93 protein-coding genes and 2 tRNA genes (2 of these 95 running past the window's edge) are annotated in these 115,343 nt (G+C 32.2%); 55 read left to right on the top strand and 40 right to left on the bottom strand.

The features are described from left to right. The 3 genes from ACJ6WR_RS06125 to ACJ6WR_RS06115 form a co-directional block, all read left to right on the top strand. Window positions 1-1,393: the 3' portion of a TonB-dependent receptor plug domain-containing protein gene (locus ACJ6WR_RS06125; RefSeq protein ID WP_409417335.1), read on the top strand. 614 nt of this gene lie to the left of the window's left edge; only the last 1,393 of its 2,007 coding nucleotides appear in the window; its start codon lies beyond the left edge, outside the window; the stop codon is at window positions 1,391-1,393. A gap of 45 nt (window positions 1,394-1,438) precedes the next feature. After that, the gene (locus ACJ6WR_RS06120; protein ID WP_409417334.1) at window positions 1,439-1,828 is read left to right on the top strand and encodes a heavy-metal-associated domain-containing protein; all 390 of its coding nucleotides are present in this window, start codon (window positions 1,439-1,441) and stop codon (window positions 1,826-1,828) included. A gap of 130 nt (window positions 1,829-1,958) precedes the next feature. After that, window positions 1,959-2,642: a DedA family protein gene (locus tag ACJ6WR_RS06115; protein ID WP_039111505.1), complete on the top strand. Its 684-nt coding sequence runs from the start codon at window positions 1,959-1,961 to the stop codon at window positions 2,640-2,642. A 198-nt stretch (window positions 2,643-2,840) separates the two neighbouring features. Here ACJ6WR_RS06115 and groL read toward each other — a convergent pair whose 3' ends face one another. From groL to ACJ6WR_RS06050, 13 genes are all read right to left on the bottom strand, one after another. After that, a complete protein-coding gene (gene groL / locus ACJ6WR_RS06110) occupies window positions 2,841-4,469 on the bottom strand; it encodes a chaperonin GroEL (RefSeq protein WP_039111504.1) in 1,629 nt (542 codons plus the stop codon). A gap of 75 nt (window positions 4,470-4,544) precedes the next feature. Next, entirely contained in the window at window positions 4,545-4,904 is a 360-nt protein-coding gene (locus ACJ6WR_RS06105) for a four helix bundle protein (RefSeq protein WP_086895115.1), read from the bottom strand. Between the two features lie 80 nt (window positions 4,905-4,984). Continuing rightward, on the bottom strand, window positions 4,985-5,260 hold the full coding sequence (gene groES / locus ACJ6WR_RS06100; RefSeq protein WP_035623321.1) for a co-chaperone GroES: 276 nt from the start codon (window positions 5,258-5,260) through the stop codon (window positions 4,985-4,987). A 142-nt stretch (window positions 5,261-5,402) separates the two neighbouring features. Further along, on the bottom strand, window positions 5,403-5,744 hold the full coding sequence (secG, locus tag ACJ6WR_RS06095) for a preprotein translocase subunit SecG (protein ID WP_039111503.1): 342 nt from the start codon (window positions 5,742-5,744) through the stop codon (window positions 5,403-5,405). Window positions 5,745-5,747: 3 nt separating this feature from the next. After that, window positions 5,748-6,776: a tetratricopeptide repeat protein gene (locus ACJ6WR_RS06090; RefSeq protein WP_409417333.1), complete on the bottom strand. Its 1,029-nt coding sequence runs from the start codon at window positions 6,774-6,776 to the stop codon at window positions 5,748-5,750. 102 nt (window positions 6,777-6,878) lie between these two features. Next, the gene (locus ACJ6WR_RS06085; protein ID WP_086895117.1) at window positions 6,879-7,382 is read right to left on the bottom strand and encodes an LptE family protein; all 504 of its coding nucleotides are present in this window, start codon (window positions 7,380-7,382) and stop codon (window positions 6,879-6,881) included. A gap of 63 nt (window positions 7,383-7,445) precedes the next feature. Then, entirely contained in the window at window positions 7,446-8,702 is a 1,257-nt protein-coding gene (locus tag ACJ6WR_RS06080) for a sigma-54-dependent Fis family transcriptional regulator (RefSeq protein ID WP_039111500.1), read from the bottom strand. A 25-nt stretch (window positions 8,703-8,727) separates the two neighbouring features. Further along, the gene (locus ACJ6WR_RS06075) at window positions 8,728-9,339 is read right to left on the bottom strand and encodes a hypothetical protein (RefSeq protein WP_039118721.1); all 612 of its coding nucleotides are present in this window, start codon (window positions 9,337-9,339) and stop codon (window positions 8,728-8,730) included. A 32-nt stretch (window positions 9,340-9,371) separates the two neighbouring features. After that, window positions 9,372-10,817: a tRNA (N6-isopentenyl adenosine(37)-C2)-methylthiotransferase MiaB gene (gene miaB, locus ACJ6WR_RS06070; RefSeq protein ID WP_039118722.1), complete on the bottom strand. Its 1,446-nt coding sequence runs from the start codon at window positions 10,815-10,817 to the stop codon at window positions 9,372-9,374. A gap of 176 nt (window positions 10,818-10,993) precedes the next feature. Further along, window positions 10,994-11,788: a hypothetical protein gene (locus ACJ6WR_RS06065; RefSeq protein WP_409417332.1), complete on the bottom strand. Its 795-nt coding sequence runs from the start codon at window positions 11,786-11,788 to the stop codon at window positions 10,994-10,996. A gap of 24 nt (window positions 11,789-11,812) precedes the next feature. Further along, window positions 11,813-12,541 carry an MIP/aquaporin family protein gene (locus tag ACJ6WR_RS06060; protein ID WP_039118725.1) on the bottom strand — a complete coding sequence of 243 codons (729 nt, stop codon included), beginning with the start codon at window positions 12,539-12,541 and terminating at the stop codon, window positions 11,813-11,815. Between the two features lie 25 nt (window positions 12,542-12,566). Continuing rightward, window positions 12,567-14,063 (bottom strand): glycerol kinase GlpK, encoded by a 1,497-nt coding sequence (gene glpK, locus ACJ6WR_RS06055; protein ID WP_409417331.1) that lies wholly within the window; start codon window positions 14,061-14,063, stop codon window positions 12,567-12,569. 15 nt (window positions 14,064-14,078) lie between these two features. Continuing rightward, the gene (locus tag ACJ6WR_RS06050; RefSeq protein WP_039111494.1) at window positions 14,079-15,668 is read right to left on the bottom strand and encodes a glycerol-3-phosphate dehydrogenase/oxidase; all 1,590 of its coding nucleotides are present in this window, start codon (window positions 15,666-15,668) and stop codon (window positions 14,079-14,081) included. 154 nt (window positions 15,669-15,822) lie between these two features. Between ACJ6WR_RS06050 and ACJ6WR_RS06045 the strand changes: the two genes are divergently transcribed. From ACJ6WR_RS06045 to ACJ6WR_RS06010, 8 genes are all read left to right on the top strand, one after another. Further along, window positions 15,823-16,596: a DeoR/GlpR family DNA-binding transcription regulator gene (locus ACJ6WR_RS06045; RefSeq protein WP_409417330.1), complete on the top strand. Its 774-nt coding sequence runs from the start codon at window positions 15,823-15,825 to the stop codon at window positions 16,594-16,596. Between the two features lie 236 nt (window positions 16,597-16,832). Beyond that, the gene (gene topA / locus ACJ6WR_RS06040) at window positions 16,833-19,352 is read left to right on the top strand and encodes a type I DNA topoisomerase (protein ID WP_409417329.1); all 2,520 of its coding nucleotides are present in this window, start codon (window positions 16,833-16,835) and stop codon (window positions 19,350-19,352) included. A gap of 3 nt (window positions 19,353-19,355) precedes the next feature. Continuing rightward, window positions 19,356-20,507 carry a formimidoylglutamase gene (locus ACJ6WR_RS06035; RefSeq protein ID WP_409417328.1) on the top strand — a complete coding sequence of 384 codons (1,152 nt, stop codon included), beginning with the start codon at window positions 19,356-19,358 and terminating at the stop codon, window positions 20,505-20,507. Window positions 20,508-20,772: 265 nt separating this feature from the next. Further along, window positions 20,773-22,182 (top strand): gliding motility lipoprotein GldK, encoded by a 1,410-nt coding sequence (gldK, locus tag ACJ6WR_RS06030; protein ID WP_039111490.1) that lies wholly within the window; start codon window positions 20,773-20,775, stop codon window positions 22,180-22,182. 67 nt (window positions 22,183-22,249) lie between these two features. Further along, complete coding sequence (gldL, locus tag ACJ6WR_RS06025; RefSeq protein ID WP_035623274.1) at window positions 22,250-22,897, top strand: gliding motility protein GldL; 648 nt, start codon at window positions 22,250-22,252, stop codon at window positions 22,895-22,897. Between the two features lie 48 nt (window positions 22,898-22,945). Then, window positions 22,946-24,484, top strand: coding sequence for a gliding motility protein GldM (gldM, locus tag ACJ6WR_RS06020; protein WP_409417327.1), 1,539 nt, complete (start codon window positions 22,946-22,948; stop codon window positions 24,482-24,484). A gap of 49 nt (window positions 24,485-24,533) precedes the next feature. Further along, on the top strand, window positions 24,534-25,523 hold the full coding sequence (gene gldN / locus ACJ6WR_RS06015) for a gliding motility protein GldN (RefSeq protein ID WP_039118764.1): 990 nt from the start codon (window positions 24,534-24,536) through the stop codon (window positions 25,521-25,523). Window positions 25,524-25,622: 99 nt separating this feature from the next. After that, window positions 25,623-26,675 carry an NAD(P)/FAD-dependent oxidoreductase gene (locus ACJ6WR_RS06010; protein WP_409417326.1) on the top strand — a complete coding sequence of 351 codons (1,053 nt, stop codon included), beginning with the start codon at window positions 25,623-25,625 and terminating at the stop codon, window positions 26,673-26,675. Between the two features lie 139 nt (window positions 26,676-26,814). Here the strand turns inward: ACJ6WR_RS06010 and ACJ6WR_RS06005 are convergent, their stop codons facing one another. Next, window positions 26,815-27,201 (bottom strand): DUF983 domain-containing protein, encoded by a 387-nt coding sequence (locus ACJ6WR_RS06005; protein ID WP_039118733.1) that lies wholly within the window; start codon window positions 27,199-27,201, stop codon window positions 26,815-26,817. Window positions 27,202-27,631: 430 nt separating this feature from the next. Between ACJ6WR_RS06005 and ACJ6WR_RS06000 the strand changes: the two genes are divergently transcribed. Beyond that, window positions 27,632-29,545, top strand: coding sequence for an ABC-F family ATP-binding cassette domain-containing protein (locus ACJ6WR_RS06000; protein WP_039111487.1), 1,914 nt, complete (start codon window positions 27,632-27,634; stop codon window positions 29,543-29,545). Window positions 29,546-29,680: 135 nt separating this feature from the next. Here the strand turns inward: ACJ6WR_RS06000 and ACJ6WR_RS05995 are convergent, their stop codons facing one another. Then, entirely contained in the window at window positions 29,681-30,649 is a 969-nt protein-coding gene (locus ACJ6WR_RS05995; protein WP_039111486.1) for an App1 family protein, read from the bottom strand. Window positions 30,650-30,710: 61 nt separating this feature from the next. Here ACJ6WR_RS05995 and ACJ6WR_RS05990 point away from each other — a divergent pair, with 61 nt between their 5' ends. Further along, the gene (locus ACJ6WR_RS05990) at window positions 30,711-31,580 is read left to right on the top strand and encodes a diacylglycerol/lipid kinase family protein (RefSeq protein ID WP_409417325.1); all 870 of its coding nucleotides are present in this window, start codon (window positions 30,711-30,713) and stop codon (window positions 31,578-31,580) included. Window positions 31,581-31,837: 257 nt separating this feature from the next. Here the strand turns inward: ACJ6WR_RS05990 and ACJ6WR_RS05985 are convergent, their stop codons facing one another. From ACJ6WR_RS05985 to ACJ6WR_RS05970, 4 genes are all read right to left on the bottom strand, one after another. Continuing rightward, window positions 31,838-32,983 carry a peptidogalycan biosysnthesis protein gene (locus ACJ6WR_RS05985; RefSeq protein WP_409417324.1) on the bottom strand — a complete coding sequence of 382 codons (1,146 nt, stop codon included), beginning with the start codon at window positions 32,981-32,983 and terminating at the stop codon, window positions 31,838-31,840. A 137-nt stretch (window positions 32,984-33,120) separates the two neighbouring features. Further along, window positions 33,121-33,609 carry a DUF1761 domain-containing protein gene (locus ACJ6WR_RS05980; protein WP_039111483.1) on the bottom strand — a complete coding sequence of 163 codons (489 nt, stop codon included), beginning with the start codon at window positions 33,607-33,609 and terminating at the stop codon, window positions 33,121-33,123. Between the two features lie 162 nt (window positions 33,610-33,771). Beyond that, entirely contained in the window at window positions 33,772-42,072 is an 8,301-nt protein-coding gene (locus ACJ6WR_RS05975) for a CARDB domain-containing protein (RefSeq protein WP_409417323.1), read from the bottom strand. A gap of 10 nt (window positions 42,073-42,082) precedes the next feature. After that, window positions 42,083-49,057, bottom strand: coding sequence for a leucine-rich repeat domain-containing protein (locus ACJ6WR_RS05970; RefSeq protein ID WP_409417322.1), 6,975 nt, complete (start codon window positions 49,055-49,057; stop codon window positions 42,083-42,085). 338 nt (window positions 49,058-49,395) lie between these two features. Here ACJ6WR_RS05970 and ACJ6WR_RS05965 point away from each other — a divergent pair, with 338 nt between their 5' ends. Continuing rightward, window positions 49,396-49,701 (top strand): hypothetical protein, encoded by a 306-nt coding sequence (locus ACJ6WR_RS05965; protein ID WP_039118743.1) that lies wholly within the window; start codon window positions 49,396-49,398, stop codon window positions 49,699-49,701. A 301-nt stretch (window positions 49,702-50,002) separates the two neighbouring features. On the opposite strand, the gene ACJ6WR_RS05960 is transcribed toward ACJ6WR_RS05965, so the two are convergent. The 3 genes from ACJ6WR_RS05960 to ACJ6WR_RS05950 all read right to left on the bottom strand — a co-directional run bounded on the left by ACJ6WR_RS05960 (window position 50,003) and on the right by ACJ6WR_RS05950 (window position 52,997). After that, window positions 50,003-51,526: a glycosyltransferase family 39 protein gene (locus tag ACJ6WR_RS05960; protein WP_409417321.1), complete on the bottom strand. Its 1,524-nt coding sequence runs from the start codon at window positions 51,524-51,526 to the stop codon at window positions 50,003-50,005. A gap of 131 nt (window positions 51,527-51,657) precedes the next feature. Then, window positions 51,658-52,158 carry a GNAT family N-acetyltransferase gene (locus ACJ6WR_RS05955; RefSeq protein ID WP_409417320.1) on the bottom strand — a complete coding sequence of 167 codons (501 nt, stop codon included), beginning with the start codon at window positions 52,156-52,158 and terminating at the stop codon, window positions 51,658-51,660. 137 nt (window positions 52,159-52,295) lie between these two features. Then, on the bottom strand, window positions 52,296-52,997 hold the full coding sequence (locus tag ACJ6WR_RS05950; protein WP_409417319.1) for a helix-turn-helix transcriptional regulator: 702 nt from the start codon (window positions 52,995-52,997) through the stop codon (window positions 52,296-52,298). Between the two features lie 261 nt (window positions 52,998-53,258). On the opposite strand from ACJ6WR_RS05950, the gene ACJ6WR_RS05945 reads away from it, so the two are divergent. The 7 genes from ACJ6WR_RS05945 to ACJ6WR_RS05915 all read left to right on the top strand — a co-directional run bounded on the left by ACJ6WR_RS05945 (window position 53,259) and on the right by ACJ6WR_RS05915 (window position 60,230). Next, complete coding sequence (locus ACJ6WR_RS05945; RefSeq protein ID WP_409417318.1) at window positions 53,259-54,971, top strand: hypothetical protein; 1,713 nt, start codon at window positions 53,259-53,261, stop codon at window positions 54,969-54,971. Window positions 54,972-55,126: 155 nt separating this feature from the next. Continuing rightward, a complete protein-coding gene (locus ACJ6WR_RS05940) occupies window positions 55,127-56,116 on the top strand; it encodes a sensor histidine kinase (RefSeq protein ID WP_409417317.1) in 990 nt (329 codons plus the stop codon). Beyond that, window positions 56,094-56,822, top strand: coding sequence for a LytR/AlgR family response regulator transcription factor (locus tag ACJ6WR_RS05935; RefSeq protein WP_039111473.1), 729 nt, complete (start codon window positions 56,094-56,096; stop codon window positions 56,820-56,822). Before ACJ6WR_RS05940 ends, ACJ6WR_RS05935 begins: the two co-directional genes overlap by 23 nt. A gap of 194 nt (window positions 56,823-57,016) precedes the next feature. Then, entirely contained in the window at window positions 57,017-58,162 is a 1,146-nt protein-coding gene (locus ACJ6WR_RS05930) for an agmatine/peptidylarginine deiminase (RefSeq protein ID WP_409417316.1), read from the top strand. Window positions 58,163-58,298: 136 nt separating this feature from the next. Then, window positions 58,299-58,733 carry a transposase gene (locus tag ACJ6WR_RS05925; protein ID WP_409415690.1) on the top strand — a complete coding sequence of 145 codons (435 nt, stop codon included), beginning with the start codon at window positions 58,299-58,301 and terminating at the stop codon, window positions 58,731-58,733. A 14-nt stretch (window positions 58,734-58,747) separates the two neighbouring features. Then, a complete protein-coding gene (locus ACJ6WR_RS05920) occupies window positions 58,748-59,599 on the top strand; it encodes an IS3 family transposase (protein ID WP_409415691.1) in 852 nt (283 codons plus the stop codon). A 154-nt stretch (window positions 59,600-59,753) separates the two neighbouring features. Continuing rightward, window positions 59,754-60,230, top strand: a complete 477-nt coding sequence (locus tag ACJ6WR_RS05915; protein ID WP_409417315.1) for a GNAT family N-acetyltransferase — start codon at window positions 59,754-59,756, stop codon at window positions 60,228-60,230. A gap of 83 nt (window positions 60,231-60,313) precedes the next feature. Here ACJ6WR_RS05915 and ACJ6WR_RS05910 read toward each other — a convergent pair whose 3' ends face one another. Next, complete coding sequence (locus tag ACJ6WR_RS05910) at window positions 60,314-60,514, bottom strand: PKD domain-containing protein (protein ID WP_409417921.1); 201 nt, start codon at window positions 60,512-60,514, stop codon at window positions 60,314-60,316. 663 nt (window positions 60,515-61,177) lie between these two features. Here ACJ6WR_RS05910 and ACJ6WR_RS05905 point away from each other — a divergent pair. The 6 genes from ACJ6WR_RS05905 to ACJ6WR_RS05880 all read left to right on the top strand — a co-directional run bounded on the left by ACJ6WR_RS05905 (window position 61,178) and on the right by ACJ6WR_RS05880 (window position 69,467). Next, on the top strand, window positions 61,178-63,994 hold the full coding sequence (locus tag ACJ6WR_RS05905; RefSeq protein WP_409417314.1) for a TonB-dependent receptor: 2,817 nt from the start codon (window positions 61,178-61,180) through the stop codon (window positions 63,992-63,994). A 28-nt stretch (window positions 63,995-64,022) separates the two neighbouring features. Then, a complete protein-coding gene (locus tag ACJ6WR_RS05900; protein ID WP_409417313.1) occupies window positions 64,023-65,231 on the top strand; it encodes a DUF4876 domain-containing protein in 1,209 nt (402 codons plus the stop codon). A gap of 10 nt (window positions 65,232-65,241) precedes the next feature. Continuing rightward, window positions 65,242-66,753: a DUF6850 family outer membrane beta-barrel protein gene (locus ACJ6WR_RS05895; RefSeq protein WP_409417312.1), complete on the top strand. Its 1,512-nt coding sequence runs from the start codon at window positions 65,242-65,244 to the stop codon at window positions 66,751-66,753. Window positions 66,754-66,876: 123 nt separating this feature from the next. Continuing rightward, the gene (locus ACJ6WR_RS05890; protein ID WP_409417311.1) at window positions 66,877-67,926 is read left to right on the top strand and encodes a cytochrome-c peroxidase; all 1,050 of its coding nucleotides are present in this window, start codon (window positions 66,877-66,879) and stop codon (window positions 67,924-67,926) included. A gap of 165 nt (window positions 67,927-68,091) precedes the next feature. After that, window positions 68,092-69,066 carry a hypothetical protein gene (locus ACJ6WR_RS05885; RefSeq protein ID WP_409417310.1) on the top strand — a complete coding sequence of 325 codons (975 nt, stop codon included), beginning with the start codon at window positions 68,092-68,094 and terminating at the stop codon, window positions 69,064-69,066. Between the two features lie 254 nt (window positions 69,067-69,320). Continuing rightward, complete coding sequence (locus ACJ6WR_RS05880) at window positions 69,321-69,467, top strand: hypothetical protein (RefSeq protein WP_165572306.1); 147 nt, start codon at window positions 69,321-69,323, stop codon at window positions 69,465-69,467. Between the two features lie 165 nt (window positions 69,468-69,632). Here the strand turns inward: ACJ6WR_RS05880 and ACJ6WR_RS05875 are convergent, their stop codons facing one another. The 5 genes from ACJ6WR_RS05875 to ACJ6WR_RS05855 all read right to left on the bottom strand — a co-directional run bounded on the left by ACJ6WR_RS05875 (window position 69,633) and on the right by ACJ6WR_RS05855 (window position 73,530). Next, complete coding sequence (locus tag ACJ6WR_RS05875) at window positions 69,633-70,124, bottom strand: SgcJ/EcaC family oxidoreductase (RefSeq protein ID WP_052250070.1); 492 nt, start codon at window positions 70,122-70,124, stop codon at window positions 69,633-69,635. A gap of 98 nt (window positions 70,125-70,222) precedes the next feature. Further along, on the bottom strand, window positions 70,223-70,804 hold the full coding sequence (locus ACJ6WR_RS05870; protein ID WP_409417309.1) for a Crp/Fnr family transcriptional regulator: 582 nt from the start codon (window positions 70,802-70,804) through the stop codon (window positions 70,223-70,225). A gap of 206 nt (window positions 70,805-71,010) precedes the next feature. Further along, the gene (locus tag ACJ6WR_RS05865; RefSeq protein ID WP_409417308.1) at window positions 71,011-72,105 is read right to left on the bottom strand and encodes an exopolyphosphatase; all 1,095 of its coding nucleotides are present in this window, start codon (window positions 72,103-72,105) and stop codon (window positions 71,011-71,013) included. Between the two features lie 755 nt (window positions 72,106-72,860). After that, window positions 72,861-73,274, bottom strand: a complete 414-nt coding sequence (locus tag ACJ6WR_RS05860; protein WP_052259339.1) for a hypothetical protein — start codon at window positions 73,272-73,274, stop codon at window positions 72,861-72,863. Window positions 73,275-73,458: 184 nt separating this feature from the next. After that, a tRNA-Glu gene (locus ACJ6WR_RS05855) sits at window positions 73,459-73,530 on the bottom strand. 800 nt (window positions 73,531-74,330) lie between these two features. Between ACJ6WR_RS05855 and ACJ6WR_RS05850 the strand changes: the two genes are divergently transcribed. Further along, a complete protein-coding gene (locus tag ACJ6WR_RS05850) occupies window positions 74,331-75,206 on the top strand; it encodes a hypothetical protein (protein WP_131450991.1) in 876 nt (291 codons plus the stop codon). A 173-nt stretch (window positions 75,207-75,379) separates the two neighbouring features. Here ACJ6WR_RS05850 and ACJ6WR_RS05845 read toward each other — a convergent pair whose 3' ends face one another. Both ACJ6WR_RS05845 and ACJ6WR_RS05840 read right to left on the bottom strand, forming a co-directional pair. Then, window positions 75,380-75,592 (bottom strand): helix-turn-helix transcriptional regulator, encoded by a 213-nt coding sequence (locus ACJ6WR_RS05845; protein WP_082017853.1) that lies wholly within the window; start codon window positions 75,590-75,592, stop codon window positions 75,380-75,382. Between the two features lie 6 nt (window positions 75,593-75,598). Continuing rightward, window positions 75,599-75,826, bottom strand: a complete 228-nt coding sequence (locus tag ACJ6WR_RS05840) for a helix-turn-helix domain-containing protein (protein ID WP_039120549.1) — start codon at window positions 75,824-75,826, stop codon at window positions 75,599-75,601. Window positions 75,827-75,998: 172 nt separating this feature from the next. On the opposite strand from ACJ6WR_RS05840, the gene ACJ6WR_RS05835 reads away from it, so the two are divergent. The 19 genes from ACJ6WR_RS05835 (at window position 75,999) to ACJ6WR_RS05745 (ending at window position 94,302) form a co-directional block, all read left to right on the top strand. Next, entirely contained in the window at window positions 75,999-76,304 is a 306-nt protein-coding gene (locus ACJ6WR_RS05835) for a hypothetical protein (RefSeq protein WP_052250205.1), read from the top strand. Window positions 76,305-76,350: 46 nt separating this feature from the next. Beyond that, complete coding sequence (locus ACJ6WR_RS05830; RefSeq protein ID WP_052250204.1) at window positions 76,351-76,614, top strand: tyrosine-type recombinase/integrase; 264 nt, start codon at window positions 76,351-76,353, stop codon at window positions 76,612-76,614. A gap of 86 nt (window positions 76,615-76,700) precedes the next feature. Then, window positions 76,701-77,345 (top strand): hypothetical protein, encoded by a 645-nt coding sequence (locus ACJ6WR_RS05825; protein ID WP_039120547.1) that lies wholly within the window; start codon window positions 76,701-76,703, stop codon window positions 77,343-77,345. Between the two features lie 211 nt (window positions 77,346-77,556). Then, window positions 77,557-78,084, top strand: coding sequence for a hypothetical protein (locus ACJ6WR_RS05820; protein WP_409417307.1), 528 nt, complete (start codon window positions 77,557-77,559; stop codon window positions 78,082-78,084). A gap of 191 nt (window positions 78,085-78,275) precedes the next feature. Then, the gene (locus ACJ6WR_RS05815) at window positions 78,276-78,629 is read left to right on the top strand and encodes a hypothetical protein (RefSeq protein WP_409417306.1); all 354 of its coding nucleotides are present in this window, start codon (window positions 78,276-78,278) and stop codon (window positions 78,627-78,629) included. A 290-nt stretch (window positions 78,630-78,919) separates the two neighbouring features. Then, entirely contained in the window at window positions 78,920-80,107 is a 1,188-nt protein-coding gene (locus tag ACJ6WR_RS05810; protein ID WP_039120544.1) for a TlpA disulfide reductase family protein, read from the top strand. 64 nt (window positions 80,108-80,171) lie between these two features. After that, the gene (locus ACJ6WR_RS05805; protein WP_039120543.1) at window positions 80,172-80,615 is read left to right on the top strand and encodes a hypothetical protein; all 444 of its coding nucleotides are present in this window, start codon (window positions 80,172-80,174) and stop codon (window positions 80,613-80,615) included. A 33-nt stretch (window positions 80,616-80,648) separates the two neighbouring features. Then, on the top strand, window positions 80,649-81,425 hold the full coding sequence (locus tag ACJ6WR_RS05800) for a hypothetical protein (RefSeq protein ID WP_039120540.1): 777 nt from the start codon (window positions 80,649-80,651) through the stop codon (window positions 81,423-81,425). 635 nt (window positions 81,426-82,060) lie between these two features. Further along, window positions 82,061-83,164, top strand: coding sequence for a hypothetical protein (locus ACJ6WR_RS05795; RefSeq protein ID WP_409417305.1), 1,104 nt, complete (start codon window positions 82,061-82,063; stop codon window positions 83,162-83,164). A gap of 22 nt (window positions 83,165-83,186) precedes the next feature. Continuing rightward, entirely contained in the window at window positions 83,187-83,678 is a 492-nt protein-coding gene (locus ACJ6WR_RS05790; RefSeq protein ID WP_039111456.1) for a DUF4280 domain-containing protein, read from the top strand. 4 nt (window positions 83,679-83,682) lie between these two features. Next, window positions 83,683-86,649: a hypothetical protein gene (locus tag ACJ6WR_RS05785; protein ID WP_409417304.1), complete on the top strand. Its 2,967-nt coding sequence runs from the start codon at window positions 83,683-83,685 to the stop codon at window positions 86,647-86,649. Continuing rightward, window positions 86,650-87,678 (top strand): hypothetical protein, encoded by a 1,029-nt coding sequence (locus tag ACJ6WR_RS05780; protein ID WP_409417303.1) that lies wholly within the window; start codon window positions 86,650-86,652, stop codon window positions 87,676-87,678. A 191-nt stretch (window positions 87,679-87,869) separates the two neighbouring features. Then, window positions 87,870-88,076: a hypothetical protein gene (locus ACJ6WR_RS05775; RefSeq protein ID WP_409417302.1), complete on the top strand. Its 207-nt coding sequence runs from the start codon at window positions 87,870-87,872 to the stop codon at window positions 88,074-88,076. A 37-nt stretch (window positions 88,077-88,113) separates the two neighbouring features. After that, window positions 88,114-89,070 (top strand): hypothetical protein, encoded by a 957-nt coding sequence (locus ACJ6WR_RS05770; RefSeq protein ID WP_409417301.1) that lies wholly within the window; start codon window positions 88,114-88,116, stop codon window positions 89,068-89,070. Window positions 89,071-89,258: 188 nt separating this feature from the next. Then, complete coding sequence (locus ACJ6WR_RS05765; protein ID WP_409417300.1) at window positions 89,259-90,287, top strand: hypothetical protein; 1,029 nt, start codon at window positions 89,259-89,261, stop codon at window positions 90,285-90,287. Between the two features lie 77 nt (window positions 90,288-90,364). Further along, window positions 90,365-91,273 (top strand): hypothetical protein, encoded by a 909-nt coding sequence (locus ACJ6WR_RS05760; protein ID WP_409417299.1) that lies wholly within the window; start codon window positions 90,365-90,367, stop codon window positions 91,271-91,273. An 81-nt stretch (window positions 91,274-91,354) separates the two neighbouring features. Next, complete coding sequence (locus ACJ6WR_RS05755) at window positions 91,355-92,293, top strand: hypothetical protein (protein ID WP_409417298.1); 939 nt, start codon at window positions 91,355-91,357, stop codon at window positions 92,291-92,293. A 78-nt stretch (window positions 92,294-92,371) separates the two neighbouring features. After that, window positions 92,372-93,313, top strand: a complete 942-nt coding sequence (locus ACJ6WR_RS05750) for a hypothetical protein (protein WP_409417297.1) — start codon at window positions 92,372-92,374, stop codon at window positions 93,311-93,313. A gap of 77 nt (window positions 93,314-93,390) precedes the next feature. Continuing rightward, window positions 93,391-94,302, top strand: coding sequence for a hypothetical protein (locus tag ACJ6WR_RS05745; RefSeq protein ID WP_409417296.1), 912 nt, complete (start codon window positions 93,391-93,393; stop codon window positions 94,300-94,302). A 466-nt stretch (window positions 94,303-94,768) separates the two neighbouring features. On the opposite strand, the gene ACJ6WR_RS05740 is transcribed toward ACJ6WR_RS05745, so the two are convergent. Then, a tRNA-Met gene (locus ACJ6WR_RS05740) sits at window positions 94,769-94,841 on the bottom strand. Between the two features lie 117 nt (window positions 94,842-94,958). Between ACJ6WR_RS05740 and era the strand changes: the two genes are divergently transcribed. The 4 genes from era to ACJ6WR_RS05720 all read left to right on the top strand — a co-directional run bounded on the left by era (window position 94,959) and on the right by ACJ6WR_RS05720 (window position 101,006). After that, a complete protein-coding gene (gene era, locus ACJ6WR_RS05735; protein ID WP_039111452.1) occupies window positions 94,959-95,840 on the top strand; it encodes a GTPase Era in 882 nt (293 codons plus the stop codon). A gap of 67 nt (window positions 95,841-95,907) precedes the next feature. Continuing rightward, window positions 95,908-96,429 carry a DinB family protein gene (locus tag ACJ6WR_RS05730; RefSeq protein ID WP_409417295.1) on the top strand — a complete coding sequence of 174 codons (522 nt, stop codon included), beginning with the start codon at window positions 95,908-95,910 and terminating at the stop codon, window positions 96,427-96,429. Between the two features lie 343 nt (window positions 96,430-96,772). Next, the gene (gene der, locus ACJ6WR_RS05725) at window positions 96,773-98,083 is read left to right on the top strand and encodes a ribosome biogenesis GTPase Der (RefSeq protein WP_039111450.1); all 1,311 of its coding nucleotides are present in this window, start codon (window positions 96,773-96,775) and stop codon (window positions 98,081-98,083) included. A gap of 175 nt (window positions 98,084-98,258) precedes the next feature. Beyond that, on the top strand, window positions 98,259-101,006 hold the full coding sequence (locus ACJ6WR_RS05720; protein WP_409417294.1) for an outer membrane beta-barrel protein: 2,748 nt from the start codon (window positions 98,259-98,261) through the stop codon (window positions 101,004-101,006). 189 nt (window positions 101,007-101,195) lie between these two features. Here the strand turns inward: ACJ6WR_RS05720 and ACJ6WR_RS05715 are convergent, their stop codons facing one another. The 8 genes from ACJ6WR_RS05715 to ACJ6WR_RS05680 all read right to left on the bottom strand — a co-directional run bounded on the left by ACJ6WR_RS05715 (window position 101,196) and on the right by ACJ6WR_RS05680 (window position 108,910). Continuing rightward, window positions 101,196-101,933: a DUF2490 domain-containing protein gene (locus ACJ6WR_RS05715; protein ID WP_409417293.1), complete on the bottom strand. Its 738-nt coding sequence runs from the start codon at window positions 101,931-101,933 to the stop codon at window positions 101,196-101,198. A gap of 447 nt (window positions 101,934-102,380) precedes the next feature. After that, on the bottom strand, window positions 102,381-104,930 hold the full coding sequence (locus ACJ6WR_RS05710; RefSeq protein ID WP_409417292.1) for a TonB-dependent receptor: 2,550 nt from the start codon (window positions 104,928-104,930) through the stop codon (window positions 102,381-102,383). Between the two features lie 247 nt (window positions 104,931-105,177). After that, window positions 105,178-105,591, bottom strand: coding sequence for an RrF2 family transcriptional regulator (locus ACJ6WR_RS05705; RefSeq protein WP_035619335.1), 414 nt, complete (start codon window positions 105,589-105,591; stop codon window positions 105,178-105,180). 75 nt (window positions 105,592-105,666) lie between these two features. Further along, window positions 105,667-106,470, bottom strand: coding sequence for a TPM domain-containing protein (locus tag ACJ6WR_RS05700; protein ID WP_039111446.1), 804 nt, complete (start codon window positions 106,468-106,470; stop codon window positions 105,667-105,669). Beyond that, window positions 106,470-106,907 carry a TPM domain-containing protein gene (locus tag ACJ6WR_RS05695; protein ID WP_039117528.1) on the bottom strand — a complete coding sequence of 146 codons (438 nt, stop codon included), beginning with the start codon at window positions 106,905-106,907 and terminating at the stop codon, window positions 106,470-106,472. Before ACJ6WR_RS05695 ends, ACJ6WR_RS05700 begins: the two co-directional genes overlap by 1 nt. Window positions 106,908-106,984: 77 nt before the next feature. Beyond that, a complete protein-coding gene (locus tag ACJ6WR_RS05690; RefSeq protein WP_039111444.1) occupies window positions 106,985-107,566 on the bottom strand; it encodes a LemA family protein in 582 nt (193 codons plus the stop codon). Between the two features lie 32 nt (window positions 107,567-107,598). Next, window positions 107,599-107,931 (bottom strand): MerR family transcriptional regulator, encoded by a 333-nt coding sequence (locus ACJ6WR_RS05685; protein ID WP_035619327.1) that lies wholly within the window; start codon window positions 107,929-107,931, stop codon window positions 107,599-107,601. Window position 107,932: 1 nt separating this feature from the next. After that, the gene (locus tag ACJ6WR_RS05680; RefSeq protein WP_039111443.1) at window positions 107,933-108,910 is read right to left on the bottom strand and encodes a M23 family metallopeptidase; all 978 of its coding nucleotides are present in this window, start codon (window positions 108,908-108,910) and stop codon (window positions 107,933-107,935) included. Between the two features lie 202 nt (window positions 108,911-109,112). On the opposite strand from ACJ6WR_RS05680, the gene alaS reads away from it, so the two are divergent. The 4 genes from alaS to ACJ6WR_RS05660 all read left to right on the top strand — a co-directional run bounded on the left by alaS (window position 109,113) and on the right by ACJ6WR_RS05660 (window position 114,762). Next, the gene (alaS, locus tag ACJ6WR_RS05675) at window positions 109,113-111,752 is read left to right on the top strand and encodes an alanine--tRNA ligase (protein ID WP_409417291.1); all 2,640 of its coding nucleotides are present in this window, start codon (window positions 109,113-109,115) and stop codon (window positions 111,750-111,752) included. A gap of 184 nt (window positions 111,753-111,936) precedes the next feature. Further along, window positions 111,937-112,713, top strand: coding sequence for a hypothetical protein (locus tag ACJ6WR_RS05670; RefSeq protein ID WP_409417290.1), 777 nt, complete (start codon window positions 111,937-111,939; stop codon window positions 112,711-112,713). 226 nt (window positions 112,714-112,939) lie between these two features. Beyond that, window positions 112,940-113,713 carry a hypothetical protein gene (locus tag ACJ6WR_RS05665; RefSeq protein ID WP_039117531.1) on the top strand — a complete coding sequence of 258 codons (774 nt, stop codon included), beginning with the start codon at window positions 112,940-112,942 and terminating at the stop codon, window positions 113,711-113,713. A gap of 176 nt (window positions 113,714-113,889) precedes the next feature. Further along, complete coding sequence (locus tag ACJ6WR_RS05660) at window positions 113,890-114,762, top strand: hypothetical protein (protein WP_409417289.1); 873 nt, start codon at window positions 113,890-113,892, stop codon at window positions 114,760-114,762. 65 nt (window positions 114,763-114,827) lie between these two features. Here the strand turns inward: ACJ6WR_RS05660 and ACJ6WR_RS05655 are convergent, their stop codons facing one another. After that, window positions 114,828-115,343: the 3' portion of an ABC transporter ATP-binding protein gene (locus ACJ6WR_RS05655; protein WP_409417288.1), read on the bottom strand. Its footprint extends 1,230 nt past the window's final position; 516 of the gene's 1,746 nt are visible here — the last part of the coding sequence; its start codon lies beyond the right edge, outside the window — the gene reads right to left on this strand; its stop codon occupies window positions 114,828-114,830.

Below are 115,343 nucleotides of genomic sequence, written 5' to 3'. Positions count from 1 at the left end.
ATTTATGGATAATCCATTAGCGAAGCAAATCAATATTCTAAATCGTTATCAATATACTAATGCCGAGAAAGGTTGGGTTGGTTTTGTTAATCTTAGGTATATGAATGACAAAAAGCAAACGGGCGAACTTGACTTTGATAAAGATCGGGATAAAGGCACAACTAATTATTGGGGATCTGAAATAAATACAGAGCGAATTGATGTTTCGACCAAAATAGGTTATGTTTTTCCAGATATGCCTTTTCAGAGTATTGGTTTTCAGAACGCATTTAATAGTCATAATCAGAAATCTTACTATGGTTTAAATGATTATAATATCAAGCAGAATAGTTATTATTCTAATTTTATTTTTAATTCGATTATCGATAATACTAAGAACAAATTCGCAGCAGGATTAAACTTTACATACGATCAATATCAGGAGTTTGTGAATATAACTGATTATAGCCGAATCGATAATTCTGTTGGAGCTTTCTTTGAATATACGTATGACAACTCTGACAACTTCAGTATTATTTTAGGCGGAAGAATAGATAATCATAATCGGTTGGGAACTTTTGTAACACCACGTTTGCATGTAAGGTACAGCCCTTGGGAGAAAGCAGTTTTGAGATTCTCAGCAGGAAGAGGAAAACGTTCTGCTAATATTTTTGCCGAGAATCAGCAACTCTTTGCTAGTTCAAGAGTATTCTCGATTCTTGATAATAGCGGTAAAATTTACGGAATGAATCCTGAGATCGCTTGGAATTATGGGTTGAGCTTTTCGCAAAGATTTTCTCTTTTTGATAGACATGCCGAAGTTGTTTTTGATTTATACAGAACCGATTTTCAAAATCAGGTTGTTGTAGATGTAATGCAAAGTCCACAGGAAGTTTTATTCTATAATTTAAACGGAAAATCATATGCTAATAGTTTGCAAGTTGAGTTTAATTATGAATTATTAAAGAATTTTAATTTCCGTTCGGCTTATAAATATTATGATATTCGAACAGATTATTTATCTGGAAATTACGCAAGACCATTGCAGGCAAAACATCGTTTTTTTGGTAATCTGGAATATGAAACAAATCTTGTTGATGGAAAGCAATGGAAAATGGACTATACTTTTAATTGGATTGGACAACAGCAATTACCAAACACAGCTTCAAATCCAGAAAAGGATAGATTGCCTGAGTTTTCACCTTCATACTCTTTGATGAATGCACAAGTAACAAGAGTTTTTTCGGATACTTTTGAAGTGTATGTAGGAGGGGAGAATATTGGAAATTACCGACAAGACAAGGCTATCTTAGGAAGTGATAATCCGTTTGGGCAAGATTTTGATGCGTCGATTGTCTATGCTCCGGTTTTTGGACAAATGTATTATGCAGGATTACGATTTAAAATAAAATAAAAACAACTTAAATATAATTTAATAAACCCTTAAAAATAAAACAAAATGAAATCGAAGATTTATGAACTCCCAAAAAATAATAGAAAAATGATGAGTAATAATGTAATAATAGTTTTACTGTTGACACTTTTTTCATTTGCTGCTCAGGCACAAGAGAAAAAGAATAAGAATGCAAAATACGAGACTGAAGTAAGTGGTAATTGCGAGGATTGTAAAAAGCGAATAGAAAAAGCAGCTTTTAGTGTTTCGGGAGTGAAATCGGCAACATGGGATATTAGTAGCCATAAATTAAATTTAATCTTGAATGAAGAGAAAACTTCACTTGTAGATGTAAAAAATGCTATTGCTAAAGTAGGTCATGATACTGATGCAGCGAAGACTACGCAAGATGTTTATGATGGACTTCCGACGTGTTGCCAATATGAAAGAAAATAATATTAGAGAACAAGTGTGAATTTGACTTTTTATAGCGTTAATAAAACTTTAAAATATGCCAATTTATTGTGGCTAAACTAATTTATTATTACTTTCACCAACTTATAAATTTAACGAATAAATCGCTTATATGAATAATTTTGATTGGACTCAATTAATCAATCCTGAGTTTTATATTACCCTTACCATTGGTGGATTTCAAATTGGTTTATACATTGTTATATTTATAGTTTTTGCCGAAACAGGACTTTTTGCAGGTTTCTTTTTACCAGGTGATAGCTTACTTTTTTTAGCAGGAATTTATAGCCGTGATTTAATCCAGAATATGGTTTATATCGAAAGCGACTTTATAAATGTTTTTTTGCTCTCTTTAATGGTGGCTATTTCTGGAATTTTTGGTAATATGACTGGCTATTGGTTTGGAGCCAAAAGCGGTTATTATTTATTTAAAAAAGAAGATACATTTTGGTTTAAGAAAAAATACTTGTTACAATCAAAAGATTTCTTTGAAAAATACGGAGGTAAAGCTATAATCTATGCTCGTTTTTTACCAATTTTTAGAACATTTGCGCCTATAGTTGCAGGAATTGTATCTATGGACAAAAAGAAATTTATGTTCTACAATATTTTAAGTTCATTTTTATGGGCTTTCATTCTGATATTTTCAGGACACTATCTTTACGGTGTGTTTTTGAAACAAGGAGTTGACTTAAAGCAGCATATTGAATACATCATTATAATTATTGTTATCATAACGACTTTTCCAGTTTTAATGAAACTACTAAAGAAAAGACCAGCAGATAAAATACAATAGATATTAAAACTAAGAAATCCGAAGCTTAAACTTCGGATTTTTATTTATTTATGATTGTTATCGTAACAACTTTTTAGCTTTAATAAATTGCTAAAGAAAGAGATGGTGGGAAAAATACGATAGGTGTTAAAACAAAAAATCCGAAGCTATAAACTTCGGATTTTTTTATTTCGGGACTTTTGTAAGTCAGAAAGGATATTACATCATTCCTGGCATACCTCCACCCATTGGGTTTCCGCCTCCATTATCTTCTTTAATATCGATCAAAGCACATTCAGTAGTTAAGATCATACCTGCTACAGAAGCAGCATTTTCTAAAGCTACACGAGTTACTTTTTTAGGATCGATAATCCCTGCTTTAAGCATATCTACATACTCGTCAGTTTTAGCATTGTATCCAAAATCACCAGAACCTTCAGCAACTTTAGCAACAACTACAGAGCCTTCAAGACCTGCGTTTTCAACGATAGTTCTTAACGGAGCTTCTACAGCACGAGATACGATTTGAATACCTGTAGCTTCATCAGCATTGTCAGCTTTAATTTCGCTTAAAGCGTTTTTAGCTCTTAACAAAGCAACTCCACCACCAGCAACAATTCCTTCTTCAACAGCAGCACGAGTAGCATGTAATGCATCATCAACTCTGTCTTTTTTCTCTTTCATTTCTACTTCAGATGCAGCACCAACATAAAGTACAGCAACACCACCAGCTAATTTAGCTAAACGTTCCTGTAATTTTTCTTTGTCATAATCAGAAGTTGTAGCTTCCATTTGACCTTTAATTTGGTTTACACGATTTTTGATCATGTCAGCTTCGCCAGCACCACTTACAATTGTAGTGTTATCTTTATCGATAGTTACTTTTTTAGAAGTACCTAGCATTTCGATTGTAGTGTTTTCTAAAGTATAACCTCTTTCTTCAGAGATTACAGTTCCTCCAGTTAAGATAGCGATATCTTCTAGCATTGCTTTTCTTCTGTCTCCAAAACCAGGTGCTTTTACAGCAGCAATTTTAAGAGCTCCACGTAATTTGTTAACTACAAGAGTTGATAAAGCTTCTCCGTCAACATCTTCAGCAATAATTAATAATGGTTTTCCTGATTGAGCTACTGGCTCTAAAACTGGTAAAAGTTCTTTTAAAGAAGAAACTTTTTTGTCGTACAAAAGGATATATGGATTCTCTAATTCTACTTCCATTTTTTCAGGATTTGTAACGAAATATGGAGAAAGGTATCCTCTGTCAAATTGCATTCCTTCTACAACATCTACGAAAGTATCTGTTCCTTTTGCTTCTTCAACAGTAATAACACCTTCTTTTCCAACTTTTGCGAAAGCAGTAGCGATTAACTCACCAATTACTTCGTCGTTATTTGCAGAAATAGATGCAATTTGTTTTATTTTTTCAGAATCACTTCCAACTACTTTAGCTTGTTTAGCTAAGTCGGCAACGATAGCTTCAACAGCTTTGTCGATACCACGTTTTAAATCCATTGGGTTAGCTCCGGCAGCTACGTTTTTCAAACCTTCTTTTACAATTGCTTGAGCTAAAACTGTAGCAGTTGTAGTACCATCTCCAGCTAAATCATTAGTTTTTGACGCTACTTCTTTAACCATCTGAGCTCCCATATTTTCTAATGGGTCTTTTAATTCAATTTCTTTAGCAACTGTAACACCATCTTTAGTTACGTTTGGTCCACCAAAAGATTTTCCGATGATTACGTTACGACCTTTTGGTCCTAAAGTTACTTTTACTGCATTTGCCAATGCATCAACACCACGTTTTAATCCGTCACGTGCTTCAATATCAAATTTTATATCTTTTGCCATTTTTGTTTTTAGATTTAGGCAGTATGCTTTAGGCTTTAAGCTAGGCTCATACTGCTGATTAATTTTGTTTTTTATTTAAATAGAATTGATTAAAGCTTTTTTTAAATTGTAAATTTTGCTTTTAATTATGTTTATCTCCTTTTCAAGAGGTTCATATAATTCAATACTAATGTAATTTAAATCTTTTGAGAGTAATAGTAAATATTCTGTTTCATTGGCAGAACCCAAAGCAATATTGAGAAACTGATTAAATTCTTTGTCGCTATTTCTTCCACATCCTTCACTAATATTTGTGGGTATTGACGAGGATGCTCTTCGAATCTGACTTGTCAATCCATACAATTCTTCTTTTGGGTATATAGAAGTAATTTTATATAGTTTTAAAGTAAAAGAATGACTTAACTGCCAGACATCATATTTCTTAAAATCTCTCATTTTTTTTCGCATTAAGCTTTAGGTAATATATTTTAAGCAACTGAGGAAGCTTAAAGCCTACAGCTTATAGCGTAAACCCTTTAGATTATCGCTAAGATATCATCTTCACGCATAATCAAATAATCAATTCCTTCATGTTTTAATTCTGTTCCTGCATATTTACCATAAAGAACTGTATCTCCAATTTTCACAGTCATAGTATGGTCTTTAGTACCATTACCTACGGCTACAACAGTTCCTTTTTGTGGTTTTTCTTTGGCAGTATCTGGAATAAAAATCCCTGACGCAGTTTTAGTTTCAGCAGCAACTGGCTCAATAAGTACGCGATCTGAAAGCGGTTTAATGTTTAAAGTCATGATTTTATAATTATGTTATGTTTATAATTTTGTTTGCTTATAAACTTTCAGAAACTATGCCACCTTAAAAAAACTGACATTATTTCTTATAAAAAATGCCAGCTTTGACAGGCTGGCATTTCTATATTTTATAAAGAATGTATTATTTTGCTGGGTTTGTCGCAGCAGGTGCTTCTTGTGCTGGAGCTGCAGGCGTAGTGACTGGAGCAGTAGTTGTAGATTTCTCGATAATTTTAGATTCTACATCGCTTAATGAACCAGTAAAACTTAAACTAGAAAGTAAGATTAATGCAATTAAAATTGTAGCCAAAGTCCAAGTACTTTTGTCTAAAAAGTCAGTTGTTTTTTGAACTCCACCTAACATTTGAGATCCACTTATTGTTGAAGATAATCCACCACCTTTAGGGTTTTGAACCATGATTACTACGATCAATAGAAAACATACTATTGTGATTAAAACTAAAAAAATTGAAAATGTGCTCATTGTTTAATTATTATTGTTATTTTGTTGTAATGTCTTAATATCCGAAATACGGTCTGCAAAGAAACTAATTTTTTCTGGATATTTCAAAATTAATATTTCATATGCTTGTATTGCTTTTGTATATTTCTTTTGTTCTAAATATACTCTGGCTAAAGTCTCTGTCATTAAATAGGTATTATCGTCCTTGTTAATGTCTATCTGTATGTTTGCTGCAACTGTTGTGGTTTGTTTTACAGGAGAGATTTTTGGGCTTGTTTCAATAAATTTATCTATTAACTCAGCTTTTTTCTTTTTCTCTTCGTCAATTTCGATTATAGAAGAATCAATTTCAACTAGTTTTTCTTGTTTCTCTTCTTCCTTTTCTTCTTTCTCTTTCTTTTCCTCGTTTTTTACTTCGATTTTTTCTTTTTTCTTTTCCTCTTTTCGCTCAATAGGCTCAGTTCTGGAAAGTTGAAGCCATTCTTGAAAAGAATGTTTTTCGCTTTTTGAAAAATCTAAAGGTTTTCCTATTTCCAGATTCTCTTCAGCCGTTTCTATAGCTTCAGTGCTTTCTATAGTTTCTAAGGTTTCTATAGTTTCTTCAGGAGTATTTACATTCTCCTCAATATTGGGTATAGATGCTTCCTTTATAGAAGTAAGAATAGAGCGCTCAATAGGATCTATTAATTTAGGTTCTACCTTTTCTATAAAATCTTCCAGAGCAACGACTTCAGGTAAAAGATGTTCGCTATCAACAACATTTATGTCTAAAAGAGCCAAAGCTTTTTTGTCATAATACTCTTTTTGAATGATCGAAAAAGTTTCGGATGTTATAAAATCAAATAAAATAGCTCTATCTGTTGTATGTGCAGCGGTAACTTTTAAGGCGTAATTATACTTAAAGCTGTTTTGACTGTAAAGCCCTTTTAATCGTAATGCTCTTGCACTCTGAAAATATGGAAATTCATTCAATACATTGCCTAATGCTTCCGTTTGCTTTTCTGTAATAGCATCGGGTCTGTTTATTAGGTATGTATAATCGTTAACATTCATTATTTTAAAATTGTTTAACTGTTTATTCGTTGAATTATTTATTTGTATACTCGTTTTTTTTGAATCGAATTGACGATTAACCAATTAAACGAATCAACCTTTTTACCATTTTGCCAACGACTCATTAAATATGTCTTGGGTAATACGGTCGAAAATTTCTTTAAGAGCAGTGTCTAATACAGATCCTACAAGTTGATCTTGCGCAGGATAATCATAATAGAATTCAAAAGATTTTTCGAAATCGTCAGTTTCTTTCTTTTTATTAGTGAATCGTACGTTTACACGAATTTTTAATCTGTTTTGAGACGCTTGTTGATCTGCTGTTGCAGTCATTGGGCTAATTCTGTAATCGGTAATTTCTCCTTCATATACTAAATCACCACCTGTACTTACTAAATTCAGGTTAGTTTGATTTTGGATAAGATCCTGTAATTGTAAAGTGAAAGTACGATCCAGTCCTGGCTGAATTAAATCAGCATTATTCTGGAAGTAATTAACTTGAAATGTTTTTGCATCAATTTTTCCTGTTCCTGTAAAGTTGTAAACAGAACAACTACTAAAGGTGAAAAGAATTGCAATTATAATTAGGTACTGTATGTTTTTCATTTTATTTTTTAAAAGAACCAAAGGTATTTATTTTAGTTAATCAATTTTACTCCATTTGTTTTTTTACAAATCAAATTGTTTTATTTTTCGATATAAAGTTCGCTCCGAAATTCCTAATTCGTCTGCAGCTGCTTTTCGTTTTCCTTTATTTTTTTCTAATGATTTTTTAATCATTTCGATTTCTTTTTGCTCTAATCGTAAAACTTCTTCTTCTTCGATTGTTTCTGCAAATAAATAATTGTCATCGTTTGACTGGTATTGTTCCTCACGATTAGGAGTTGTCATAACAGCTGTTCTTGGTTCTTCTTCAAAATCAATTTCGCTATCATTTTCTTGGGAACCATATATTTTTTTGATCAAATTTTTATTGGTTTCCTGTACATTGGCACTACCATTTTGCATTAATTCCAAAGTAAGTTTCTTTAAATCATGCAGATCACTTTTCATGTCAAAAAGAACTTTGTATAAAATCTCTCTCTCCGTATTAAAGTCACTATCATTTTTTTTATCATTAATTACAGAAGGTAAATTTGGACCTTCGGCTGGTAAGTAAGATTGTAGTGTTGCAAGAGTAATATCACGATTTGTTTCCAGAACCGAAATTTGTTCGGCCACATTTCGTAACTGACGAATGTTACCGTTCCATCTAAATTTTTGCAATAGTTGTACTGCATCATCATCTAGTTTTAATGGAGGCATTTTGTATTTATGAGCAAAATCAGATACGAATTTTCTAAATAATAAATGAATATCTTCTTTTCGCTCACGCAAAGGAGGTAAAGTAATTTCAACAGTGCTTAAACGATAGTATAAATCTTCACGGAATTTACCTTTTTCGATTGCATTAAATAAATTAACGTTGGTTGCTGCAACAATCCTCACATTTGTTTTCTGTACTTGTGATGAACCTACTTTTATAAATTCGCCATTTTCTAGTACACGTAGTAGTCTTACCTGTGTGGTAAGTGGTAATTCTCCAACTTCATCCAGAAAAATAGTTCCTCCGTCAGCAACTTCAAAATAACCTTCACGTGTACTTGTAGCACCAGTAAAAGCTCCTTTTTCGTGACCAAATAATTCACTATCTATAGTTCCTTCTGGAATTGCACCACAGTTTACAGCTATGTATTTTCCGTGTTTTCTATGTGAAAGCGAGTGTATGATTTTTGGGATACTTTCTTTACCAACACCACTTTCTCCAGTTACCATTACCGAAATATCGGTTGGCGCAACCTGAATTGCTTTTTCGATGGCGCGATTAAGCTTAGGATCATTTCCAATAATTTCAAAACGTTGTTTTATAGCTTGAACTGTCTCCATTTGTATATTTTCTTTTTGTCACGAATTAATTTGATACTATTGTTGCTTTATTCGCGCTGTATTTACTTTCTTTTGTAACGATACCTTTAAGGTTTGTGTTAGCGATTAATAAAGAATTTTTAGGAATTATTTTAGAACCTTTTCGTTTCTTAAAATTTAATTCTTCAGTGCCTAAATATTCTTTTGTTAAAATAATACTATCTTTTTTTATTTCTCCTTCGGTAATAATTTCTTTATCTATCAATGTTACATTTCTGTTACTTCCAAATTTAGTAGGTAAAAACATGAAAAGAAAATTGTAACTGCTTTTCGGTTTAATTTTTACCAATTTGTCAATATCCTGTTGTATTTTAATGTTGTTACCGCTTACTAAATATCTTCCAAGTGGTGTTGTTGATAATTTTAGTTTGTCAATAGAATCATAATGTTCTTTTGTTATTTTCGAAAAATAGACAACACTATCGATTGAGCTAAAAAAATAGATGTCTGTTGAATTGTCGTCAAATTTCTCTGTATATATGCCATCTAGTTTAAAATAGAACTGATTTGATACCTCTTTAACTTCTGTCTTATTTTTAATAGAAGAACAAGAAATTAAAGATATAAGAACTATAAAAGTTATTGTTTTAAGTATCATTTTAATCCTAATTAATCTGTGGCAAAAAAAAACTAATTCATGTTACTCAATCCAACAGCTTGACCTTTTAAAGTTCCACTAGTACAACTTGTAATTTTTACATTTACAAAATCTCCTATCTTATAATCTTCTTTAGGGAAAACCACTGTAATACTTTGTGAATTTCTTCCTGAGAATTCTTCAGTCGATTTTTTTGAAACTTTCTCAACCAGAACTTCTACAGTTTGTCCGATAAACTCTTCAGAGCGTAACCAAGCATGTTTTTGTTGTAAATCGACAATTTCTTGTAATCTTCTTGCTTTGGTTTCGTCGGTAACATCATCTTCCATTTTTCTTCCGGCCAAAGTCCCAGGGCGTTCTGAATAGGAATACATATAGCCAAAGTTATATTTTACGTATTCCATTAAGCTCATAGTGTCTTGGTGATCTTGCTCGGTTTCTGTTGGGAAACCTGCAATCATATCTTGTGAGATAGAACTGTTTGGGATTATGGTTTTGATTTTATCAATCAAAGTCATGTATTCCTCACGTGTATGTAAACGGTTCATTTCTTTTAGGATTCTATTGCTTCCTGACTGAACCGGTAAATGTATGTGTTTACAAATATTAGGATATTTTGCAATAATGTGTAAAACACTTTCGTGCATATCTTGAGGATTCGAAGTTGAGAAACGAATACGCATTTTAGGAAAAGTAACGGCTACCATTTCTAGTAATTGGTCGAAGTTTACAGCAGTAGCTTTTTGCATATCTGTAGCATTATCAAAATCCTTTTTTAATCCGCCACCATACCATAAATAACTATCTACGTTCTGACCTAAAAGTGTGATTTCTTTAAAGCCTTTGTCCCATAAATCCTGAATCTCATTCATAATACTTTGAGGTTCACGACTACGTTCACGTCCGCGGGTAAAAGGTACTACGCAAAACGTACACATATTATCACAACCACGAGTAATAGAAACCAAAGCAGTAATTCCGTTGCTCATCAATCGTACGGGCGAGATATCACCATAGGTTTCATCTTTGGATAAAATCACGTTTATAGCATCACGACCTTCTTCAACTTCACTTAATAAATTAGGCAAATCTTTGTAGGCATCTGGACCAACAACAAGGTCTACGATTTTTTCTTCTTCTAGAAACTGACTTTTCAAACGTTCTGCCATACAGCCCAAAACACCAACTTTCATTTTAGGGTTAATACGCTTTACAGCATTGTATTTTTCTAAACGTTTACGGATGGTTTGCTCTGCTTTATCACGGATAGAGCAGGTGTTTACCAAAACTAAATCGGCTTCTTCAAGCTTTTGAGTTGTGTTAAAACCATTTGCTGATAAAATTGAAGCAACGATTTCGCTATCCGAAAAATTCATCGCACAGCCGTAGCTTTCTATAAAGAGTTTTTTTGTATTCTCAGGTTTATGTTCTAAAACAAGACTTTCACCTTGTTTGCTTTCTTCAATAATCTTTTCCATAAGTCACTTTCAAAAGTGTATTTTAATAAGGTCGCAAAGGTACGATTATTTGTATGATTGTGACAAGATGTCAGATGAAGATTTAACATTGTTTTTTATTTTAAAATTTGAATAAAAAAAGCTCTCTTTTGAGGATAAAGAGAGCTTTGATTAACAAATTAAAATCTATGCAGAGATTAGAACAAATTGACGTCTAATTGTACTCTTGCAATTTTATTAGCAGGATTCCACATTGCAGTTGCCGAAACAGGTAATTTATAGTTAAATACCGAAATATCTTTGGAGACTTTTATCCCCGTGTTTACAATGCCAAAAGCGCTTTCTTCCTGATTTGTGTACAGATATTTTTTCCCGTCGATTGCAAAAGCTCCTCCCATAAAAACATTTAGATTTACTTTTTGATTTCGGATAACTGGGTAGCTTAATTCTACGTAAGTTGAATATCTACTTCTGTAATCATTGTTGTTGTTGTCTAATTCTCTATCATTTAACCCACTGTAAAGTAAAATATCAGCTTCTATTCGAATGGGGAATGACTCGGGAAAACGATACGAAGTTCTTAAATCAATAAGGTGAGTAGTGGTTAGTTTATTGTAATTAAAAACTTCTGGGTTTTCAATTCCTGTAGTATTAAATAAATCCCATAATCCGATTGATAAGTTATTTTTTTGATATTGAATATAATAGTTTATCTCACGATATTTCCCGTCAAATCCAGCACCTCCCCAAATTCCAACGGTAAAATTTCGTCCTTCATTTAATGCATAATGGATGTTTCCAGTTGCAGTCATACCATCATTTATAACGAGTCCTCTCCATAAATGGCTAGTTTCTAAACCTACGTTAAAGTCTAAACGGGATGGTTTTGTGTCTTCTATTGGAGTAGAAATGCTATCTTGAACTGTTCTTTTTTGAGCGTATCCAGCTAGCCCTATAATCGAGATTATAGAGAAAAATAATATTTTTTTCATGATTTTTTGATTTATAAAGCCATACTAGAGCATTGCTATATATAAGAGTGCTGCTAAACATGCTCCTATAATTGGACCAAGAATTGGGATCCAGGCATAGCTCCAGTCGCTGCTTCCTTTAAGAAGAAGAGTGTGCATAATACGCGGGCCTAAGTCTCTTGCGGGATTAATAGCGTAACCTGTAGTGCCACCTAAAGACAATCCGATCGCCCATACCAAAATAGCAACGGGTAAAGCACCAATAGATCCAAGTCCAATTTTAGCGTCAGAAGCAGTGCTGATGCTGAGTTCAGGGCCTGCAATATAAAAGATTACGAAAATAAGAACGAAAGCCCCGATAATCTCACTAATCAAATTAGAAAAGGTATTTCTGATTGCTGGTATTGTGCTAAAACAAGCAAGTTTTCCACCTTCGTCCTCAGTAATGGCAAAATGATCTTTATGAAATAGCCAGACTAAGAATGCTCCTAACATGGCTCCGATTATTTGAGCAATAATGTAATAAGATACTTGGCTCCAGGCAAATTTTCCAATAAGAGCTAGTCCGATTGTTACGGCAGGGTTTAAGTGCGCACCACTAATTGGCCCTGCAACTGTTACGCCTACAAAAACGGCAAATGCCCAACCGGTAGTAATTACAATCCATCCCGAGTTATTTCCTTTTGTTCCTTTAAGAACTACGTTTGCAACAACACCATTACCAAGTAAGATAACTAGCATTGTTCCTATGATTTCAGCAGTAAATGGCGACATCTTTTAAGTTTTAATGATTCATATTTTAGTCCTCAATCCAGTTTTTAGTACGTCCAACAGCTTTATCCCAGTTTTTTACAAGTTTGTCAACTTCTGCCTTAGGCATTTCTGGAGTAAAAGTTTTGTCGATATGCCATTGTTCTTGTAATTCGCTTATGTTTTTCCAGTATCCTACGGCTAATCCTGCCAGGTATGCTGCGCCTAATGCTGTTGTTTCTAATGTTTTAGGTCTAACTACATTAAAGCCAAATATATCTGATTGAAATTGCATCATTAAGTTATTAATGGCAGCACCACCATCTACTCTTAGTTCTTTTCCTTTTCTTCCAAAATCTGCTTCCATTGATGTTGCTAAATCTAGTACTTGGTAAGCGATTCCTTCTAAAGTAGCACGTGCTATATGTGCGTTTGTAGTTCCTCTTGTAATTCCTAAAATTGCACCTCTGGCATATTGGTCCCAATGTGGTGCGCCTAAACCTGTTAAAGCAGGAACGAAATATACACCGCCATTGTCTGGTACGCTTGCTGCTAAGGTTTCGATTTCTTGGGCTGAGTTGATCATTTTTGCGCCGTCTCGTAGCCATTGTACAGCGGCTCCGCCTACAAATACACTTCCTTCTAGGGCATACGTTGTTTTACCATTTATTTTCCAAGCAACTGTGGTAAGTAAATTATTTTTAGAATAAACAGCCTTATTTCCTGTGTTCATTAACATGAAGCAACCTGTTCCGTAAGTATTTTTTACCATTCCGGGGTCTGTACATAATTGTCCAAAAAGAGCTGCTTGTTGGTCACCAGCTACACCTGAGATTGGAATTTTTGTAGAAAATAATGTTGTACTAGTTTCTCCGTATATTTCGCTACTTTGTTTTACTTCGGGTAACATTGCTCTTGGGATGTTGAATAATTCTAGTAATTCAGTATCCCATTCTAATGTGTGAATGTTTAATAATAAAGTTCTGCTTGCGTTAGAGACATCGGTCATGAATATTTTGCCACGAGTAAGTTTCCAGATCAGCCACGTGTCTACAGTTCCGAAACATAGTTTTCCTTGTTCTGCTTTTTCACGTGCCCCTTCGACATTGTCTAGAATCCATTTTATTTTAGTCCCCGAAAAATAGGCATCTAATAATAATCCAGTCTTTTTCTTGATCATTTCAGCATGACCTTTTGCTTTTAATTCGTCACAATATTTTGCTGTTCTGCGATCTTGCCAGACGATAGCATTATAAAGAGGTTCGCTAGTTTCTCTGTCCCAGACAATTGTTGTCTCGCGTTGATTGGTGATTCCAATTGCGGCTATTTCTTTTCCAGAAATTCCCACTTTTGCAATAACTTCGGCAGCGACGCTAATTTGAGATGACCAAATTTCGTTAGGGTCATGTTCTACCCATCCTGGTTTTGGAAATATCTGTTCAAAAGGTCTTTGAGAAATACTTACTATTTCTCCGTCATGATTAAATACGATGGCTCTGGAAGAAGTTGTTCCTTGGTCTAGTGTTAAGATTAATTTGTCCTGCATGATATATGTATGTTGTTACTGATGATTTTTTTGAAAATCTGATAAGATGAATCCGTTAGCGATTGTTTTGAAATGCGATATTTGGGTTTGTGCCCATGTTTCGTCATGACCAAGTTCTTTTGCTAATAAATGTCCCACTTTTTCGCATGAAGCAATGGCTGCATGAGCATCTAGAAATAATAAACGTACTCTTCTTGCTAAAATATCGTCTATCGTTCTTGCCATTTCATGACGAATTGCCCAGGCTACTTCTGCCATAGTGTAGTCGTAATTAGGGTGTAGTTTTTCTTTTAATTCAGGTTCCTGATTTTGTAATTCTAGTATTTTAGGAATGTCAGTTCCATATATGTATAAATGATTTTGTCGGGTTGTAGAATTTGTTTCCGTACTTCCGTGAATTGCGATATGTTCCGTTTTACATTCCTTTTTTGGTAAGCGGTGTACAACGATTGCTTTGTCTATGATGTCTTCAGCAATTTTTCTATAAGTAGTCCATTTTCCACCAGTTATAGTTATTAATCCGGTTTCGGAAACAATTATTTTATGACTTCTTGAAACTTCTTTAGTGCTTGTTCCTTCTTTCTCTGGCGCTGCCAATGGTCTTAATCCTGCAAAAACAGATAAAACATCAGCACGAGTAGGTTTTTTTGCAAGGAATCTTTGTGCAGTTTCTAAAACAAATTCAATTTCTGATTCTAATGCAATAGGCTCTAGACTATGCTTTTTAATTAGGGTATCAGTTGTTCCTACTACTATTTTATCATGCCATGGCACTGCAAATAATACTCTTCCATCGCTAGTTTTTGGAATCATTAAAGCGTGGTCGCTTGGTAGGAAAGATTTGTCGAATACAAGATGAATTCCCTGACTTGGTACGATGTATTTTTTATATACAGCGTCGTTTAGTTTCATTATTGCATTAGTAAAAACACCTGTAGCATTAATAACTGCTTTACCTTTTATATCATACCACTCACCAGATTCGTGATCTACTATTTGTACACCGATAACTTTATGGTTGTCGTCTTTTAATAGATTCATAACTTTGGCATAGTTTAAAATACATGCGCCTTTTTCTGCTGCAGTCTGTGCGATATTTATAGCCAAGCGAGAATCGTCAAATTGTCCGTCTTGATAAATAACACCACTGACTAAGCCTTTTTGTTCTATTGTAGGAAGTAGTTCAATAGTTTTTTTCTTCGAAATATACTTAGATCTACCTAGGCTCAGTCTTCCAGCTAATAGGTCATATATAGTAAGTCCGATAGTGTAAAAATAGCCACCCCACCAGTTATAATTTGGTATAACAAAAGATTGGTTTTTTACTAGATGGGCTGCATTTTGAGCCATTAAACCTCTTTCTTTTAAAGCTTCTCTTACCAGAGAGATATCTCCTTGTTCCAGGTAGCGAACACCACCATGAACTAATTTTGTACTTCTGCTAGATGTTCCTTTAGCAAAATCTATTGCTTCGACTAAAACTGTTTTGTAGCCTCTACTAGCTGCATCGAGTGCGGTACCTAGCCCGCTAGCTCCGCCACCAATAACGATTACATCCCATTCAGGTGTTTGTTTTAGTTTTGTTAATTGTTCGAGTCGTTTCATTATATGTCTTATTTGTTGTGTTTTATGTCGTTTTACTTTCGAATAACAAACATAACGAAATTAAATGAAACTAAATAAAACAAAATGAAATTTATTTTTTTATTTAATTGTTGTATCTTTCGATTCTGGAAAATCTTAATAATAAAGAGGACTTATGACTATAATCAATAGACGGCAAGAGGATATACTTAAGGAATTAAATCAAAAGGGATATGTGAATGTGGTTGATTTGTGCGAAACACTTAATGTTTCAAGCGTAACCATACGAAAGGACTTAACTTTTTTAGAAAATCAAAAGCTGTTGCATCGTACACATGGAGGAGCGAGCAAGCAGCCTATTTATGCTTTTGAAAGAGATGTTAATGATAAAGAAGGACTACAAGTAGAACAAAAAAAACAAATAGCAGAAGAGGCGGTAAAATATATATGTAATCACGATTATATTATATTAGGGTCGGGATCGAATATTCATTATTTATCTCGCGTTATAAAAGGATTTCAAAAACTAACGGTACTTACGCCTTCATTAAAAGTGTCTTTAGAACTTAGTAAGGAAACAAATATTGATACAATACAATTAGGAGGAGATATTCGTAACAGTTCAACTTCGGCTGTGGGGCCAATTGCGGAAGCAACTTTGAGTCAGTTTTCTTGCAATAAATTATTCTTAGGAACAGATGGTCTTCATTTAGATTTTGGTTTAAGCACATCAAATGCTTTAGAGGCACATTTAAATCAAGCAATGATAGAGGTTGCAGAGAAGGTTATTGTCTTAGCCGATTCGACAAAAATGAATGTTCGGGGTTTTGGTAAAATTTGTGATTTAAGTAAAATTGATGTGCTGATTACAGATGCCGGGATTGATGCTGAAACTAAAACGAAACTCGAAGAAATGGGTATTGATGTAGTTGTTGCTGGTAAAATTTAGTTTTGATTTTGTAAATCAGGCTTTTTTTAATGTAGTTATTTATTGGATAGGCTTTTGTAATAAAGTTTTTGATTTTTATTTTGTTTTGAAGGAAAGGAATACATAATAACGAGAATATTTTTGTTATATATTAAGGTATAAAATAGCAGCTGCGAAAATAGATTTTTCTCAAAAAACGATTTGGGTGCACTCTCATTTAAAAAAAACTTCTACTTTTGTTCCAGAAAAATAGAGTAATGGCAAAGAATTTAGTAATAGTTGAGTCACCTGCAAAGGCAAAAACGATAGAGAAATTTTTGGGAAGTGATTTTCAAGTAGAGTCAAGTTATGGGCATATTGCCGACTTGCCTTCAAAAGAAATCGGTGTGGATGTAGAGAATGGTTTTAAACCTAAATATGAAGTTTCTCCGGATAAAAAAGCTTTAGTTAGTAAACTAAAAACATTATCTAAGAATGCCGAAATGGTTTGGTTAGCAAGTGATGAGGACCGCGAGGGGGAGGCTATTTCATGGCATCTTGCGGAAGAATTAAAACTTGATGTTAAAAAAACTAAGCGAATTGTTTTTCACGAAATCACAAAATCAGCAATCCTAAAAGCGATTGAAAATCCTAGAGAGATAGATTATAATTTGGTTAACGCACAACAAGCGCGTCGTGTATTAGACAGGTTGGTTGGTTACGAATTATCTCCTGTATTATGGAGAAAAATTAAAGGAGGTTTATCTGCAGGACGTGTTCAGTCAGTTTCAGTTCGTTTAATTGTTGAGAGAGAAAGAGAAATTCAGAATTTTAATGCAGTAGCATCGTATTCTGTTGTAGCTGAGTTTACAAATGAAAGCGGAAAAACATTTAAGGCTAAACTGCCTAAAAATTTTAATACAAAAAAAGAAGCCGAAGATTTTTTAAATAAAAATATTGGTTCTTCATATAAGGTATCGGATTTAGAAACGAAACCTACCAAAAAATCACCAACAGCACCATTTACAACTTCTACATTGCAACAAGAAGCAGCAAGAAAGTTGTATTTACCAGTTGGAATCACAATGCAACTAGCACAACGACTATACGAAGCAGGACTTATTACTTATATGAGAACTGATAGCGTTAATCTTTCTAAAGATGCAATGGATGCTGCACAAGCTGAAATTATAAAATCGTACGGGAAAGAATTCTCAAAACCAAGAACTTTTACAAACAAAAGCAAAGGAGCGCAAGAAGCGCACGAAGCTATTCGTCCTACTGATATGTCGCGTCACACAGTGAACATCGACAGAGATCAAGCTCGTTTGTATGATTTGATTTGGAAAAGAACATTGGCTTCGCAAATGAGTGATGCACAATTAGAAAGAACTAATGTGAAGATTGAAGCTAATAATCATAGCGAAATTTTTACAGCATCTGGAGAAGTTTTACTTTTTGAAGGATTCTTAAAAGTCTATCTTGAAGGTCATGATGATGACGAAGAAGAGCAAGAAGGAATGTTGCCTGCAATGAAAGTGAATGAGAAATTATTAAATAATTATATCACAGCAACCGAAAGATATTCAAGACCACCGGCACGTTATACAGAAGCTTCTTTGGTGAAGAAATTAGAGGAACTTGGTATTGGTCGTCCTTCGACTTATGCACCAACGATTTCTACAATCATCAATAGAAATTATGTAGAAAAAGGTAACCTTGATGGTCAGGAACGTAATTATACTCAGCTTACTTTGCAATCAAACAAAGTAGGAGAGAAGTTGCTTAAAGAAAATACAGGTTCGGATAAAGGGAAGTTAGTTCCAACTGATATCGGAACAATCGTTACAGACTTCCTGGTTAAGAATTTTGGGACAATATTAGATTACAACTTTACAGCAAAAGTAGAACAGGATTTTGATGAAATTGCTGAAGGAAACATCGATTGGGCACAAATGATGAAGGAGTTTTATGATAAATTCCATCCAAATGTAAAAGATGTCGAGGCTAATGCTGAGAGAGAAAGTGGAGAAAGAATCTTAGGAAAAGATCCAGTTTCAGGAAGACCAGTTTCTGTTCGTTTAGGAAAGTTTGGACCAATGGCACAAATTGGAGAGCCGGATGATGAAGATAAAAAATTCGCCAGTTTAATGGCAGATCAGAATATCGGAAATATAACGCTGGAAGAAGCTTTGAATTTGTTTTTATTGCCTAAAAACTTAGGAGAATACAAAGGAGAAGAAGTAGAGGTAAGTAATGGTCGTTATGGACCATATGTTCGTCACGGAAGTGTTTTTATCTCATTGCCAAAAGGAGAAGATCCTCTGGATGTAACAATTACAAGAGCTCAGGAGTTAATAGATGAAAAAGCACTTGCTGATGCGCCTATTGCTGTATATAAAGGAGAAGGAGTGCAAAAAGGAGTAGGTCGTTTTGGACCTTTTATCAAATGGAATGGATTGTTTATTAACGTAAGCAAAAAATACAATTTTGATAATTTATCACAATCAGATATTGAAGCGCTGATAGAAGATAAACTTCAAAAAAATATTGATAAAGTACTTCATAACTGGGAAGAAGAAGGTATTCTTGTTGAAAAAGCACGTTGGGGACGTTCGGTTATTACTAAAGGTAAAATTAAAATTGAACTTAGTAAAGATGTTGACGCTACAAAATTAACGTTGGCCGAAGTTCAGGAAATGATTGCTAAGAAAACCCCAGTAAAAAAGACAGCTGCAAAGAAAGCACCTGCTGCTAAGAAAGCAGTGGCTAAAAAAACAGTAGCTAAAAAGAAATAAAGAATGGAATTTGATTTTCTACAACCAGTTGCCGAAGAAATTCTAAACTACATTGATACATTGTCTTCTCAAGAATTGGGAAGTAAAATAGTTTTACATACAAAAGAACAGTTTCCAGATTTAGCAAAAGTAAATATTGCTATAATTGGAGTTTTAGATAATCGCGGAGATACTTCTGCGATTAGCGATGTAAACTTAAATCCTTTTCGTAAAAAGCTATATAGTATGTTTCCTGGAAACTGGGATATGACTATTGCTGATTTAGGGGATATTTTACCAGGAAATTCAATAGATGATACCTATTATCTTTTAAAAAAAATAACTGCAGCCTTAATAAAAAACAGAGTTGTACCTATAATTATAGGTGGATCTCAGGATTTAACCTATGCTTTGTATCGTGCTTACGATGATTTAGAGCAAATGGTTAATTTGGTTGCTGTAGATAATAAATTTGATTTTGGAAAAGAAAGTGAAGATTCTTCAGCAACTTCATATTTAACCAAGATTATAGTTGATGAGCCAAACAATCTATTTAATTATTGTAACATAGGTTATCAAACTTATTACAACTCGCAAGAAGAGATTGATTTAATCGAAAAATTGTTTTTTGATGCGTATCGATTAGGAGAGGTTTCGAATAAAATTGCGCTTGCTGAGCCAGTTTTTAGAGATGCTGATTTAGTGAGTTTTGATTTAAATTCAATAAAATCTGCCGATTCAGGAAATATCATCACTTTTGAGCCTAATGGGTTTAATGGGAAAGAGATTTGTTCGCTTGCTCGATATGCCGGTATTAGTGATAAAGTGTCTGCTTTTGGACTTTTTAATCATAATAATACATCGCAAGAAGCTCCTTTAATGGCGCAGATCGTTTGGTATTTTATCGAAGGGTATCATTATCGTTCTAATGAGTATCCATATGGTAGCCGAAAAAACTATTTAAAATACATAGTTCCATTAGAAGAAGAAGAGCTTGTTTTTTATAAAAGCGACAAAACTGACCGTTGGTGGATAGAAATTCCTTTTATTTCTGACGGAAGTAATAAATTGAAGAGAAATACGTTGTTATCATGTTCGTATGACGAATATTTGACTGCTTGTAATCAGGAATTACCTGAAAGATGGTGGAAAGCACAACGTAAAAATACTGTGTAATCGTTTTCGTAATAAGGTAACAGTATTTAAGGGTTTTTTGAAATGATTGTTTCTGATTTTATTAGTAGGAATAGATTTATAAATACTAAAATTTAACGTTTTATGTCGATTTTTAATGACAGTTTATCGACTAAATATTTTTTTTTTATTTTTTTTAACTTTATTTTTGAACCGTGAAATAAATTACACAAAAAGCTATTGTTTTTTAAGAAAATAATAAATAGGTTTACGGACTTATAATAATGAATAGATAATCCAAATATATATGAAGAAGTTTATTGCATTTGCGGCATTTTTAACACTAATGATTAGTTGTGGTAGGTCAAGTGACAAAGGAGAATTGGTAGGTGTTAAAGGTGGGAAATGGTATCCTGAAAAGCCTTATGGAATGACTTTAGTTCCAGGTGGGTCGTTCATTATGGGTAAGTCAGATGATGACTTAGCTCAAGTAGAAGATGCACCAACAAAAACGGTTACCGTTCGTTCTTTTTATATGGATGAAACAGAGATAACAAATAGTGAATACCGTCAATTTGTGGAGTGGGTAAAAGACTCAACAATGAGAGTTCGTTTGGCAATTATGGCAGATGAAATGGGACAAAAGCCAGGTGGCGGAACAGATGCTAAAGGTAAAAAAGGCGGAAGCATAGGAGATTATGCTTTTAATGATTCTGATCCAGAAAAAATGACAGCTTACGATAAATATATGTATGACAATTACTATAGTATCGGTACTGCTGATGATCCTTATGCAGGAAGAAAATTAAATAGAAAAGTAAAGTTAGCTAAAGGTACTCAAGCATATCCAGATGAGTATTATACAGAGGTAATGGATTCTATGTATATTCCTATAGAAGAGTCATATAATGGTTTAAGAACTATTGATGTTAATAAATTGAAATTTAGATATTCTTGGATGGATATTCAGGCTGCAGCTAAAGCTAAAGTTGGAAAGAGAAAAGATTTCGTTAAGACAGAAGAAGTTAAAGTTTACCCAGATACAACAGTTTGGATTAAAGATTTTACTTACTCATATAATGAGCCAATGCATAATGACTATTTCTGGCATAAGGCATACGGAGATTATCCAGTTGTAGGAGTACAATGGACTCAGGCAAAAGCATTCTGTGCTTGGAGAACATTAAACAAAAATACTTACATAAAATCTAAAAAGAAAGGTCATGATTTAGTGAATTCTTTCAGATTGCCTACAGAGGCAGAATGGGAGTATGCTGCTAGAGGAGGTCTGGAGTCTGCTACTTACCCTTGGGGAGGTCCTTATATCATGAGTGATAGAGGTTGTTTTATGGCTAACTTCAAGCCAAGTAGAGGAGATTATGCTGCAGATAATGCTTTGTACACTGTAGAAGCAAAATCATACGATCCAAACGGATACAATTTATACAATATGGCAGGTAACGTTGCCGAGTGGACAGATTCTTCATATAGCCCAAATGCTTACGAATATGTTTCTACTATGAATCCTAATGTTCAAGATGGTTCAAACAAGCGTAAAGTAGTTCGTGGAGGTTCATGGAAAGATGTTGCTTATTTCCTACAAGTAAGTACCAGAGATTTTGAATACGCAGATTCAGCAAGAAGTTTTATTGGTTTTAGAACAGTTCAAGATTACATGGGAACGCAAGTGACCGGGAATAAAAAGAGTAAATTATAATTAGAGAGTACAATTAAAACAATAACCAAATCCTTATTTTTAAAACCTAAAACAAACAAACAAAATTATGGCATTATTAAGTAAAAAAGCGATGAACTTCGCTTACGGTATGGGAGCAGCAGTAGTAATTATTGGAGCTTTATTCAAAATTACCCACTTTGAAATCGGACCGTTAACAGGAACCTTGATGCTTTCAATCGGATTAGTAACAGAGGCATTAATCTTTGCTTTATCTGCTTTTGAACCAGTTGACGAAGAATTAGACTGGACTTTAGTTTATCCAGAATTGGCTAATGGTCAAGCAAAAACTAAAGCTGCAAAAGTTGAAACCCCATCTGATGCACAAGGTCTATTATCTCAAAAATTAGACGTTATGCTTAAAGAAGCTAAAATTGACGGTGAGTTAATGTCAAGCTTAGGTAACAGTATCAAAAACTTTGAATCTGCTGCTAAAGGAATTGCTCCAACTGTTGATTCAATTGCTTCTACTAAAAAATACAGCGAAGAGTTATCTACTGCAGCTGCACAAATGGAATCATTAAATAGTTTATATAAAGTTCAATTAGAAAGTGCTTCAAGAAACGCAGAAGCAAACAAAGAAATCGCTGAAAATGCAGGTAAGTTAAAAGAGCAAATGCAATCTATGACTGCAAATATTGCTTCTTTAAACAATGTATATGGTGGTATGCTTTCGGCTATGAATAATAAAGGATAATTAGTTAAAAACAATTATTATTAATAAAAAACTAATTATTTAGAAAATATGGCAGGAGGAAAATTAACCCCTAGACAGAAGATGATAAACCTGATGTATCTGGTTTTTATCGCGATGTTAGCAATGAATATGTCAAAAGAAGTTTTATCTGCTTTTGGCTTAATGAATGAAAAATTTGAAAGTGCAAACGAGTCTGCTAATATGACTAATGAGCAAATGTTGATGTCATTAGACCAGAAAGCTGCTGAGGCCAAAGGAGAATTTGAAGCAGCTGCTCAAACAGCTCACAAAGTGGCAGCAATATCTAAAGATTTTTATACATACATCGGAACTTTAAAAGGTGATGTATTAAAAGGATTCGAAAAAGATAAAGAAACTGGAAAATTACCTTACGAGTCTATGGACAAAGGTGATAATATCGACAACTGGTTTACAGGTGAAGGTTATACTAAAAAAGGCGACGAAATCGTTGCAAAAATCAATCAGTATAGAGCAGATATGAAATCTGTATTGAGCGATAAAAAATATAGTGCAATTGTAGCTGAGATTGATAATAAATTTAATACTTCTGACGTTAAAAACAAAGAAGGTTTAAAAGATAAATTTTTAGCTTATAACTTTAAAGGTTTTCCAGCTGTTGCTTCAGTTGCAAAATTATCTGCTTGGCAGAGTGATGTTAAAAAAGTAGAATCTGATGTTTATAGTTCAGCTTTAGGAAAAGCGGCAGTAGCTGCAGCTTCTTATAACAACTATAAAGCGATTGTAGTACTTGATAAAAGTGCTTACTTTCAAGGAGAAACTGTTACAGGTAAAGTTGTTTTAGGTCGTTATGACGAAAACACAACTCCTACTTCATTCTCAGGTCCAGGTAAAATTGAAAATGGACAAGCTGTTATTTCGATGACTGCTGGTGGAATTGGAGAACAAAGTATTAACGGACAATTTACATTCTTAGAAGATGGAAAAAACATTCCACTTAAATTTGAAGGTAAATATGTTGTAGTACCAAAACCAAACTCTGCAACTATTTCTGCAGACAAAATGAATGTAGTTTACAGAGGAGTTGTTAACCCAATTTCAGTTTCATTTGCGGGTGTTGCTGATAATAAAGTTGTTGCAACTGCTCCAGGATTATCTTCTGCTGGTAAACCAGGTAAATATAACATGAGTCCAAGTACAGGTACTGAAACTACAATTACTGTTACAGGTACATTGCCAAATGGTTCTACAGTTTCTGACAAGAAAACTTTTAGAATTAAAGGTATTCCTGGGCCAACTGGAACAATTAGAGGAGAAATGGGTGTTGTAAAAGGACCTAAATCGAATTTAGAGATTGCTACAATTGGAGCTAAATTAGTTGATTTTGATTTCGAAGTTGGATTAGATGTTGTTGGATTTAATTTAAAAGTTACTGGACAACCTACAGTTGTAGTTTCTGGTAATAGATTAAATGCACAATGTAAATCAGTTCTTTCAAAAGCAGGTAGAGGAGACCAAGTTACTATTTCTGAGATTAAAACTAAACTTGTTGGAGCAGGAAGTTATTTATTGCCTAGAACCGCTCCAGTAATTTATGAAATACAATAATAAGTAGATCTATAAAGTAAAACTACTTCAATATTATACTGATACCATGATGAATGTAAGAAATTTTTTAATAGCTATTATCTCTATTGCAGGGAGTTATACCACATTTGCACAGTCGAATTTGCTTAATGCAAAAACACCAGCTGAAATTGGTTTAAAAACTCCAGCACAACTTGTTTCTGATAATGACAAACCATTAGCTTATGGTTATGTACATGATAGAGACGTTTTGATGGGGAAAACTGTTTGGGAAATCATTGATTTAAATGAAAAAATCAACTTTTCTATGTATTTCCCAATTGATACTGCAAATATCGGTTCGGACAGACGTTCTATGTACGATGTTTTGACAAAGGCAATTAAAAATGGTAAAATTACTGAAGTTTATACTGATAGTTATTTCAATACCAAAAAGTCTATGAAAGACATTCAATCTTCTTTATCTCGTATCGATACAACTGATGCTGGTAGAGAACAATTGAATCAAGATCCGAATGCGTATGTTACGCAAACAATCGAAAAAAAGAAGACAACTGGTAAAGGAAAAAACAAAGTAACAACTTCAGAAACTGTAACTGTTCCTGCATCTAAAACTATATCTTCTGAATATATCTTGAAAACGGATTTAACAGCTCAAGATGTTACAGAATATAAAATTAAAGGATATTGGTATTTTGACAAACGTCAAAGTGAATTGAAGTATCGTCTTTTAGGAATTTGTCCTGTTACTCCAGATGTTTACACTATTAATAGTGAAGAAAAAGATTATATTGAATTGTTCTGGGTATTCTTCCCAGATGCTAGAGGTGTCTTACATGAGGCTAAAGCCTTTAATGATAAGAACTCTGCAATGCCAATTTCTTTTGATCAAATCTTAAACTCTAGACGTTTTAATAGTACAATCTATAAAGAAGAAAACGTTTACGGAGATAGAGCTATAGAAGAATACATGAAGGATAACGCTCAGAACCAATTATTGGAGTCTGAGAGAGTGAAAGAGAAAATTAGAAATTTCGAATCAGATATGTGGAATTACTAAAATTTAATTTCCTTCTTTAATATAAAAAACTCTTACCATTTTTTGGTAAGAGTTTTTTCATTTATGTTTGTTGGCGGTAACAGTTTAATTTATTTTTTCATGATTGACTATTTAATTATTGGTTCAGGTTTAGCAGGAATTTCTTTTTCAGAAAAAGCATTGTCGCATAATAAATCTATTTTGGTAGTAGATGATAAATCGCAAAACTCATCAAAAATAGCAGGAGGTTTGTATAATCCCGTAATTTTAAAAAGATTTAGTGAAGTATGGCAAGCGCAACAACAACTTGTTTTAATGGATTCTTTTTATGCAGATATTGAAAATAAACTTGCTACAAAATTCAATTTCCAGCTACCTATTTTAAGAAAGTTTTTCTCGATAGAAGAGCAAAATAATTGGTTTAGTGCTTCAGATAAAAAGAACTTAGCACCTTTCTTGTCTACCAAATTAGTTAACAGAAAATATAACAGTATAGATTCTCCATACGATTATGGCGAAGTTTTGCACACAGGTTATGTCGATACGGCTTTATTATTAGAAAAGTATAGAGAATATTTACTTGCGAATAATTTGCTGTTAGAAGAATCGTTTGATTATAGTCAGATTGAATTTTTAGATTCAGGAATTCAATATAAAAACATACAAGCGCGTCATATTATTTTTGCAGAAGGATTTGGGTTGCATAAGAACCCATTCTTTAATGATTTGCCTCTGGATGGAACCAAAGGAGAACTATTTATTATTAAAGCAGTAGGTTTAAATTTAGACGTTATTGTAAATACAAGTGTGTTTATCCTGCCTTTAGGAAATGATTTGTTTAAAGTTGGGGCAACATATAATTGGAAAGATAAAACCGATTTACCTACGGAGGAGGCAAAGCAAGAACTCCTAGAACGCATTCGCGAAATAATTACCTGCGAGTTTGAAATCGTTGAGCATTTTGCTGGTGTTCGTCCTACAGTACAAGATAGAAGACCACTGGTAGGAACGCATAATGCACATAAAACGTTACATATCCTTAACGGATTAGGTACGCGAGGAGTAATGTTGGGACCAGCAATGGCTGAAGCTTTATTCGAAAATATAGAAAATGAAATTCCTTTGGATACCGAAATAAATATCGAACGATTTTACAGAAAGAGAAACAGGTAAATTGTTATATGTATAAACTGTTTAAACGATATAAGTCATTTAAGGAAATATAAGTTTTAGTATTTTCTTAAATGAAGTTATATGGTTGTTTTTTTTATAATTAACTTATACTTTTAATTCAAGCTATCTAGTATAATCTCTATTTTTTGATATTAGTGGTTGGGTCGTAAGAAACAAACATATTGATGTAAATGTTTCTCGACCATCTTAATACAAATGGAAATAATACAACAAGTGTTACTACAATTGCTATAAAAGAAGCTTCGATACTAGAGTTTAGGAAAACGTAGGATATGATAAAAGCAGCAATTCCTAATGCTACATTTAATCCGTAACTTACATACATTGCTCCGTAAAAAAAGGAAGGTTCAATCTGGTATTTAAGACCACAATGACTGCAAGATTCATTCATTTTTAAAACTTTGGTTAAATGTAGCGGGTTCTTGTCTTCATACATACTTTCGTTTTGACATTTAGGACAAGTTCCTTTTAAAATACTATTTAGTTTAGATCCTTTTTTGAACATTTTGAGTAAGTTTTTGTAATGTATAAACTGCGATGTAAATACTTCGAAGAGAAATTATGCAGTTGTTTTTTAAATAAAAATGATGAATTTATCCCAAAGATAATCATTGGTCATCACATTAACAATTTTCAATTCTTAATATCCCCAAACAGCCTTTTTATCTTTATAGCATAATACATTCCTTTTCACTACCTTTGCATTTTTAAAATTATAAGTAAAAGGCAATATAAATTGCAATATGTTTTAGAAAAACAAGAATGAAAAATACTGATTAGAGGTTGATTAAATAAAATATTTAAAGTTTTAGTAAGCTTAAAGAAATATTTTGTTATTCATAGAAAGGTATTTTTAATGTCTGCAAAAATTAAATTTCTAGTCAAACTAGAGATATAAATTTAAACAATCAATTAGTTTATAATAACAATAATAAATGCTTAATATACATAATTTATCAGTTTCTTTTGGAGGTACTTATTTGTTTGAAGAAGTTACTTTTCGTTTAGGTGCTGGAGACCGAGTAGGTCTTGTAGGAAAAAATGGTGCTGGAAAATCAACAATGCTAAAAATTCTTGCAGGAGATTTTAAACCAGATTCTGGACAAATCGCAACAGAAAAAGAAGTTCGAATGGGTTTCTTACGTCAAGATATCGATTTTGAACAAGGAAGAACAGTATTAGAAGAAGCCTACGAAGCCTTTACGGATATTAAAGTCGTTGAGAAAAAATTAGAACATATTAATCATCAATTGGTAACCAGAACCGATTATGAAAGCGAAGAATACAGTCAGATTATCGAAGATTTATCTGATTATACTCATCGTTTTGAGCTATTAGGAGGTTATAACTATGTAGGAGATACAGAGAAAATTCTTTTAGGATTAGGTTTTAAAAGAGAAGTATTTAATAACCAAACAGAAACTTTTTCTGGAGGTTGGAGAATGCGTATCGAGTTAGCTAAATTATTATTACAAGCTAATGATGTATTGTTGCTGGATGAGCCTACGAATCACTTGGATATCGAGAGTATCATTTGGTTAGAGAGTTTCTTGCGTAATTATCCTGGAGTAGTGGTAATTGTATCACACGATAAAATGTTCCTGGATAATGTAACCAACAGAACTATTGAAATTTCATTAGGTAAAGCATATGATTTTAATAAACCATATTCTCAGTACTTAGAATTGCGTCATGAAATTCGTGAAAAACAATTGGCTACGCAAAAGAATCAAGCCAAAAAAATAGAAGAAACAGAAAAACTAATCGAGAAATTCCGTGCAAAAGCTTCTAAAGCTTCTATGGCGCAATCGCTTATCAAGAAATTAGATAAAGTAGAGCGTATCGAGGTTGACGAAGATGATAATTCGGTAATGAATATTTCTTTCCCCGTTTCTAAAGAACCAGGTAGAGTAGTAGTCGAAGCGGATAATGTTACAAAAGCATACGGAGATAAAGTTATTCTTAAAGACATAAACCTGTTAGTGGAACGCGGAAGCAAAATTGCTTTTGTTGGACAAAACGGACAAGGAAAATCAACTTTTATCAAAGCTATAGTTGATGAGTTCGAATATCAAGGAAGCATAAAATTAGGACATAATGTACAGTTAGGTTATTTTGCTCAAAATCAAGCTGAATACCTAGACGGAGAAATCACATTGTTGCAAACAATGGAAGATGCTGCAATGGATACCAATAGATCAAAAGTTCGTGATATGTTGGGTTCATTCTTGTTCCGTGGAGATGATGTAGAGAAAAAAGTAAAAGTCCTTTCAGGAGGAGAAAGAAACCGTTTGGCGTTATGTAAGTTGTTATTGCAACCTATAAACGTTTTGCTAATGGATGAGCCTACCAATCACTTGGATATAAAATCTAAGAATGTATTAAAAGCGGCACTTCAAAAATTTGGAGGAACTTTGTTACTTGTTTCTCACGATAGAGATTTCCTTCAGGGAATGTCTAATTTGGTTTACGAATTTAAAGATCAGAAGATAAAAGAATATTTAGGAGACATTAACTATTTCTTAGAGCAACGTAATATGGAAAATATGCGTGAAGTTGAGAAAAAAGATGCTGTAAAAGCTGCTGCTCCTAAAGAAAGTAATAAAACTTCTTACGAAGATCAGAAGAAAACGAAAGCATTACAAAATCGCTTGAGTAAAGTCGAAAGTCAAATCAAACAATTAGAAAAAGATATTCAGCATGACGATAAAATGTTGGCTTCTAATTATGATAAACACATCGAAGACGCTTCTTTCTTTATGGCATACAATAAAAAGAAAAAAGATTTGGATCAATTATTATCAGACTGGGAAGTAGTTCAAGAGGAGATTGATAATTTCAACGCATAATACAGTTTTTAGTCTCAGTTTTTATTTTTTTGAAAATAAGAATATTATCTATAAACCTTTGTCAAAGTTTTCGAATTTTGACAAAGGTTTTTCAGTTTCAGCTGACATTTCACATTTTCAAAATACCTTTCACAGTTACATTATAATTCCAATCTTTTTAGAATGCTCAATGGCTTCGCTGCTGTGTTTAAAATAGCAAACAGAAACCTCAAGGTTTTCTAAATTTTTAAGGATTGCTTTCGTTGATTCTTTTTTGTTTTTACCAGTTTGCCTTATATAAACCGCTTTTACCGTTACAGGAAATATTTTGCAAATTCTTTCATATAACATTGGATCGTGTTGAGAATCATCACCTAGTAAAACATATTTTAGGTTTGGGTAAAACTCTAGGACGTGTTTGATTTTATCAAACTTATGGTCATGGTTTCCTCTGCCACTCATAAAAAAGTCGGCAATTCCGGTTTTAATATCCTTTAATAAAATTACGGCTCTTGGTAGTTCATGTATTTTGGTAAAACGAACAATAAAACTATATAAATTCCACTCGCTACTCGAGATGTAAAAAAAAGCATTTTTCTCTTCTTTGTTGTTTCTTCCTGCAGAACTTAATGCTTGATAATGCGGTACAACTTCATCAAATATTTTGCGATCATTTACGTTTCTAAACAATAAAATATATAATTTCCTGAAGAAATTATGTGTGTGCGAAACCAAAAAAGTATCATCAATATCTGATATAATCCCAAGATTTCCTTCATGAGGTCTTATAAAAGTGCTGGCACAGGATATTGTTTCGTTTTTATGAGAAATGCTAACTTGGTAATTCATCCATCCAAAACCTGTTTCCTCTTTTAAAGGAATGCAGAATTTAAAAAAACCATCATCGAGCGTTTTGGTATGAATTTGGTTCTCTCCATGTTTTAAATAAACATCGTAATTTGGGATTGTTTTTATCTGGAAAAGTTTAAGAACAGAAGTGGCATTTTTAAAACTTCGCTTTTGAAAATCATAATCATTGGCAGTCGATGGTTTAAAAACGTGTCCCATAACAATTAGTTCCTGATCATTGGCATAACCGCGATATAATTTTAAAATAGGTTTCATTAATTGCTTACTTTTGGGATAACTTGTGTAATTACTTTTGAATAAATATAAAGATAAAATTTTGAAAAGGAATATCTTATTTGTTGTAAACCCTATTTCGGGTGATCTGGATAAATCTGAGCTTATTGAGACAGTAAAATCCTATGCGGTAACGTGTCATATTAATTTAAAAGTTTACGAAACTACGGGGCAGAATGATATCAGCGAAATACAAGCGCTGTATAGCCAACATTTACCTGTTAGAATTATCGTTGCTGGTGGAGATGGTACCGTAAAAATGGTTGCCGAAGCAATGGAGGAATATGATGTTATTGTTGGGATATTGCCAGCAGGATCTGCCAACGGATTATCGGTTGATTTAAACTTACCTAAAACGCTCGAAGAGAATCTAAGTATTGCTTTTAATAACAATTATATCGAGATGGATATGATTTGTATTAACGGGAAAAAAAGTATTCATTTAAGCGATATAGGACTCAATGCCGATTTAATCAAGAATTATGAAGAAAGTGAGATAAGAGGATTTTGGGGTTATGCATCTCAAGCATATACTACTATCAAAGAGTCTGGAGATCCTTTTGTAGTATCTATTACGGCCAATAATCAGACGGTTGAACATGAAGCAAGAATGGTTGTAATTGCCAATTCTCAAAAATATGGAACAGGCGTTGTTATTAATCCAAATGGAGCTATTAATGATGGTAAATTTGAATTGGTTGTTTTAAAAAATCTTGATTTAATAATTCTTGGAAAAATAATTACGGGTAATATGCCTATCGATTCTGATGATATTGTTATTATTTCGACAGATCAAGCAGTCATAAAAACAAATCATCCAGTTAGTTTTCAAATTGATGGTGAGTATTGTGGCGCTCAGACTAAATTGGATATTCGTATTTTGCATAAGCAAATGAAAATTGCCATTCCTTAAAAATCTGTGACAAAGTTTTGAGCCAAGGATGTAAGGAACTTTGATAAAAGCCTAAGTTTAAAGTTGGTCTGCGCATTTTTGTCATTTCGACGAAGGAGAAATCTCCACAAGTAGCTCGACAATTTAAGAAAAAAACTGGGAGTTAGTTTCTTGCGGAGATTTCTCCTTCGTCGAAATGACAAGTTTGGGATTATTTTGTGTAAAACTAAAGTTCCTTACAAGCCTAGGTTCAAAACTTTGTCAAAGATAGAATATGATTATTTAAACGGATTTCGTTCTTGCCAATCTGTTTTGGGTTCCAGATAATTAAATAATTTGGCAATATTATGGTTGATTAAAGAATTGCTGTGTGTGATAAGTCCGTATAATTTTACTGGTTTTGCACCCACAGAGCTTTTAATTTCGAGAGCTGTTCTGGCAAAAATAACTTCTTTAAAATTCCTGTTTATAGAAAGTGCAATCATGTCGTAAAGCATGTTTAAATACAACATTTTTTCGCGCTGAATACTTTCGTCATACCCTAAAAAATAAGTATCCATTGCAGTTCCGTTCATGATTAGAGTATTGAAACCAATTAGTTTTCCATCAATAAAATAACCATAAAAAAGAAACTTCTCTTTTAATGTTTCTTTAAAAACTCTAAAGTGATTTTTGGCTAAGAAAAAGGTATTAAAAGGAGCATTTTTGGCTACGTGATGATACAAATCATAGATAGTATCTTCAAAAGTTATGATGTCATCTAGATCCATTTTCCTCTTTTCTATTCCTAAGGCTTTTTTGCGGGTACGTTTATATTGGTCGCGGTATTTTTTGGATAATGCATTAATATAATCTTCTTCGGTTTTCCAATCTTCATTGATTTTAAAAACCATATTTGGCTGGATAGAAAACGTGTAGCCTTTTTTAAATTCGGCAGAAAGCATATCAATTTCTGTTGCCGAAAAATCTTTGATTGTGGTGATATGGATTTTTTGCCCTTTCGATTTAAAATCTTTTTTTAATGCATTGATTCCTTTATGCAATAATTTAATTGCTTTTGGTTGGCTTATTTTTTCAGAAAATGAATAAGCATTTTGACCTGTAAGCATGTTGTTTCCAACAAATAAAACATGAGAAGCGAATTTCTTGAAAGCAAAATTACGAACGGAAGTTTTTACACATTTATCTCGTTCTCCAAATGATTCTAGCTTGTTGGAATCTAAGAATTGAGTTAGAACAATACCAACTAATTCAGAGTCTTTAAAAAGTCCGATATAATAGCACAACATATTGGTTGGTGCTGATTTTTCTAATACTTCCAGATATTCTCTTGATAAGAAAATATTATGCGTTGACAAGTCATTCCATGTTTCAGGAAGTGAGGCTGTATTAGTATAAATCTGGAAGGAATAAGATGCATTCAAGGTAAGAGTACTATATTGTTCAAATTTACTTAATAATAACAGAATAATATAATTTAGGGTTTGTTTTACTTGTAAATTTTCTAAAAAATAAATCCGTTTGATTTTCTAATTTCAAACGGATTTTATGTTTTAATTATTTATGCCCAGGCACAAATAATTCCTCCCATAATAGTTAGGGTAAGAATCCAATATCCGGCATGTACAAAAATATATTTCCAAGATTTTCTTTCGAATAAACCATTGATAGCTAACATAGGGAAAGCAAAGAATAAACCTGTCATGAAGCCATGAAGTGCTCCATGTTTAAAAGTGCGAAATGCAGTTCCGTAATCGGCCATAAAAGCTGCAAAAGAAGGTTTTGCACTTTCTATCATTGGTGGTCCGCCTACCATTCCTACAGCGCCCGATTGATGTATTGTTAATCCCGAAACAATTATAGTCATCATTAAAGAAAAGATGTATGTTAATACGAATATTTTAAGCATACTTCCTTTCTGGAGGTCTTCTTGAGTAACTCCAGCTTCTCTCATCCAGATAGTTCCAAATACTTTAGGGTTATACCAGATAAAACCAGTAACAAGAGTTGTTAGTGCCGAAGCAAAAAATGCTAAGAAATTCATTTCCATAAGATTAGGGTTTAAGGTTAGTTGTTCAAATTTAATAAAATATTAAATACTAATTACATCAGATATTTTTGTTTTAAATAACTGATGTCTAAAATGTTAGGTGCGTTTTTTATTTTGTTCTATTTTGATAAAAAAAGGGATGCTTTAAAGCATCCCTTTTTTCTATTTAATTAAGAAATTAGATTTATAAGTTGTTTCTGAATTGCGTAATACCAGATAATATACTCCGGTAGTTTTTAAATGGGTATGGATTTCTTTTTTAAAGTTATCGTTTACATTTATTTTATCCTGTTCATAAACAATTCTTCCTCCCACATCATATATTGTGAGTTTAAATGTTCCCTGCTCACCAATTAAAGTTAGTGTGAATGTACCATTATTAGGAACGGGAGCAATGGTTAATCCTTTTTTATCTGGATTTGTATGATCATCGATAGCCAGAGTAGCATCTACTTTTATTTCTGAAGATGTTGTCTTGCTACATAAACCTGTTGTTACATAATTTAGAGAAAGAGTTTGTGTTCCCTTTTGTGTCCATTTTATGGTAACAGTATTATTTGCCTGACTTACAATTTCTCCTCCGGTTACAGTCCAGTTATAGCTTTGCATATTTGGTGTAGCGGTGTAGATAGTAGTAGCATTGGTTTCGGTAATAAGAGCATCTCCTGTTATACTAGCCAAAATAGTATTTATAACACCCACATTTTCATAAACAATTCCTTTTCCTTGTAAGGCACTTGTTTTTTTCTGTAGTTTAGATAAATCGATACCAAATGTAAGTTCTCCATTCTCATTGAATTTCTCTATATTCTGAATTTTAAATTCAGTATCAGATACTTTAGCGATTACTGCATTTTCATTAGAGATACTTATTCCTCCGGCTTTGATTATTAAGGCGTCTTTTGTAAACTGAGATGCCGTGATTTCATCTGTAAAAAGTACTTTAAGATGCTCTATTTCTGAGCAATCAGTATTGCTTGTTTTTACTGGTATAATTGTACTGCTAAAGTCCACAACATCTATGTATGTTTCGATATTTACTGGATCGCTGGCATTTCCATATTCATCATAAGCAATGGCTTCAAAAGTATTTTTCCCGATATATCCTGTAATAGCAAAACTTAAATCTCCTGTTGTCTCTACGTATTTTTTATCTACTAATACTTTATTAGTTGGAGTTATTACATAAAGTTCTATAGATTGTTTATTTTCTATAGTTTTTAGAGTGATAGATAAATCATTGCCAGAAGTAATGTTATCTGTTGCCGAAATTCCTCTATCAGGAGTTATACGCATATTATTTGGTGAAGCTGGTTTATCAAATTTCACAGTCCACATCGTGCTTGTAGTTCCAGTTCCATAATTTCCAGATACATCTATAAAGTTAGATTGATCAATTACTAGTTTGTATCCATTTGCAGTATGTGTGTGTTCTCCTAATCCCGAGATCAGATAATGTAAATCATCCTGTTTTGTAACAGTTAATTTAGCATTTAGATCCACACTTCCTTTGTATAGCTTAATCCAGCTAGCTTCAAAATTATTTTTTAATGGTTTATTTAAAACTATCTGCATATCTGTTACGTTCTGGCTATTAAGCGCTCCCTGATATTGTGGCTTAAAGCTATCTACTTCCGGAACAACTAAATCAACTTTCCATTTATGAGATTGTACTACTAAACCTAACGAGTTATCTTCGGCTTTCATAGATGGCAAATCTACAGCTAATTCATATTCTCCTTTTTCCAGATTGTATTGGTTTAATCCTACGATAGTATATTTTTGATTGTTCTCTGTTACTATCGAAATGTTATCCAAAGGTTTTCCGTTTAGCTTTAATTTGTCTTTAGTAAACTGGATTGGTTTTACTATTTTATTAAATGATATCTCAACGCTATTTACGGCTTGGGCTTCTGTTTGATCTGTTTTAAACTGAATGATTCCTAATTCTCCAATTATTTGTGTCCAGGAAACAGATTTACCTTCAACCCCTTCGTTCTCTTCCAAATCTTTTATTCCTGCACATTGCACTGTTAGTTCGTAATAACCAGAAGCAATGGTTAGGGTTTTAATGTTTAAGACATAAGTAGAGTCGTTTACTTTGCCAATAAAACTATCATTAAAAGGGATTTTATTTCCTTGGTGAATTAATGTTATGTTTTGGGCAGTAAAGGTGCTCGGGTTTATGGCTTTATTAAAGTTTACCTGAACTGATTCTACTGCTTTGGTTGTTGTTGACGGAATGCTCTCAAAAGAAGCTACTTTCGGTACATTGGTATTTATTGGTGTATAATACAACGTGTATTTTTCTAATCCTGATATTTTGTCAACAAAATGAAGATTGTTCTCATATTTAGGATCTGCTCCATCTCTTAATGTAACAAATGTTTGCCAGAAGTTTAGCAAAGGCAATTCCAGTTGATCACTGTTTCTAACAACTTTTACAAGTTTGTATTTGTCTCTGCCCGGATCTGTTAAATTACCATAATTCCACCCTGTTTTAGACGAGTTCATAGTTAGAATTGTCGTTACCTGAGTTGGTGAAATAGGGTTAGAAATAGTTGCGGTACTTACTTTATATACTTCGTCACTTCCGCCATTAGAATAATAAATAGCATCAGGAACATCGTTTATATCTGCGATATCATTTACTAAGAAATCGGCTATGTTATCATGTCCAGCCTCATAAGCTTTTACGCTTTTAATAAGTTCATGAACATAAGATGCTTTTATTAGGCTCAGATTTTTATTTCCGTAGCTGCTCAAATGTTTTACTTTTAAATCATATTCTATAAAATGCCCTAACAATGTACTGGTAAACCACCATTGTCCGATTGCAGCTTTTTGTGGTTCAATATTTCCAAAATCTACGTTAAGTAAACCTAATTGTTTAGGCTCATTATTAAAGTTACTACCTATGATTTCAAAATCAATTAATAGTCCTTTTTTGTTTTCGATAATTTCAGGTTGTATAGATTCTACCTGAACATTTTTGGCTTGACCGTAACCTTCATTTTTAATTAATAATGCCATTTCTGCAGGAACCATAGGTTCTATTTTTTCCGTTAGAGGGTCATCTCCAATAATATCACGCTGCATAAAATAATGCAGTACTAAATCTGGGCTTGGATTTACTTCCAGCGTAACTGGGTATAATTTTATTGTTGCTATTTCTCCTGTATTTGGATCCAGATAAGATAATGTTCCTCCAAACGAATAAGATTTAGCAACTGTAGGAGCAGCCTCTTTTGTTGGTATAAAAAGTACTGTTCCAGATTTGTTACTTTGTGGACCAACAATTCCTGTTCCGCTCAGGAAAGCATCTTTATTAATTTGGAATAGATGGGTCATATCATTTCCAGATTCGTCTGTGATTATCAAATCTAAGTTTATGTTTTTTATTGAGTTAAGATCACTACCATTGTTCATAGTTAAAGTACCTTCAAAAGCTTCTCTGGTCATCGTCATTTTTTGAGAGAACTTTACTGTAACTGTGGCACAAACAGAATTAGATGATTTTCTGTCTACATATTCTTGTAAGTCACTTTTATCTTTTTCATACATTTCGTAAGCAGAAACAAAACCTCTTGCTTTTGTATGGTCTGCTAATTCTTTTGCCTTTAAGGCATAAACATCTAAACTATCTTTACTAATAATGGTAGCATATTGTGCATTTGGAGAAGTAATTCCTTTATTCCAGGCTTCTACAGACTCATTCCATCTTTGACTGAATACATTTATGTTGGCAGCGCTAATATCTGTTAAAACAAACCTGCTTTTCATAACAGCAATATCAGTTTCGGTAAAAATTTGTTTCTTATCTAAGTTTGTAGCTACTTCTTTTACAAAATCAGGGAAATTTTCGCTTTCAAGAATTTTATTGTTATTAAAAATAAGTTCTTTTTTCTTGGTAAAAGCATCGTCTGCAGCTTTTAATTTTGTTAAATCCTGTTCAATTATTTCGAACAAGCTTGGTCCTGCGTTTCGACCTGTTATTGAAAGTCCCAGACACGTTTTTACTGCGCTTAATGCTCCCCATATACAACCATAAGTCTGTTTTTTTATGAGGCATCCGATTCCGCTTATTATTGCATCTTCCCAAGTAGTCGATGTAAGGAGAGAAAGCCCACAACTAAGAAGAACTGTAGGTGGATAACAGGCTAGAACTGCAGTTCCAATGGCAAATGCACATGGGTCACATGTAATATTGGCATCATAAGTAAAATCGATTGGGGAATAACCGGTTCCTCCTGGTACAGGACAATTTCTACAATATACATAATTTGGACCATTAATTACCGGAATGTCTACAGGTCCTGGATTGGTACATTCTCTCGAAAAAGAAAATGAATGTGGTACAGCTACCCAATGACTATCAATACATTGATACGTATACCAAGCCATTACAACTGCATCACAAGGGGCTGCTGATGCTGCTGCTCTTAATATGGTTCCCGTCATTCTTTCGACCTTAACAGGAATCTGGATAGATTGTTTGGCTAATATATCTATTTTATCAATTAATGGTGTAAACTTATATTCGTTGTCACTCGGAAACTGCAGATATACATCTTTGGCAGTAATAAGCCCTTTGTTTGTAAGGGTTGCCATTAGTATATAGCTACTTCCTTTGGCTATATCCTGAACTTTTTTATCCATTTCTACGACAACTACCGGAATGGGAACATTGGTTTCGTATTTTACAACAAGTTCAGTTTCATATTTATCTTCTATTTCTGTAGGTTTTACAGTCCATTCGTAGCTGATTGCCTGATAAGCCAAATAAATACTTTGCTTATTAACTTTACCCGGATCAACCAAAATATTACTTTGATGATTACTGTGTTTGTCAGCCGTTACGGTTAAAACATAACTTCCTTCTGGAAGATTTTCGGCATTAAATAATCCGTTTTGATCAGTTACACCTTCTGCAACAATAACGCCCGAGAATGGATGACGTACTACTACTTTTGCTCCTTTTAGATGTGGTGCTTCTACAGTATTGTATGTATAGTCATCGACTGCATCAATAAGTAAAGAACCTTTGGATTCGGATACTGTTTCTATTTTAAAAGGCACACTAATTCCTTGTCCATTAGCAAGAGATATTGCTAAGTTTCCAGATAGAGGAATGTTAACTTGTTGTTTCTCTGTAGGGGCTAATTCTAATATTATATTAGCGGTTTCGTTTGGAGCTATTTTATCTATAACCGATTGACTTTTAAGTTTCATCCAGTCTAGTTTAGGTAATTCCACTTTTACTTTTTCGGCATCTATAGCTCCAGTATTGGTAATTGCCAATTCATAATAGCGAGAACTTCCTTTGGTCATTGTGGTATTAATACTTACAGGGTTTGCTACTATTTTTGCCGTTTGAATTTGACAATGGTAATAGGCTAGGGCTGTTAGTTTTGCTCCTTCATCAGATGAGATGGTAAAGTTAATAGGGTAGTACTTCTCTTCTTCAGAAGCTTTATCGGCTAATATTGTATAATTTAATATGGCTTCTTGTCCTGCTGCCAGTGTTAATGGTGTTACTTGAATGTTAAATCCAGCATCTGTAGGAAGTTCAACTTTTATATTAGTTAGCGCAGTTTTGCCATTGTTCTTTAATTTAAACTCTCCTTTAAAAGGTGTTTTTTCTACTACTTCCCATTTTAAATAACCAGATGGTTTGTTGGTCCATTCAAAACCAATAATATCAAATTCTGCTTGTGCAGCATTATTCGTTCCTGGGTAACCAGCACTTACGCCATAGTGCCCGCTTTCTGTTTGTAGCGGTTCAAAATCATAAGCAAAATTTCCAGAAGCATTTGTTGTAACGGTATATAGGCGAACAAAGTTTCCGCTTGTAATCGTGATTTCTACTTCTTTGATTGCTGCAGGAGAATTATTGAGCATTTTGGCAGATCCGGTTATAGTAACTAACTCGCCAGATTTGTATAATGACTTAGCTACGGTAGCAGTTGCAAAATAACCCGGAAGTAATTTTATTTCAGTATTGGCTTCGTTATTTGTAAATGTTAATTCGTCTGTTTTTTGATTTGAATTTATAGTTACAATTAAAAAATAATCGCCAGCTTTTTCAGGCAGCTGAATTGGTTTAACTAAATTTAGTGATTTTCCTGCTTCGATATCTTTGTCTAATTCGGTAGTTGCCAGCAGGATTGCATTTTTTGTAGATTTATCTTTAGAAAGGTAATATTCTATTTTAGAACCTTTGGTAAGAATGGCAAATCCTTGATTGGTAATTGTTGTAGCTACTTCGATGTTATCTTTTCCTGTTGCTTGAGTTACAGTGTTTATTTTTGTAATAGTAGCATCAGGTTTATTTTGATCGGTTACAATTATCCATGCAAATCCAGAACTATAATTGTCTGCTTCGGCTTGAACACGTATGGTTTGATCTCCTTTTTTATTTGGATCTATTTTAGTGCTTATTTCTATCTCTATGGCTTCTTTTCCTACAGGAATAGTAGCAGTTGCAGGAATAGATACAATTGTAGGAGCATCTGACGAAAGTCTGACAGGAATAGCTGTCGATGTATCTACAGTATTTCTTGCAATAGTTATTTTTGCAGAATTTTCTTGTCCTGCCTTAACGGTTGTAGGGTTTGCTTTTACAAACAAAGCAGGGCCATTACTATCTAGTATGGTAATGGTTTTTGCCAATTGGCTTCCTCCGTTTCCTGCAGCAACTGTACAGTTACAAGAAGGAATATAAGCATCTGCGGTTACTTTTACAGTTTTTGTTCCATCGACAAGTCCGTTATTTATAACTCCAATGTTGATTTTTTTCTGGTTTACATTTGCAGGAAATTCAATAATATCAGGAAGAATTAAAGTATTTGCTACATTGGCAGACAAACGGATTTTTATGCTAACATCTGTTTTATCCAATCGTTTTATGATGGCATAAGTTGCATAAACTCCATCTCCTTTAGAAATGGTTTCGGGTGTTATCTCGAATTCAAAAGTAGGAATGTTCGAGCTTTTTAAGATGATTTCGGTGCTACTAGCCTGGAAACCTTCGGCTCGGATTGTAATCTTTCCTATTACAGTTGCTTCTGGTACTTTATTGTCTCTAACCTGAACAGTAAAAGAAACAGTTTTGCTTCCTGATGGTAGAATGATTTCTGATGGAACAATCCAACGGGAATTCTGATCTGCAGTAATGCTGAATTTTGTGTCTTTGTTTTTTGCAAAATCGGTTTCTAAAGTAACAGTAATCATCTCCCCATCTGTGGCTGTTGTTTTTGATGGTATTAGTGTAATTAATGAAACCTCATCATCTATAATTTCGATATTATCCGAGACTGTAGGGTAATCATTGCCTGTTACAGATAGTGCTACAGTTCTGTTTCCATCGGCAGCAGTATTGTCTACAGGTTTTATATAAAAAACGACAGATGATTGGTCTTTAGGGATTTTTATATTCGCAGGAAAATCTAGTTGTCCGTTTTGCGAAGCAGCAAGTTGATATGTTTTATCAGTGCTTCGGTCTCCGCTTTGGGTTATGGTTGCCCGGATTACTTCTGTGGCATTTTCGGAAATAGATTTTTTATCTAAGGTTAAATACAATACTTTTTCGAGCAATATTGTATTGGGACTAATAAGTTTATTGTTGCCTTGTAACGCATCTGGTTCTTTTACAGATGAATTAGGAACCAGGTTTATTTTAATTTTTACGTTTCCGTCTATCCCTATAATTTTAGGAAGGTTGAAAGTAGCATTTCTGCTAATGGTTTTCTTGCTCTCTAAATCACCATCATAGGAAACACTTCCTAAATTATACTCGATACCAGTTGTTTCCGAAATTATACTAATTTGTTCTGTCCATCCTCCAGCTGCAATACGATCTCCGATGTTGTTTACTCCCCATGACAATGTAATTTTTCCGTTAGGAGTAATCTGAGATTCGCTGCTTGTTATACCCGAAATAGTTAAATCTGGATATTGCGCTGTTGCTATTGTAAGTATTCCGTTTGTATGGTTTGAGCCTATGTCTATTGCGTTTTTAGAACTCAATACAACACTAGAAAGGTTTAGGTTATGAGTTTGCCCTGACGGATAATTTATCGGAATTTCGATCGGAATTTCTAATAAAGCCCCGCTATTTCCTTTAAAAGGATTACTTGTTAGCGAGAGAATTATAAAATGATAATTTCGTGGGTTATTCTTCTCGATATTTACATAAACTGCGTGGTCTCCTTTACGGCTATCACTTATTTTGCTTGCTTTTTCGTTAATGATAAGTCCTTGTGGAACTGTTAGCGTAAACTCAGCTCCAACGACTTCATCTGTATTGGATAAATCGATTAAAATTTTTGATTCTTCTCCTGGTCCGGCAGTTGCATTTATAACTTTTAGACTATTTTGGGCATAAGTAAGTGTTCCTAAAAACAGAAGAATAAATGCAAGAAAGGGTCTTAATTTTATAGGGGTTAATTTAGTAGATGTCATTTTAATAAATTTATTGTATTAACATTTTTCCTTTAAATATTTTTGGGCTGTTTGAAGCTTGTACTTCCAGAGTATAAAAATATACTCCTGCAGCAAGTTCTTTTTGTAAAAAGACCGCTTCATGTTTCCCTTCTGAGGTTTCTAAATCTGATTGTAGTCGAACAATTTGCCCTTGCATATTGTACACTTTCAGTGTTACCTTAGTTGCGTTTTCTAGCAAATGATATTTTATTGTTGTTTGTTCTCTAAAAGGGTTAGGGAAGTTCATAACAGTATCTTTTCCAGAATTAACATCGATATCATCTATTCCTAGTGTTCCGTTTACAATTTTATAAGGAACTTCGTTTGCATTATCATCGGATATTACGGCAGAAACAATAGTCGTTTTAGGCGCTACTTTGGCAATAGCCACCTTACCCGATAATGTTTTGTCGATAGAGAATCCGACAACACTTGTTTCGTCTTTATTCTCTGCAATAGATACTGTATATCCTTTGGCTGAAAGCAAATCTGATACTTGTTCTTTGCTTATTCCTTTTAAACGAATGTCAAATGCTGCTGTAGCTGTTGCTTGACTATCGATGTATAAAATATCATCTTCAATGCTTAACACTGTATTCTGATCATTTATTAAGGCAAAACGTTTAGCAGCTTGTTGTACTTTTTCTTGTACTCCATCCTGAATTTTATTTATCAGAAGAATAATATCCAAGAGGTTTAAATTCTTATCCTTATTAATATCGGCTGCAGCATAATTAAAATACTTTGGTTTTTGGCTCAGAGTATAATTTAAAGAAGATTGGATGTCTAGTATATTTACAATACCATCCAGATTGCTGTCTCCCTCACGATAGGTTAATGTATAAGTAAGGATACTATTTCTAGCTGATCCGGCTATTTGTCTAAGCTCAAGAGTTTGGTTGTTAGGGATATTCCATTCGCTCATTATATTCATTAGCTTAATACCATCTTCAGGAACTGTTACCATTTGGTAATTGTCTTTTAGCGTCATATTATACGATTGACTTGGACTGAATAACTGATTGGTATGGTCGTAACGATTTATCTTCTTGTCTTTTATTACTGTATTTACTGTTAGCGGTAATGCGCCTAAATTAATTTTTTGACGGTCAATTTTAAAATTCACGTTGGACGGAAATACAGCATTTGTTTCTGTAAGTTCATTCTCCGAAAGGTCGATTGTTTTAAGTTTGGTTAATCTTGATAACTCGTCTGGAATACTGCCTGTTAATTTATTACGGGTTAGGTTAAGGCTTTGTAGCTCTACAAATTTGCCTAACTCGGCACTTATATCTCCAATTAAGTTATTATCGGTTAGGTTAATTGCTACAACGTGTCCATCATTGGTTGTAACTCCTTTCCATCTTTTTTCATGAAGATTATTTGTAGATATATCCCAAGGTGTTTTCCAGTTTGCACCTCCGGCTTTTTGGAAAAACGCAACCAAGGCATCAAATTCTTCTGCTAGAAGAGGTGTTTCAGATCCGTCGGCAATTCCTTTATATTGCAAGTAAGTACCCTGAGAAGCACCTGTTCTTTGCCAGATAGTAATTTTTGCTCCCGCAGGAACATCTGCAATAGATACGCTCGGGAATACTATGATATTGCCTTCTGGTGTTGCCTCAGATATTTTAAAGTTATTTGCTTGTAAGGCAAATAAATACTTTCCTTCTTGCTCTGGATTAGTTTCGTTATAGGTAGTGATAGGAGGTAAGACTACACTAATTTCGTCTCCTTTTAAATACAGGAATTCCTCTTTTACAATTGTTTGCCCTCTTAGGTTTACATATACTTTACTCAGATCATAGGTAAAAGCTGTTTCCAGAGCATCAAAACCATTATTAGATAAATCCAGCTGTTCTATATTCTGGAATTGATTGAATTGTGCCGGGATAGTTCCTTTAAACAGGTTGGCTGCTATAGATAATTTTTTTAACCCTGATATTCCAGAAAGTACTGGTATTGTTCCTCCTAGTTTATTTGCATGTAAGTTCAGGGTTTTTAAATTTGTGAGTTGCCCAATAGTCGTTGGAATATTTCCTTCAATAACATTCGATTGCAGGTTTAGGGTTTCCAGATAGGTTAAACCAGATAATTCTTCAGGAAGTGTTCCTGACAGATTATTTCCTGATAAACTTATTGATACAACATGACCTTCTTTTGTGCCTACACCATACCAACTTACTTCATGAAGTTTGTTTTGTGAAGTATCCCATTTTTGAGTCCATTGTGCTCCATTAGTACTAGCATAGAATTTTTTTAGAATTTCAAATTCTTCCTCTGCCAATGGTTTTCCAAAAGTCACTTTATTATAGTTAATAGTTGTTCCCTGAGCTGTTCCGTCGTTTTGTGTAATCGAAATTTTGTCGGTTAGTTTTATGCTCAGTAATGCTATATCCTTAAAGATTAAGTTGCCTTCTTTATTAGAATAATTTGATACTTTATTTATGCCATTGATGAAAAGCGTAAAATAATTTTTGTTGTTAATACTTCCTCCATCGGCGTTAAAAATAAAAGTGCTAAGTGTTGGCAGGTTTATCACCAATTCATTTGCACCTACTTCTATAGTTGGGACAGTAATGGTTTGATATGTAAAATCAACTGTTTTTAGTAAAGGCAAACTAGCTAATGCTTCGTCTGCATTTTCGATATTATTATAACTTAGAGTAAGTGTTTTAAATGCTTTTAATTTCCCCCATGAAGAAGGAATAATTCCTTTTAATTTGCAATATCTTAAATCTAAAGACTCTAGAGATTCCAGCTCAGAAAAGATTGCTAAATCGGTGGTGCTTAAATCTTTTGTGTAGTTTCCTCCATACAAAGAAAGGTTTTTCAGGAATTTTAAATTCCCAAAAGAAGCAGGTATTGCTCCTGCAACGTTGCTATTATTGTTGAGGTTAATACCAGTAATATGTCCGTTTTGTATACTTACACCATACCAGGGACCTTCATGTAAATTATTTAGGCTAGTGTCCCATTTATTAGTCCATTTACTGCCTCCCATTGCATTATAAAAATCTACCAAAGCTTGATATTCTACATCTGGAATCTTAGGCTGATCTACTTTTACATTAGTGAAATAAATATTACTATAATAAGCTGCTCCCGAAGCTCCATCATATTGCTGACGCAGATATAGCTGATCTCCTGTTTTTAGTGTTGCGAGATAAGTTGCAGGAATGGTTAAGCTTGCATCTTGTGCCACAGTTAGGTTAGTTCCTACCTGAGTACCACGCACGTATACTATGAATTGTCTTTTTGCCGAAAAATCATTAATAGGTCTGTTATAAAGAACGGTATTAGGTAAATTACTAATCTTTACATCGGTTCCTTCATACAGAAAGTTTTCTATACTAAGAGTTTGTGAGTTTAATTCCAGAGCTACAGAAGTTTTTAATAATCCCTGAATAGTACCTACTTTATTGCTAGAAAGATCTAAAGATGTTAATGCATTTAGGTTTTCTAATTCTTTTATAAGAACTTCTATCTGATTGCTATTTAGGTTTATAGTTGTTAAATTGGCAAGAGAACCTATTGATGTAGGGATAGTTTTTAGCTGATTAACGGATAAATCCATTGTAACAAGACTTGTCATTGCGCCCAAATCTTCTGGTAATCCTGTAATTGCATTGCTACTTAAATACAATGATTTTAGTTTCTTAAGCTTGCTCCATGAAGCAGGTATGTCTCCTTTTAATTTGCTATATCTTAAGTCTAAAGTTTCTAGAGATTCTAACTCAGATAAAACACTTAAATCGGTAGTGCTTAAATCTTTGGGGTAACTTCCTCCATAAAGAGAAAGATTTTTTAGGAATTTTAAATTTCCAAAAGAAGCAGGAATTGATCCCGCAACGTAATTGTTATTATTAAGGTTAAGACCTGTTATATGTCCGTTTTCGATACTCACACCGTACCATGCTCCTTCATGAAGGTTGTTCAGGCTAGTGTCCCATTTATTGGTCCATTTATTGCCGCCCATTACGGTATAAAAATCTACCAAAGCTTCGTATTCGGCATCGGGTATTTTTGGCTGATTAACCTTTACATTAGTAAAAAAGATGTTGGTATAATATGCTGCACTTAGTGTTCCGTCGTATTGCTGACGCAGGTATAATTGATCTCCGGTTTTTAGTGTAGCGAGATAGCTTACAGGAATCGTCAGGCTGGCATCTGGCGCCATAGTTAAATTTGCTCCTACCTGACTACCGCGTATGTAAACGCCAATTTGTCTTCGACCTGAGAAATCATTTTTAGATTTATTGTAAGTAACCACATCCGGGAAATTGTCCACTTTTACATCGGTTCCTTCGTACAAGAAATTCTCTATGTTTACGGTTTGTGAATTTAGCTCGAGGCTTACGGTACTTTTTAGCAACGCTACAATATTGGATATTTTATTGCTTGAAAGATCTAGTGTTTTTAACGCATTCAGATTTTCGAATTCTTTTATAAGTACTTCTATTTGGTTACTTGCCAGGTTTAAGGTTACAAGATTTAAGAGGTTGCCTATCGATACTGGGATAGTTTTTATCTGGTTGGATGATAAGTCTATCGTTACCAGACTTTCCATTGTGCCAAACTCTTCTGGCAATCCTGTAATTGTATTGTAACTTAAATACAATGATTTTAGTTTTTTTAATTTACCCCATGAAGCAGGAATATCTCCTTTTAATTTTGAATATCTTAAATCTAAAGTTTCCAGAAATTCAAAGTCAGATAAGATTCCTAAATCGGTTGTGCTTAAATCTTTAGTATAATTTCCTCCATAAAGAGAAAGACTTTTTAGATATTTTAAATTTTTAAAAGAAGCTGGTATTGCTCCCGCAACATTACTATTATTGTTAAGGTTAAGGCTTGTAATATGTCCGTTTTCGATACTTACGCCATACCATGCACCTTCGTGAAGATTGTTCTGAGTTATATCCCATTTATTATTCCATTGTGTTCCGCCCATAGTATTATAAAAATCTACTAAAGCCTGATATTCTAAATCGGGTATTTGTGGTTGGTCAACTTTTACATTAGTAAAAAAGATGTTGGTATAATAAGCCGCACTAAGCGTTCCATCATATTGTATGCGCAGATATACCTGATCGCCTGTTTTTAAGGTTGCCAGATAACTTGCCGGAATAGTTAGGCTTGCATCTTCTGCCATTGCAATATTTGCTCCTACCTGACTGCCTCGTATGTAAACACCAATTTGTCTTCTGCCCGAAAAATCATTTTTAGATTTATTATAGGTAACTATATTCGGGATGTTATCGATTTTTACATCGGTACCACTGTACAAAAAGTTCTCCAGGCTTATAGATTGAGAATTTAGCTCTAAGCTTACCGTACTTTTTAGCAAGGCTACAATATTCGAAATTTTGTTGCTTGAAAGATCTAACGTTTTTAAAGCGTTTAAACCTTCAAATTCTTTTATAAGAACTTCTATCTGATTACTGGCTAAGTTTAGCGTTACTAAATAAGAGAGATTACCTATAGAAACTGGAATTGTTTTTATCAGGTTAGAAGATAAATCCAAGGTTACCAGATTTTCTATTTCTCCTAGTTCATCTGGTAATCCAGTAATTGTATTGTTGCTTAAATACAATGTTTTTAATTTTTTTAGTTTACTCCATGAAGCTGGGATATTCCCTTTTAGCTTGGTATATCTTAGATCAAGAGTTTCTAGAGATTCCAGTTCTGATAGAGAACTCAAATCTGTAGTATTTAAATCTTTGCCGTAGTTTCCTCCATATAGAGAAAAGCTTTTTAGATATTTTAAGTTTCCAAAAGAAGCCGGTATTGCTCCCGATATATTGTTGGTATTGTTGAGGTTAATTCCCGTTACATGTCCGTTTTCTATACTTAGACCATTCCATGCACCTTCATTAAGGTTGTTTTCGTTAATGTCCCATTTATTATTCCATTTGCTACCATTCATGGCATTGTAAAAATCTACTAATGCCTGATATTCTATATTTGGTATTCCGGGTTGGTTTACTTTTACAGTAGTGAAATAAATATTACTGTAATATGCCGCTCCAGAAGTTCCATCATATTGCTGACGCAGATATACTTCATCTCCATTTTTTAATGTAGCCAGATAAGCCGATGGAATCGTAAGGCTACCATCTTCGGCAACGGTTATATTTGTTCCTACCTGACTCCCGCGGACATAGATTCCTATTGGTCTTCTGGCTGAGAAATCATTTTTGGTTCTGTTGTAAAGAACAACATTTGGGAGATTGCTAATTTTTAAATCAACTCCCTCATATTGCAATTTATCCATGCTAAGAGTTTGGGAATTTAATTCTAAGCTAACGGTACTTTTTAATAAAGCGTCGATAGTTGATACTTTATTGCTGGCTAGATTTACTGTTTTTAAAGCAGTAAGGTTTTCTAATTCTTTTGTTAAAACACTTATTTGGTTGGTAGATAATTCTAAGGTTATTAAGCTTTCCATCTCTCCAATTTCTTTGGGTAAAGAAGTGATGGCGTTGTTACTTAGATATAAGGTTTTTAATTTTTTTAGCTTATTCCATGAAGCAGGAATGCTACCTTTTATGTTACAATTTCTTAGGTCGAGAGTTTCTAGAGCTTCTAATTCTGATAGAACTCCCAAATCGGTTGTGCTTAAGTCTTTGCTGTAACTTGCGCCGTAAAGGGAAAGGCTTTTTAAGAATTTTAAATTCCCAAAAGATACTGGAATTTTACCAACAATGTTACTTGTATTGTTGAGGTTAATTGCTGTTACGTGTCCGTTTTCTACGGTTACACCATACCAGGCAACTTCGTGAAGATTATTTTCTTTGGTATTCCATTTATTATTCCAGTTAGACTCACCGGTAGCTTTGTAAAAATCGACCAAAGCTTGGTATTCTGTATCAGGAATTGGAATGTTTGTTGGGGTTTGGAATGCAAAAATTTGGGAACTAATAAGGAGAAATATTAGTCTAATGAGTAGTTTTTTTTCCATAACTCAAGGGTTTAAAGGTCAGTTGATTGGCGTTATTTTTAGTCGTTAGGTAATAATTGCCAAAAGTAGGAAAAATATCTATGTAAAAAATTGACTAAATTGTTTATTTAAGAAAATACGTGTGATATTCTTATTTGTTAGTTTAAAAAGTAAGAATTTGATAGGAAGATTTGGCTTAAATCCTACTGAATACAAGGAGGGAGAGAGGAGGTGGTTTCTGAAAAAGATTTTAATTTTTTTTACGAATTAAAAAGATTTTATTACTAAATTTATTTTTACAAACGATTACATAAAAAACAATAGTAACAAAGTTGTATTTAATTTAAACCGATAAAACTATGAAAGTACAATATCAAGGAGAACATAACGGGAAACCGACAACATTCGAAATAAGAATAATTGGTAATAATCTTTCTAAATCTAGTTCTAATTATCAAATCGATTTATTGGTAGGAGATAATAAACTGCCTATAACTTCATCAATGATACATCAGAGTTTATCTAATTGTTTAAAAGATATTTACTTATTCCGCAAAGCAAATAATATAAAGTTTGATCCCAATTCTGAAAAAGTATTGCCAAACTTAGTACCATACGATTTAGTATTGTACAACTATAATAAGCATGCCTTGTTTATGGCTTGAGGAAGGTTCTGAGGCACTAAGGTTCAAAGGTTTTTTTAAAGGGACTAAGGTTCTGAGAGACAAAGGTTCAAAGGTTTTTCAGTTTGTCTGTGAAAAGATTTTGAGTATTCGCTGTCTTGTCATTCTGAGTGTCCCGAAGCTTCGGGAGAAGAATCATAATATTGCGTTTTTTTATGTTCAATCCAAACCTTAGTACCTCAGTACCTTTGCGTCTTTGAACCTTTTTTTAAACCTTTCTCCACACAAACTGAAAAACCTTTGAACCTTTGTCTCTCAGAACCTTAGTGCCTCAAAAAGAACCTTAGTTCTTTTCCTTAGAAATTTCCTCAACAATTCTTCTATTAATATCAATCTTGGCGCCTGTAAATACAAAAATGGTTGTTTTGTATTCTCGGGCATTTTTATTTGTGATAGAATCGGCTACTATAGCAGTCTGAAAGTATGGACCAGTTTCTGCCATTTCATCATCATTTTCATGGTATTCTTTAACTCGTATTAAGCTATTGTATTGTATATCAAGATTAAACCAGTTAATATAATCGGCATTAAAGGAAACTGCTTTTATTCCTTGTTTGGTATAATAATTAATTGCTCCAGCCTGTCCGTAATTGTCACAAAGAACGAGGGTTTTCTTTTTCTCTGGATTTGGAATAGTTGCATAAACCGAATCGGTTTTGCGGGCAAGTTCTTTCCAACCAAGCATATCGGCGTAATCCTGAGGTAAATTATGATCTTTGCCATCTTCCCATTTTAGCATACCTAGTTTTTTGTAGTTTTCGGGATGCTTTATGATGTATTCAGGGCTTTTATTAGGAAAAGACAAATTGTACATAGGAATAAACAACAACAACGGAATGATTACAAATACAGGTTGTAAATAACGTTTCTTACCCGAGTTTAAAATTTGTGAAAGATAAACAGCGCCAAAAGCAATGTAAATAGGATACAGTCCAATTGCGTAATAAGCTTTGGCTTTAAAGTATAGAAAAACGATTATTGTAAAGATAAGTGAGCTGAAAAAGAATCTATATTTCTCGAAAGGTTTGTAAAATAATAGCGCATATAAAGCCGAGAGAATTACAAGCGAAGAGCCTATAAAATAAAGGAATTGCTTTTTTAAAAATTCTACTCGATCCATGTTTACCAATTGTGTTTCGGCGAGTTCCTTCATGTGGTGAACAACCGGAAAATGGTTGTTGTATTGCCATAAAAGATTTGGAAGAATCAATACTAAACCTAAAAGTAAGGTGATATAGAGCTTTTTTTCTGTAAATATTCTTCTTTGTTTAGATAGTATCAAGGCAGGAAGTAAACCTATAAGTAGGAAAAGAATATTGTATTTGTTGAGGAATCCAAAGGCAAATGCAATTGCTCCTATATAAAGCCATTTAGGTTTTTCGGTTGTAACGTATTGTATTAGGATATAATAAAATCCTGTCCAACATAATACATCTAAGGAGTTGGGCTGATAAAGAATGTTTATTCGCAGTAATGACGAAAATATAATGCAAGTTGCACCGAGAATTAAGGCGTATAAATTTCCGTTGAGTTTTTCGATAGTTTTCCAGACGATTAAAAGTGTTAAAACACCAAAAAGAGCTGGGAAGAATTTTACCCAGAAAACAGAATTTCCGAGTAACAGGATGATATAAGAAATCCAGGATGTTACAGGAGGAACCGATAAATATCCCCAAGCGAGATGATTTGCCTGATCGAGATGTAGGTATTCATCACGTTGCAAATCATATTCTGGACTTATTAATATGTATTGTAAAGCAAACTTTAAAATAATAAATCCGAGTAAGATTATGGTTTTCTTAGTCATGGGGTTCGTGCTCTAAATAGCTAAAATGGTTTGTATTAATTCTTTAGCTAATATATAATTTATTTTAATTTTAGACCAAGATGAAAATACTAGAACTTATAAAGTTCTAGATTCTCTAAAATTTTTTTTATTTATGCATTTTGTTTTAATTCGTATTCGATATGGTTGTCTTCCAGATCACCAATTTTAATGAAGTTAAGGCGTTCAAGAAGTTTTATTGCGTTTTGGTTTTCTTGAGATGTTTCGGCCCAAATGCGGTTTAATCCTATATGATTACTTCCAAATTCTATGGCTAGAGTCATTGCCAAAGTCATAAAACCTTGTCCACGATATTGAGGCAATAAAACACAACCAAGTTCTCCCGCTCCAATGTCTAGTCCGCGATAGTAACCACAAGTTCCAACAATTTTATTGGTTGTATTATCTGCAATACCCCAATGTATAGAGTTGCCATCAGTATAATCTTTATCGATTTTAGCTTGCATTTCTGCTGCTTGCTCTAGTGTTTTTGCTTGAACAGCATCATAATACGAAATTTCGATAATGTCGTTAAGATCAGAGGGTAGTATTTGGCGCAAAGAGATTTTATCGCCAATAACGTTTGGAAAACTATTGTAAGGAGGTAATTTCATTTTACAATTTTTTATTGTTTGGTTTAGCTAATATATAATTTATTTTGAGGTAGACTTAAATAGGAAAGCTGTAAAATGCAAAAGCTCCGGATTTCTCCGAAGCTTTGTTTATGATATAAAATGATTATGTATTGTATTTAATGTGTGGTGTTTATTCTAATTGTTGCTTTTAGTAAAGCTAATCCTTTAACGTTTTTAAAGTGAATATCTTTAGCTTGATGCTGAGGATTTTCGCTTACTAATTGTATCCAATCTTCACCTTTATTCGATTTCTGGACTTTTTTAATCATAACAAATTCTTCAGAATCATCGGTTATTAAAGAAACCAAATACATTTCGCCCCAAAAAATATTCTCGGGAATGTTATTTACTTTTTTGTACACAATAATATCTCCACTTTTTAAAAGAGGATACATACTATCACCATTTACATAAATAGCACCATCGCATTTTGGTAAACCAGGAATCGAAATAAAATCTATTGGGTCTTGGTTGGCATCTTTAAACAAAGAAACAATTCCAGCAGAATCCTGGATATCGTATAATGGTACTTTGTTTTGTGCAGTTTTATTATAAACAGGATTTGGTTCCTGAAGTAAATTATTTCCTAAATCGGACTCGTCTTCAAAACCAACGGGCTTTAATATCATGTTTCCTCTTCCCATTAAAAGCCATTCGGCACTAATATCGGGATAGACATTGAGTATATGCTCTATTTTTGATACACCAATATCTCTAACCTTATCTAAAAAACCATTAGAAAGACCAGTTTCGATGTAGAATTTTCTTTTGTTAATTCCTTTATATTTAATAAGTTGTAGGATTCTGTCGATAATCATCGTATATATTTATAGATTATTTACTCAATTTATTATAATATGTAGGATATACTCTATATATTTGTAACATTATAAGAAAAAGATTAACTAAAAGACAAACGTACAAAAAAAAAGAAGAAGTATGCTTATGACTCACGTATCATTAGCAGCTTGTACAAGAAATGAGGCGAAAGTCTTTAGTATTCAGCAGTGTTTAGGTGGTTATAAGGGCAAGATTAGTAGCTACAAAATAGGAGATGTTTTAACAAGTAAAAGTAAATTATGGATTATCCGATTAAAATAGCACAAAGTAATCCCCATCGTGAGCGATTGGAAAAAGTAATTAAAGATTTGCTTCATTTTATCGAAGCAGGAGTAGTTTATGTATCCTATAGTGCTAGCAATAATGTAGTTATTATAACATTTGTCTTGAAGGAAAATTGTAGTCAGGACGGAGATGCATTAAATGAAACAACACATAAATTCATAAAATTATATCCTGATTTTGTCTTTAAATTCATTAATTCTAATTGGGTAGATTATGGATTTAAAAAAGGAAAACTGTTTTTTATACAACATTGTACTTTTAAAGAATTGGTTTATTTTGAGCCAGATTCTAAAGTATTCTATCCACGTACAGACACTTCTAAACAATTGTCTAAAAGAGCCAAAAAACGATTTGATATAGACATTGAAGCTGCGGTAGTAATTTTTCGTAATGTCTCTATTTATACCAGAAACAATAAGCGGGTAGAAGCAGCCTTTGCATTGCACCAAACCTTGCGTTATATTTATATCTGTGCTTCAGAGTTTCTTATGCCAGAATTTATTAGTTCTACATGTTTATTAATGCATTATGATTATATAATAGATTTTGCACCTACATTTAAAACCATACTTAATAAAGAAAACCAAGAAGATAAAGAGATTTTGGTAATGCTTAATGCCGCTTACAATAGCATACAACAAAACCGTGATATGGTCGATATTGATGCTGCATTAATTGATAAAGCCAAAGGAAAAATCGAATTAATGCAGAGAGAAATTAACAGACTCTTTATTGAATACGTAAAATCGTGTAAACAAAAAGTAAGAGAACTGAATAATCAATCTTTTTTAGGGAAATCGATTTTTAATGGAAGAATCCAGCCTAATTATATTATGGATGAGGCATTCTCCCAGATAAGTGCTGTAATTGTAGAATCCCTTAAAACAAGATCAATATATTGTTTTGGATATACAACAAATCATAAACAGGAATTAATAGATAAAAACAAGAATTATAGTAATGAACTTCCTGATTATCATTTTTATTTGTTGGTTCTTAACCTGGAACATATAGAGAATGCGATAGAGTTGCTGCAAACTCAGATTACGGAGAAATTTGGGAATAAATACAAAGTAACCATCCTTAATCATAGTGCTAGTTATTTGCGTAAGAAAAGCCAAAACAAGAAATATTTCTTAGATACTATTATAGCAAATGGACTCTTGATTTATAATAATCCTTTATATCTTGTTTATTCTAATGTTTTTGAGGTGGAACGAGATACAGATTTTTCAAAGAAATATTTTGAAAATCGTATGTTGCTTGCTCAACAGTTCCTTAGCCTTGCTCAAAATTGTTTTATAGAAGATTCGACTTTTATAAAAAACATACTCCATCATAAAGCTGTTGAACAAATAGCAGGAGGACTCATTTACTTGTTTCTGGGATATCACTCGGGTAAGTTTTCTATGAATTATTTATTTTCTTTATTGAATTACATAGAAGAAATTGAGTTCCCTTTTGATTTTACTGATGAAAAAGAAACTGCAATCCATCAGCTGATGATTGCAAATTCTGAAATGTCAGGATCTAAAGATGTGCAAAGTATAACTATCGAAGATGGAAATATTCTTGAAGAAAAGTGTATTAAATTCTTTATGATGGCAAAAGAAATAGCCGAAAAAGAATTTGAAAGACTTGAGAATCGTTCGGATTCGTCAACGTAACGCTAGGCGAAATTTTTTATGCGTTGAAATTAATTGTAGCAGCAAGTATCATTGGTTTATGAGATTTTTTTGGTTTAACCAATAAAAAAAACAATTACTCGTTTACTGCCAATGTATCTTCTAAATTAATTACTTTGTATAAAATTTAAAGTCAAATGAATAAAATTTACTACCATATTCTTTTTTGGGTATTTATCTTTTTATACGTATTTGATTATATAGCCTCTTTTTACAATTTCAAAGAAAGTGTTTTGTACTCTTCTCTTGAAGTTATATTTTTTGGTATAGAATTTTATATTAATCTATTGGTTTTGCTTCCGTTTGTTTTAAACAAAAAAGGGAAAATAGCCTATATCGCATCACTAGTTGTCTTATTAAGTCTTAGTTTCTCTGTTTATTACTTTACGGGTTTAAATGTTATTTTGTACGATGATGATTTGCTAAAGTCTTTTACTTCATTTCTTTTAAACCATTCACTTTATATTTTTATCTCCTATATTGTTTGGGTTTTTAATAAATATTTTACAGAGAAACAATTGCGATTGCAATTAGAAAACGAAAAATTACAAACGGAAATGATGTTGCTAAAATCTCAAATAAGCCCACATTTTCTTTTTAACGCGCTCAATAATATTTATGCATTAACTGTAATAAAAAGTGATAATGCACCCAAAATGCTAGCTACTCTGGCAGATATACTTCGCTATTTTCTTTACGAAGGCAGCAAAAAACAAACGTCCCTAACATCGGAAATTGAGATAATCAATAAGTATATTCAGATTCAAAAATACCGCCAGATAGAAGGGATGGATAATATTACATTTAATGTATCCGACGACAATTCGGTAGAACAAGTGCCGCCATTATTACTCATTACACTTATAGAAAATGCGTTTAAACACGGTGATATTATCGAAAGTAAAAATGGATTTGTTACAATAGATTTAAAAACGATTCAGAACAAGATTGAATTTACGATTGCAAATTCTTTTCAATTTAAATCAAATAATCAAGGAATTGGATTGCAGAATTTAGAATCTCAGCTTAAAAATTTGTTTGGGAATGAATATGAATTAAAAATTGAAGATAGCAATTCGATATATAAAGTAAGCCTAAGTTTTTATGGAAACAAAGACAGTATATAAATGTTTAATCGTCGATGACGAAACTCTTGCCCGTATATTAATACGCACGCATTTGCTGCAAATTCCAGAACTCGAGGTTGTACACGAATGCTCATCGGCTCTTGAAGCAGACAAATACCTAAAAACGCATAAAGTCGATTTAGTTTTTTTAGATATTCAGATGCAGCATTTATCAGGAATAGATTTTTTAAAGTCATTACAAAATCCGCCAAAAGTAATTTTTACAACTGCTTACTCAGAATTTGCTTTGGATGGTTATGAATTAAACATTGTAGATTATTTATTAAAACCAATAACTTTTGAGCGCTTTTATAAAGCAGCAACCAGAGCATTAGAATTATTGAATTTAGAGAATGATACCAAAGATGCTACCGAAGCTACTTTTGTAGATAAATCGATAGTTATAAAATCCAGCCATCAGCATATTAAAATTCTCTTGACAGATATTTTATACATAGAAGGGCTTCATAAATATGTAAAAATTGTTACGGAGAAAAAAAATTACACAACCTTAATTGCTCTGTCAACAATGGAAGAAGAACTTTCGAACCAGACTTTTTATCGTTGCCATCGTTCCTTTATTGTTAACCTCAATAAGGTAGAATTAATAGATGGTAATCTAGCCATTATTGGCACTCATAAAGTGCCGATTAGTAAACTAAACAAACAAGAATTTCTAGCCAAATTAGGTAAGAGAATTGGTTAAGAAATAAGCAAAACAAACTTTCTGTACCCAAAACAATCCATTTGGGAGAAAAAAAATAATTAGGGGTTTAATAAGTATTCTATTTGTCGAATAATTATTAAACCCCTTCCCGTATTAGTCAATAGTTTTTGCCTAAAATAAAAGAGGAATTATAGTTATACCAAAGAGTATAAATAATTTAAAAAACAAAAAAAATGAACAATAAAGCAATCTTAACTATGACTTTTGCAATTATAATTTCGGCTTGCGATAGCGCAGATCTTGATGCGACAACATCTAAACCAGATCCAACTAAGCCACTTACTTCTGTTCTTTATACGATGCCAGAAGAATCTTCGACTCATGAAGGAACGTGGTTACAATGGCCACATCAATATGAGTACGGAGTAAGTTATAGAAATAGTCTGGATGCAACATGGGTTGCTATGACCAAAGCATTAGAGTCTACAGAAAAAGTTCATATTATAGCGTATGATACAACAGAAAAAACAAGAATAGAAAAACTTTTGGCAACAGCCAGAATACCATTAACGAATATTAATTTTAAAATACACCAAACAAATGATGTTTGGGTTAGGGATAACGGTCCTATTTTTGCCAAAAGCCAATCAGGTCAGGTAGTGCTTCAAGATTGGGGATTTAATGGTTGGGGAGAAAAATTTGGTTATGAAAAATGTGACGCAATCCCATCTTTTATAGCATCAGAAATAGGTATGACAGCAATAAAAGTTCCTATGGTAAACGAAGGCGGAGCTGTAGAACTAGATGGTAATGGAGTATTAATGGCTACGAAAAGTGCTGTTTTGAGTCAGAAAAACAGATCGACCAGAAATTACGGTATGACACAAGCTCAAGCAGAAGCTAATTTCACAAAGTATTATGGTGCTACAAAATTTATTTGGTTAGAAGGAGGTTTTAGTAAATACGATGTAACCGATATGCATATTGATGGAATTGCAAAGTTTGTTCCTGGTAATAAATTGGTAACCATGAGTAATGATGATTTGCTGGATTGGGGATTAAAGCAAAGTGATATCGATTTATTGTATAATGCCTCTAACAAAAATAATCAGGCATATACCAAAGTTTATTTGCCATTATCTCAAAATGATGTAGTAACTACAAACGGAACCAATTTAGGCTATAAAGGATGTTACATAAACTTTTATATCGCCAACGGAAAAGTATTAGTGCCAAATTATAATGATCCTAACGATGCTGTAGCAAATGGTATTATTGCAGGTTTGTTTCCGGGTAGAAAAGTTATAGGAATCGATGTTCGAAATTTATACAAAAATGGAGGAATGGTACATTGTGTAACACAGCAACAACCGAAATAATAAAAACGAATTAAAAATACCACGAGTGCTTCATTAAAGGAGAAAGCTCAAAACCTCTTCAAATGTTTTATTTTGGAGAGGTTTTTTATTTAAATTTTGTCTAGTCCTGAAATAGCGATACACAAAAAGTATCGTTATGGAATCATCTCAAGAATCACGCTATGTAAAGCGAACACAAAAAGACTATTCAATGTCTTTTAAATTACAAGTTGTTCAAGAAATTGAACACGGAAAGCTTACGGCAACCGAAGCTACAAAGAAATACAGTATTCAATGTAGAAGGACAGTTGTTCAATGGCTTCGGAAATTTGGTAACTTTGATTGGGAGAACCAAACCTCAATCAAAATGGCAAAAACACCTGAACAAAAAATTATGGAGCTTGAAGCTCAAGTCAAACTTTTAGAGAAACAAAAAGCATTCTTAGAAAGACAGGCTTTTGTTGCTGACAAAAAAGCGATCCTCTTTGATATGATGATTGATTTAGCCGAAAAAGAATATCATATTGATATCCGAAAAAACTCTGTACCCGAACAATCGCCCATTTCAGACAAAGAGAACCACAAACAATAGCATTTACCTGTTATTTGTTCGGGATAGACAGACAGGTTTATTATCGAAAAATTAAAAGAACAGTAATCAAACAAAACAAGGCTAAAGAAGTTGTTTTAATGGTTAATGATCTTAGAAGATTAATGCCTAGAATAGGTACTAGAAAACTATATTATCTTTTATTGGATAAACTCCATTTAATGAAGATTGGAAGAGATAAATTCTTTGATATACTTAGAGCTAATCATTTATTAATACAACCTAAACGTAGCTATCATATAACCACAAACTCACATCATCGTTTTAGAAAGCATGAAAATCGAATTTTAGATCTTGAAATAAATCGTCCTGAACAAGTTTGGGTCTCCGATATTACCTATATCGGAAAAAGAGACAATCCATGTTATTTAAGCTTAATCACTGATGCTTATTCAAAGAAGATAATGGGATATTATGTTGCTGAGAATCTCAATACTCAAAGTAGTTTAAAAGCTCTAAAAATGGCTCTTAAACAAAGAACGCATAATACGCTAACTCTAATCCATCATTCTGATAGAGGTTTGCAATATTGTGCTAATGAATATCAAAAAGAGCTTATCAAAAACAAAGTACTATGTAGCATGACTCAAAACTCGGATCCCTATGAAAATGCAATAGCAGAAAGAATCAATGGAATTTTAAAACAAGAATTTATGATTGATAAGTATCATCAAAAAAGAAAAATCACAAACCTAATAATAAAGGAATCTATCAATATTTATAATGAATTAAGACCACATTATTCTAATCACATGTTAACACCAAATCAAATGCATACTCAAAATAAAATCCAAATGAGAACTTATAAAACAAAAAACAGTTGCAAGAACGTTCTTGCAACTGTTTAATTAATTATTTTTATGTAATAATCCGTATCGCTTTTTTAGGACGAGACATTTAATTTATATCAGTATAAAGATGTTCTTCTTAACTTAATGATATTCTAATCTGGTAGCGTACTTTTTAATTCATTGAAAAAAGTATTTTACTTATATTTGAAATATGGATATAAATAATAAAAACATAGCTACAAGGCGAGCCACAAATACTGATTTGCCTAAACTTTCAGAATTTTTGCAACATCTTGTTAATGCAGAACGTCCGTTTGATCCAACATTAAAAGAGGGCGAAATATTCTATTATGATATACAAGAACTTATACTAGATGAGGTGACAGAAGTTCTGGTTGTCGAAAGCGATAATCAAATTATTGGATGCGGATATGCACAAATAAGATCGGCAAAAGATTTCCAGAAACATGAATTATTCGGGTATATAGGTTTCATGTTTGTGAGCCCGGAATTTAGAGGGAAAGGTGTTAGTAATCTAATACTTAACGACCTTAAAAAATGGGTTTTATCTCAAGGAATAACAGAGGTAAGACTCGAAGTATATTATGAGAATGAATCGGCAGTTAAAGCATATGAAAAAGCGGGCTTTAAAAATCTAACTACAACAATGCGCTGTGTTATTGGTTAAAGTCTTATAATTTGGTAAATGCATAAAAATTAATAGAATAATAAAGGATTCTTTTAATTTTTATGTATTTATATAATACTTATTTAATCGATGGTTATGCTTCTTTTATGCGAGGAAGCACAAGATGATTCTGAACCTTTTTTAACTGTTACATCAGCTTTTACTTCAAAAGTTCCAGAAGTACTATAGACATGTGAAATCGTATTGCTATTTACAGTTTCACTAGTACTATCTCCCAAAGTCCATGCTACAGCATCGAGAGTGTACTGTCCTGTATATTCAATTTCGTAATTAACTTTTTTCGGATTAGTTTCGTCTGAATTGTGTTTTAATTTAACATATATAGATTCTGAAATGCAATCAATCCCTTTCTCGATATCAGATTTGCTACAAGAAAAAGTAGAAGTATTGAAGAGGTAATAAGTAGAATGGAGATTTTATTTTTTATACCTTTTTTTAATCTGTTAGTTGCAAGTATAAATAGCTTGTCATACAAAAGTAGCTCTTTTTAAATTTTCTTTTTTCCAAAAGTGTTTCTTATTATAAACCGAAAAAATGTTTTCATTTTTCACATTTTTTATGTCTTTTAGAATTCTAACTAAATACCGATAACTAGGTAATGTGATTTATCATTTTTAACTTTTCGGATAACCTTTATTATAAACAATACAAAAGTTGAAACACATTTGCTTTGTATTCTTTTTCAGACACCTTTATGATTAAGGGAGAAATTTATTTTAGAAACTAAATCTGAAATAATAAGTCTTTAATTGGTTGATAGTTAATGTTTTGTTTTTTTTAGAAGAGTAGGAGATTGAGCCCTTTAAATATGGGAGATTACATTTTTTAAGACTTACTATTTTTATCGAGTCTAAATTAAGCTATATTTGCAACTTTTAATCACCTTTCTGTTATATATCATATAACTGCATTACAAATTAACTACAATGACTTATTGTAATAGTCTCCCGCCAATATTTTCTAAAAGCATTATTCTGTTAGTATTCATCTTATTTTCTAACCTTGGTTTTACACAAAATATAAATAAGTTAAATATTCAGATTACCGTTAAAGATGCCGAAAGTAAACTACCAATAAAAGGGGCTTTGCTAACTGTAGAAGGATCGTCTCAGAAATATGAAGCACAGTCAGACGATTTTGGAAGCATTGTTCTGAATGCTATTGTAAACGGTAGTTACAAAATAAAGCTATCACATTCAGGTTACGAAACCATCGAAAAAAAGCTAGGGTTTACAACCAATCAAAGTTTGTCTTTAGAATTAAAACCTGCAAGTATTGAGTTAAACGAAGTAGTTATAACAGCTACAGAGTCTCGAGGAATGACAAGTACATCTATTATCGATAAAAGAGCCATGCAACATTTGCAGCCTTCGAGTTTTACAGATTTATTAGAATTATTACCCGGCGGACGCTCCAAAGATCCTGTGTTTAATGCATCCAATCACATTAAATTAAGAGAAGTAGGCATAGCCGATTCTAATTATGATATTTCCTCTCTTGGAACTGCTTTTGTAATCGACGGAATTCCTCTTAATACCGATGCTAACTTACAATATTCGACTGGACCAAGAATGACTATTACTCCGGGTTCCGGATATGCAAATACACGCAGGAACACAACATCAAAAGGAGTAGATATGCGTTCTATATCTACAGATCAAATTGAGAAAGTCGAAATTATAAGAGGTATTCCATCTGTAGAATATGGTGATTTAACTAGCGGACTTATTAAAATTAAACGAAAAAGAGGACGCAGTAATTGGGAATCTCGTTTTAAAGCAGATGAATTTAGTAAGCTGTATTATGTAGGGAAAGGATTTGAATCTGAAGAGAAACGATTTGTATTGAATGTTGGGCTTGATTATCTGGATGCAAAATCGGATCCTCGTAATAGTTTCGAAAACTACAAAAGAATCACTGCGTCTATACGAGCGCAAAAAACATGGGAGGATGATTCTTATCTGCTTCAATGGGATTCTAGTTTAGATTATAGCGGTTCGATGGATAATGAGAGAGCAGATCCAAATGTTGGTTACGCAAAAATTGATAGATATAGTTCTGATTATAATCGATTTTCTATAGCTAACTCATTCGATTTAGACTTTAAAACATCACGATTTTTAAAATCGATTCATGTAGCTACATCACTTAGTCAGCAATATGATAAAATCGAACAAACCAAATGGGTACAAGTATCAAATGCTACAGCGATACCTAATAATACAGAACAAGGAGAATCCGACGGTATTTTTTTAACGCCCCAATACGCTTCAGATCTTCTGGTTGATGGTAAACCATTTGATGCTTTCTTAAAAGCAATGGGAGATTTTGAAGTTCGTTTATTTGGAATAACACATGCTTTAAAAGCAGGTTCGGAGTGGACATATTCTAAAAATAACGGAAAAGGTCAGGTTTACGATACCACACATCCGCCATCTCCAGAAATGACAACACGCCCCAGATCATATAAAGATATTCCTGCTAGTACAGATATTGCTTTTTTTGCCGAAGATGCTATTACAATTCCTTTAGGAAAACATCAATTAAACCTTGCGGGTGGTATTCGAGCCATGTCATTATTAAATGTACCATCAGCTTATGCTATTCACGGAAAATATTATTTTGATCCCCGAATTAATGCACAATGGGTACTTCCGTCTTTCCAGATAGGGAAACATGCATTAAAAACGGAACTTACAGTAGGAGCAGGGCAATATACTAAGTTCCCAACATTGGCACAGCTTTATCCCGATTATGTATATAATGATTTGGTGCAGCTTAACTATTATCATAATACTCCCGAATACCGAAGAATTAATTTAATGACCTATAAAACGTCTGCAATAAATTATGATTTAAAGCCGGCAATAAATAAAAAATGGGAGGTTCGCACAGATTTCTCTTATGATAATAACCGATTCTCTGTTACTTTTTTTAATGAACGTTTAGATTCCGGATTCAGAAGTGGGTCACGATATCATGCGCTTTCTTATAAAAAATACGATAGTAGTTCTATAGATCCTTCAGCATTAACATCACAACCTGATCTTGCCGAAATGAGTTTTGTAATGGATACTTTATTAACCACTTACAACATTACTAACAACGGAAGTAAACTACTAAAAAGCGGTGTTGAATTTCAGTTATCGTCTAAACGTTTTACGTCTATAAATACACGATTTACATTAAATGGAGCTTGGTTTAAAACGACTTATACTAATAGTAATCCTGTGTATAAAAGTGGACAAAAAGATATAATTATTAACGGCAAACGACTTCCGTATTTAGGTCTTTACCAGTGGGACGATGGTTCTATAAAACAGCAATTAAATACAAACTTAATTGTCGATACTTATATCCCCTCACTTGGTTTAGAATTTTCTAGTTCCTTTCAATTTATGTGGTTTAGAAGCAATCAATCTACACCTATGAACGGAACACCAATTGCTTATATAAATCCTTCAGGAGAACAATATCCTTATCTCGAAGAAGATAAATCAGATCCTATTTTGCAATGGTTGGATATAAAATACAACGACGATTTATTTGAGAAAAGAACAATCCCAATGTCAATGAATATGAATTTGAAAATCTCTAAAGATTTTTATAAAAAAATCAGAATATCAATGTTCGTTAACCGACTCTTTAGTTACTATCAAAACTACGAAATCAATGGACAGAAGATAGAACAAAGAGGGCTCACTTCTCCTTATTTCGGGATGGAATTAAACTTGAATTTATAACCTTTAATATTAAATAAATACCTCAATTATGAAAATTAAACTATTACCCATTTATCTAACGATGGCCATAATGGCTTTACTACAATCTTGCTCAAAAGATGACGATAATTATAGTAGCAACCAAACCGCTATAACCTTAAAACTTGTTAACCCAGAAGATTTAAATAATGTTGTACTTTCTAACCTTTCGGTATCTTTTAAAGAACTTAATACAGGTAAAATAACAGAGAGTAAGTCATTTGTAAATAATGGTCTTTCTATCGAATTAAGTGAAGGATCTTACGAAATTGCTATCAACGGAAAAATTCAATATTCTGCGGGAGAAAGTACTGTTGAGGCAGCAGTAAGCGGTTATAAAGAATCGGTTGTTATTACAGGAAAAACAGCGCTGGTTTCTTTAAACCTTTTCCTAAAAACAAGCCAATCAGATTTTATTATCGAGGAAGTGTTTTTTACAGGAACGCGAACTGCCGAAGGAAAACAATATCTAGGAGACAAATACTTTAAAATTTACAACAATACAGATAAAGTATTATACGCAGATGGATTAATGATTGCTCAATCGGAATTTATGACGGTAGAGAAACAGGCTTATACGCCAAATATCATGGCGAAATCTTTTGTAGCATCGGCAATTGCTATTGTTCCCGGAACAGGAACTACATATCCTATTGCTCCAGGAGGATTTTTTATTATTGCCGAAGATGCAATTAATCATAAAGAATACAACCCGGGTTCGATTGATTTAAGAACAGCCAATTTCGAATTTTATACAGAAGATGCAGAAGATGTAGATAATCCTGCTGTTCCTAATATGGAGAATTTATTCTCATCGATGATTGTACATAACAGAGGGTTCAAAAGCTTTGTTATTGCTCGTTTGCCAATAAATAAAGATACTTACTTGACAGATTACACGTACGACTATGAATATAATTTGGTAGTAGGAGGAGAAAGTTATCCTATGGGAGAGAGCGTTTACTCTATTCCTAATTCATGGATTGTAGATGCAGTTAATTTAAGTGTTGCGTCAGAATTTCAATGGATTGTTACCGACCCTTCATTGGATATGGGATGGACATACTGCGGAAAAGTAGATGCAGACCAAAGTCGTTACGGAAAAAGTGTTCGTCGTAAAGTGAATTCAACGGACTCAAAAGGTAAAAAAGAATTGAAAGATACTAATAACTCTACATTAGATTTTAGCCCAGAGGTTAAACCATCTTTAATGAATTAATAATTTAATCATGAGTTTTCGTCCCATCTTTCTATTTATTATTTTTAGTTCAGCTATGCTACATGCACAGGATAGCACCTCGGTTCTTATCCGTATTCATGAGAATTTAGCTCCCGAAAATAATTTTTCTGGTGCATTTTATACAAATCCTGCAAATATGCAATATGCTCGCCGCTATTCCTTATCAGAGTTTAGCGCCGGTTATAATACTACATCGCAGCAAACCAATATTCAACAATTAGGAAATGGCATTAGTGAGTTTCTTATTAACGCACAATCCTATTATAAGATTGATCCTAAAAATACGGTTTGGGGAAATGCAAACTATAAAAATGGTCAACGTAAAAATGTACAATGGAACGAAAGCTCAGATTATCAGGTAATATATCCTTATGTAACCGCCGATTCTATAGGAGGAGATCTTTCTTTTGAAGAATATTCTTTTAAAGGAGGTTATACTAAAGGATATCAAAAAATGACTCTAGGAATCGTTGCCGAATACCGTGCCTTGATGGAATACCGAGATATAGATCCCAGACCTAAAAATACAGTTTCGGATTTAAAAGTAGCACTCGGGATATCCCGAAACATAGGAAATCATTATGTGATTGGATCAGCTATTAATCTGCAAAAATACACACAGTCAAATAATTTGAAATTCTTCAGCGAGTTAGGTGCTCCCGCTGTGTATCATATGACAGGACTTGGAGTGTATAACAACCTACTTACAGGAAACAAACTGAGCTCTTATTATGATGGGAAAGGATATGGAGCAAATGTGCAATTATTTCCAAAAGACAGGAATGGTTTTGCTTTATCTATTGGATATAACCATTTTGATTATGAAAAAATAATGACCGAATTTCAAGACCTTATCGCATCTAGTATTCTAGAGAAACGTTATGATGGAGAACTTTCTTATTTAAAAAAATCAGAAGAAAAGGCTTGGGGTACAAAAATCGGATTTTATTATATTGATCGGGCAGGAACCGAGAATATATTCGACAATCAGACTTCATCATCTTACGTAAAAATATCCGAAGCTACCAAATATACAAACCAGGTTACATCGGTTATATTTTCAGGTTTATACAGTATTCCTAATCTAGAATTATCATGGTCTGTTGCGCCAAGTTTTAATCTTAAAAATACAGCAACAAAGTATATCGATCCCTTAAGAACTATCGATATTCAGCAAGGTATTGGTCGATTAGATTTTTCGGTTTCAAAACTGGTGTCGCAATCATTAATCAAAGTCTCGACATCATTAGAGCATAGCTGGGCTTTAGATTCAAAGATGAAACTTAGTGATCGCATAAATACAAATCAAATTTTTGAAATGTTAGATTATAATTTTGCTTACTTATCAGCAGCATATACCAAAGTAAATCTAACAGCACGTTGGGATTACAAATATGAAACAGACCTTAATTTTTTCATCAAAACAGGTTTGGATTACTACAATTATTCTAAAAACAAAAACAATACTTATTTTCAAATGTCACTAGGAATGACGTTTTAATAGGCATTGCAAAATATCTATTACTTTATAATGAAGTCTATTTTATTAAAAACCTTTTTTCTTATTCTGTCCGTTGGTATTGTACATTCGTTATTGAGTTTTAGCGTTACGCTAAGCGAAAAAATGGCAAATACCAATTGGAGAGAACTTTATAGTAAGCCAACAAATCAATGGCCAAAACCAACTATCGACAAAGGTGTTATCTGGAAAGAATTTGAACCTTTGGATGTAGATACAAGTTATTACGAAAGGATGGATGATCCTAAAGTTATATTAGGACAGATGCTTTTCTTTGATCCAAAACTTTCAGGTTCTAATCAGGTTTCCTGTAGTAGCTGCCATGATCCTGAACTGGCTTGGGGAGATGGGAGAGAAGTATCTTTGGGTAATGATCATTTGCAAGGCAAGCGCAATACACCGTCTTTATATAATATTAATGCGCGAAAATCATTCTTTTGGGATGGTCGCGCAACAACGTTAGAAGAGCAAGCGCAAGGACCAATTACGGCACATCATGAAATGAATATGGATGCTAAAAGTCTGGCTAAAAAGATAAAAAAAATTAAAGGCTATGAAGTTTTATTTCAAAATGCATACGGAAACACTGATGTTACTTATGATAAAATCTTGCAATCATTGGCAACTTTCCAAAAAACAATACTGAGTAAAAGAAGCCGATTTGATACTTTTATTGATGGAGATTACAGTCAATTATCTGATCAGGAAATACACGGTTTACATCTTTTCCGTACTAAAGCGCGTTGTATGAATTGCCATTCGGGGAAATATTTTACCGATGAATCATTCCATAATATAGGACTTACCTATTATAAAAGAGACTATGAAGATTTAGGGCTTTACAATATTACTAAAAAGGCAGAAGATGTCGGGAAATTCCGAACGCCTTCACTTCGCGATGTTATGTACACAGGACCATGGATGCATAATGGTTTATTTGATAATATGACAGGAATTATTAATATATACAATAGCGGAATGCACATGATAGATCCAGATGAAAGTGAAAAAGCAGCAGATCCTTTATTCCCACAAACAGATGTATTGTTGCAACCTCTAAACCTAGATGATGATGAGATTATAGCCTTGGTTTCTTTTATTAAAACCTTATCAGGAAGACAATACAAAATGGAGCGTCCACAGATACCGAGGTAAATATAATTGCATAAAATTAAAATTATGTAGTTTATTGTTTGTAGTATAAATACTTATATATTAGCGTTGGTAAAAAAGCAAGTTATGTGGTGTAAAATCATTTATAATTTGCTTTTTTTATCATTAACTAACTAAATTAAGTAGCAATACTATCTAAAGAAAACAATGAAAAAATTGAAATTACTGGCTATTATCTTTCTATTATTTGGAAAAAACATAAATGCTCAAAACAAAATCGAGGCTATTTTTAAATTGAAAATAGAACAAGCGTTAATTTCACGAGGAGATAATTTTCCTAATTTCAAAACAAATAAAGACAGTTTAGATATATTTTTATTTGCGCTGCATAAAGGTTTTTCGCCAGCTGATTTTCAGAAATACACGAAGTTTAGTGATGAAAAAATGACGAGTTTAATTACCTTATTAGAATCTAAAAATTGGCTTCATAAAATCAATAATCAGTATAAGCCAACAGTTTTTATTGCCGATGCAAAAGATGGAGAACTGCTTTATAAATATGCAAAACCCGTATCGGAAAAAATAACCAAATCAATAATTAAAAATTTAGCCGATATAAAACTGCAATTTGGTAAAACAGAGGTATCAAAAACACAAGATTTTCAAAAATGGTCATTCCTTATTTTAAGTAATGTATTATTAGATTCCTGGCAAATTAATGATGTCGAAAAAGAATTTCTAAAGCAAGAAGACAGACCTTTAAGACACGGAAATCATTACTATTACAGAATTAGTGAAAATACAAATGCAAAAACAGAATCTTTTGGGATTTACGGAAATCAATCCGAGCAAATAGATAATAAAGACGTTTGTGTTTATGGAAATAACAGACTTCATGTACAAACAAATTCATTCGGAAATTTAGTTTCTAAATCAGACAATATTTTGTTTACAGAAATAGCTAAAAACTATTTACCAGACTTATTAAAGATTCTGGAGAGCGAAAGAGAATACAGTAAAAAGATTTACACTAAATTAGGTTATGACAAGGAAATATCTTTTGAAGAATTTTTTATTTGGTGGTATCATTTCATCTATACACAAGCAACAGATGAAATGCATAAAAAAGGAGTTTTATCTATTCCAGCTGATGGGAATTTTGATTTTGTAATAGAAGAATAGGTGATTAAAACTTAAATTTGTATGAAAGGGAGATTTTGTACAAATTTAAGTTCTAATATTGTTTTTGTTTGATAAAACTCCCTATCCCTTTCATTTTGAATGCTTAACCTTATCATTTTGATAGGTATTATAAATTAAACAGCAATATTAATTATTTAATTTATTGGTATTTAGTGCTTTAATTTATTTTTGATTGCTTTGGCATACAGTTTGCACACTTTGATTCCTAATATTATGAATTAAAATTAAAAAACATGAAAGCAAATAAAACAAGAAAAAAAGATTTGACAGAGCTAGACATATCAGAAAAATCGATGAAGAGAAAAGACAGAATTATTAACTCAATAGTGTTTGCTGTGGTTTCCTTTATTGCTATTATGATGATTTCTAAAATAGTGTAGTACTATTTAATTATTATAATTTTTAGCAATTGTTAGATTTGCTTTTTTTGTCTTATTCGGAATTTTATTAAACTATAATAAAAGGGTTTTAAAATAGTAAAGCCTCAGATTTCGCTGAAGCTTTACTGCACCCCTCACAGGACAATTCTGGAATTGTTTTATTGATTATTTTGTTTTATTAAACATATAACGGGCAATTTTCCATTCTCCATTTTCTTTTGCCAATACAAATAACTCCCTGTTTTCTTCTGGAACAGTTTGTCCATTAGCGTGAATTAATGTTGTGCCTTTTGAGTTTGTTACTGCATAAGCAATATCTCCACTAATGTTTATTTCTTCGATAAAAAACTCAATGTTTAATTGTATTGATTTAAATACAAATTCATAGGAATCTTTTAGTTGTTGTTGGCCTTTTGCAGTTGGGGCAGAGGTTGGCATAAATACACCATCTTGAGTGTATAATGACAAAACTTTAGATACATCTGATGTGTTTAAGGCATCACGATAAGAGAAAAATAATTTTTCTATGGCTGTTTTTTCTGCTGTTGTATTCATTTCTACTTGTTTTAAATTATTTGTTACGGATTTGTTTTCTGTTTGTTTTTGACAACTTGCCATCAGCAAGAGCAAAGAAATCGGGATTAGTATTTTTTTCATTTTATAATGCTTTAATTACATTACAAAGTTGAGGTAAACAGAAGAGTAACACTTATAAACAAGTTTAAGAAATACCCTTAAACTATATTAAGGGTAAATTACTTTTTAGTAATATTATTGCGGATTTTACTCAGGAATTCAGGCGTTATACCAAGATAAGAAGCTATTTGAGTATTAGGAATTCGGTTAGAAAGTTTCGGGTATTGACCCAGAAAAGTTTGATATCTTTCTTCGGCAGTAGAACTAATATTTTGTAGAACCCTATTTTCGAGTTCAATAAATTTGTTTTCGATAATAACTCTAAAATTTCGGTCAAATTTCGGAAAATGAGTGTAGAGATATAAAAGGTTTGATTTTTCTATTTGCAAAATAACAGCTGGTTCCATAGCTTCGATATAAAGTCGGCTTGGTTGTTCAGAATGAAAACTACCAATGTCAGTAATCCATTCATTTTCTGAAGCAAATTGAATGTTATGTTCCGTTCCGTTTTTATCAACAGCATACATTTTAAAAAGCCCAGAAATAACAAAAGTATAATGTCTGCAAACATCATTTTCCTGAAGTATAAATTGTCTTCGCTTGATGTTTCTTTCAATCACACGATTACTCAAATCTTCCTTTTCCTTGGTGTCAAGAGGAAGATAATTATCAAAATGCGATATGAGTATGTCTATGTTCACTATGTCTTTTAAAAGCTAATATAAAGCTAATTTACTACAAGTAATAAATTTTTCAGCAACGATTTAGCAACATTATCTTTTGATCAGGCATAAAATACTATTCTATAAAAAAAGCTCCAGATTTCTCTGAAGCTTTGCTTAATGTTATATGTAAGTTCTATAATGACAAAACAGAATAGACTTTGTAAGAGTGTAAAAAAAGATACTTAAAAATTAGTATTTACTTTTTTAGAGCGATCAGCAATGTATGACATAAGCCAAGTTACTTGTCCGTCTTTTACAAAGTATATTTTCTTTTTCTCTAAATTTGGAATACTTTCCAGGCAAGTTACTAGTATGTTGTTTGCTGAAATAAGGTATCGTTGATCGTATGTAGTCAAAACTCTAGCAGCTTCTTTATTCGTTTTGGCATAGGTAGTAAACTTACCGAAATTATTTTTAAGGATTGCATCATAATTCATAACGTCCTCCAACGTAAAAGAAATATAATGATCTTTAGTGTTTTCATCATAATAAAGAGCTGAAAACGCCCAAACAGCCCCTCCGGATAAATAAATTTTTTCCTTTTTTAATAAAAGAGGATTTGCATCAAGCAATTGTTTTATCTTCTTACGCAGAATTGGGTTAAAATCAAAAGCCTTTTCCTGATAGGTTGACATATCATTAGCTTGACTTTGATTTACAACCGTTTTTTTTACTGCATCAGTAAGTGTCATTGTACCGAAATCAAGCTCCAAAGGAATAAACTCTAATCTGTTATCTCCAATCTCATCAATGTATCCGCCTTTAGTAGTTTGGGCACCAATATCAAGGAGCAGAGCGTTTGAATAATCAACAGGTGGTATAGCACCTTTAACTAGTATTTTAGCCTCTTCGTCAACATTAATTATATCAAAACTTTTGCTAGTTAAAGTAGAAATTCTATTTCTTAAAACGTCAATGTTGCGAGCAGATGAAAAAGCAGGAGCAGCAACTATAAAAATATTTTCTTCGGGAATTTTAAATTTCGCTCTTATTTCTCTCAATTGATTAAGAACTATATTGCTAGTTTTATTAATGTCGTCTTGAGGAAGCTCTCCGTAAGTAGAAATATGTTCGGCAAGGTTAATTCTCTCATTCGAGAAGTGGAGAATTGTATAGTCTGCTTTCTTAATATTATTTATCTCTACAACAGAAGTTTTTATTGCTCTACGTCCGATTTCAATTCCGGCATAAATGTTTTTTTGAGAAAATGAATTGATGGAAAAAAATAAACTTAAAAGGGTAAAAATTAGAATTTGGGTTGTGTGTTTTTTAAGCATTGGATTTAATTACTGTTATAATTTAATGAATAAAGATTGTGAGGGAATTGTTTGTTGTTTTGTTTGTAAATTAGATATTTGAATTGTGGGTAATATTTTTTTTAGTGTAAATAATTTAAAGACTACAGAAGTGGACTTCTCAAGGTTAATATATCTTTTATATTAACAATAAAGTAAAAGGATCTCATGATTAGTTGCTTATATATAAGTGACAAAATGATAGAGTATTTGGTTACCAAGTCTTAAATACTGTGAAGTAAAAACTATTAAATACAAGGCCACAAATTTATAAAAACATTTATTAGAACAAACTCAGTTATTAGGAAAATATATTATTAAATTGTTAATACACTCGCATATTATTTTATATTTCTAATGTGTTGAAAAAGAGTAATAAGCAAATGTGATTTATTTAGAAAAGAGAAATAATGACTCATTTAGGGAAGTGTTTCTATATAAAAATACATTAGGATTCCTGTATCTGTACAACTTTTCGTATTTTATGAAATCTATAAAAATCTCATAACCTTTGTTATAGTTCTTAGAAATTACAAAAGAGAGATAAGTTTAGGAATAATAGTTAGACACTTTCAATTTCGTTCAAGATGATAAAAAAAAACAAATTATTGTAAAAAAACAAAGCTCTAGATTTATCTGAAGCTTTGTCTTAGTTATATGAGAAGAATTGAAAAACATGACCAGTTTATAAAGGATTTTTAAAAAACACCTAATCAGGAATAGTATCTATGCGGTTTTTAGATTAAATCAATTAATTCACCTTTAGTTTCCGCTAATTGGCCATGTGGTAAATTGCCTTTTTTATATTCTAACCACAGCGAATTTAACCAGTAATCATTATGTTTAATTTCTAATGACTGTAATATTAAGCCAAAATCATCAGATACGTAGGAAGATAAATCAGGATGATTTGTTATAGAATATACGAGTTTAAAAACTTTTTCTCTTAAGCTGTGGCTACTAGTTTTGTCTATTTTACTTTCACTAACTTTCACTTTGATGATATCAAATATTTCCATCCATTTTTCAGAAAAATAGTCTTCGTCTCTTTCATCTAAAATCATGTCAAAATCATCTTCAGTATAATTCGACAGTACAAGAGGTAAATTGTTCTCAATAAAAAAGTTTAGCTTTTCTAAAATTTGCTCCATTTTACTATTATTTATTATTAATGCAGTCCTTTTTTTGTGTTGATTTAACTGCAAAGATTTATAAAGCGATTGATTAAATTTTGTAAACCTTTGTGTTATCTATTCTCTAAAGAGAGTAGTTTTTATTTCTTTAAAGTAAATATAAACGAAAAAAGCTTCAGATTTCTCTGAAGCTTTTTCTTAGTAGCCCGTAGCGGAATCGAACCGCTCTTACATGGATGAAAACCATGCGTCCTAACCGATAGACGAACGGGCCTACTTTGCTATTGCGGGTGCAAAAATACAATCAATTTTAAAATATACAATAGTTTTTTCGAAAAACTTTTTTTGGTTACACTGAAAATAGCATTGTTAGAAATCATCAATCATAAACAGAATTGAGTTAATTAAAATGTATTTATTTGATTAATAATTGGTTGTTTTGTTTTAAAAATGGATGAAGAGGTTTTTTCTCTTCTTTATATTAAAATGTTAAATTTTATTAAGAATGATAAATGTTTACTTTTGAAAGATTATTCTTGTAGTTTTTCTGTTGGTTTTTTGAAAAAATGCCTGTTGTTGGAAGTATTCTAATGAGATATAATGCGAATATTACTGACTTTGCACATTTTTTTGTTATTGTGAATGATGATTGCGATAAGATGTCCTGGTTTTGTTTAAGCAATAGAGCAGTGATGGATAATGTAAATGGCGATACTTGTAATAGACTGCCTTTGTCGGAATTTAATTTATGTTATTGAATTATATACTTACTGATATTCATACTCAGAATTGAAGTTATACGCATGTTAAGTAACGATTAGATGATTAATCCCCGACAAACTATGTTCAAATCATTCTATAAGTTGGTAGCGTAAATTTAGAATGTTCCAATATTTTAGAGGCAAACAAAAAGATGCGACTGCATCTCAAATTAATCTACTGTGTATTTTAGGTTGTTTTTATAAAACATCAAATAGCTAGTGTTTCTAGAATTAGATTAAAATAGATTTATTTATGGATAATATAATATAATTATAAATTTAAAAAAAAATGTTCTTTTGCTGTTAAAAATTTATGATGAAAAATCTTTCTGGAAAGGCATTAAAAATTTCTACTATAATTGTATTATTTGTATTATTTGGGATATTGGGGTATTCTTACAATCAATATGTATATGCTCAAACAGTAGCTAATGATTTAAAAGTAGAAAAAATAGAACTGGTAAAGAATTTAATAGAATCAAAAAAAGAACTTGAAACTGCTATTTCCGAAAATATTTATTATAAAGATGAATTGATTAACGAAAAGCAAAAAGTGGAAAATTTATTATATGAAATAAAGAATACTAATGTTGATGCTGTAGTTATAATAAAATATAAAAAAGAAGTACTTCGATTGAAAAGAATTGTTTCTCTTATGCAAAAAGAAAAAATAAAACTATCAAAAATTGCGAAATTGTATAAAATGCAAAGAGACAGTACAAAAATGATTTTAGGTAGTGTAAAGAAAAAAAATGACACTCTCATTGCTTGGAATAATTATTTGAAGGAAATACAAAAAAACAGCAACGAAATTGTATTGACTAACCTTGAGGTACAGTCTTTTAAAGAAGAGAGAGGGAAATTTACAGTTACTGATAAAGCAAAAAAAGTAAATATCTTAAAAATTTCTTTTACAATAGTGGGGTTTTTAAATTCGGGACTTTCTTTGAAAAAAAAATATTATGTTCAGGTTATTGATAGTGAAAATAATATATTGGGTGAAAATAAGGAAATCAAATTTGGAAATTCTGTTTTGAATTACAGTTATATTTCTAATGTAAAATATCCAAATGATTCATTGAAATTTGAACATGAAATTAGAATGAAAGAGTTTAAAAAAGGAATTCATTTTGTTAATATATTTGATAAAGGAAAACTAACAAATAAAGATAAGTTTGTGCTGAGATAGTCCCGTGAACGTAACGAATATAAAAGTTTCAACGAAAGTTTAGAAACGAAAAAAGCTTCAGAGAAATCTGAAGCTTTTTGATTTTACGGGAACAGGACTCGAACTTGTGTTTGCTGCTGCGGGTATGTAGATCTACCTATTGCTCTATCATTGCATTTATCTGCATGGTCGGGTTAAAACTTAAATAATTCGATATAATCTATTTGAAGTGCGTCGCATACTTTTTCTAAAGTAGAAAGCGTTGCATTTGCATTTCCCTTTTCCAGCCTTGACATATTACTTTTTTCAAAATTACATTTTGCAGCTAACTCCTGTTGAGAAATATTTTTCTCAATTCTAATTTCCTGAATGCGTTTTCCAACTTTTTGTTGTATGGTCTGTTCCAAAATAAATTATATTTTCCGAAACAGTTCTGAAATTTCGATATTTAAAGCTTTGCTGATGCGTATAAGTTTATCAATACCCATAATTTGTTTACCTAGCATATATCTTCTTAATGCTTCAATATCTAAATCTGCATCGTGAGCTACATTGCGTACTTTAAGATTTTTTTCTTTAATAATTTCTTTTATGTTGTTTCCAACAATTATCACAGATTCAGGTACTTCAGTTTTTCTCATCACTTATTATTAAGAGTTGAAAATTATAATTAAGTAGCTAAAAAAACAGGAACGTATATGTCCAGTCAAATAAGTCTGTTTTTGCGTATATTTGTCTAATAGTGCTACCAAAATAAAATAGCAATAAATTCAATCAAGAGTATGAAATGCATGATTATTAAAAATTAAAACTATGGAAATGCAACACAAAGAACTAGTCACATCTATTTTGGAATTAATGAGTAAAAAGGACTATTTCACAAAACTAAAACTCGATGCTAATAATAATTCGCTTAGCGTACCAATAAAATTATCTTCTTATTATGAATTAAATCTAATGGTTTCTTCTTTACTTAAAACAAGTATTAGTTTACTTAAAAATGATATTTCTTCTGAAATCTCAATTGATTTAATAATCTTACTTGAAATTGCTTTACAGCTTCTTCCTGAGGATGAAATGGAGTTGCTGGATAAGATACGTGAAATAGATAAAAGATAATGAGAGGAATGTCTCCTGACTTCGCAAACGCAATCTAAATCAGGTATTGTTTTGTAAATCTCAATTGAGTTGTCCTGAAAAAAGTATACAAAGTGTATTAAAGCAAGCGCTTAAAAAAGTTAGTATAACAAAACCTATAAGTTTGCATTGGTTGCGCCATAGCTTTGCTACTCATTTACTTGAAAGCGGAACTGATTTAAGATATATTCAAGAATTTTTAGGTCATCAAAGCAGCAAGACCACCAAAATTTACACTCATGTTAGTACGAAAAGTATTCTACAAATAAAAAACTCATTTGATGATTCATGAAATAAAAAACCTATTTTTGAAAATAAATAAGCACTGACATTTGTCAGGGATATACACAGGTTGTGCGTTAGTGTAAAAAGAAAGAGATGAAAATATTAGTAATTATATCAATTTTATTATTCAGTATTTCCTGTAAAAACAAGGAAATAAAACCAGTTAAAAAAATAGATAATTCAAAAGAAATAGAAAAGACAATTTCTGAGAATAAAAATAAATCTGACACTACTGATATTAAAGATTACCAAAATGAAGTAATGAATGAAAAAGATATTCTTTTTAATGGAAGACTAAAAAGATATTTTACTCTAAGCGAATTCGAAAAAGTATTTGGAGAAAATGACAGTATTAAATTAGTCTTAGAAGAGGGACCTTGCTATTCAATTTTTGAAAATGAAGATGGAAGTGTTGATCCGGAAGACAAATATCTTTATAAAGATGGTTCACGATTTGAAAACTCAAAAGACAAAGTAGCCGTGGATGAATTTAGATTTACAAAAAATAATTTTATTTTATTTAAAGGAATAAAATTAAAATCAACTACATCAACAAGTGATCTTCAAAAGCTCTTTCCAAATGCAACTAAAGACATTGGAAAGATGGATGTTTATGGAGAGGGTAAACTACAAGTCATTCATTTAAGAGAGGATGAAAACAATACCTCTAGCGGACATATAAAAATATTTATTAAAAATGATAAATTATACTTTATGCATTGGTGGTTTCCTTGTTAAAATACCGAACACACAACAGTTACTACAGCAGATTTAGGCATTAGGCTTAATGGAGAATTGGTTTTGTATTTGGGATGATTTACTTCATCTGTTCGCTATCGGTCGGGTAGCAAATCTGAATAATGGGATTAATTTAGCCTCAAACTCGCTGTAGTACCAGAACGTTAGTGGCAAGCTAACTGCAGAATCAACAAAAAACCAAAATTAAACAATGGCAATTTATCAATATTATCTAGCATTTATTCCTAAAATTGGACTACTCAAAAAACACAAAATAATTCCAAATCGAACAGAGATTGGTAGAGATACAGGATATTTTGAAGCAAATATGGATGAATATTGGCAATTAGCTCAAATACCTTTTAATGAGATTAAAGTTGGAATTGACAAAATTGTTGACAAAGCTGATTGGGGAAATGACAAAGATGTTTTCAATTGGAAGACATATGAGGTCGAATTGGATAACGATGCTTCGATGTCTATAAATTATGAAAATGAGAACATAACTGAGGTTTCGTTTAGAGCAGATTTGAGAGAACCAAATTTAAAATTTTTGAATGGAATGTTAGAATTAGCTAAAAAGTATGAAATGATGCTAATGGATAGGAAAGGAAATTTATTGAATCCCGAATTCAATGAAATAAAAGATTTTATAAAGGTGTCAAATGCTTTTAAGTTTATTGAAAATCCAGAAAAATTTATTGATGATTTACATAATGAAAAAATAAATATTGAATAAATAGCCAGTCATTAGCGGCTACTACAACGGATTTAGGCAATAGGTTTAATGGATAGTTGGTTTTGTATTTGGGATGATTTACTTCATCTGTTCGCTATCGGTCGGGTGGCAAATCAGAAGAATAGACTTATTTTAGTAACACAGCCGCTGTAGTGCCAGGACGTTGCGAGCGAGTTTAAAAAAATATGCTTATGAAACCTCTCTTTTTAATGACACTAATTTTAGGTTTAAGTTCTTTGCGACAAGATGTTAAGCTAGACGGCGCATATAAAGTAAGGTTTGAAAATTATTTTCAAAATGATGGGTATGTTACTTTTTACAAAAATAATTTTAAGTGGAGATCATTCCATTTTTTGCCTTTTGAAGGAAAAATTAACTACTCTAAAAACATAATTTATTTGGAAAGTGAATCAAATTTAATTTATGGCATCCGTTATGAAAATATTAAAAATGACACTATCGTTTTCTGTGTATACGACAGAAATGGGAAAGGAAATTGGTTGGACATTGCAATTGGAAAAGGGAAATTTATAAAAGAGAAATAACAAAACCTGCTGGTAACACACTCTACAAGCAATTTGGGCATTTAACTTAATGGAAATTTGATTTTTTATTTGGGATGATTTGTTTCGCCTGTTCGCTATCGCTCGGGTAGCAAATCTGAATAATGAGCTTAATTTAGACTCAAACCCGCTGTAGTCCCAGAACGTTAGCTATCAGTATACAGCATATCAATATTAAAGCTAAAATATGAGAGTTACGTATTTGCCAAATTTAGGAATCGAAATTCAATAAGATTTCTTGTTTTTTTATTAAAATTTTAAAATTAATGTACATGAAATTAAAACTTTCAATTTTCTTTTTAGTTCTTCCATTTATAATGGTAGCACAGCACAATTTTGTGTTAAATGGTGTTTGCTCCAAAAACGCTAACAAAGAAAAAATTTATTTGACATATAAAATCAACGGCAAGAGCATTACCAAGTCTTCAGAGATTTATAACAATAAATTTGTATTTAAAGGAGAAATTGATTTCCCAGTTAAAGCAATTATTTGTACTGACCCTAGATTTTATATGACAAACTTAAATTCAAAAACATTTTATTTGGAGCCGTCTGCAATGAGTGTTAAACTCGATATTGATGATTTGAATTCTATAGTAATAAATGGTTCTAAAACGAACGATGAATTTTATGCATTAAAAAATACAACGGAAAAGGAAAAAATTCACAGAAAAATTGATTCTATCAGAGAATTGAGTAGGTTTTATTCTGATAAAATGACTGCAACAAGTGATAATTCTTTAAAAAATCAATTTCAAAAGAGTTTAGATTCGCTGGATCAACAGTTGGATCAATGGGTGGATCAAAATATAAAAATAAATAAGCAATCGGATTTTGAATTTATAAAAAAAAATCCAAATTCATTTATAGCACCTGACTTATTAGATCGCATATTAGCAGAAGAGGATAATCAAATTCCATATGATACAATTAAAAATTTATACGATAAATTAGGACCAGAAGTGAAAAAATCTTACGGCGGAAAACAATTGGCTGAAAAATTAAATTATTTTAAAAATAGTAGAATTGGAAGCTTAGCCCCTGATTTTAAGGTAAATGATGTGAATGCTAACTTGTTGCAACTTAGCTCATATAAAAACAACAAATATGTGCTTCTTGATTTTTGGGCAAGTTGGTGTGGCCCTTGCAGAGAAGATTTTCCTTTTCTAAAAGAAATGTACTCTAAATATCAACACAAAGGCTTTGAAATTATAAGTGTTACAAAGGATGAAAAACTAGATTTGTGGAGAGCTACAATACAAAAAGAAAATATTGAAAAATGGAAACATTTTTCAATCAAAGAAAATAAAAGCACAATTGAAAACACCTATGCAGTAACAGGAATTCCAGTAAAAATCTTAATCGATAAAGATGGAAATATCATCGGCAGATGGATAGGTAGCAGTGCAGAAATCAAAGCAGAAATCGAAAATATGATTACTGAAATATTTCACAACTAAATAGATAATATATACCCGCTGTAGTACGGGAACGTTAGCTAACATTGTAAAAAAAAGATTCTCTATGAAAACATTTTTTCCCTTAATTTTATTATTCTTTCTGTCTTGTAATAATAAACAAAAGCAACTGGAAGAAGCGCTTTTAAAAAAAGAAGGACAGGTTGAACTGGATTACTTTCACTTGCTTGATCAAAGTTCTGATAAGAGTTATGGCTTTACTGAATCAAATCCAATTAAGGTAGGAGGTCGTTCTGAAAGTATGGGGCCAAAAAATGAACGAAGATTTTTAAGTGCGTTAAAAGGTCCAAATGGAGAAACAGTTAGATTTTATAGAGAAGGAAGTTGTTGTCTTTTTGAAACTCCTAATGTAGAAAAAGGAATGAAAGGTTCACTTGATACTTATAAAGTATATTGGGAAGATATGACGGATGATACTCTACGAATTTACATAAATATGTACGATAAAGACAGTTTAATGATTCCTGTAGGTTTGACTTCAAAAAATTAACCAAAAGGTTACCTGCTATTTTAAACAAACACTATGCAAATACAACCATTAACATCGAATCAGTCAAGTGAGGAAAATTTATTTGACAGTTTTGTAATCGAAAATCTAAAATCTTTCGATGAACTAATTGAAATTTATAAGACTTATAAACAAAATAATTCTGATAAGACAATAATTTTGACACTTGATGATTTAGGACAAGCTGAATATACAAGTGGACATTCGATAAATTCAAATGACCTTGACGAAACAGAAGGATATGACTTATCAGGGCTTGATAAATCGTGTTTTGAAGATGGCGAACATTTGGGCTATCTTTCAACACCATCTGAGTTTTTTATTAGAAAGGAGAACTTATTGAAACAAGCAAAAGGCATTGACTTCGCATCTGTTTGTGAAAGAAAATTAACAATTGACGAAGCTGAAATTTTAATTTTAGAGAAAGTTAATCGAACGCCACTTGATTACTTAGACGAACAGGTAATTCTTAAAATTGTTCCTGTAGAAAAGCCATATGAAGGAATTTGCGGTTTCCCGAATGGTTATTTTGAAAGCGACCTAAATCCTTTTGAAAATTACGCTTTAGCAAAACACTTATTTGAAAAATACAATTTTGAACTTTTTGGAATAGGTGCTTCACTTTTAGGCTTCTTTAGAAATGAGAAATTGGAAGAAAATAAAACAAAAGAATTAATTTCAGATTTATCAAAATTATACAACACTAACGAAACAGCATTCGACAAATTCTTTGAAATAATTAAAAGTAATAATTATCTGTTTTTAAAATACTGTGAATACTTGGAAGAATAAAAAAAGTGATCTTCGAAGTGTTCTTATGAAAAGTTATGGTGAATGTCCCCTGACTTCGCAGTCGAAATCTAAATAAAGAAGAAAAAGGAATATAATTTTTTTAAGAATCAGGCAATAGATTAGATAATCTAAAAATACGTTATGTTAGTTTCTTGCGGAGATTGCTTCGCCAGTTTGCTATCGCTCGTGTTTTCGTTCTTCAGGATGATAAGTTTACGATTGTTTTATACACAAAATTTTTGTAGGCCCGTTTGTGAAAAGTTATGCAACTATTAATGTTGTAAATCTAAATAAACAAAAAAAGCTTCAGAGAAATCTGAAGCTTTTTGTCTTAGTAGCGGAAAGCATTCAAATATCTAACCAGATTATTATAATCTTATTGAATGTGCATCATAAATTTAATTTTTAAATTCTGCTATAACCTTTTTGAAGAATAAAAAGAAGCCTACCAAATATATTGTGTCCCTATTGTTTCTTTAAATATGTAAAATTATTTATTGGGAAGACAGATCAATACATCAAGCCTCTGTTTTTTAAATGCGAAATTTGCTGTTAAAAAATTAATTTAAAATACTTTTTTTTTAAAACTAAAACTTACATTTACATAAAAAAAATAACAAACCTTTTCTTAATATATGCCCAGTTTAGAAAAAATAAATTTTTATAAAGACCGTGAGTTAAAACATAGTAATTTTAATGAAACAAGAAAATTCGGATACAGGTATCAAGATTTTGAAAATGAAAAACTTATTAAAGAAGTGCATTACGAAGTCGACATAAACTGTAAAACCCGCCATAGTTATAATGATTTTATTTTTGAAATAAACCGAAAACAAGTCTATGTTGACAATAAGGAACCAGATCTATTAGTAGAGCAAATGTTGGAAAAATGTGCTAAAGCAATTTTTCCGATAAGAATTATACCTGCTGAGGATGGTACACTATCTGAGATCGACAATCATGATGAAATTCTACAAAGATGGCGCTCATTAAAAGAACATCTTGGTTCTTATTATTATAGTGATGTTGCTTATAAAATATTAAACAAAGTCCATAAACTAATTTTAAACAAACAAGAACTTGAAAAGTCGTTAAATCAAGATTGGTTTTTTCATCTATATTTTTCTCCTCTCTATATTGACTATCCTCTGGAAACATCACAAATATATAAATGGAAATCGCCTGTTTTTGGTAATCAGTCTATTGGCTATAATGTAAATCATACTATCGAAGAATATTACACTGCTACTGACAAAATAATTATTAATGCTAAAGGCAAAAGTAGTGATGAGCGTTCTATTGAAGAAGTTTTACAGGGAATTGATTATCCAAAGGCAAAATTACAAGGTATAGCTTATAAAACTTTAGAATCAGAAATGGAAGTAAAATATAAACTTTATGCAGAGGACAGATCAATATTTTCGATTATTTCTACTTATGAAACTAAAATAAATGACACTAAAAACAAAACACAAAAAATATCATTATACCATTTGGTAGATGATGAATTTTTTAGACCTGAGTCTGATCTTGGAGCACGTAGGGCACAGGAACAATTTAAAAGCTTTCAAACTGCAGGAGACGAAGATATTATAGATATAAGTAAAAGATTGAAAGATTTTAAATATACTCCCAGTTCAAAAGAGCCTCATGAAAAAATAAGTCTATTTGTAGAAGAAATCCCAACTCTCCAAAGAAAAAGCTCATTAGAGAGATTCTTAAAGATGTTTAAAAAATAAGATAATTTAATCCCAGATTATTATGGCTGAAAAACATTTTGTTGTTCAAGGAGCAACCTGTGAATGTAAATTTAGTGTTGAACCCAAAATTGATAAGTTAAAAGTTAAAACACATTCTAAGCATTATGCAAATGATAAAGACGGAAAGGATAAACTTATTGCCACTGACAAAGAAATTGGGCAGACATTAGAAAAAAATACTTTTGGTAAATGTAAAATGCAGCCCAACGGAAGCGGAGATTATCTGCCTTGTCAGGCGGTAATTACAAAATGGAGTGGTTTTTATGAAAAAGTAATTTTATCTAATAAAGGCAAAATATTACTTGAAGATAGCAAAGCTACTTGTCCGATAGGAGGGGCTGACTGCATCACAATAAAAAATCATGGACAAGTTGCTGAAGTTTCTAAACAAAATGTAAAAAACAGTGATAATGAAATAAATGCACAAATATTCCCAGGAATAGACCTGAGTAATTTAGAAACAAAAAATATACAACTGCCAATTAAAGATTAGTATTATGTCAAAACTTAAATTAAAAGTTAATCCTGGAATTAATGATATTTACAATCCTAATAATTCATTTATTAAAATTGGAAATTCCAATTCTAAGCCAAATAGTAAAAATGAACTCGGAAATAATAATCCTATTGTTCATGCTGTAATAGAAAATTGGAATGAATTATCAGAGACTGAAAAAAATGAAACTGTTTGGATATGGAGTTTACTAGAGAACAAGTTAGCATTTAAAGATAATGACTATAATAAATTTATTGGTAAAGGATACTCTGGTGGGAATTTCAGCCTTCCAACAATTTACAGTGGTAATGCAGTTGCTTGGTTAGAGCCCTACATAAATGGAGTTAGCTCTCCAACAGGTAATCCTAAAAAGGGGCTTTTTGTGTCAGGAAAAGCAACTCCAAAAGTGATTGGTTATGAATGGAGAAAGTATTCATCGAACAGTGATGGAGCCATCATAAAGGGAGATATCAAATATGGAGAAACAATACAACTTCATATCTATACGGAAGGGTTATATGGAGATGAAATATTAATTGATCTTTATGATGTACAATTTGAAGATGAGGATTTACCTTTATTTGAAAAAGATAACGGCGTATATCAAAATGTACCCAGACCTAAAGAGGAGATTAATAAAGAAAATGTACCCATCTCTCACAAAACATTAACGAGAGAAGTAAAAGTACATAATGATTTACAAGATCGAGTTATTAACTGTGAATTATACACCCTAAAGATAATTGATGAAAGCAAGAATGAAACGATAAAAAAATCAGTGCAAAAGTGCATTGTAAATATTTATGTAGATCCCGTTTGGGCTTTTTTTGTTAATAAGGAAAAAAATAACTCTCAAGGTAGCGATAATTCTGTTGAGATGAAAGCTTGTATATTCACGGCAGTTAACAATCAATATTTAAAGATAGAAAATTCTAAAAACCAGCCTCTTGTAAGAGTATTAGGCAGGACATATGAAAAAACTGCTTTAGAGCCCGAAGGAAATAAAGTTTTAGTTGCGGGTACGATAGAAACTTCAATTGCTAATTTTTTGCCATGTCGCTTTAACAGAGCTGTTGGTAAATATGCAAGAGGAGAAGAGACGGTTGAAATCGAAATCTATAATATTCAAAATAATCTAAACTTAACCAAATTAGTTTTTCCTTTGACAGCTGGTATAAAAGAAGCTCGAAAAGATTTTACAGTAGAATTAGAGGGTTTACAAACCAGTGAATGTATTTATGCTGACGATCCCGTTAAAACACATACTGGTCATGTAATTGATATTTCTAAAATTGAAAAATTAATTGAAAATGGTAAAGGCAAAAGAAGCGAAAAATGGAGATTAGCAGAGTATAAAAGCAACAGTGTTTCAAAAGAAAACCCTAATGTAGAAGCTGAAAATCATGGTTCTGATGAAAGTACTATTACAAACAATTTTAAGTTTATAAATGGTATTTCATCTCTAAAATCGCAAGCCTCTTTTAAAGTTTTAGAAGAGCATAAGCCTTTTGTTTTGCAGTCTCCAACAGATGAAAAATTAGAATTGCAGGTAGGTTATGACTTTACTCATGGGAAAAAAGTCAGCCCATTACATGGATTACTGGCAACTTTATGGCCTAATAATGAAAAATTAGCACAAAAATACCCTGTTAACTTACATACATGCTGTCCTAATATACCTTTAGATATTATGGTTTATCCTGATACTAAGTGGACATTGCAATTAGCGTTTAACTATGATGCAGAAGAGTTTGATAAGTTGCGAGATGTCTATCACGATAAATGGAAACTTAAAGAACTGGAAGCAAAAGATGATTTGAAAAAATTAAAGGCAAAATCTGAGAACCTTGATTCTGATGAAAAAAAGAAACGCAAAAAACTAAAAGAAGCAAAACTTAAAGCAAAAAAAGCTAAAGCTAAAGCAAAAAGAAAACAGTCCTATAAAAGCCAGGCTTCGCACATGATTAGCAACACTACAAACGTAGGGCTAATTGATTGTGAGTTTTCGCTCATGTGTGAGTTTGATCGTCCTCACCAGGCTTTAGAGCTATCATCAGGCATGCCCGAAATAACCGATTTCTTAAAAAAAATAGGCGATATTAAAGATTTGATTGAAAGTATCTTTAATGGTACAAATGATAAAACTACTCAAAATTCTCCCAAAGGAAACGGTAAAACAAGTGCCAGATCAAATAGATTAAAAGAAAAATTAGAACAAAATAAAGCAACAAAAAAGAGTAATTGGAGTTTTGAGTTTATCCCTCCAAGTGTGGGAGTATCCGTAAGCTGGTATGCTGACCCTCCAAAAGATTTGTACACCCCTGTAATGGGCACAATGATAGAAGGAGCTATAGATTTTGATCCTCTTTTTGGATTTGAAATCAAGTATGACGTTTATCAATTATTATACAAAATAAAGCATCCTGTTGTACTAGCTGTAGTAGCAACGTTAGACATTTTAGACGAAGCACTTGGAGATAATTTTGATATTAATCTTGATTTAATAATAACGTCAGAAATTAGTGGTGCACTCAAAGGAACTATAAATACTGCTGAAGGAAGTAAATATTCTGAACGATTAATGAAAGATGATGATGATTCTCCTTGTAAATTAGAAGGTAAAGTAATTATAAAGCTTGTAGGTGAAGTAAAAGGTGAAAAAAGTAAAAGCTATTTTGGGTTTGTCAAACGAAAAGTTTATGCGGGCCTAGAAGCTGAAATTATGTCTGGAATTTCTTTAGAATGTGTCACTAAAGCCGATAAGGATGATATTTATGTTGAGCCAGCAATAAAATTTGAAGGTTTTGTACTAAGTGCAAAAATAAATCTCGGAATTGTAGACCCTCCTGTTGATGACACAGAAGTATCAGAAGCAGACGGACTGCATTATACAGCAGAAGGCAGAATTGTAATATTAGACCCTTACGAATGGGAAACTGGCTGGAAAATCCCTTTAATATCTTTATAAATGAAAAAAATATTTTTAACCCTCCTTTTTTGCATTAACGCAATAAGTTGTAATTCACAAGAAAAAAATATCATGACCGAAAATTCTCTATTAAAAAATTTGAAAAAATACAATTATGAACCAATTTATGATTTAGAAGTAGAAACATTATACAATTATGATATTTGGATAAACGATATTCTTATTCTAAGTAAACATAGCAACGATTTGAGCCACTTTGGCACAATAGCAACCCCAACTATTTTAAAATCGGGTATACAAAGTTTAAAAGTAAAAATATATCCATATACACCCTTTGCAAATGAAGGAAGTAAACCAGTACCACAGAAAGAATATTTAAAAAACGGAGTAGAATTTACACTTAAGATTGAACAATCATCGTGGTTAAAAGGCGGTGGAGGACGAGAAGAGCCTAAAGAGGTTTTAACCTACAAACTCCCTCAATATGAAAATGACAATAATGGTGAAGAAGATTATAACAAGCCTATCGATTATAGTAAAGAAACAGAACTTACTCGAGAGTTTACATTTATTGCCAAGGTACCTTATAATTTAGAAGGATGGGAAGATAGTGAAGACTTAACTAAAATAGATACACTGGAGCTTAAAGACCAAGTTTTAAATTTCTATAAGAATTTCAGAAGCACTTTCGAAAACGGAGATAGTAACTCTTATATCAATGAAATTTCAAAAGCAGAATATAGAATGTTTCAATGCTATTATTTAACTCCTGAAAAAGGATTAATAGACAGTAACAAATGGATTGACTTTGTCTCAAAAGGAAAAACTTTTGAACCTATCGAAAATGGCAAATTACAGTTTAGTGGTAATGGCAAAATAGTGAGTATTAGAGGGGTAAATTCCTGGGATAAAAATGAAGGTGTCTTAAGATATCGCTACACCAAAAATGGTTTTAATTATGTACTTGTTTTTGATATCTTTTTGCACAAACCAAAAGGATCTAAAAATTTCGAAATCGTATGGTATAATATGTTAGATAAAAATTTTTTTAAGAGAGAGGCAAAATGAGAGGTGTAAATGGATTATTTCTTCTATTTCTTTTTTTTCTTATGAGTTGTAACTCTCAAGAAAAAATAGATAACACAATGAATACAGAACAAAGAATATCTTTTATAGCAGAGAAAGTAATACTTACTTTAATAGGAGAAATTCAAATGAATGGAACATAGCTTTTTCTTAAGTTTAAGAAAAAGCTGTTTATGGTCAAGTTTCAGTCGAATGCACGAGAGGAATATCCATTGAATGTGTTACTAAAGCTTTATGTAGAACCTAAAATTAAATTTGAAAGATTACTTCTCAAAGCGAGTGCTTCAGCTAGTCTAACAGATTATGAGAGAGGTGATAAAATTAATGATTTAAAAGTAAAACTTGTGTTACTTGATCCTTATGAATGGAAAACAGATTAGAAACTGCCTATAATTTCTTTGCAATAAAAAAAGTAAAATGAAAAAAATATTTAAAATAATCTTGTTATGTTCTTTTCTTCAAAGTTGTGCACAGAATAATCAAAATGTAAATCAAGATATGACAAAATTAATAGATAATTTAAAAAAATATGATTTTGAACCAATATATCAAATTAAAGTAAAAAGTAATTTATCATATACAATAACAATAAATGGCATTCCAATTCTTAATAAATATGAAGCAGATTTATTTTTTTCTGGAAACAACATTAATAATTGCATTCAAAAAAGTGGTATTCAAAAAATAGATATAAAATTATTCCCTCCAATAAAAGAGGATGGTACTTTCGAAGATTATATTGGAAATAATTCATTTGAGTTGACTATTGAACAAACTGCATGGGATCGTAATGGAAATTTAGAAAAACCAAAAAGCATTTCAAACTATCAATTATCAAAAATAGATTTATCTAATTTTAAAAGTTATTCTTATAATTATGATTTTAAAGCAGATGTACCTTATGAACTAATCGATTGGAATGAAGGAGAAAAATTTGATCTAAAAGATAGCTTAAAATTAAAAGAAAAAGCAATTCATTTTTATGAAAAATTAAAATATTCTTTTGAGAACAAAGAAGGAGAAAATTATTCCAACAGTCTTCAAAAAGGGCTATTTAATATATATCAAGCTAATTACTATACTAAAAAAGATGCTTTAGATAACTATATTAAAAAAATTGAATTTATAAATAATGAAGAAATAAGTTTATCCTCATTTGAAAATTATAAAGTTCAAATCTTAGGTAATAATAATTTAATTAGTTTAAAAAGAATAGATGGCTATAATATTGGCGAGGGAATTCTTAGAAGATATTATACCAAAAATAATGCAGAAAAAGTTCAAATTGATGATGTGATTTTATATAAACCTAAAGGGAGTGATGACTTTGAAGTAATATGGTATATGAATCAGATGAAAGGAGCTTCTATGTAAACTTGAATTTTTGAGAAAATTTAAAATATTTATTTCATGACCAAAAGTAATGTAATCGTAACAGAGGTTCTCAACCTATTATTTAACTAAATAAAGTAGATAATTTCCATGTAGATAATTGCTGTACTTTAAAAATGGTATAAAACACAATAGGTACCTCCTGCAATTTTATTTAAAAAAACAAAGAAATGAAGATTTTTTTTATAACAATCTTGCTAAGCATCAACTTACTAAGTTGCAACTCGCAAGAAAAAAACACTATGACTGAAAATCCTTTATTAAATAATTTAAAAAGATATCCTTACGAACCTATTTACGATCTAGATGTAGAAACATTGTACAATTATGATGTTTGGATCAATGATATCCTTATATTAAGTAAACGTAGCAATGACATGACTTATTTTAGCACTATTGCAACTCCAACTATTTTAAAATCTGGTACGCAACACGTAAAAATAAAAATTTATCCATATACACCTTTTGTAAGCGAAGGAAGTAAGCCTTTGCCACAAAAAGAATATTTAAAAAACGGAGTAGAATTTACACTTAAAGTTGAACAATCATCGTGGTTAAAAGGCGGTGGAGGTCTAGAAGAACCTAAGGAGGTTTTAACCTACAAACTCCCTCAATATGAAAATGACAATAATGGTGAAGAAGATTATAACAACCCCATTGATTATAGTAAAGAAAAAGAACTTACTCGAGAGTTTACATTTGTTGCAAAAGTACCCTATGAACTTGAGGGTTGGGAAAATAGTGAAGACCTAACCAAAATAGATACGCTAGAGCTTAAAGAAAAAGTATTGAATTTTTATCAAAATTTTAGAGCGGCTTTCGAAAACGGCAATAGTGATACCTATATTGATTATATCTCAAAAGCAGAGTATAGAATGTTTCAATGCTACTATCCCAGTTTAGAGGAAGCGAAAAAGAAAAGTAACAAATGGATTGATTTTGCCTCAAAAGGAAAAGTTTTTGAACCTATAGAAAATGGCAAATTACAATTTAGTGGTAATGGCAAAATTGTAAGTATTAGAGGGATAAATCCATGGGATAAAAATGAAGGAGTCTTACGATATCGCTACACCAAAAATGGGATGAACTATGTACTTGTTTTCGATATTCTTTTACATAAACCAAAAGGTGCTAAAGATTTTGAAATTGTTTGGTACAATATGTTAGATAAAAACTTTTTTAAAAGAGAAGCAAGGTGAGAAATTTGAATATGTCATTTTTTCTATTTCTATTTTTTGTTGTGAATTGTAATTCGCAACAAAAAATAGATAACACAATGAATACTGAACAAAGAATATCTTTTATAGCAGATAAAATAAAAAAATATGATTATGAACCCTTGTATCAAATAAAAGTTAAAACACAAAATTGCTATCAGATACTAGTAAATGATTTTCCTGTATATACTTATTTTGATAAAATGAGCGGAAAAATAGGCTTTAATATTAATTCCGCTATTCTAAAAAGTGGTATTCAAACTTTAAAAATAAAAATATATCCCACTTACAATTCTCAAAATATTCAAAATGAATATCTAACAAATAAAGATTTCTTTTCTTTGGAAATAGAGCAAACATCTTGGAGTAAAAATGGGAATTTAGAAAAACCCGAAACGATTTTAAAATACGAACTGCCAAAATATAAAACAAATAATAATGATGAACCTAATTACGAACAACCTATCGATTACAGTAAACAAAATCAATTCATTAAAGAATTTACATTTGCAGCGAAAGTACCTTATGAATTAAAAGGATGGTCAGAAAGTGAAGACCTAAGCAAAATAGACAAAGAAGTTTTACTGCAAAATGTATTACAGTATTACCATAAAACGATTGATGCTTTTAGAGATAAGGATTTTGATTATTTTAATACTCTTTATCTTAAGGCTGATACAGAATGGTATCAATCACAATATTTTTCTGAAAGTGTTAGAACTAAATATCAAAAAGCATTATATCAAAACAGCTTTAATAGTTTAGAGATGCTTCCATTGAAAAATTATAAATTATCTTATTACTGCAATAATACAGTAATAGCTTTAGAAAGTTTATCAGGACACAATAAAGGAAATTCAATGTTTTCATATCAGTTTGTAAATAATTCTGGAGCAAAAGTTGTTGAATGGAATAATTTATTTTTACACATTCCCAAAGGCTCAAAAGAACTAGAAATTATACGTTAAATGAAAATTATAAATAAGTTATGTTTTTTCTTTCTTTTTTTTCTTGTGAGTTGCAACTCACAAGAAAAAAAAGAAAACACGATGAATACTGACGAAAGAATATCACATATAACAAGCAAAATAAAAAAATATGATTATGAACCTTTATATCAAATAGAAATTGAAACTTTAAACAATTTTGAAATTTTAATTAATGGATTTCCTGTTTATACACACAATCATTTTTTACCAGGTACAATAAGATTTAATATTAATGCAGCCTTATTAAAAAGTGGGTCTCAAAATTTAGAAATTAAGATACATCCTGGTTACAATTCACAAAATATTCAGAATGCTTACTTAACAAACAATGATTCATTTTTTCTGAAAATGGAACAGACCGCTTGGAAAAATGGAAGTTTGGAAGAACCTAAAATTATTATAAATTATGAACTCCCTAAATATAAAATCGATAATCATGGAGAACCTGATTATGAAAAACCGATTGATTATAGCAAACAAAACCAAGTAATTAAAGATTTCAGTTTTATAGCCAAAATTCCTTACGAGCTAAAAGGATGGTCTGAAAGTGAAGATCTCAGCAAAATGGACAAAGAGGTTTTAATGGATAAAGTTTCTAATTTTTATTATAGAGCCATTGATGCTTTTAAAGTAAAAAACTATGATTATTTAAATACGCTTTATTTAAATGCAGATACTGAATGGTATCAATCAGAATATTTTTCAAAAGAGATTATTAAAAAATATCAATCCAAAGAAGGTCGTAAAGGTAAATCAATATCTACAACAAAAGCTAATACAACATTGTACGAACAGAAGATGTTTTCTTTAAAAGATGCTAAAATAGAATTTGATTGTGATAATAAAATCGTAAGACTCGTTCAATCATTAGGACCTGATAAAGGAAACTCTGCTTTTGGGTATGAAGACGTTGATCAAAATGGAATGAAACGTCAAATTTTCATAGATCTCTTTTTGCACATACCTAAAGGTTCTAAGGAACTAGAAATTATACGTTAAATGAAAATTATAAATAAGTTATGTTTTTTCTTTCTTTTTTTTCTTGTGAGTTGTAACTCACAAGAAAAAAAGAATACCATGAAAGAAAATTCTTTATTAGCACATATAAAAAAGTATGATTATGAGCCCATTTATCAGTTACAAGTTGAAACTTTATATAATTATGACATTTGGGCTAATGATGTTTTGATTCTAACAAAACACAACAATGTTATGAATGTTTTTGGAACTTTTGATAATTCATTCATACTTAAAAGTGGTTCACAAAAACTAAAAGTAAAAATTTATCCTCATATTCCTTTTGGCGAAGGGCAAGTTACTCCAAATGAATATTTAATGAATGGAATCAAATTTAAATTAAAAGTAGAACAAACAGCCTGGGAAAATGGAAGTTTGGAAGAGCCTAAACTTATTATGAATTATGAACTACCACAATATCAACGTGATGTGAATAATGAGGAAGATTACAGTAAACCTATCGATTATAGTAAATTAAAAGAATTTACGACAGAATTAGATTTTATAGCTAAGGTGCCTTATAGTATATATAGTTGGGAAGATAGCGAAGATTTAACAAAAACAGATACCCTAGATCTAAAAAAGAAAGTATTAGCTTTTTATAATGAATTTAGAAGCAGTATTGAAGACGGAAACAGTGATTTTTACCTCAATAGTATCACAAAAGCTGAATTTAATTATTTTCAAAGTAATTACTTCACAATTGAAAGTGCAAAATCAAAAAGTAATAAATGGATTGATTTCGTTGCGAAAGGAAAAACTTTTGAACCTATAGATAGCGGTAAGCTTGAATTTTACGGTAATGGCAAAATTGTAAGTATTAGAGGAGTTAAATCATGGGATAAAAATGAAGGAATTTTAAGATATCGTTATAAAAAAGGGGCTTTTAATTACGTACTAGTTTTTGACATTTTTTTACATAGACCTAAAGGCGCAAAAGATTTTGAAATAATTCGATATAGTATGATCGATAAAAACTTCTTAAAGGGAGAAGCAAAATGATAAATCTAAGATGGATATCTCTGTGTTTTCTATTTTTTGTTATGAATTGTAATTCACAACAAAAAATAGATAAAACAATGAATACAGAACAAAGAATATCTTTTATAGCAGATAAAATAAAATACTTTGATTATCAGCCAATATATAGGATAAAAATAGAAACAACGCTTAATTACGAAGTAACAATTAATGATTTGCCTGTTGCGAAGAAATTCAACAATGGTGCTGGAACTATATGGCTTCCTATTAATTATGCCCTTCTTAAAAGTGGTACACAACAATTACAAATAAAAATATATCCTTCTTATAAAGACAAATATACACCAAACCTTTTTTTTAGTAGTAATCCAAAACTCAGCTTTGAAATTGAAAAAACGGCATGGGATAAAAATGGTAATTTAGAAGAACCTAAAATAGTTATGAACTACGAACTTCCTAAGTATAAAATAGATAATAATGGGAGTTTTGATCATAGCAAACCTATTGATTACAGCCAGCAAAATATATTAGTTAAAGATTTTAGCTTTATAGCAAACATACCGTATGAACTTAAAGGTTGGTCAGAAAGTGAAGATCTCAGCAAAATGAATCAAGAAGCTTTACATGAAAAAGTATTAAAATTCTGTGAGACTTTGGTTTACAAATATAAAGAAGAAGATTTTGACTATGTCAAAACGCAATATTTAAATGCCGATATTGAATGGTATCAATCGGAGTATTTAAAACCAGATGTTATAAAAAAATATCAAAATGCCATGAATATGAATAAAGATAAATTTACAAATAATTTTATCCCCCTAAATAAATACAAAATGGCACTTTACGGTAATAATAAAATAATTAGTATTGAAAGAAATGATGTCGAGAATAAGGGGAAATCGTTCTTTTTGCACGAAAAAATAGATAAAGAAGGAAACAAAAAGATAGTCTCATTAGATTTATATCTCCACATTCCCAAAGGCTCAAAAGAATTAGAAATTATACGTTAGATGAAAATTAGAAATAAGTTATGTTTTTTTTCTTGTGAGTTGTAGCTCTCAAGAAAAAAAAGAAAATGACTACTGAAGAAAGATTATCATATATCAAGTAACATAAAAAAATATGATTATGAACCTTTGATTAAATAAAAGTTAAATCCCCTGCTGGCGTGAGCATCCCGTTCGTGAACGCAACGAGATGTTGACAAAGAGGGGGAAAATAAAAAAAGCTTCAGAGAAATCTGAAGCTTTTATCTTAGTAGCGTGAGCAGGACTCGAACCTTTGTCCGCGGCGGCGGATATGAGCCTGATAGCTTAGATTTTGTAATAAAAAAAAGCTCCAGATTTCTCTGAAGCTTTTTGTCTTAGTAGCGGGAACAGGACTCGAACCTGTGTCCGCCGCGGCGGATATGAGCCTGATAGTTTAGATTTTGTAATAAAAAAAAGCTCCAGATTTCTCTGAAGCTTTTTGTCTTAGTAGCGGGAACAGGACTCGAACCTGTGACCTTCGGGTTATGAGCCCGACGAGCTGCCTACTGCTCTATCCCGCGTTGTTTCGGGTGCAAAGGTATAACCAATTATTGGATATTTCAACAAAAACTTTAAAAAATGTTTTATTTTCTGTATTGACTTGATATGACTACCTTTGCAGAATAAATAGTACACAAATGTCACATAAAGCAGGTTTCGTAAACATTATCGGAAATCCAAACGTTGGAAAATCAACACTAATGAATGCCTTCGTTGGAGAACGATTGTCTATAATAACATCTAAAGCACAAACTACACGTCATAGAATCCTAGGAATCGTAAATGGAGAGGATTTTCAGTTGATCTTATCTGATACTCCAGGAATTATCAAACCAGCATACGAAATGCAGGAATCGATGATGAACTTTGTAAAATCGGCTTTTGAAGATGCTGATATCCTGGTTTATATGGTAGAGATAGGGGAGCAGGAGCTAAAAGACGAAGCTTTCTTTAATAAAATCATACATGCCAAAATCCCAGTTCTATTGTTATTGAATAAAATCGATAATTCGAATCAGGAACAATTAGAGGAGCAAGTAGCATTCTGGACCGCTAAAGTTCCTAATGCTGAGATTTTCCCAATTTCGGCTTTGCAAAACTTTAATGTGCCTGAGGTTTTTGGTAGAATCATCGAATTATTACCTGAATCGCCAGCGTATTACCCAAAAGATCAATTGACAGATAAACCGGAACGTTTCTTTGTAAACGAAACTATCCGTGAGAAAATCTTATTGAATTATAGTAAAGAAATCCCATACGCAGTAGAAATTGTAACCGAAGAATTTTTTGAAGATGAGAATATCATCCGTATTCGTTCTTTGATTATGGTGGAACGCGATACGCAAAAAGGAATTATCATTGGGCATAAAGGTGCTGCTTTGAAAAAAGTGGGAATGGAAGCTCGTGCTGATTTAGAGAAATTCTTCGGGAAACAAATTCATATTGAGCTTTATGTAAAAGTGAATAAAAACTGGAGAAGTAATGCTAATATGCTAAAACGTTTTGGGTATAACCAATAAATGTTTGATTTGGTTAATCGTTTAACTGTTTAATCGGGAATCGTTTTAAACGTATAATCTAAAGTTGATGATAAAATCGGATATTAATCCTATGCCAGAATACTTTGATAGGTATATTAATCTTGTTGAGGATATAGGACTAGAGGAAGCTTTTGAGAAAAGTATAGAACAATTACAATTGTTGGATATTTCGACTTTTATAGCATTAAAAGGAAAAACATATCAGGAAGGTAAATGGACAGTTAATGAAATTATCCAGCATATTACTGATATCGAAAGATTATTATGTTCAGGTTCTTTGAGATTTGCCAGAGATGAAAAGGATTTTGTTATAAGTTTTGATGAAGATGAAATGGCAAGAAAATCTAAAGCAAATTCTAAATCGATAACTGAAATCATTGATGAGTTAATTGCAGTAAGACGAGCGACAGCGGCATTATTTAAGAGTTTTGATGCAGAGGATTTGTTAAAAACAGGAATTAACTGGAAGCATAGAATGTCTGTACTAGCAATGGGATTTAATATAATTGGTCATCAAATTCATCATTTGGATTTTATTGAAGAAAAATATTTACCACTGATTGGTTAATTGTTTAATCGAAAGTCTAGCCCTGATAGTAGTGAAAATCCTTTTGTGACGCTCCTTTAGCGGAACAAAAGATTACTTCACTTTATGTATATTTAAAAGCGGAGTTCAGTGAACTTCGTTTGAAGCGGATAGCAGGAAAGAGCTCCTGAAAAAAGTAGTCAGTTTTTAGTTTAGAGTCACAGTTTTAGCAGTTTTTTTACTGAATATTTAAAACTGATAACTGCAAACTAAAAAAGACTACCTTTGCAAAAAATTAAAATAAAGCATTTTGGATTACAAGTGATTAGGTTTTTGGGTAACTAAAAATCTAAAATTTGAAATTCAAGATCTAAAATTCAAAAAAATGAATAACATTGTTGCGATAGTAGGAAGACCTAATGTAGGGAAATCAACCCTTTTTAATAGGCTGATACAAAGAAGAGAAGCTATTGTAGATTCAGTATCTGGGGTTACCCGTGATAGAAACTATGGTAAAAGCGAGTGGAACGGAAAAGAATTTTCGGTTATTGATACCGGCGGATACGTTCGCGGATCTGATGACGTATTTGAAGGAGAAATCCGCAAACAAGTAGAATTGGCTATTGATGAGGCTGATGTTATTATTTTTGTGGTAGATGTAGAAGAGGGGATTACACCAATGGATGACATTGTTGCTCGTTTGTTGCGTAAAGTTACAAAACCGGTTTTACTTGCTGTAAATAAGGTAGATAACGCAATGCGAGAGAAAGATGCGATTGAGTTTTATAATCTAGGTTTAGGTGAATATTATACGTTTGCTAGTATTTCGGGAAGCGGAACAGGAGATTTATTAGATGCTTTAATCGAATCTTTCCCTGTAAAACCAGAACCAGTTCAGGAAGAAGTGGTTTTACCACGTTTTGCTGTTGTAGGACGTCCGAATGCTGGAAAATCTAGTTTTATCAATGCACTTATTGGTAAAGAACGTTTTATGGTAACAGATATTGCGGGAACAACTCGTGATGCAATTGATACTAAATTTGACCGTTTTGGTTTTGAATTTAACTTGGTTGATACTGCGGGAATCCGTCGTAAGGCTAAAGTGAAGGAAGATTTAGAGTTTTACTCAGTAATGCGTTCAGTTCGTGCAATTGAGCATGCTGATATTTGTATCTTGGTTATCGATGCAACTCGTGGATTTGAAGGTCAGGATCAAAGTATTTTCTGGTTGGCTGAGAAAAACCGTAAAGGTGTTGTAATCCTTGTGAACAAATGGGATTTGGTTGAAAAAGATACGATGTCGACTCGTGATTACGAAGAGAAGATCAAAAAAGAATTAATGCCTTTTACTGATGTGCCAATTTTGTTCGTTTCGGCTTTAACGAAACAACGTTTATTGAAAGCATTAGAAGCTACGGTTCAGGTTTATGAAAATAGACAACAAAGAATACCTACATCTAAATTTAATGAATTTATGTTGAAGGTGATCGAAGCTTACCCGCCACCAGCGACTAAAGGAAAATATGTGAAAATTAAATATTGTATGCAGTTGCCAACACCTACGCCTCAGTTTGTGTTTTTTGCTAACATGCCACAATATGTTAAGGAACCATATAAAAGATATCTTGAAAATAAGATTAGAGAAAATTGGGACTTTTCAGGAGTACCAATCGATATTTATATCAGAGAGAAATAATAAACAGAAATCCCGAGAAATCGGGATTTTTTTATACAATTAATGTATGTTTACTGCGTTTTCTTTTGTCAGATTATCTTTGTTTGCAAGGCTGGTTTGTAAAGTTTGAAAATAGATGATAAATAGTTAAACCTTTGGCCTTTTTTTTGGTCTTATAGTATTAAAAAATCTTTTCATGTTTAGATTATACTCTTTCGTTTTGTTTTTTATTTTAGGTTATACAGCTAGTGCTCAAAATGACATTGTTATAAAGGGAACTGTCATCGATATTAATACGCAATTACCTCTGGAACTGGCTACAGTTTATTTTACCACAGTTAAAGATTCGACTATAATTGAATATGCAACGACGGATAAGAATGGTTTTTTTAGCATAAACACCAAGAAATACGATAAACCTGTTTTTATGAAGATAAATTACATGGGATATCAGCCGTATTATGAGGAGGAAAAAGGATTACTGGCAAGTAAGGATTATGGAAAGTTGTATTTACTCGAGAATGTAAATGCTTTAGATAATGTGGTTATAAAAAGTGAAGCTGCGCCAATTACAATGAAAAAAGATACGCTAGAGTTTAATGCAGCTTCGTATAAAGTGCGCCCAGACTCGAATGTAGAAGCTTTATTGAAGCAATTGCCAGGCGTAGATGTAGATAATGATGGTAAGGTGACTGTAAACGGAAAACAAGTAACTCAGTTTTTGGTAAATGGGAAAGCTTTTTTTGATAAAGATGGGGCGATTGCTTTGAAAAATTTGCCTGCTGATATTATAAAAAAGGTTCAGGTTTCTGATTTTAAAACCAAAAAAGAAGAATTATCTAAACAAGAATCGACTTCGGATTATTCGAGTATAAACTTAACTATAGACGAAAAGAAAAATAAAGGTTTCTTTGGGAAGATTCTTGGCGGTTATGGCTCTGACGATAGATATGAGAGTAGCCTTATCATGAATTTTTTTAATAATAAACAAAAGATTAGTGTTTTAGCTTCTTCTAATAATATTAATTCTACGGGATTCTCTATGGATGATGTGTTTGATAATATGGGAGGAGGAAGAAATAGTAAAGGATTAAGTAATAATTCTTCTGGTGGTGGCAAAGGAATCACACAATCGAACCTGCTGGGCTTTAATTACTCTGATGAATGGTCTAAAGATTTGGAAGCTACGGCGAGTTATGATTTCTTGAATACGGTTAACAAAAACGCAAGTAAGTCTGATCAAACTAGTTTTTTGCCTACAGGAAATATTATAACCAGTTCAGACTCGAACACAAGAAATGAAAATACAGGAAACAACGTAAATCTTGAGTTAGAGTATAAAATTAACCCAACTACTCAAATTTTTGTTTCGCCAAAACTTAGCCAGTCTCGTTCTAATAACAATTCAGATTCATTTAGTTTTTCTGAAGATGGGAACGGGGAATCTTTAAACGAAAGTAATTCGAAATCCTATTCAGAAAGTACCAATACTAACTTTAGTAATGTTATCAACTTCAATAAAAATTTTGAGAGAAAGCATCGTAACCTAAGTTTGGTATTTATTAATAATAATACAAGTAATGATTCGGACGCGTTAAATCTTTCGGAAACTATTTTTTATCAAGACAGTAAGCCTAACGATCAGAGAAATCAAAACACTAAAAAGAATACTGTTAGTGATACTTACTCGTTAGATCTGGAATATACAGAGCCTATAACTGATTCCTTAAGGGTAAGATTTGGATCAAATTTTGACTTGGCTAATACGGTAAATGATGAAAAAACATTCAATTTTGATCCAACTACAGAATCGTATTCGGATTTAAATTTATCATTGACGAATTATATAACCTCCAAACAAAATTCTGTTAGCCCTAAAGTTGGTATTACTTGGCAAAAAGATAAGTTTACCATAAACGTGAATTCCAGAACAGCAATTGTTGATTATGATAATCACTCTTTATACCTAAATAAAGAAACTGATTTGAATAAAAAATATGCTTTGCCTTATGGTGATTTCCAGATTAGATACAAGTTTAGTAAGTCAAAAAACATATCGTTTAAGTATGATTATTCTAATGCGCTTCCTACTTCGACTCAGTTATTACCGGTATTAAATTTGAGTAATCCATTGAATACTATAATAGGAAATCCAGATTTAAATCCTGTTGAAAAAAATAGTGCTAATTTTAATTTTAGGAATTTTGATTTCCGAACACGATCTGGTTATAGTTTGTTTGTAAGGGGAGATTATTATAAAAACGATGTTGTTTCGACCTCAATTTATGATGATAGCGGAAAAAGAACGACTACTTACACTAATATTTCGGGAACTTATGCTATTAATGCAGGAGGTAACTGGAACCAGTCTATAAAAAAAGATGCTCATGTTTTAAGATATGGTCTAGGATTAAATGGTTCTTATTCTTTTGATAAAGGATATACAAATGCTGTTTTGTACAATGCTAAATCTACTGCAATTACGCCAAAAGTATATTTATCATACGATTATGGCGAGTTGCTTACTATTGCTCCATCATATAGTTTTTCTTATAACGAAACAACGTATGAGAACTATTCTAGAGATGCGACCTCTAACGTGATTCATAAAATTAATTTGCAGGCAACAACTTATTGGCCTGAAAATTTAGTTTTTGGTAATGATTTTGGATACACTTACAACTCTAATATTTCGAGTGATTTTAAGAAAGATTTCTTTCTTTGGAATACGAGTCTGTCTTATGGAATATTGGATAAGAAAATGTTTGTAAAAGTAAAAGTTTACGATCTTTTAAACCAAAACCAAAGCGCCACAAGAACTATTTCGGCGACATCTATTCGTGATGAAGAAAATACTGTTTTAAGACGATATGTAATGTTTTCTCTATCGTATAAAATTGGAAATTTTGCATCTGATAAAAAAGGATCTAAGAGAAAAGGGTAAAAGGGAGGAAGCAACAAAGGTTCTAAGGTTTTATAGGTTTAAAAGAAACAAAGTTAGAAAAACTTAAAGTTTGAATTGACTCCAGCTTTAGCTGGAGATATTAATGATTAAGAGGAAAAGGGCTTTAGCCAAATCTTTTCGTCTTGCATCTTGCATCTTTTCATCTCACATTCTCAAGTCTTCACGCTCTCATATTTTCCGATTAATTCTGTGATAAAGTGTAAGTCTGATAATATCTCTGTCGTAGAAATCTACTCCGCTGGCTCTTCTTTGAAAGTTTTTTAAGTAGCCAAGTTCTAAGCCAACATTTGGATTGAAATGATAACGTAATGCGAGGTAGATTCTATTTTGGTCGAAAGTATTTCTTTTGATTTCTTTTCCGAAATTGAATAAGACTTCATCAGAAATGGTTCCTTTTAAACTGCGTTTTTCTTTCTCCCAAAGGGTAAATGTAGATTGTAAACGGTACCGAAATCGAAAGGAAAAAGAGTAGCCATCGAGTAATTCTTCTTGGTTGGCTTTGTGAATAAAACGTTCTTCTAGCTGAAAACGATTGTGGAAAGTGATTTTTGCAATGTCGTTTATAAGTGTAATATCTTGTTGTGCTCTGTATTCTGGAATCGAAAAATTGGGATCAATTTCTGTATTCTGGGTATTGACATTAAAATAAGCGAAACCTCCACCAAGATCAATAAGTTTATTTGCTCGATATCTTCCTTGAACTCTTAAAACCCATAGGTTTTCGTGAATAGGATTGGTAAAATTGCGATTATCAATTTCAGAATGTAAGGACCACTTTTGGCTTAACGGCAATATATTGTAATATCTTATCCAGGTAAGAGTCTGCTGGTCGATATTTTTTTTGGTTTGTCCTGCCAATAATTGACTTGTTAGTACGAGAAAAAAAAGTAATCTGCAAGATTTCATTCAGCTGTTATTCAGGCTGCGAATATATACAATTGATGTTGATTATAAATCGGCTTTTGTTTCGATTTTGTGATTTGTAAATAAATGGTACGCGGATTATACGGATTCGCTAGGCGAAAACGCAGATAAAAACTGATTTTTTAAAATTTATAATTTTGGAGAAATCCTTTTAATTCTTTTAATCTGTGGCAAGAAAAATTAACCGCAAAGTTTGCAAAGATTTACGCAAAGTTCGCAAAGTTTTTTAATCGCTTTATCTGTATTATTTATGATAGAAAAAGAGAGCAAGTATAAATAGAAAATCCGTTTTTATCCGCGTCTTTACTTTAGTAAATCTGCGTCATCCGCGTTCCCTTTTTAGACAATTTTGAATAAAAAAAACTGGGACAAGTTATTTAAAACTTATCCCAGTTAATAGATTTTTAATTTATGTTGAATAAAGTTCTGCTATAAAGAATACTTTAAAGTAACTCCATAAGTTCTTTGATCGCCTAATACTCCTGCATATTGTCCTGTGTTTCCTCCAGCAGGCAATAATTGCTCATAGTAATCTTTGTTTAAAAGGTTACGTCCCCAGAAGTGAACAGATAAACCTTCGGCTGCACGGAAACCAAAACGAGCATTAAAAATGGCATAGCCTTGAACTACTAAATATTTTGAAGCTGATGGGCTTGATGAGAATTCAGAACGTGCATAAGAATCTATCGCTACGAAAACTTTACCAGCATTTCCGAAGAATTTTGCTTTATCAGAAAGCTCACCTCCTAATGATCCAGCCCATTTTGATGCACCTGGTAAATCAGTTCCCGAAACATCTTTAAATGCTACTGGAGCCCCTGTTTCTTCTAATGGAAGTGGTGCGTTTGTGAATTTTACATACTTACCATCTGTATAAGTTGCAGCTGCATTTACAGTAAGATGTTGACTGAATACAAAGCTAGCATCTAGTTCTACACCTCTTACACGTACTTTATCTGCATTAGCAAGATATCCACGGTTAACACCCAATTCAGCAGCTTGAACATTTGTTTGGAAATCTTTAATATCTGTATTAAAGAATGCTAAGTTGAATATGGAGTTTTTAAAAGGAGATGTTTTTATTCCTATTTCGTAATGATTTACTTTCTCTGGTTTAATTACCGCAAGATCAAGTAATGGCTGTCCTTTGGCATCTGTTGGAAGACCAGCTACGTTTACACCAACTGGTTTGTAACTTTTTGCATAAGTAGCGTAAGCATTAATTTTATCTGAAGCTTTGTAAGTAACTGTTATATTTCCAGAAAAATCTGTGTTGTCAGTATCTGATGTAAAAGCTTGATCGCTATAAACAGATTTTTTTAAAGCAAGCAATGCTGGATCAGTGGTTTGTAAACCTCCGTATGTTGTACGAGTGTAATCGGCTTCTTTTTTATCAAAGTTATAACGTAAACCTGGTAATATATGTAAACGTTCCGTTACTGCCCAGTCTAATTGTCCAAATACGGCAGCACTAGATGATCTGATTCTTGCATCGGTTTTTATTCCGTATCCTTCAAAAAGACCTGGAGTTTTCCATAATGGGCTAGTGGTGCTTTGTGAAAATCTCCATTGCGCATTACCAGATTCTTCTGTACCATTTGTTTTCGATGTTTGGTCGATAAAAAACACACCAACAACACCACTTATTTTAGATGAAAGTTGTCCTGCATAGCGAACCTCTTGTGTTATTTGTGTTTGTCTGGTTGGGTTTTGCGATTTTGCCAATACTTGTAATCCTGTAAAATCTCTATCATTTGATGGATCCCAATTCCAGAATCTCCATGCAGTGGTCGAGGTAAGCGTACCGCCTCCAATTTTCGTATCAACATTAAGAGATATACCTCCTAAATCTTGTCCTGAACGCCATGGAGTATCTTGATCTATTTTACGATCAAAAGCATTTAAGCTTGGTAATTGATAGTTTAAATCTTTAATAATGGCATCAAATTGGCGATAACCTGCTCTTTGAGTAGGAGCAACACCAGCAACAACCTGAGCATATCCATCAGGACGTTGCGTTGTAATATCTGCTGCTAATATAATATTAGTATTTTCTGATGGAGTATAAAGTAGTTGTCCTCTAATTCCTTGATTGTTTAGTGTATTTGTAGCTCTTCCGGTAACGATGTTATCAACTAGACCATCACGTTGTGTACCAGAAAAAGATAAACGACCTGCTACTTTTTTTCCTAAAGCACCAGTAATCGAAGCTTTGGCTTGTAAGAAAGCAAAATTTCCGTAGCTCACTTCAAAGTCAGCGCCCGAAGTAAAACTTGGTTTACGAGTAGTGATATTAAATGCACCCGAAGTTGTGTTTTTACCAAACAAAGATCCTTGTGGTCCACGTAGCACTTCGATTTGTTCTACATCGATAAAATCTAATGTTGTTGCAGCAGGACGGGCATAATACACACCGTCAACATAAAAACCAACACCAGGATCGATTCCGTCATTTGTAAGACCAAAAGGAGAACCTAAACTACGAATGTTGATTCCAGTATTTCTTGGGTTTGATGAATATAGTTGTACCGATGGAACAAGTTCTTTTATACGGTTTACGTTAAATGCTCCTGTTTGTTCTGCTTGTTTACCAGTTATAACTGATATGGCGATAGGCACATCTTGAACTTTTTCTATTCTTCGTCTTGAAGAGACAACTACTTCTATAAGGGCATTTTCTTCGTTAAGAGTAACTTGTAATGGAGTGGTTATTGGTAAAGCTGTAATTTCTATCTCTGCAGTTTTGTAGCCTATATATTGAACTAAGAGTGTTAGTGGGAGTTTTCCTTTAGAGTCAATGCTAAATTTTCCGCTTTGATCTGTAGTTGTATTAGAGGTTGTTCCTTTTATGATAACATTAGCGGCTTCTAAGGGAATATTTTCGCTATTTGTAACAACGCCTTCAATGTTTTGTGCAAATGATATAGAGAAGGTTAAAACGAATAGTATTGTAAGTGTATTTTTTATAGATTGTTTCATTTTATATTAAGTATATGTAATTAGTAGAATTTAAATTAAATTTTTTTTACTAGCACATACACATACATAAAATAGAACTGGTATTGTTTTTTGCAATTAATTTTGAAATGCTACTCTGCAGCCGACTTGTCTTTTTGACAAGGATTCTTTTAAGTGGTTTCATAAGGTTGGTTTTAATTAGTGTGTGTTTATTTTTGGCAAATATATATAAATTCTACATAATTACTAGACTTTAGGATATATTTTTTTATTTTTCTACTAATGAGGCTATTGTAATCCCCTGCATCGCTTGTAAAGTTTTGTCTCTAATAAGCATTAAACCATGTCTTAAGTGGCATTCTGACTCCGTTTTACAATCAGAACAAGGCTCATAAAAATTTAATGAAGCACACGGCAAAAGCGCAATTGCTCCATCAAAAAGACGATGAATTTCGGCTAATGTAATATCGTTTTTGGATTTTATAAGATAATAACCACCGTATTTTCCTTGTTTACTACTCACAAAATGCCCTCTTTTTAGATCAAGTAAAATTTGTTCTAAAAACTTTTTAGGAATATTGGCGCCTTCAGCAATTTCTATAGTTTTAGAAATGTGATTTTCGTCTTGCTCCGCTAAATAAAGTAATGCTTTAAGAGCATATTTGGCTTTATGTGATAACATTATTATAAATTATGATTTGCAAATATATTATAAGTTTTTAAACTGTGATAGGTAATTGGGACTGAAAAACGAAAACTACCAGCTTCCGCCAGAACCTCCACCAGAGAATCCTCCTCCGCCAAAGCCTCCACCAAAACCGCCGCCTCCGCCAGATGATCCACCACCAAAACCGCCAAAACCGCCACCGCCACTTCGGCCAAGATTGCTTAAAATGATTACGTCGAGTAGGCTAGGGCCTCCACCGCCACTATTTCCGGAGTTTCCGCCACCACCTTTATTTCTTGACATAAGAAATATGATAACACCTACAATAATAATGAACATTATGAAAGGGAAATTTTGTCCTTCGTCTTGTTTACGGCTTCCTTTATATTTTCCTTTAAAAACGTCAAAAAGAGCATCGGCGCCTTTGTCAAGACCTTTGTAGTAACTTCCTGCTTTAAATTCAGGGATAATAATATTTCGGGTAATTTCACCACCAATACCAGCAGTTAATTTGTCTTCAAGACCATAACCAGGTGATATCCATATTTTTCTTTCGGCTTTAGCCAATAAAATAAGAACTCCGTTATCATTTTTTGCAGTTCCGCCAATTCCCCATTCTTGTCCCCATTTTGGAGTTAATATACCAATGTCTTCACCTTTAAGGCTTTCAATGGTAATTACAACAATTTGAGTAGTAGTAGAATCTGAGTAACGAATTAGTTTTTCTTCTAACTGTGCTTTTTCTGTAGGGCTTAAAACATTTGCATAATCGTAAACAGAAGTCTGAAATTTTGGTTTTTCAGGAATTGTAAATTGAGCAAAACCTATTTGGGTAAAGAACAGACAAACGATTAATTTTAGGAAAATCGAGGTATTTAGTTTGGGTGTAATCATTATCCTTTAGATATTTCGTTTGATAATTCGTTAGTATTGTCAGCAGACCAAGGGAAATATTTTTTTAATTGTTCACCCGCTACCAAGATACCGTCAATAAGTCCTTGTTTAAAATTTTGTTGTTTGAATTGTGCTGCCATTGCTTCTTTGGTTGAGTCCCAAAAATCAGGATGCACAACGTCATTTATTCCTTTGTCTCCGCAAATGACAAACTTATGGTCGTCTACGGCAACATAAACTAAAACACCGTTTTGAAGATGTGTTTCGTCCATTTTTAATTCATGAAAAACTTCCAAAGCCCTATCAAAATGGGCTTTAGAAGTTGATTTTTCTATATGAACTCTAATCTCGCCAGAAGTATTTTTTTCGGCCACACGAATAGCTTCAACAATTGCTTCTTCTTCTTCCTTGGTTAAAAAATCTTCTACTTTTGACATTGAAATTAGTTTTTAGATGAATAATAATGATTTTTAAATTTAGTATTTCTACAATCAAAAATCGTTTATCAATTTTTTTAGAATTTTACTTCTACAGGTTTATCAGCTCCAGCAACAGCCTCAAAATATGGCTTTTCTTTATAATCTAAGAACCATTTGTTAGGAATTGATAATATGTAACCATTGTATTCCTGAACAGCTTCATTAAAACGAGTTCTTGCAGTAAGAATTTGATTTTCTGTACTAGCTAATTCATCTTGTAATTTCAAGAAATTTTCATTTGCTTTTAGAGTTGGGTATTGTTCAACCGAAACTAATAATCTAGATAAAGATGAAGATACACCGCTTTGTGCTTGGTTAAATTGAGCCAATTGTTCTGGAGTAACATTACTTGGGTCTATTGTTACCGCAGTTGCTTTTGCACGAGCCTCGATAACAGCAGTCAATGTAGATTTTTCGAAATCAGCAGCACCTTTTACCGTATTCACTAAGTTTCCGATAAGGTCATTACGACGTTGGTAAGCTGTGTTTACATTTCCCCATTCTTTGTTTACTGCCTGGTTATATTTTAAACCAGTATTTTTAATTCCAATTGACCAAAAAGCTATAATAGCGATTAGTGCAACAATAATTCCTACAGGGATTAACCATTTTTTCATATTTGCTTTAATTTAAGTTTATTGATTTGTTTTTACAATTCGTTTTTAATTTCAGTCAATTGTGTTTTTATCGTCTCTAATTTACGTATTATTTCGAATTTATCTAATGTTTTCTTTTGGCCTTCCTTCAGGTGAATTTTGGCACCTTCCAGTGTAAAACCGCGTTCTTTAACTAAGTGGAAAATTAATTGTAAATTTTTTACATCCTCAGGTGTAAACATTCTATTACCCTTAGCGTTTTTTTTGGGTTTAAGAATATCAAATTCTCCATCCCAAAAGCGTATCAAAGAAGCATTCACATGAAATGCTTTGGCGATTTCGCCAATACTATAATATCGTTTATCAGGTTGTAATTCTATATGCATTTTAATCTAATGATTGATTTTCTTGGTTTGCTAATTGCGAAATGGCAACATATTCCACCGCCGAAATATTTCCGTAATAAAAATTAAGAGGGTTTACTACTTTACCATCTTTATGAACTTCGTAATGGCAATGAGGTCCTTCGGATCTTCCGGTGCTACCTACATAACCTATAACGTCACCACGTTTTACTTTTTGACCAGGTCGGCAGTTGTATTTGCTTAAATGGGCATACAAAGTTTCATAACCAAAACCGTGCCTAATTACGACATGATTTCCAAAACCAGAGGCATTACTGTCGGCTCTATCTATTACACCATCACCAGTGGCATAAACAGGAGTTCCTGTTTTGGCCGTAAAATCCATACCCTCATGCATCTTACGTACTTTGGTAAATGGATCTGTTCTATAACCAAAACCAGAAACCATACGTTTTAAATTTTCGTTCTGTACTGGCTGAATGGCAGGAATTGCCGATAATAAATCTTCTTTGGCACTAGCCAGTTTCAAAATTTCGTCTAATGATCTCGATTGTATTGCTAATTGTTTAGAAAGAACATCGATTCTTTTGGTGGTTTTAATTACCAATTGCGAATTATTGTAGCCTTCTAAAGCTTTATATCTTTCGATTCTCGAAAAACCAGCTTTTCGTATTGAATCTGGAATTTCTTTTTTGTTAAAATAAACTCGGTATAAATTATTGTCACGTTCCTCAAGACTCTCAACAACAGCATCAATCTGATCCATTTTTTTATTTAAAATCGAATAATTCAACTTTAAATTCTCAATTTCACGAGTTTGTAAGCGGTCTTTTGGAGTTTCAAAGTAAGGAGTGTTCAATAAAATAACAAAACCTAAAAAACCAAACAACGTCGAAGCAACTAAAAACAAGACAATAAAGCCAAATTTAGTCCTTTTTTTAGTTTTTATTTTTCGGTAGGCCAAATTTTCCGAATCGTAATAATATTTTACTTTCGCCATATTTTAAAATACCCTATTTTTGCACACTGTAAAAATGTTAGTGGAACAAATTTAATAAATGTTTCAGTTGTTCCGCCCTTTTTTCAATAATAAAAAAATAATTAGTCAATTAGATAACGGGATAATTAGATAATTAATTATAAAAAAAATATCACATTTTTAATTGACACATTTTCAAATTGGCACATTTTCAAATTTAAATATGAAATCACAAGACGTACGCAAGCAATTTTTAGACTTTTTTCAGAGTAAAGAGCATTTAATTGTTCCATCTGCTCCAATTGTTCTTAAAGACGACCCAACCCTTATGTTCAATAACTCGGGAATGGCCCAGTTTAAAGAATATTTTTTAGGGAATGGAACGCCAAAAAGTCCTAGAATAGCCGACACGCAAAAATGTCTTCGTGTTTCAGGAAAACACAACGATTTAGAAGATGTAGGTTTTGATACGTATCACCATACGATGTTTGAAATGCTTGGAAACTGGTCTTTTGGAGATTATTTCAAAAAAGAAGCAATTAACTGGGCATGGGAATTATTGACTGAAGTTTATAAAATTCCAAAAGAAAATCTGTATGTTTCTGTTTTTGAAGGAAGCAAAGAAGATAATGTTCCTTTTGATCAGGAAGCTTGGGATATCTGGAAAACTCTTGTTGCTGAAGACCGAATTATTCTTGGAAATAAAAAGGATAATTTTTGGGAAATGGGTGATCAGGGACCTTGTGGGCCATGTTCGGAAATTCATGTTGATTTACGTACAGAGGAAGAAAAAGCATTGAAACCTGGAAGAGAAGAAGTAAATAATGACCATCCGCAAGTGGTAGAAATCTGGAATAATGTATTCATGGAATTCAACCGTAAAGCCGATGGATCTCTTGAGAAACTTCCTGCACAGCACGTTGATACCGGAATGGGATTTGAGCGTTTATGTATGGCATTACAAGGAAAAACCTCTAATTATGATACAGATGTTTTTACACCACTTATTGAAAAAGTAGAACAAATTACAGGTTTTAAATATACTTCTGATGAAGTTAAAAATATAAGTGAAGAACAAAACAAAACTAATATTGCTATTCGTGTAGTAGTAGATCACGTTCGTGCTGTTGCATTTGCAATTGCCGATGGACAATTACCATCTAATACAGGAGCAGGATATGTAATACGCAGAATATTGCGTCGTGCTATTCGTTATGGATTTACATTTTTAGATACCAAAGAGCCTTTTATTTATAAGCTGGTAGATACACTAAGCACACAAATGGGAGTTCCGTTTCCAGAAATTAAATTGCAAAAAGAACTTTGTGCAAATGTAATTCGTGAAGAAGAAAATTCATTCTTACGTACACTGGATCAGGGATTGGTATTACTAGATAATATTATTGCAAATAACACTGATAAAGTTGTTTCGGGTAAAAAAGCATTCGAATTATATGATACGTATGGTTTCCCAATCGATTTAACAGCTTTGATACTTTCTGAGAAAGGATTAAAATTAGACGAAGCAGGTTTCGAATCAGAATTACAAAAACAAAAAGAGCGTTCTCGTGCAGCTTCGAAAGTAAAAGCGGGAGATTGGCAAATTTTGATTGATGATGAAGATGAAGAATTCATAGGATACGACCGTACCGAAGCAATGGTAAAAATTACTCGTTACCGTAAAGTCGAAAGTGCTAAAGATGGAGAAATCTATCAAATCGTATTTAATATGACACCTTTTTATCCAGAAGGTGGAGGACAAGTAGGAGATAAAGGATATTTTGAAGCTAGTAACGGAGATGTAATTTACATAATTGATACTAAGAAAGAGAATAATGTAATTATACATTTTGCTAAAGAAATCCCAAATAATCTAACGGAGACTTTTAAAGCTTTTGTAGATGTAAGTACAAGAAAAAGCTCCGCTTCAAACCACTCTGCTACGCACTTAATGCATCAGGCATTACGTTCTATTTTAGGAACGCACGTAGAGCAAAAAGGATCATTGGTAAGTCCGAAACATTTAAGATTTGACTTTTCTCATTTCTCAAAAGTAACCGATGAAGAATTGCAACAAGTAGAGGATTTTGTAAATGCAAGAATCCAGGAGCAGTTGCCTTTAATAGAAAGAAGAAGTGTACCATTTGAGCAAGCAGTTCAGGAAGGAGCAATGGCTTTGTTTGGTGAAAAATATGGAGATCATGTACGTGCTATTAAATTTGGTGATAGTATGGAATTATGTGGAGGAATTCACGTAAACAATACAGCTGATATTTGGTATTTCAAGATAGTGAGCGAAGGTGCAGTTGCATCAGGAATTCGTCGTATCGAAGCAATAACTTCGGGAGCTGTAAAAGAATATTTTGCAAATCAAGCAGAAAAATTAAAAGAGATTAATGCTGTTTTAAAAAATGCACAAGATCCTATAAAAGCAGTTGTTTCATTGCAAGATGAAAATGCTAAACTTAAAAAACAGTTAGAAGTTTTATTAAAAGATAAAGCCAAAAACATGAAAGGAGATTTGGCTAAGGAATTACAAGAAATTAATGGTGTGCAATTCTTAGCAAAACAAGTCGATTTATCTCCAGAAGGAGCTAAAGATTTGGTTTATGAACTAGGTAATTCTTACACAAATTTATTTGTAGTATTGGCTACAGCCGAAGAAGGAAAACCAATGTTAACGTGTTATATCTCTAAAGAATTAGTTGCTGATAAAAAACTAAACGCTGGACAAGTTGTTCGTGAGTTAGGGAAATATATCCAAGGTGGAGGAGGAGGACAACCTTTCTTCGCGACTGCAGGAGGAAAAAATGCAGATGGAATTCCAGAAGCTTTAGCGAAAGCAATTGATTATGTGAAGTAAAAAGTCGCTTAGAATCTGAGATACTACGTGTCTAAGGATATTATATTAAAAATAAAGACCCAAATAGCAATTTATATTGTTTTATTTGGGTTTTTTATTACAAAAAAATGAATTTTTATTAGGTTTTTAAGAGCTTAGTCTTTTATATTTACACTCTAATTGTTAATCTATAACCTATTAAAAAATGAAAATAAAATTACTTTACTTATTTAGTGCTTTATTAATGCTAGCTTCTTGTTCTAATGACGAAACTAGAGAAGATAATAATGATAATGGCGTTATTGTTATTACTCCGGAGAGTTCTGTTTTGTTACAAAAAACCATAGATAAAGATGAGGATGGTTCGACTAGAACAACTGTTTATATTTATAATGGGAATAAGATAGTTAGTCAATTATATAATAATACCAAAGAAGGTATTTACTATACATATACTGGAGATTTAATTACTAAAATGGAATTTAAACTTGCAGACGGTACTGTAGAACAAGTAAACTCGTATGAGTATGATCCTAAAGGAAAGTTGCTTACTTTTAGAAGAATAGATCCAGTAGAAAATCTTGGTAATAAAGAAGTTTATAGATATGACGCAGATGGTTCGATTTCTGTAACAGAGTATATTGGAGATAGTAAAACTCAAACACAGACTAATGCAACAAGTAAAATCACTTTTCTTAACGGAGAAGTAGCTGAAATTGTAAGTACAAATTCGCCAAATCATAAATATACTTATGATACCAAAAACAACCCTGAAAAGAACATTTTAGGAATGGACAAAATTGCTTTTGTTGATGGAGAGGCTGATGGAACTTTGCACAACACACTTACAGATACATCTGGAGATAAACTTTCGTCTAGTTATAGCTATACTTATAATGTAGGGAATTATCCTGCTACAAGTGTAGAAACTTCTTCTGAGGGAAAAGTTACTACACAGTATTTCTACAATGAATTAAAATAATAGCGTTTAAGATTCATTCTTAAAAAAAAACAGAAAAAGTCAGATACGATAAATATTGCATCTGATTTTTTTATAAAGTAAAATTATTTGTTATCCAGTAGTATTAAGATGAGAAAAACATTCAAGTTAATTTGTCTTAAAGTGTTACTTATAAAACATGTCGCAAGGGGGTCGGTTGATGAAAATGATTCTTTTTGCATTTAATTATTCTAAATGAAAATATATTATGAAAACAAAAATATTTTATTTCTTGATTGCCTCTTTATTTGTATTAAGTTCTTGTTCTGGTGATACTGACGGAAGAGATATTGAGCCAATAAAAGATATCAAAACTGAACCAAAAAAGGAAGATCAAGTTTTGTTGAGAAAAATGATTCAAACTCACGAAGATGGTACTGTCGACATATTGAACTATAAATATGACGGAAATAAAATCATTAGTGCTATTGATTCAAATGAGGAAGGTGGAGTATATTGGATTTATAATCAGGATTTAATTACAAAAATGATAATTAAACTTGCTGATGAAACTATACTTCAGGAAAATACATATACATATGATGCTAATAAAAAATTAAGTATTTTTTTAAGAGTTGATCCTGAATTAAAAGAAGGTTATAAAGAAGTCTATACTTATAATGCAGATAATACTATTACAGTTAAAGCATATTCGGGAGATGATAAAAGCCAAACTGTTTTTCAAGGGACTTCAGTCATAACTATTATAGGAGGAGAGGTTAGTAAAATTGATTCAAATTATTCGCCTAGTTTTGTTTATACATATGATACCAAATATAACCCGCATAGAAACATTCTAGGTTTGGATAAAACCTCTTTTGCAGATGGAGAAGCTTCAGGGAATGTACATAATATTATTTCTCAAAAGGTTGGGGATGGAGTTACTAAAACTTCAAAAATTACATACAATGCAGATGGTTATCCAGCGAAATCTTTTGATAATTTTGAAGATGCAGGAACTACTACGGAGTACTTTTATTAGTTGATTTATAAAAATTAAAAGCCCAATATCTTTTTTAATAGATATTGGGCTTTTTTTATGGAGTAAAATGATTTGTTGTTTATATATCTTAAAATGGTATTTATAAGACGTATAACAGAAGATTAGTTTGGTAAAAAGGTTTCTTTTTGTGGTTAATCATTTAAAAAACCAATATTATGAAAACTAAATTTTTTTATTTTCTGGTAAGTTCTTTACTAGTATTAAGTTCATGTTCTAACGATATCGAAACTAAACCAACTACGCCAGTTAAAACAATATTGCCTAAAACGATAACTTATAAAATGGCTTCTTATGATTATAGTGGCGGTGGGACTACTGGTGTTATTACGGGCTATAATAATCAAACAAATAAAATTACTTATGATGGTAATAAAATTGTAAGCGCTGAATGTTTTGTTTATAATCATACAATGAAAACAGTCTTTACTTATACTGGAAGTCTGATAACAAAAACAGAAGGTTATGTAGATAATAGTTTAATTAGTAGGGTTTCATATGCATATGAAAATGGTAAATTAAAAGAAGTGGTTCTTTCATCACCAAATAATGATCTAATTACCGATTTTTATGTAAAAAATGTGTACACTCATAATACAGATGGAACAATTTCTAGCAGAATGTACCGTCATGATAATCCAACAGTACCAGAGGATGGAGAACAAATTCTAACTTTTAAAAATGGTAATCTTGTTAAGAAAACAACGAAGTATCTAGAAGATAATAGTTATTATAAATATACTTACGAATATAAATATGATACTCAAAACAATCCTTTAAAAAATATTTTAGGACTTAATTTGATAATGTTTGATATGGGAGGAATATATAATGGTCATGATATGTCTCACGGAGATTTTGGAATCAATGATTTTGGTATTAATAACGTTATTGAAAAAATCACCTATGTATCAGATAAAGAAAAAACAACGAAGTATATAGAGACATTAACATACCAATATGATGAAAATGGATATCCTGTAGAGAAAAAAGGGGATGAATTTGTAGATGAAATTATTTATACCTATTAATGCAGAATTGTTTGTATTAAAAAAGCCCAATATCTTTTTAATAGATATTGGGCTTTTTTTATGGACTATTTTCTTTCACCAATTTGCTGACGCCACATAGCATAATACAATCCTTTTTCGAGTACTAAATCATCGTGTTTCCCTTGTTCGATAATTTTTCCTTGTTCCAAAACAAATATTTTATCGGCGTGCATTACCGTAGATAATCGATGTGCGATTAAAACTGTAATCCTGTTTTTGTCGGATATATTTCTAATTGTAGTATTAATTTCTTCTTCGGTAATAGAGTCCAATGCAGAAGTTGCTTCATCAAAAATCAATAAATTCGGATTTCTCAAGATGGCGCGAGCAATAGATAAACGTTGTTTCTCTCCACCAGAAACTTTAATTCCGCCTTCGCCAATTGTGGTGTTTAAACCATCTTCGGCACGATGTAATAGTGTCTCGCAACTGGCTCTTTTTAAAGCATCGTATAAATCCTCATCAGTAGCAGATGGTCTTACAAATAGTAAATTCTCACGGATTGTTCCTGAGAATAATTGAGCATCTTGGGTTACAAAACCTAATTGCTTTCTTAAATC

This window comes from Flavobacterium sp. PS2 (assembly GCF_046250155.1).
Taxonomy (GTDB): domain Bacteria; phylum Bacteroidota; class Bacteroidia; order Flavobacteriales; family Flavobacteriaceae; genus Flavobacterium.
This window is presented reverse-complemented; position numbering and strand designations above follow the sequence as displayed.

What these genes read in the sequence shown, in the direction of transcription:
- ACJ6WR_RS06085 (WP_086895117.1), bottom strand. Translation starts at nt 7,382, where the DNA reads ATGAAAAACATACAGTACCTAATTATAATTGCAATTCTTTTCACCTTT.
- ACJ6WR_RS06120 (WP_409417334.1), top strand. Translation starts at nt 1,439, where the DNA reads ATGAAATCGAAGATTTATGAACTCCCAAAAAATAATAGAAAAATGATG.
- ACJ6WR_RS06010 (WP_409417326.1), top strand. Translation starts at nt 25,623, where the DNA reads ATGATTGACTATTTAATTATTGGTTCAGGTTTAGCAGGAATTTCTTTT.
- ACJ6WR_RS06075 (WP_039118721.1), bottom strand. Translation starts at nt 9,339, where the DNA reads ATGATACTTAAAACAATAACTTTTATAGTTCTTATATCTTTAATTTCT.
- ACJ6WR_RS05730 (WP_409417295.1), top strand. Translation starts at nt 95,908, where the DNA reads ATGATAAAATCGGATATTAATCCTATGCCAGAATACTTTGATAGGTAT.
- ACJ6WR_RS05780 (WP_409417303.1), top strand. Translation starts at nt 86,650, where the DNA reads ATGAAAAAAATATTTTTAACCCTCCTTTTTTGCATTAACGCAATAAGT.
- ACJ6WR_RS05685 (WP_035619327.1), bottom strand. Translation starts at nt 107,931, where the DNA reads ATGCATATAGAATTACAACCTGATAAACGATATTATAGTATTGGCGAA.
- ACJ6WR_RS05905 (WP_409417314.1), top strand. Translation starts at nt 61,178, where the DNA reads ATGACTTATTGTAATAGTCTCCCGCCAATATTTTCTAAAAGCATTATT.
- ACJ6WR_RS05925 (WP_409415690.1), top strand. Translation starts at nt 58,299, where the DNA reads ATGGAATCATCTCAAGAATCACGCTATGTAAAGCGAACACAAAAAGAC.
- gldL (WP_035623274.1), top strand. Translation starts at nt 22,250, where the DNA reads ATGGCATTATTAAGTAAAAAAGCGATGAACTTCGCTTACGGTATGGGA.
- ACJ6WR_RS05840 (WP_039120549.1), bottom strand. Translation starts at nt 75,826, where the DNA reads ATGAGAAAAACTGAAGTACCTGAATCTGTGATAATTGTTGGAAACAAC.
- ACJ6WR_RS05665 (WP_039117531.1), top strand. Translation starts at nt 112,940, where the DNA reads ATGAAAACAAAAATATTTTATTTCTTGATTGCCTCTTTATTTGTATTA.
- ACJ6WR_RS05680 (WP_039111443.1), bottom strand. Translation starts at nt 108,910, where the DNA reads ATGGCGAAAGTAAAATATTATTACGATTCGGAAAATTTGGCCTACCGA.
- ACJ6WR_RS06050 (WP_039111494.1), bottom strand. Translation starts at nt 15,668, where the DNA reads ATGAAACGACTCGAACAATTAACAAAACTAAAACAAACACCTGAATGG.
- glpK (WP_409417331.1), bottom strand. Translation starts at nt 14,063, where the DNA reads ATGCAGGACAAATTAATCTTAACACTAGACCAAGGAACAACTTCTTCC.
- groL (WP_039111504.1), bottom strand. Translation starts at nt 4,469, where the DNA reads ATGGCAAAAGATATAAAATTTGATATTGAAGCACGTGACGGATTAAAA.
- ACJ6WR_RS05960 (WP_409417321.1), bottom strand. Translation starts at nt 51,526, where the DNA reads ATGACTAAGAAAACCATAATCTTACTCGGATTTATTATTTTAAAGTTT.
- ACJ6WR_RS06005 (WP_039118733.1), bottom strand. Translation starts at nt 27,201, where the DNA reads ATGTTCAAAAAAGGATCTAAACTAAATAGTATTTTAAAAGGAACTTGT.
- gldM (WP_409417327.1), top strand. Translation starts at nt 22,946, where the DNA reads ATGGCAGGAGGAAAATTAACCCCTAGACAGAAGATGATAAACCTGATG.
- ACJ6WR_RS05940 (WP_409417317.1), top strand. Translation starts at nt 55,127, where the DNA reads ATGAATAAAATTTACTACCATATTCTTTTTTGGGTATTTATCTTTTTA.
- der (WP_039111450.1), top strand. Translation starts at nt 96,773, where the DNA reads ATGAATAACATTGTTGCGATAGTAGGAAGACCTAATGTAGGGAAATCA.
- secG (WP_039111503.1), bottom strand. Translation starts at nt 5,744, where the DNA reads ATGAGCACATTTTCAATTTTTTTAGTTTTAATCACAATAGTATGTTTT.
- ACJ6WR_RS05790 (WP_039111456.1), top strand. Translation starts at nt 83,187, where the DNA reads ATGGCTGAAAAACATTTTGTTGTTCAAGGAGCAACCTGTGAATGTAAA.
- ACJ6WR_RS05860 (WP_052259339.1), bottom strand. Translation starts at nt 73,274, where the DNA reads ATGGAGCAAATTTTAGAAAAGCTAAACTTTTTTATTGAGAACAATTTA.
- groES (WP_035623321.1), bottom strand. Translation starts at nt 5,260, where the DNA reads ATGACTTTAAACATTAAACCGCTTTCAGATCGCGTACTTATTGAGCCA.
- ACJ6WR_RS05915 (WP_409417315.1), top strand. Translation starts at nt 59,754, where the DNA reads ATGGATATAAATAATAAAAACATAGCTACAAGGCGAGCCACAAATACT.
- ACJ6WR_RS05900 (WP_409417313.1), top strand. Translation starts at nt 64,023, where the DNA reads ATGAAAATTAAACTATTACCCATTTATCTAACGATGGCCATAATGGCT.
- ACJ6WR_RS05750 (WP_409417297.1), top strand. Translation starts at nt 92,372, where the DNA reads ATGAAAGAAAATTCTTTATTAGCACATATAAAAAAGTATGATTATGAG.
- ACJ6WR_RS05785 (WP_409417304.1), top strand. Translation starts at nt 83,683, where the DNA reads ATGTCAAAACTTAAATTAAAAGTTAATCCTGGAATTAATGATATTTAC.
- miaB (WP_039118722.1), bottom strand. Translation starts at nt 10,817, where the DNA reads ATGGAAAAGATTATTGAAGAAAGCAAACAAGGTGAAAGTCTTGTTTTA.
- ACJ6WR_RS06105 (WP_086895115.1), bottom strand. Translation starts at nt 4,904, where the DNA reads ATGAGAGATTTTAAGAAATATGATGTCTGGCAGTTAAGTCATTCTTTT.
- ACJ6WR_RS05935 (WP_039111473.1), top strand. Translation starts at nt 56,094, where the DNA reads ATGGAAACAAAGACAGTATATAAATGTTTAATCGTCGATGACGAAACT.
- ACJ6WR_RS05805 (WP_039120543.1), top strand. Translation starts at nt 80,172, where the DNA reads ATGAAAACATTTTTTCCCTTAATTTTATTATTCTTTCTGTCTTGTAAT.
- ACJ6WR_RS06115 (WP_039111505.1), top strand. Translation starts at nt 1,959, where the DNA reads ATGAATAATTTTGATTGGACTCAATTAATCAATCCTGAGTTTTATATT.
- ACJ6WR_RS05930 (WP_409417316.1), top strand. Translation starts at nt 57,017, where the DNA reads ATGAACAATAAAGCAATCTTAACTATGACTTTTGCAATTATAATTTCG.
- gldN (WP_039118764.1), top strand. Translation starts at nt 24,534, where the DNA reads ATGAATGTAAGAAATTTTTTAATAGCTATTATCTCTATTGCAGGGAGT.
- ACJ6WR_RS05695 (WP_039117528.1), bottom strand. Translation starts at nt 106,907, where the DNA reads ATGTCAAAAGTAGAAGATTTTTTAACCAAGGAAGAAGAAGAAGCAATT.
- ACJ6WR_RS05850 (WP_131450991.1), top strand. Translation starts at nt 74,331, where the DNA reads ATGATGAAAAATCTTTCTGGAAAGGCATTAAAAATTTCTACTATAATT.
- ACJ6WR_RS06035 (WP_409417328.1), top strand. Translation starts at nt 19,356, where the DNA reads ATGGAATTTGATTTTCTACAACCAGTTGCCGAAGAAATTCTAAACTAC.
- ACJ6WR_RS05710 (WP_409417292.1), bottom strand. Translation starts at nt 104,930, where the DNA reads ATGAAACAATCTATAAAAAATACACTTACAATACTATTCGTTTTAACC.
- gldK (WP_039111490.1), top strand. Translation starts at nt 20,773, where the DNA reads ATGAAGAAGTTTATTGCATTTGCGGCATTTTTAACACTAATGATTAGT.
- ACJ6WR_RS05720 (WP_409417294.1), top strand. Translation starts at nt 98,259, where the DNA reads ATGTTTAGATTATACTCTTTCGTTTTGTTTTTTATTTTAGGTTATACA.
- ACJ6WR_RS05875 (WP_052250070.1), bottom strand. Translation starts at nt 70,124, where the DNA reads ATGAAAAAAATACTAATCCCGATTTCTTTGCTCTTGCTGATGGCAAGT.
- ACJ6WR_RS05945 (WP_409417318.1), top strand. Translation starts at nt 53,259, where the DNA reads ATGGATTATCCGATTAAAATAGCACAAAGTAATCCCCATCGTGAGCGA.
- ACJ6WR_RS06000 (WP_039111487.1), top strand. Translation starts at nt 27,632, where the DNA reads ATGCTTAATATACATAATTTATCAGTTTCTTTTGGAGGTACTTATTTG.
- ACJ6WR_RS05980 (WP_039111483.1), bottom strand. Translation starts at nt 33,609, where the DNA reads ATGGAAATGAATTTCTTAGCATTTTTTGCTTCGGCACTAACAACTCTT.
- ACJ6WR_RS05825 (WP_039120547.1), top strand. Translation starts at nt 76,701, where the DNA reads ATGAAAATATTAGTAATTATATCAATTTTATTATTCAGTATTTCCTGT.
- ACJ6WR_RS05890 (WP_409417311.1), top strand. Translation starts at nt 66,877, where the DNA reads ATGGCAAATACCAATTGGAGAGAACTTTATAGTAAGCCAACAAATCAA.
- ACJ6WR_RS05770 (WP_409417301.1), top strand. Translation starts at nt 88,114, where the DNA reads ATGAAAAAAATATTTAAAATAATCTTGTTATGTTCTTTTCTTCAAAGT.
- topA (WP_409417329.1), top strand. Translation starts at nt 16,833, where the DNA reads ATGGCAAAGAATTTAGTAATAGTTGAGTCACCTGCAAAGGCAAAAACG.
- ACJ6WR_RS05880 (WP_165572306.1), top strand. Translation starts at nt 69,321, where the DNA reads ATGAAAGCAAATAAAACAAGAAAAAAAGATTTGACAGAGCTAGACATA.
- ACJ6WR_RS05955 (WP_409417320.1), bottom strand. Translation starts at nt 52,158, where the DNA reads ATGAAATTACCTCCTTACAATAGTTTTCCAAACGTTATTGGCGATAAA.
- ACJ6WR_RS05670 (WP_409417290.1), top strand. Translation starts at nt 111,937, where the DNA reads ATGAAAATAAAATTACTTTACTTATTTAGTGCTTTATTAATGCTAGCT.
- ACJ6WR_RS05760 (WP_409417299.1), top strand. Translation starts at nt 90,365, where the DNA reads ATGAATACTGAACAAAGAATATCTTTTATAGCAGATAAAATAAAAAAA.
- ACJ6WR_RS06080 (WP_039111500.1), bottom strand. Translation starts at nt 8,702, where the DNA reads ATGGAGACAGTTCAAGCTATAAAACAACGTTTTGAAATTATTGGAAAT.
- ACJ6WR_RS05820 (WP_409417307.1), top strand. Translation starts at nt 77,557, where the DNA reads ATGGCAATTTATCAATATTATCTAGCATTTATTCCTAAAATTGGACTA.
- ACJ6WR_RS05975 (WP_409417323.1), bottom strand. Translation starts at nt 42,072, where the DNA reads ATGACATCTACTAAATTAACCCCTATAAAATTAAGACCCTTTCTTGCA.
- ACJ6WR_RS05795 (WP_409417305.1), top strand. Translation starts at nt 82,061, where the DNA reads ATGCCCAGTTTAGAAAAAATAAATTTTTATAAAGACCGTGAGTTAAAA.
- ACJ6WR_RS05965 (WP_039118743.1), top strand. Translation starts at nt 49,396, where the DNA reads ATGAAAGTACAATATCAAGGAGAACATAACGGGAAACCGACAACATTC.
- alaS (WP_409417291.1), top strand. Translation starts at nt 109,113, where the DNA reads ATGAAATCACAAGACGTACGCAAGCAATTTTTAGACTTTTTTCAGAGT.
- ACJ6WR_RS05775 (WP_409417302.1), top strand. Translation starts at nt 87,870, where the DNA reads ATGGTCAAGTTTCAGTCGAATGCACGAGAGGAATATCCATTGAATGTG.
- ACJ6WR_RS06090 (WP_409417333.1), bottom strand. Translation starts at nt 6,776, where the DNA reads ATGAATGTTAACGATTATACATACCTAATAAACAGACCCGATGCTATT.
- ACJ6WR_RS06060 (WP_039118725.1), bottom strand. Translation starts at nt 12,541, where the DNA reads ATGTCGCCATTTACTGCTGAAATCATAGGAACAATGCTAGTTATCTTA.
- ACJ6WR_RS05705 (WP_035619335.1), bottom strand. Translation starts at nt 105,591, where the DNA reads ATGTTATCACATAAAGCCAAATATGCTCTTAAAGCATTACTTTATTTA.
- ACJ6WR_RS05835 (WP_052250205.1), top strand. Translation starts at nt 75,999, where the DNA reads ATGGAAATGCAACACAAAGAACTAGTCACATCTATTTTGGAATTAATG.
- ACJ6WR_RS05810 (WP_039120544.1), top strand. Translation starts at nt 78,920, where the DNA reads ATGAAATTAAAACTTTCAATTTTCTTTTTAGTTCTTCCATTTATAATG.
- ACJ6WR_RS05755 (WP_409417298.1), top strand. Translation starts at nt 91,355, where the DNA reads ATGAATACTGACGAAAGAATATCACATATAACAAGCAAAATAAAAAAA.
- ACJ6WR_RS05765 (WP_409417300.1), top strand. Translation starts at nt 89,259, where the DNA reads ATGAAGATTTTTTTTATAACAATCTTGCTAAGCATCAACTTACTAAGT.
- ACJ6WR_RS05660 (WP_409417289.1), top strand. Translation starts at nt 113,890, where the DNA reads ATGAAAACTAAATTTTTTTATTTTCTGGTAAGTTCTTTACTAGTATTA.
- ACJ6WR_RS05865 (WP_409417308.1), bottom strand. Translation starts at nt 72,105, where the DNA reads ATGCTTAAAAAACACACAACCCAAATTCTAATTTTTACCCTTTTAAGT.
- ACJ6WR_RS05815 (WP_409417306.1), top strand. Translation starts at nt 78,276, where the DNA reads ATGAAACCTCTCTTTTTAATGACACTAATTTTAGGTTTAAGTTCTTTG.
- ACJ6WR_RS06065 (WP_409417332.1), bottom strand. Translation starts at nt 11,788, where the DNA reads ATGAAAAAAATATTATTTTTCTCTATAATCTCGATTATAGGGCTAGCT.
- ACJ6WR_RS05700 (WP_039111446.1), bottom strand. Translation starts at nt 106,470, where the DNA reads ATGATTACACCCAAACTAAATACCTCGATTTTCCTAAAATTAATCGTT.
- ACJ6WR_RS05690 (WP_039111444.1), bottom strand. Translation starts at nt 107,566, where the DNA reads ATGAAAAAATGGTTAATCCCTGTAGGAATTATTGTTGCACTAATCGCT.
- ACJ6WR_RS05745 (WP_409417296.1), top strand. Translation starts at nt 93,391, where the DNA reads ATGAATACAGAACAAAGAATATCTTTTATAGCAGATAAAATAAAATAC.
- era (WP_039111452.1), top strand. Translation starts at nt 94,959, where the DNA reads ATGTCACATAAAGCAGGTTTCGTAAACATTATCGGAAATCCAAACGTT.
- ACJ6WR_RS05970 (WP_409417322.1), bottom strand. Translation starts at nt 49,057, where the DNA reads ATGGAAAAAAAACTACTCATTAGACTAATATTTCTCCTTATTAGTTCC.
- ACJ6WR_RS05995 (WP_039111486.1), bottom strand. Translation starts at nt 30,649, where the DNA reads ATGAAACCTATTTTAAAATTATATCGCGGTTATGCCAATGATCAGGAA.
- ACJ6WR_RS06045 (WP_409417330.1), top strand. Translation starts at nt 15,823, where the DNA reads ATGACTATAATCAATAGACGGCAAGAGGATATACTTAAGGAATTAAAT.
- ACJ6WR_RS05885 (WP_409417310.1), top strand. Translation starts at nt 68,092, where the DNA reads ATGAAAAAATTGAAATTACTGGCTATTATCTTTCTATTATTTGGAAAA.
- ACJ6WR_RS05800 (WP_039120540.1), top strand. Translation starts at nt 80,649, where the DNA reads ATGCAAATACAACCATTAACATCGAATCAGTCAAGTGAGGAAAATTTA.
- ACJ6WR_RS05715 (WP_409417293.1), bottom strand. Translation starts at nt 101,933, where the DNA reads ATGAAATCTTGCAGATTACTTTTTTTTCTCGTACTAACAAGTCAATTA.
- ACJ6WR_RS05895 (WP_409417312.1), top strand. Translation starts at nt 65,242, where the DNA reads ATGAGTTTTCGTCCCATCTTTCTATTTATTATTTTTAGTTCAGCTATG.
- ACJ6WR_RS05950 (WP_409417319.1), bottom strand. Translation starts at nt 52,997, where the DNA reads ATGATTATCGACAGAATCCTACAACTTATTAAATATAAAGGAATTAAC.